Consider the following 114,575-nt stretch of genomic DNA (forward strand, 5'->3'; position numbering starts at 1 on the left):
GCGGCACGCTGTATATCGGCGAGCGCGATATCTCCGAGCTGCCGCCCCAGGCCCGTGACTACGGCATCCTGTTCCAGTCCTACGCGCTGTTCCCCAACCTTACCGTCGAAGCCAACATCGCCTACGGCCTGACCTGCAGTGGCCGCGAGCCGGCCCGCCAGCGGGTGGCTGAAATGCTCGAACTGGTAGGCCTTTCTGGCAGCGAGAAGAAATACCCAGGCCAGCTCTCCGGTGGCCAGCAGCAACGTGTGGCCCTGGCCCGCGCGCTGGCCCCGTCGCCATCCCTGCTACTGCTCGACGAGCCGATGTCGGCGCTGGACGCCCGGGTCCGCGAGCACCTGTGCACCGAGCTGCGCCAGCTGCAACGCCAGCTGGGCATCACCACCCTGATGGTGACCCACAACCAGGACGAAGCCATGCTGATGGCCGACCGCATTGCGGTGATGAACAACGGCCAGGTCGAGCAGTACGCCACCCCGCAGGAAATCTACGACCAACCGGCCACGCCGTTCGTTGCCGAGTTCGTCGGCCAGGGCAACTGGCTGCCGTTCCAGCGCAGCGGCGACAGCCATGCCCAGGTTGGCGGCATGAACATGCGACTGGCCCCGGGTTCGGCCCAGGCCAGCAGCGGCCGGCTGTTCTGCCGCCCGGAGGCGATCACGGTCAACCCGGTGGTACACGAAGAAAACCTGTTCCCGGCCATGGTCCGCGAAATCACCTTCCTCGGTAACCGCTGCCGCATGAGTTTTGAACTCAAGGCTCTGCCAGGCCATGCCCTGCTGGCCGAGGTGGCCCCCGAGGCCATGCCGCGCCTGGGTTCGCAGGACATCTGGGTGGCATTGCCGCCGCAGAGCCTGCAGGTGTTTGCCTGAGATGGCCGCGCCAATGTCTCTGCCGCTGAGCCAGGCCAAAGCCGCGCCGCGTGCTGGCGTTGCCCTGGGCGATCGGTTGTTCGTCGTCGGCGGCAAGAGCCTGCTGCTGATCCTGTTGGTACTGGCCGTGCTGATGCCGCTGCTGGCGATCTTCTGGCGTGGCTTCAGCGCGGACGCGGGCCAGGGTGGCGGCTTGCTGGCAGCCCGGGAGCTGTTCGCCAGCGACAACTTCCACTGGTTGCTGGGCAACAGCCTGTCGGTGGCGTTCACCGTCGCGGCCATCGTGGTGCCGTTGGCCTACCTGTTTGCCTATGCCCTGCAACGTACGCTGATCCCGGCCAAGGGCCTGTGGCGGGGGATTTCGCTGCTGCCGCTGCTGGCGCCGTCGATGCTGCCGGCCATTGCCCTGGTCTATCTGTTCGGTAACCAGGGGCTGCTGCGCGGGTTGCTCAGCGACAACATTTACGGCTTCTGGGGCATCGTGCTGGGCGAGGCGATCTACACCTTCCCGCATGCGCTGATGATTGTGCTGTCGGCGCTGTCGCTGGCCGATGCCCGCCTGTTCGATGCCGCCTCCAGCATGGGCGCCGGCCCATTGCGGGCGTTTGCCAGCATCACCTGGCCGGCCACGCGTCAGGCGGTGTTCGCGGCGTTCTGCCTGGTGTTCACCCTGACCATCACCGACTTCGGTGTGCCGGTGGTGGTCGGTGGCGACTATCAGGTGCTGGCGTTGGAGGCCTACAAGGCGGTGGTCGGCCAGCAACAGTTCGGCCGGGGTGCGCTGATCGGTATGGTGCTGCTGTTGCCGGCCCTGTTCAGCTTCAGCGTCGACGCCTGGCTGCGCCGGCGCCAGGGCGAGGCCATGAGCGGCCGCGCCCAGGTGTTCGAGCCCAAGCCATCGCGTGGTCGCGATGCCTGCTTCCTGGCCATTGTGCTGCTGGTGTGCGCGGCGTTGTTGCTGGTGACCGGCATGGCGGTGTATTCGTCGCTGGTCACGTTCTGGCCGTACAACCTGTCATTGTCGCTGCGGCACTACATGTTCGAAGACACCGCCGGTGGCGGCTGGCTGGCCTACCGCAACAGCGTGAGCATGGCCATCGGCACCGCGCTGATCGGCAGCATGGTGATCTTCACCGGTGCCTACCTGATGGAGAAGACCCAGGGCCAGCGGCTGCTCAACCAGGTGCTGCGCCTGCTCAGCTTCATCCCCATGGCGGTGCCGGGCCTGGTGCTGGGCCTGGGTTACGTCTTCTTCTTCAACCTGAACGGCAACCCGCTGCATGTGCTGTACGGCAGCATGGGGCTGTTGGTGGTGTGCACCATCGCCCATTACCTGACCACTGCGCAGATGACCGCAACCACCGCGCTGCGCCAGCTTGATGGGGAGTTCGAGGCCGCCGCGCTGTCACTGAAGGCGCCGCTGTACAAGCACTTCCTGCGCGTGACCGTGCCGATCTGCCTGCCGGCGCTGCTGGACATCATCCGCTACCTGTTCGTTTCGGCCATGACCACGGTGTCGGCGGTGATCTTCCTGTACAGCCCCGACACCATCCTGGCGGCCGTTGCCGTGCTGAACATGGACGACGCCGGCAACGTTGGCGGTGCTGCTGCCATGTCCACCTTGATCCTGCTGACCAGTGCCAGCGCTTCATTGCTGCTGGCTGCAGCCTCACGCGGCCTGCTGCGCCGCTCCCAAGCCTGGCGCCAACGCGCCGCGACCGTCTGACCTGTAAGGAACCTACCCATGTACAAGCACCTTGCACTTACCGCTGCCGTTTGCGCCGTGTTCAGCCTGCAGGCTTCAGCCGCCGGTACCCAGCTGACGGTCTACACCGCGCTGGAAGCCGAGCAGCTGAAGAGCTACAAACAGGCCTTCGAAAAAGCCAACCCGGACATCGAGATCAAGTGGGTTCGCGATTCCACCGGCATCATCACCGCCAAGCTGCTGGCCGAAAAAAACCGCCCGCAAGCCGACGCGGTGTGGGGCTTGGCGGCGTCCAGCCTGGCCATTCTCGACCAGAACGGCATGCTTGAAGCCTATGCACCCAAGGACCTGGGCAAGATTGCCGGCAACTACCGGGACGCCGCCAACCCACCGGCCTGGGTGGGTATGGATGTGTGGGCCGCGACCATCTGCTTCAATACCATCGAGGCCGAGAAGCAGGGCCTGAGCAAGCCGGTGAGCTGGCAGGACCTGACCAAGCCTGAGTACAAGGGCAAGATCGTCATGCCGAACCCGGCCTCGTCGGGTACCGGCTTTCTCGATGTGAGCGCCTGGCTGCAGACCTTTGGTGAGCCGCAAGGCTGGGCCTACATGGACGCGCTGCACCAGAACATCGGCCAGTACGTTCATTCTGGCTCAAAGCCGTGCAAGCTGGCGGCTGCGGGCGAATTCCCGATCGGTATCTCGTTCGAGTACCCGGCCGTGCAGCTCAAGCGCCAGGGCGCGCCGCTGGACATCGTGCTGCCCAAGGAAGGCCTGGGCTGGGAGATCGAGGCGACTGCGGTGATCAAGGGCTCGCCCAAGGCGGAGGCGGCCAAGCGCCTGGCTGATTTCTCGGCCAGCCCGGCTGCCATGGAGCTGTACAAGGAAAACTTCGCCGTGCTGGCCGCGCCGGGTATTGCCAAGCCACAGACCGAGCTGCCGGCGGACTATGAGCAGCGCCTGATCAAGAACGACTTTGCCTGGGCATCGAAGAACCGTGACCAGATTCTGGCCGAGTGGCGCAAGCGCTACGACGGCAAGTCGGAGAAGGTGGCCCAGCAGTAACCTGTACCGGCCTCTTCGCAGCACAAGGCTGCTCCTACAGGTATCGCGTCCGCCTGTAGGAGCAGCCTTGTGCTGCGAAGAGGCCAGGCCTGCTGATTCAAAATTGTGAAACCAGTGCCTCCAGTTGTTCCTGCCGCTCAGCCTGATTCAGTTTCGCCCCTGGGTTGAGGGTGGACCATTGTGGGTGCGCCCGCGCCTTCACCAGTGCCTCTGGCAACTTGCCCTCGCGCCAGGCCTTCTCATCCAGCTCACCCAGCCTGATGCTGTCTTGCGCCGCATGCCCGCGGTTATCCAGCGCCACCATCAACTGCTGCTGACGCAACGCCAGCAAGCGCAATACCGTGTCGTCCACGGTCAGCTCGCGTTTGCCCTTGAGTTTGCCCATCAAGCGTGAGCCATAGTTACGCGCCGTCTGCAACGCACCGCCGGCAATCGCGCCGGCCAGCGCTGCCGCGCCGAGGGTAAGCCCGCCGACCAGCAGATCGACCCCGGCCCCGGCTGCAGCGCCGGCCGCCACGCCGCTGCCCAGGCGCACGCCCAGCAGCTTCAGGGTTTCAGGATTGAACAGGTCATCGCCCCAGCGGCCATCCAGCAACGGCAGGTCGCTGGCATGGGCATCCTCGCGGCGGAAGGCATACAGCTTGAGCAGGGCTTCGACGCAACGCTGTTCACGTTGGCGTATGTCCTGGCGCAGCGCCTCTATGGCCTTGGCTTCCGCCGCTGGCTCGGCCTCGACGCTACGCCGGCAGGCGGCGCAGTCCAGCAGCAACTCGGCAATCAGCCGCTTGCCACTGTGCTGGCGGGCCAGGCGCTGTGCCTGCTGGTCGTCGATCAGCCGCTGCAGGGCCGGGCGGGCGTCCTCCAGCAGCAGGGCCAGGCTTTCATACAAGCGGCGCTCGCCATCCTCGGGCGGGGCCACGCTGTCGAACCGCACCAACGCGTGAAGCCCAAGCCGGGCAAGGGCTTCACGCCATTGCGGCTCGCGGTGCTGGTGGCTGGCGACGAAGTTGAGCACCGGCAGCAACGGCTTGCCGCAGCTGGCCAGCACTTCCAGTTCATCGCGGTACTTGGCCAGCACCGGCTCGCGCGCATCGATTACATACAGGCCGGCATCGCTGGCCAGCAACTGGCGCAGCACCTTGGCTTCCTGCTCGAAACGCTGGCGCGCTTCGCTGCCTTGCAGAAAGCGCTCCAGGCGGGCCGGGCCGTCCAGGCGCTCGCCCGGGCGTTCCAGCCGCTCGAGGTAGTCGAGCAGGGCAATAGCGTCCTCCAGGCCCGGGGTGTCGTACAGCTCCAGCAAGGCTTCGCCGTCCACCGACAAGCGCGCACCTTCTACATGGCGGGTGGTGCTGGGGCGGTGGGACACTTCGCCAAAGCCGACGTCACGGGTCAGCGTGCGCAGCAGCGAGGTCTTGCCAACGTTGGTGTGGCCGACCACGGCCAGTTTCAGTGGCTCAGTCATGGCCATGCTCCAGCCAGGTCAGCGGTGAGGTGTCGGCATGCTGCAGGCCAAGGCGGTCAAGGGCTTCGTGCCAATCGCCGAGGCGCTGGGCATCGACGGCCTGGCCCGGTGCAGCCTGCAGCAGCCAGATACGGGTTGCGCCGGCATTGCGCGCCAGTTCGGCGAGCAACGCCAGGCTGCCGCGGTCGGGCGAGCGCCGGGGGTCGCAGGCGATGGCCAGGCGTGCCGGGGGGAAACGGCTGAGTTGTTCGAGCAGCCTGTTGCGCGATTCGCGGCTGTCGAGCACGCCGGCATCGATTACGCTTTTCGGCAGGGCGGGCGGCCAGGGGCGTTGGTCGTCCAGTTCCAGGCCCACCAGCAGGGCACCGCTGCTGCCGCTTTCCAGCTGGCCGGCGGCAAACTGTGGCAGGGCCTCGGGCGCGGCATCCTGCACGCCGATGCGTTCGCTGCGCGGCATCAGTGCATCACGCAGTTGCGCGTAGCCGGGCAGGCTCAAGTCCAGTGCCAGGCGCTCGCGGCCCTGGCGCCAGCGCCACAGGCACAATGCAGCCAGTACCAGGCGTGGTAACAGGCCATACACCAGCACCACCCCCAGCAACCAGCTGGCCCAGGCCTGCCGGGCTTGCTCCAGGGCCGGCAAGGTGTCGCCGCTGGCGCGGATCATGGCTTGGTCGGGCACGGCAAAACCCAGCAGCGAAGGCAGGGCGCCCAGGGCTTGGGTCAGGTGGATGAACGGGTCGGCGGCAAGCAGCGTGGTTTCCCAGACAAAGCCATAGCGCCGGGTCGCCAGCAAGGCCAGCAGCATGCCCAGGGCGGTGAGCATGGCCAGCAGCCACAGGCCATGCACCAGCAGGCCGAGCAGCCAGCGGTTCAGGCGTTGGCGTTGCAGCAGCACCAGCAGCGCAGGTGCCAGGTGTGCGGCCTTGGCATCGCGGGCAAAGCGTTCACTCAGCCATAGCCACAAGCGGCCCAGCCCTGCGCCATGCTCGCCGCTTACGGCAAAACCGATGGCCCAGCCCAGCAGCGTCAGCAGGTTCAGCCCGAGCAGGCTGCCCAGGGCCCAGAACACGTTCACCGGCCGCTGCCCGTCGCCCAGGGCGGCCAGGGCCAAGCCCGCGCCGCTGAGCACGGCCATCAGCAGCAAGGCCAGCAGCGCCAGGCGCGCGCCTTGCTTCCAGTGGCGCAGGGCGGTGCTCATGCCATCGCGTTCGGCCAGGAACAGTGCACGGGTTTCGATGCGGGCCGCCAGGTCGCCGCCCAACTGGCGGGCGCGACGGTTGGCTTCCTGGTCTTCCAGGGGGCCGGCGTGTTCCTCGCGCAGGCGTACCGCTTCGGTGAGCCAGCGCTTGTCCAGTGGAGTCGGTTCAGTCACATGGTCTTCCATTGCACAGGTCAGGGCAGAAGCATAACCCACACGCCCGGTGCTATCCTCGCTGGCATGAATACATCACTCCCCCTCAGCCTGATCGCGGCTTATGCCGAGAACCGCGTGATCGGCATCGACAATTCCATGCCCTGGCATTTGCCCGGGGATTTCAAATACTTCAAGGCCACCACCCTGGGCAAGCCGATCATCATGGGGCGCAAGACCTGGGATTCGCTGGGGCGGCCGCTGCCGGGGCGGTTGAATATCGTCGTCAGCCGCCAGCCGGGGCTTGAACTGGCGGGTGCCGAGGTGTTTGCGTCGCTTGAAGATGCGCTGGTGCGGGCCGAGCAGTGGGCGCGCGAGCAGGGCGTTGAAGAGCTGATGCTGATTGGCGGGGCGCAGCTGTATGGCCAGGCGCTGGAGAAGGGGCTGGTCAGCCGCATGTACCTGACGCGGGTGGAGCTGTCACCGCAGGGGGATGCCTGGTTCCCCGAGTTTGACCAGGCGGTTTGGAAACTGGCGTCCAGCGAGGCGCAGGCGGAAGAGGGTAAGCCTGCGTATCACTTCGAGGTTTGGGACCAGATTTGAGAAAGCCGGGGCTGCTTTGCAGCCCTTTCCGACCGGGCCGGCGCCCCGGTAAGGCCGCTCTTGCGGTGGGGCGGTGCTCAGGTGAGCAACTTGATGATCAATGCGGTAACCGTCGCCACCGTCGTGACAAAACCTACGGCGATGGCAACCGGATACCAGAATGTTTCGCGGGTCATTTTGACCGCCTCGGCATTCAGCTTGCGCGTCTCGGCCATCAGTTTGTCGACTTCGACGCGAATCTTGGCTACCTCGATGCGGATTTTTTCGGCTTCGGCCTGGGTCATGTCGTACTGGTGCATGTTGGCTCCTTTCCCTCGGCGTATGCGCTACGCCCGGCTAGCAGTATAGCGACGCCTGCAGCGACCAGTTGCTGGCTTCCCTTGCCATTGCGTTACTGGATATTGGGGCGCACTGCGCCCCGGCAAACAGTCAGGTATGGCTCAGATCGGCATGCTCATCGCCCGCCAGCACATCCTTGTCAGTCTCTTTCAGCAACTGGCTGGTCACCACGCCCGCCGTCATCGAACCGTTCACGTTAAGCGCCGTACGCCCCATGTCAATCAGCGGCTCCACCGAAATCAGCAACGCCACCAGCTCCACCGGCAAGCCCATGGCCGGCAGCACGATCAGCGCGGCAAAGGTGGCCCCGCCACCCACGCCGGCAACCCCTGCAGAACTCAGCGTGACTATGGCCACCAGGGTCGCGATCCACAGCGGGTCGAACGTATCGATGCCCACTGCCGGTGCCACCATCACCGCCAGCATGGCGGGATAGAGGCCAGCGCAGCCGTTTTGGCCAATGGTGGTGCCGAACGATGCGCTGAAGCTGGCAATAGACTGCGGCACACCCAGGCGGCGGGTTTGCGCTTCGATGTTCAGCGGAATGCTGGCGGCGCTGGAGCGGCTGGTGAAGGCGAAGGTCAGCACCGGCCACACCTTGCGGAAGAAGCGCAGCGGGCTCACACCCGTCGCCGCCAGGATGAGGGCGTGCACCACGAACATCAACCCCAGGCCCAGGTACGACACCACCACGAAGCTGCCCAGCTTGAGGATGTCTTCCATGTTCGAGCTGGCAACCACCTTGGTCATCAACGCCAGCACGCCATACGGGGTCAGTTTCATTACCACCCGCACCAGGCGCATCACCCAGGCTTGCAGGGTGTCGATGGCCGACAGGGCGCGCTCGCCTTTCTCGGCATCGTCCTTGATCAGCTGCAGCGCGGCCAGGCCGACGAACACGGCGAAGATCACCACGCTGATGATCGACGTCGGCTTGGCCCGCGCCAGGTCACCCACCGGGTTGCTGGGGATGAACGACAGCAGCAGCTGCGGGATGTTGAGGTCGGCGACCTTGCCGGCGTAGTCGCTGTGGATAACCTGCATGCGGGCGCTTTCCTGCACACCGGCCACCAGGCCTTCTGCACTCAGGCCGAACAGGTTGGTCAGCACGATGCCGATCAGCGCGGCAATGGCGGTGGTCAGCAGCAGGGTGCCGATGCTCAGCACGCTGATGCGGCCCAGCGACGAGGCATTGTGCAGGCGCGCCACGGCACTGAGGATCGAGGCGAAGATCAGCGGCATGACAATCATCTGCAACAAGCCGACATAGCCGTTGCCGACCAGGTCGAGCCAGGCGATGGTGGCCTTGAGCACGGGGTGGCCAGCGCCGTAGATCGTGTGCAGGGCCAGGCCGAAGACTACGCCCAGCACCAGGCCCAGCAGTACCTTCTTGGCCAGGCTCCAGTCGGTGCGGCGGGTTTGTGCCAGGCCCAGCAACAGGGCCAGGAACGCCAGCAGGTTAAGTGACAGCGGCAGGTTCATTGAAGCTCCAGCAGAAAAAAGCAGAAGTGGCATCGCCTCTGTGAGCGATTGCGAACGGAAATGCTAACAGCCTGAAAACAAACGAATTTATACCCAAATGGAATTTGCATAGTCGTTTATGGAATAACGAAGTGTCGCAGATTGCAATGAACGCGGCGTTTGCGGCTGCATTGAGGTCGTTATCGAAGGTTGGCAGTGGGGATTGTTGCACTAGCGTTTCTGGGTCATTTCAGGAGATTCGTACATGAAAGTCGCTGTGAAAGCCGCCGCCATCGGCCTGTCCCTGCTGTTCAGTATCGAAACCTTCGCCACCGAGCTCAAGCATTGGCCCGCCGAGGCGGCCAGGCAGCTCGACAGCATGATCGCTGCCAATGCCAACAAGGGTAACTACGCGGTGTTCGACATGGACAACACCAGCTACCGCTATGACCTGGAAGAAGCCCTGCTGCCGTTCATGGAAAACAAGGGCCTGCTGAGCCGCGACAAGCTTGACCCGTCGCTGAAGCTGATGCCGTTCAAGGACACTGCCGAGCACAAGGAAAGCCTGTTCAGCTACTACTACCGGTTGTGCGAAGTCGACGACATGGTCTGCTACCCGTGGGTGGCCCAGGTGTTCTCGGGTTTTACCCTGAAGGAGTTGAAGGTGCAGGTGGATGAGCTGATGGCTTCTACCAAGCCGATCCCCAGTACTTATTACGAAGGCGACCAGGTCAAGGCCATCGAGGTACAGCCGCCCAAGGTCTTCAAGGGCCAAGCCGAGCTCTACAACAAGTTGATGGAGAATGGCATCGAGGTGTACGTGATTTCGGCGGCCTCCGAAGAGCTGGTGCGCATGGTCGCCTCGGACCCCAGGTACGGCTACAACGTGAAACCGCAGAACGTGATCGGCGTGAGCCTGCTGCTAAAGGACCGCAGCAATGGGCAACTGACCACGGCACGCAAGCAAATCAGTGCTGGCCACTATGATGCCAAAGCCAACGAAGGGCTGGAGCTGACACCGTACCTGTGGACCCCCGCTACCTGGATGGCGGGCAAGCAGGCGGCCATCCTGACCTACATCGATGAATGGAAGAAACCGGTGCTGGTGGGCGGCGACACGCCGACCAGCGATGGCTACATGCAGTTCCACGGGGTGGATGTGGGCAAAGGTGGCATCCACCTGTGGATAAACCGCAAGGCCAAGTACATGGACCAGCTCAACGGCATGATTACCAGGAATGCGGCGGCGCAGGCCAAGGAAGGGTTGCCGGTGACGGCGGACAAGAACTGGGTGATCGTGACGCCGGAGCAAATCCAGTAGTTGTTGCGTTGTCTGTTCCGGCCTCTTCGCGGGTTCACCCGCGAAGAGGCCGGAACAGGCATAAAAAACCGGCACCCAGGGCGCCGGTTCTTCTTTCACGCTAGAAAAGCCTCAGAGCCCTTCCAGCATCGCCTTGTTGCGCACCGCACCTTTGTCGGCACTGGTCGCCAGCAGGGCGTAGGCCTTCAGCGCGGTGGTCACTTTGCGTGGGCGTACTTCAGCGGGTTTCCAGCCCTTCTTGTCCTGCTCGATGCGGCGCTCGGCCAGTTCTTCGTCGCTGACCAGCAGGTTGATCGAACGGTTAGGGATGTCGATCAATACCTTGTCGCCGTCGCGCACCAGGCCGATGGCGCCGCCGGCAGCCGCTTCCGGCGAGGCGTGGCCGATCGACAGGCCCGAGGTACCGCCCGAGAAGCGGCCGTCGGTGAGCAGGGCGCAAGCCTTGCCCAGGCCTTTGGACTTCAGGTACGAGGTCGGGTACAGCATTTCCTGCATGCCCGGGCCGCCTTTCGGGCCTTCGTAGCGGATGATCACGATGTCGCCGGCCTTCACTTCGTCGGCGAGGATGCCGCGCACGGCGCTGTCCTGGCTCTCGAAGATCTTGGCATTGCCTTCGAACACGTGGATCGATTCGTCGACACCGGCGGTTTTCACCACGCAACCGTCGAGGGCGATGTTGCCGTACAGCACGGCCAGGCCGCCTTCTTGCGAGTAGGCGTGCTCGAAGCTACGGATGCAGCCGTTTTCGCGGTCGTCGTCGAGGGTTTCCCAACGGGTCGACTGGCTGAACGCAGTCTGGGTCGGGATACCGGCAGGGCCGGCCTTGAAGAAGGTGTGCACGGCTTCGTCATCGGTCTGGGTGATATCCCATTTGGCGATGGCTTCTTCCATGCTGGCGCTGTGCACGGTCGGCAGGTCGGTGTGCAGCAGGCCGCCACGGGCCAGCGAACCGAGGATGCTGAAGATGCCGCCGGCGCGGTGCACGTCTTCCATGTGGTACTTCTGGATGTTCGGCGCCACTTTGCACAGCTGCGGCACTTTGCGCGACAGGCGGTCGATGTCACGCAGGTCGAACGCGACTTCGCCTTCCTGGGCTGCGGCCAGCAGGTGCAGGATGGTGTTGGTCGAGCCGCCCATGGCGATGTCGAGCATCATGGCGTTTTCGAACGCCTTGAAGTTGGCAATGTTGCGCGGCAGTACCGACTGATCGTTGTCGCCGTAGTAGCGCTTGCACAGCTCGACGATGGTGCGGCCGGCGGTGAGGAACAGCTGCTCGCGGTCGGCGTGGGTGGCCAGGGTCGAGCCGTTGCCCGGCAGGGCCAGGCCCAGGGCCTCGGTCAGGCAGTTCATCGAGTTGGCGGTGAACATGCCAGAGCACGAACCGCAGGTCGGGCAGGCGCTGCGCTCGTATTCGGCGACTTTTTCGTCGGAAGCGGTGGAATCGGCGGCGATGACCATGGCGTCGACCAGGTCCAGGCCGTGGCTGGCCAGCTTGGTCTTGCCGGCTTCCATCGGGCCGCCGGAAACGAAGATCACCGGGATGTTCAGGCGCAGGGCGGCCATCAGCATGCCGGGGGTGATCTTGTCGCAGTTGGAGATGCACACGATGGCGTCGGCGCAGTGGGCGTTGACCATGTATTCCACGGCGTCGGCGATGATCTCGCGGCTTGGCAGCGAGTACAGCATGCCGTCGTGGCCCATGGCGATGCCGTCATCGACCGCGATGGTGTTGAATTCCTTGGCCACGCCACCGGCGCGCTCGATCTCGCGGGCAACCAGCTGGCCCAGGTCCTTCAGGTGCACGTGGCCCGGGACGAACTGGGTGAACGAGTTGGCGATGGCAATGATCGGTTTCTTGAAATCTTCGTCCTTCATCCCGGTTGCGCGCCACAGGGCACGGGCGCCGGCCATGTTGCGGCCATGGGTGGAAGTCTTGGAACGATAATCAGGCATGAAACACTCCTGGCGGCTTAATCAGGTCACATAAAGGGGAGTGAGCTTCTCTTGTCCTTTGTGCCGCAGGCCTGTTGCCACTGGCACGGATGGGGCCGAAGACACCACGGGATCGCCGCGTGCTTGGCCAGAGCTCATAAACCCGCCGGGGATGACTGGCGATGAATAGGCCGATTCTACACCGCTGGCGCGGTGAGGGAATGCAGATGTGGATGGTTGGCGGGGAGATTGCAGCAGGAAAGGGCCGCCAGGCGGCCCTTTGCAGCAGATTTCAGCTGTTTGGCAGCAAGCGGCAGGTGATGCTCTTGATGTAGCGGGTCTCGGCGATGGCTGGGTGTACCGGGTGGTCTGGGCCCTGGCCGCCGCGCTCGAGCAGCTGCATGTTGCGGTCCAGGTGGCGGGCGCTGGTCAGCAGGATGTTGTTCAGGTCGTCCTCGGGCAGGTGCATCGAGCACGAGGCGCTGACCAGGATGCCATCCTTGTTCAGCATGCGCATGGCCTGTTCGTTCAGGCGGCGGTAGGCCGCTTCGCCGTTTTTCAGGTCTTTCTTGCGCTTGATGAAGGCGGGTGGGTCGGCAATGATCACGTCGAAGCGTTCTTCTGCAGCCTTGAGCTCGCGCAGGGCTTCGAACACGTCGCCTTCGATGCAGGTCAGCTTCTCGCCGATGCCGTTCAGGGCAGCGTTACGCTCCACGCCATCCAGGGCAAAGCCCGAGGCATCGACGCAGAATACTTCGCTGGCGCCGAACGCGCCGGCCTGCACGCCCCAGCCACCGATGTAGCTGAACAGGTCGAGTACACGCTTGCCCTTCACGTACGGCGCCAGGCGCGCGCGGTTCATGCGGTGGTCGTAGAACCAGCCGGTCTTCTGGCCTTCACGCACTGGGGCTTCGAACTTGACGCCGTTCTCTTCCAGCGCCACCCAGTCCGGCACTTCGCCGTAGACGGTCTCGACATAGCGCTGCAGGCCTTCGGCGTCACGCGCGGCGGAGTCGTTCTTGAACAGGATGCCGCTGGGCTTGAGCACCTGCACCAAGGCAGCGATCACGTCGTCCTTGTGCGCTTCCATGGTGGCCGAGGCCAGCTGCACCACGAGGATGTCGAAGAAGCGGTCGACCACCAGGCCCGGCAGCAGGTCGGAATCGCCGTAGACCAGGCGATAGCACGGCTTGTCGAACAGGCGCTCGCGCAGCGACAGGGCGACGTTCAGGCGGTGTACCAGCAGCGACTTGTCCAGCGGCAGCTTGATGTCCCGCGACAGCAGGCGGGCGCAGATCAGGTTGTTCGGGCTGAGTGCGACGATGCCCAGCGGCTTGCCGTTGGCTGCCTCGAGAACGGCCTGCTGGCCGGCCTGGAAGCCTTGCAGCGGGGTCGCGGTGACGTCGACTTCGTTGCTGTAGACCCACAGGTGGCCGGCGCGCAGGCGGCGGTCGGCATTGGCTTTGAGGCGAAGGCTGGGCAGGGACATGACGTCGCTCCGGAAAAAAGAGCGGGAGTATAACGTGTCTGCGGTGCTTTCGCCTTTAGAGGTGCAGCGCCTGGGAGATCGAGCGCCGCCCGCGCGGCGCTTCGCAGCGCAAGGCTGCTCCTACATCTGTTTCGGGCCAGTCACGCCTGTGCCAATGCACGCGATCGCTTTGTTTGTCCGACGCGATATTGAGGTGAACGGCAAAGGCCCGCGCGCCTTTGCTGCAGGAATAACAGGCCCGAAACAGATGTAGGAGCAGCCTTGTGCTGCGAAGCGCCGCGTGGGCGGCGCTCGATTTCCCAGGCGCTGCACCTGTCACGGCGAGCGCTTAGAGGGTTAAAATCGCCGGTCCTAAACGAGTGTGCACGTATGTCCCAAGAACTCAGCGCCGAACAGATCCAGCAAGCCTTGCAAGGCATCACCATTCCGCCGCAACCGCAGATCATGGTCGACCTGCAGTTCGAGCAGTACATGCCTGACCCGGACCTGGAAACCATCGCCAAGCTGATTTCCCAGGACCCGGGCCTCTCAGGCGCCTTGCTCAAGCTGGTCAACTCCCCGCACTTCGGCCTGTCCAACAAGATCGGCTCGATCCAGCGCGCGGTAAATTTGCTGGGCAGCCGTTCGATCATCAACCTGATCAACGCCCAGTCGATCAAGGGCGAGATGAGCGACGAGACCATCGTCACCCTCAACCGTTTCTGGGATACCGCCCAGGACGTGGCGAACACCTGTCTGATGCTGGCCAAGCGCACCGGGATCCAGGCCGCGGACGAGGCTTACACCCTGGGCCTGTTCCATGACTGTGGGGTGCCGCTGATGCTCAAGCGCTTCCCGGACTACATGGATGTGCTGGTGCAGGCCTATGCCCAGGCCGATGAAGAAACGCGCGTGGTCGACACCGAAAACCGCGTGTTCAACACCAACCATTCGGTGGTCGGCTATTTCACCGCCAAGTCCTGGCGCCTGCCCGAGCACCTCACCGCAGCCATCGCCAACCACCACAACGCCCTGGCCGTGTTCCGGGACGAGAGCGCGCGCAATACCCAGAGCCAGCTGAAAAACCTGCTGGCGGTGCTGAAGATGGCCGAGCACATCTGCGCGTCCTACCGGGTGCTGGGCAGCCAGGCGGTGGACCACGAATGGAACGTGGTCGGCCCGCTGGTGCTCGATTACATTGGCTTGTCGGAATACGATTTCGAAAACCTCAAGCAGAACATTCGCGAGCTGAGCGGGCACTGACACATGCCGGAATTGCCAGAAGTAGAAACCACCCGGCGCGGTATTGCGCCCCACCTCGAAGGCCAGCGCGTCAGCCGCGTGGTGGTGCGCGACCGGCGCTTGCGCTGGCCGATCCCGGAGGACCTGGATGTGCGCCTGTCGGGGCAGCGCATTGTCAGTGTCGAGCGGCGCGCCAAGTACCTGTTGATCAATGCCGAGGTCGGTACGCTGATCAGCCACCTGGGCATGTCGGGCAACTTGCGGCTGGTCGAGCTGGGTTTGCCGGCGGCCAGGCATGAACATGTCGACATCGAGCTGGAGTCGGGGCTGATGCTGCGCTACACCGACCCGCGCCGCTTTGGTGCCATGCTGTGGAGCCTGGACCCGCTGAACCACGAGCTGCTGCTGCGCCTCGGGCCTGAGCCGCTGACGGACCTGTTTGACGGTGAGCGCCTGTTCCAGCTGTCCCGCGGGCGGTCGATGGCGGTCAAACCGTTCATCATGGACAACGCGGTGGTGGTGGGGGTGGGCAACATCTACGCTACCGAAGCGCTGTTTGCCGCAGGCATCGACCCTCGGCGCGAGGCGGGCGGGATTTCACGGGCGCGCTACCTGAAGCTGGCAATCGAGATCAAGCGGGTGCTGGCGGCGGCGATCGAGCGCGGTGGTACCACCCTGCGCGACTTCATCGGTGGCGATGGGCAGCCGGGGTACTTCCAGCAGGAATTGTTCGTCTACGGGCGAGGCGGGCAGCCGTGCAAGGTGTGCGGCACGGAGTTACGCGAGGTGAAGCTGGGGCAAAGGGCGAGCGTGTATTGCCCGCGCTGCCAGCGCTGACCTGAAGCTGGCGCGATCACTGTGGGAGCGGGCAAGCCCGCGAAGCAGGCGACGCGATGGATGGCACCGGCTGCGCCGGTGTTCGCGGGCATGCCCGCTCCCACAGTGACCAGTGATCAGGCCTTGCCGGTAATCCGGCGGTACTTGGCCATCAGCTGTTCTTCGCTTTCCGGGTGCGCTTCATCCAGCGGGATGCAGTCGACCGGGCAGACCTGTTGGCACTGCGGCTCGTCGTAGTGGCCCACGCACTGGGTGCACAGGTTAGGGTCGATCACGTAGATCTCTTCGCCTTGGGAGATGGCCTCGTTCGGGCACTCGGGTTCGCAGACGTCGCAGTTGATGCAATCGTCGGTGATGATCAGGGACATGGGGACTCCGGCCGGGGCTCATGGCCCGGGCATGTTCAACGCAGTGGGCACAATTGTGCCGCATTCGCGCCCGCAGTGCACGCGGGCGCGATAATCAGGCGATCAGGCTTACTTCTTGAAGCGTTCAGTCAGCGCTTCGGCCACCACCGGGTGGACGAATTTGCTGATATCGCCGCCCAGTGCAGCGATTTCCCGGACCAAAGTCGAGGAAATGAACGAATAACGTTCCGAAGGGGTCAGGAACAGGCTCTCGACATCGGGGGCCAGTTGCCGGTTCATGTTCGCCAGCTGGAACTCGTACTCGAAGTCGGACACCGCACGCAGGCCACGCAGGAAGACGTTGGCGCCCTGTTCCTTGGCGAAATGCGCCAACAGGGAGGAGAAGCCGATGACTTCGACATTCGGCAGGTGCTTGGTGACCTCACGGGCTAGCGCCACCCGCTGCTCCAGGGGGAACAGGGGGTTTTTCTTCGGGCTGGCCGCCACCGCGATGATCACGTGGTCGAACAAGCGCGAGGCGCGCTCGACCAGGTCTCCATGGCCTTTGGTAATGGGGTCGAAAGTACCCGGGTACAACACTCGGTTCATCGCGTCATCCTGGCTGGAGTGCGTTGGGGAGTCGGATGGTAGCGCAGCGATTGCGCCCGGCCAAGTCATGCGGCCAGCTGATGGCACTATAGACAGGCGCCGTATTCGTTGTCATGCGCTGTGTGCCACGGGGCGGTGCACGGGCAGCTGCTTAGCGGATGAACAGCTTGTAGACCAGGCGCTGCAAGGCTTTGCCATAAGGCGGGTAGATCAGCCGTGCGGCGTTGAAACGTTGCTTGGCAAGTACGGCCTTGGCCTTGCTGAAGGTCAGGAAACCGTCGTGGCCATGGTAGTGGCCCATGCCCGAAGGGCCGATGCCGCCGAAGGGCAGGTCGTCCTGGGCCACATGCAGCAGGGTGTCGTTCAGACATACCCCGCCGGAGTGGGTGTGGCGCAGCACATGCTCTTGGCCGGCCCGGTCATAACCGAAGTAGTACAGCGCCAGCGGGCGCGGGCGCTGGTTGATGTAGGCCAGCGCCTGGTCGAGGCTGTCGTAGGGCACCAGCGGCAGCAGCGGGCCGAAGATTTCGTCCTGCATTACCTGCATGCTGTCGTTCACGTCCAGCAGCAGGTGGGGTGGCAGGCGCCGGCCCTGGCGGGTTTCACCAGGGTACAGGTCAAGCACCTGCGCACCTTTGTCGCGGGCATCGTCCAGCAGGTGCTGCAAGCGCTGCAGCTGGCGGGGGTTGATGATGGCGGTGTAGTCGGGGTTGTCGGCAATGCGTGGGTACAGGCGGCGCACGGCGCGCTGGTAGGCGTCGCTGAAGGCCGCCAGCCGTTCGCGCGGCACCAGCACATAGTCGGGGGCTACGCAGGTTTGCCCGGCGTTGAGGGTTTTGCCGAAGGCGATGCGCTCGGCGGCGCTGTCCAGTGGCACGTCGGCCGACACGATGGCCGGTGACTTGCCGCCCAGCTCCAGGGTAACCGGGGTCAGGTTCTGCGCCGCCGCCAGCATGACTTGCCGGCCCACGCTGGTGGCACCGGTGAACAGCAGGTGGTCGAAGGGCAAGTGGGCGAAGGCCTGGCCCACCGCTACCTCACCCAGCACCACGCTGACCAGATCGGAGGGAAACACCTGCTCCAAGAGTTGTTTCAAGGCCTGGGCGCTGGCGGGCGTGGCTTCGCTGAGCTTGAGCATGACCCGGTTGCCTGCGGCCAGGGCGCAGGTCAGCGGGCCGATGGCGAGAAACAGCGGGTAGTTCCACGGCACGATGATGCCCACCACCCCCAGCGGCTGATAACGTACCTGCGCGCTGGCCGGCTGGAAGGCCAAACCGACCCGTCGCCGGCCGGCGCGCATCCAGCGATGCAGGTGCCTTTCGGCGTGGCGCAGGCCCTGTACCGAGGGCAGCAGCTCGGCCAGCAGGGTCTCGTCGGCGCTGCGCCCGGAAAAATCCTCGCTGATGGCCTCGATCAGCCCAGCCTGGTTGGCCAGCAAGGCTTCGCGCAGGGTTCTCAGCCATTGCAGTCGCTGGGCCGCCGGCGGCAGGGGGTTGCCGGCGAAGGCCTGGCGCTGGGCAGCGAACATCGCCGCAAGGTCGAGGTCTGATTGCACAGGGGTCACGGCACTGGGCGCGTTCATGGCAGCGTTTGATCCGGGCAGGAAATGTCTAGAGCCTATACTCTAATCGGGACGATGGTGCGAATTTTTCCCCGCCGCCGAACGGTGCATTCCACCTGTAATACGCCGTAAGATGACCCTTTGATGAAAGCCCGCAGACTGGGAGCTGAGCATGGCCCCGCGCATGAAGACCCGAGAGCGCATCGTGCAGAACAGCCTGGAGCTGTTCAACCAGCAGGGCGAACGCAGCGTCAGTACCAACCACATTGCCGCGCACATGGAAATCTCGCCCGGCAACCTGTATTACCACTTCCCCAACAAGCAGGCGATCATTGCCCTGTTGTTCAGCCAGTATGAAGAACTGGTAGACAGCTTCCTGCGCCCGCCGCAAGGCCGCCAGGCAACCGTGGAGGACAAGCGGTTCTACCTCAAGGCCTTGCTCGCGGCGATGTGGAACTACCGCTTCCTGCACCGCGACCTGGAGCACCTGCTGGACAGCGACGCGGAGCTGGCCGCCCGTTACCGGCGTTTTTCCGAGCGCTGCCTGCGCCAGGGCCAGGCGATCTACCGCGGCTTTGTCGAGGCGGGCATCCTGACCATGGCGCCGGCGCAGATCGAATCGCTGACCATCAATGCCTGGATCGTGCTGACGTCCTGGGTCCGTTTCCTCAGCACTACGCGTGAACATTCCGCGCACCTGGGTGAAGAAGCCTTCAAGCGGGGCGTCTATCAGGTGCTGGTGCTGGAACTCGGCTACGTCACCGAGGGTGCGCGCAGTGCTGTGGACGCCCTGTGCAAGGAATTCCATGTACCGTTCAACCAGGCTCTGGAACATTGACCCAGGGCCCTAGTGCCATCGATCAGGAGATTGTCATGCCCCTTGCGCAATTGATCACCCCGCAGCAGTTGGCCGAGCGTCTGGGCTCGCCCAAGTTGGTGATCCTCGACTGTCGCTTTGCCCTCGAGGATGTGGACTACGGCCAACGCAGCTATGCCCAGGGGCATATTGCCGGGGCGCATTTTGCCGACCTGGACCGCGACCTCAGCGGGCCGGTGAGCAAGGGGCACACCGGGCGCCATCCGCTGCCCGATGCGCGCCGGCTGGTGGAGCGCCTGCGCGAGTGGGGCCTGGACAACGACAGCGAGGTGGTGCTGTACGACGACGGCCCTGGCGCCTTTGCCGCCCGGGCCTGGTGGCTGCTGGCCTGGCTTGGCAAGCGCAACGGCGTGGCGATCCTCGATGGTGGCCTGAAGGCTTGGCATGCGGCGCACCTGCCGTTGAGCCTGGACTCACCGTCCAAACGTGAAGGCACCTTCAGTGGTGAGCCGGATGCCAAGCTGCTGATCGATGCCGAACACCTGGGCAAGCGCCTGGGCAGCACTGACCTGACCTTGATCGATGCGCGTGCCTTGCCGCGTTTTCGCGGTGAAGTAGAGCCGATCGACCCGGTGGCGGGGCATATTCCCGGGGCCCAGTGCGCGGCGTTTACCGACAACCTGGGGGCTGATGGTCGCTTCTTGCCTGTGGATCAACTCAAGCAGCGCTTTGCCGAAAAGCTGGCCGGGCGGGCACCGGAGCAATTGGTGTCTTACTGCGGGTCTGGGGTGACGGCTTGCCATAACCTGTTTGCGATGGCGCTGGCAGGGTATCCGCTGGGCAAGCTGTACGCCGGGTCGTGGAGCGAGTGGATCAACAACCCGCAGCATGCCGTAGCTACCGGCGAGTAAGCAGGTCCGGCCTCATCGCCGGCAAGCCAGCTCCCACAGGTACGTCACTGCCCATCAGGGCTGTGCCCTACCTGTGGGAGCTATTGCCTTGCTCACATTCCAAAGCTTGCGCGATCCCTGTGGGAGCTGGCTTGCCGGCGATGAGGCCGGTACTGCCAATGAAAACTGCGGTTCTTACTGGCCTTCGACCAGCCACTGCGGAATCCGCCGCTCCAGGTAGTACCCCGGGTTGCGCAGGCTGCCATCGACAAACCCCACATGGCCACCGCGGCGGTGCAGTTCGAAGCGGGTCTGGGGTGCCAGTTCACGGGCCGTAGGCAGGCTCTGGCCGGCCACGAACGGGTCATCGCTGGAATGGATGATCAGCGTCGGGGTGCGGTTATGGCCGAGGAAGAAGTGGCTCGATGAGCGGCGATAGTAGTCGTGCACATCGCGAAAGCCATTGAGCGGTGCCGTGACTTTGCCGTCGAAGTCCCAGAACGTGCGCAAGTTGGTCAGTTGCCCCAGGCGCTCCAGCGCCGCCAGCCGTTCATGCTCGCCCTGCTCGTGGAAGTGCCGCTGCTTGAGCTGAACATACGCCAGCATCTCGCGCATGAAATGCGCCTGGTACACCTTGGAAAAGCCCTGGCCGATACGGTCGGCGCAGTGGTCCAGGCGAAAGGGCACCGACACGGCAACTGCCGCCTCCAGCTGGCTGGCAACGCCGCTCTCTCCCAGGTATTTCAACAGCACATTGCCACCCAGCGAGTAACCCACCGCATACAGCGGCGCCAACGGTCGCTGGGCGTGCAGGTGGCTGACAATTTCTGCCAGGTCTTCGCTGGCTCCGGAATGGTAGCTGCGCGGCAGCAGGTTGGGTTCGCCTGAGCAACCACGCCAGTTCACCGCCACGCTGGCCCAGCCGCGGTTTTGCAGCGCTTGCTGCAACCCTTTGACGTAGGGTGAATGGGACGAGCCGGTCAGCCCATGTAGCACGAGCACCAGTGGCGCCTGTGCCTGATGCGGGCCATGCCAGTCGAGATCGATGAAATCGCCGTCGGCCAGCCACAGGCGCTCGCGGTTGCGCTGCAGCTCAGGCAGCTTGCGCCACAAGGGGCCCCACAGCGTCTGCAGGTGGGGGTTGGACAGGCCGATGGCCGGACGGAAGGTGGCGCTTGGGCTGGGCATGCTGGGCAACTCATGATGTGCTTGCCTAGAGTGCCATGAAAAAGCGCCACAGTACCTGCGCTATTGGTCGGTGGCCGGCAGTGGTTGTTGCGCGGTGGGTGGGCCGACACTGACGCGTACCGCCTGGCTCAAATCGAGCTGACGCTGCATGACGGCGCGGACATCTGCCGGTGTCAGCCTGGCGAGGCGCTCGATGCAGCTGTCGAGAAAGTCGGCGGGCTGGCGTTGATGGGTAATTTGTGTGAGCAAGGCTGCCAGCAGCTTGTTCTGTGCCACATCGCGCAGCAGTTGCCCTGCCAGTTGCTTGCGCGCCACTTGCAGCTCGGCCTGGGTTGGCCCTTGTTCGATGAACTCGCGCAGCAACGTTTCAACCAGTACTTGAGAGCCTTCGACGTATTCTGGCGCGATATCCCATTCGGCGCTGAACAGGCCACCTGCGCTCAAAGCATTTACCCGAGTGTAGATGCCATACGTCAACCCGCGGCGGTGCCGCAGTTCATTCATCAAGCGTGACGCAATTCCCGACCCCAATACTTCACTCGCCAACACCAGGGCCGGATATTGCGGATGATTGGCGGGCACGCTCATGGGTAATGCAATCAGGACGGCACTGCTTGCGCCAGGCTGTTCGACGCTGAGCGTGGTGCCGGTTGCTGGAGCAGCGGCCGGCAGCTCGATTGCGGACCAGCCTTGGGGCAGCGCCTGACTGATCTGTTGTGAAACGGCCTGAGCCTGTGCAAGGGAAAGGTCCCCTACTACTACGATGTCCAGGTTACTGGCGCAGTAGGCACGTTGGTGGAAGCGCCTCAGATCCTCCGGGGTAACCTGGTCTATCCCTTGCGGAGTGCTGCCCGATGGGTTGCCATATGGATGACCACTGAACATATGACGAAAAGCTTCGCTACGCGCTCTCAGGCGAGGGTGCTTCTCGCGAGATGCATCGTGCCGCAGCAGTTGGCTTTTTATCTTGGCTAGCGCGTCAGCGGTGAAGGCAGGGCGTGCCACAAGGTCGATGAAAAGCGCCAGTGCCGGTTCGAACAGTGCTTCGGTGCTCAGGCTTCGCAAGCTCAGGGTTGCGTGCTCCAGGCGGATCTGCTTTTCCATGACAGCGCCCAGGCGCTCCAGTTGCTCTGCTTGCTGAGTGGCGGTGTGCTGCTGGCTGCCCTCTTCGAGCATGTAGAACGCCAGGGATGCCAGGCCGGGGAGTACGGTGTCCTGGGTTGTACCGGCCCTGAATTGCAGCACGATATCGACTATTGGCAGCCCTCGGGCTTCGACGAACTTCACCGCTGTGCCGCTATCCGTTGTCCACGCCTGGACGTGGGTATCAATGGGTTCGAAGAGGTCCAGATCAACCCCTTGGGCCGACACCAGACCACCATGAACAGGGCTATCTGCAGTGGGGTATGAATTCGAGTCATTCATCAGCGCTTTCCTTGTGATGCGTAAAGGTGATGGTGGTCCGGGATTCGGTCAGGAAGTCATAAGCGGCCAGGCCTACCTGCTCGGCTGTCACGGCTCCGATGGCTTGCCGTTCATCCTCCAGTGCAACAGGGTCCAGGCCGCAGGCGGCCTGCTTGCCGATGGCTTCTGCCTGCTTGCCGATATCGTCCCTGTCGAATAATCGCTCGGCCAGAAGCCGTGCCTTGGCGCGCTGGAGGTCTTCTTTGCTGGGCGCTGACTGTCGGAACGCTTCGATTTCCATCAGCAGCCGTTCTGCCGCCGCCTCGGGTGCAACCTGCGGGCTGCAGAACGCGTAAAACGTCAGCAGGCTGTCCCCTCGTTGCCAGGGTTCATAGTCCGACCACACACCTTGCAGGACCGGTTCATCAAGCACGAGCAGGCGCTGGAGGAGGCTGGCCTGGCCTTGGGCAAGAATCTGGGGCAGCAGGCGCAGTGCATACGCTTGTGAGTCAGACCGGGCGGTGCATTGACTGGGTAGGTTGAAACTGATGATCACGCCCGTGTGCAGGCCGTGCTGGCGCAAGGTTTGAACGCGCCGAACCAGGCTGGAGGGCTCTACAGGTATTTGCCGGGCCGGCAGGCGATGAGCGGGGATCGCTGCGAAGTGTCGCGTTACCAGCGTTTGCAGTTGCGCCAAGGTAATGTCGCCGGCCACTGCCAGCGTCGCGTTGTTGGGGTGGTACCAGGTCCGGTACCACGTGCGTGCCGCGGCGGGTGTCATGTGGCCGAGGTCAGTCTTGTAGCCGATCGCGGGCGTGCCATAGCCGCGGTTGTCATAGGCCAGCAGCAGGTGATGTTCCAGGGCCTGCGACCATGGGTCGTTATCAACGTCTTCGCGTCGTTCAGCCATGACAACCGCCAGTTCGCGGGCAAAATGTGCATCGCTGAGGGTGGCGCTGGCCATGATATCGGCCATGGCTTCCAGGGCGATCTCCAGGCGGCTGGCGGGCAACGTCAGCGGAAAGGCCTTGGCATCGGGGAGGGTGAATGCATTTGCCTCACCACCCAAGTGGGTCATGAGGGAGGAGTATTGCCCCCCAGCCAGTTTGCTGCTGCCTTCGAACAGCAAATGCTCAAGGGCATGCGAAAGGCCGGTATGGCCTTCGGGCTCGTAGCTGGAACCCACGTGATACCACAGCTGTGCGCTGACCAGCGGGGCGCGGTGGTCTTCGCGCAGAAAGACGCGCAAGCCATTGGCGAGGGTAAAAGCACTTACCCGGCTAGCCGGTGTGGGCGGGGAGGGGCGGTCGGTCATGGTTGAAGTGCTCCTTCAAGAAACAAAGGAGCAGCTTCAGCCACGCAGGCGGCGGGAATGCGGTAACTAAGTAAGCCAAACCCGGCTTACCGGGTCATCCTCGCTGCCAGAGCGCGTAATGCACCTGGCCGGTTTTCTTCTCGCGGTGCAGGCGCCAGTTGCCGGGCATCGGCAGTGTTGACGGCGCCGCTTCGCTTTCGGTGTAGATCAGCGCCTGTTCGCCCAGCCACTGGTTTTGCTCCAGCAGGTTGCAGGTGTTGGCCAGCAGGTCCTGGTGGAACGGCGGGTCGAGGAACACCACGTCGAACTGTTGCTTGGCCGGGCCTTGCAAGTAGCGCAGGGCATCGGTTTGCAGGATTTGCCCGCGCGGGCAACGCAGGATTTCGAGGTTGTTCTTCAGGTTGCCGATCGCCGCCGGGTTGCTGTCCAGTGCCACGGCATCCTTGGCGCCGCGAGACAGGGCTTCGAGCACCAGGGCACCGCTGCCGGTGAAGGCATCCAGAACGCGGGCACCCTCGATGTGCGGCGCCAGCCAGTTGAACAGGGTTTCGCGCACGCGGTCAGGCGTTGGCCGCAGGCCTTCGCCTTCCGGTACCGCCAGGCGGCGGCTACGCCACTCGCCGGCGATGATGCGCAGGTGGCCCTGGCCCTTGCTTTGGCCCGATTGCGGGCGGGCGGGAGGGGTGGATCTTGGCATTAGTGCTCCGGTACCCCGAGCGCTTGCTCGGAGGGCTTGTCAGTGGGGGCTGGCAGCGGTTTTTGTGGCACTTTCGGGCCTACGGTGACGATCACCAGTTTATCGGCTGACAGGTGTTTGTTCATGGCCGCCTTGACCTGCTCGACGGTGAGGGCCTGGGACTGCTGCATGAAGTCCTCCAGCCAGGTCAGCGGCAGATTGTAGAAGCCGATTGCGCCCAACTGGCCGACGATGCTGGCGTTGCTTGCATTGGACAGCGGGAAGCTGCCGGCCAGTTCGCGCTTGGCATCGTCCAGCTCTTGCTGGGTGGGGCCTGTCTTCAGGTAGTCGGCAAGAATATCCTGTACCAGCTTGAGCGTGCCTTCACTGAGCTCGGCACGGGTCTGCAGGTTGATCATGAACGGGCCGCGCACCTGCATGGGGCTGAACACCGAGTACACGCCGTAGGTCAGGCCACGCTTTTCACGCACTTCGCTCATCAGCCGGGTACCGAAGGCGCCACCACCGAGGATCTGGTTACCCAGCGACAAGGCTGGCCAATCCGGGTCCTGGCGGTCGATACCAAGCTCAGCCAGCATGAGGTGAGTCTGTTTGGACGGGAAGTCGATGTGGGTCAGGCCGGCCTTGGCTTCGCTGGGCTGGGCTGGCGCGGCAAGCGCCGGGCCTTTGGGCAGGCCCGCCGAAACCTGGGCGGCAATGGCTTCGGCCTCGGCACGGCTGAGGTCGCCGACCAGAGCGATTACTGCGTTGCCGCCGGTATAAGCCTTGGCGTGGAAGGCGCGCAGTTGTGCCAGGGTAATGCCGGTGATGGTCTCTGCGGTGCCATCGCTTGGGTGGGCGTAGGGGTGGTCGCCATAGAGGTTGCCGAACAGCGCTTTGCCCGCGATCTTGCCGGGGTTCTGCTTCTCGTATTCGAAGCCGGCCAGCATCTGGTTCTTGATGCGCTTGAGGGCGTCCTCGGGGAAGGTCGGCTTGCCGGCCACTTCGGTGAACAGCTTGAGCGCAGGTTCGCGCTTGTCCTTGATGCTTAGGCTGCGCAGCGACGCCACGGCCATGTCACGGTAGGAGCCGTTGCCAAAGTCTGCGCCCAGGCCTTCGAAACCTTCGGCGATGGCGGTGACGTCCTTGCCGGCCACACCCTCGTTGAGCATGGCGTTGGTCAGCGCCGCCAAACCAGGTGTTCCGGCGTCCTGGCTGCTGCCGGCGGCAAAGGTGACGCGCAGGTCGAACATCGGCAGTTCACGGGCTTCCACGAACAGCACACGGGCGCCTTCAGCGGTGCTCCAGTGCTGGATGTTCAGCTGGCGCCGGCTGGGTGCCTTGCCATCCAGCTCGGCCAGCGACTGCAAGGTGTTGGCCGGGCGGGCGGCGCTGGTGTCCGCCTTGGCGGCGTTGTCGGCCATGGCCGGGGCGGCCAGCACTGCCGCCAGCGCCAGGGCGCGGATGCCCGTGGCCAGGAGGGTTGGGCGCGGTGCGCGACGATCACTCATGAGCGGACTCCTCGGGCAGTACATGGGCAACGCTCAGGCGTTCGCGGGTGAAGTAGGTGCGCGCGGCGTCCTGGATGTCCTGCGGGGTGACGCGCTTGAGCTCGTCCAGCTCGCTGTCGATCAGTTTCCAGGACAGGCCGACGGTTTCCAGCTGGCCGATGGTGGTGGCCTGGCTGCTGATGGAGTCGCGGTCGTAGACCAGGCCGGCAATGACCTGGGCGCGTACGCGTTCGAGCTCTTCGGCGCTGGGCGGGGTGGTCTTGAGTTCTTCAAGCAACTGCCAGATGCCTTTCTCCACATCGTCGAGGGTTTTCTGCTTTTGCACGTTCGGCGTGGCCGAGATCAGGAACAGGCTGTCGCCGCGGGTGAAGGCGTTGTAGCTGGACGAGGCGCCGGCCACCAACTCCTGGCCACGCTCCAGGCGTGCCGGCATGCGGGCGCTGTAGCCGCCGTCGAGCAGTGCCGAGATCAGGCGCAGGGCATGCACGGTGCGCGGGTCCTTGGCGGTGGGCAGGCCGGGCACGTTGAAGCCATAGATCAGGCTGGGCAGCTGGGTGCGTACGTGCAGGGTCAGCTGGCGCTGGCCAGGCTCGGCCAGCTCCAGTGGCAGCTTGGCCGGCGGTACGGCGCGCTTTGGAATGCTGCCGAAATACTTCTGTGCCAGGCCCTTGACCTCGTCGGCGGTGACATCGCCGACCACCACCAGGGTGGCATTGTTGGGGGCGTACCAGGACTCGTACCAGTGGCGCAGTTCTTCGACCTTCATGCGCTCCAGGTCCGCCATCCAGCCGATGGTCGGCGTGTGGTAGCCGCTGGCCGGGTAGGCCATGGCGCGGAACAGCTCGAACGCCTTGGAGTTGGGCTGATCGTCGGTGCGCAGGCGGCGTTCTTCCTTGATTACCTCGATTTCGCGGCTGAACTCGTCGGCCGGCAGGCGCAGGCTGGCCAGGCGGTCGGCCTCCAGCTCCAGGGCGACCGGCAGGCGGTCGCGGGCCAGCACCTGGTAATAGGCGGTGTAGTCGTCGCTGGTGAAGGCGTTTTCTTCGGCACCCAAGTCACGCAGGATGCGCGAAGCTTCGCCGGGGCCGACCTTGGCGCTGCCCTTGAACATCATGTGTTCCAGCGCATGGGACAAACCGGTCTGGCCCGGGGTTTCGTAGCTGGAACCGACCTTGTACCAGATCTGCGAGACCACCACCGGGGCGCGATGGTCTTCGCGCACGACCACCTTCAGGCCATTGTCGAGGATGAATTCGTGGGTGGGTTGCACATCGGCGGCGAAGGCCACGAGCGGCAGGCAGAGCGTGCCGAGCAACAGGCCAGCGGCGCGGCGGGCTAGAGCATTCATAAGGTGTTTAACCTGTTCGGCGGCCCGCTGGGTTTAGCGTCGGCGGGCCAGGAGGTGCTAGGATACTGATCCGGTTGCCTGGCGACCATGCCTGTCGCCGTTCTGGCCCGCAGGACACTAAGACAAAACGTTGCGCATGAACCAGCAGGCTTCAAGATAGTCTGTTCTGCGTAGAGAGAATTCCCGATGGGCCATTGCTGGCTCATCGCTACCCTGAGATAGCCGTCCTCCATGTTTGGTTCCAACGACGACAAGAAAGCGCCGGCCGAGGCTGGCGAGAAGAAAGGCCTGTTCAGCTGGTTTCGCAAGAAGCCGCAGCAACCTGTCGCCGAACAGCCACAAGCCCCAGAGCCGCAGGCTGCAGAGCCTGTAGCGCCGCAGCCCGCCGTCGAGCGCCCTGAAGCTGCTCCGGTCGAGCCGGTGGTTGCACAAACCCCCGTACCTGCAACCGAGGCGCCTCGGGCCGCCGAGCCGGCAACTGCCCCAGTGGTTACCCCGGTCCTTGAGCCCGCGCCCACCCCAGTGGCCGCCCCGGTCTTCGAGCCTGCACCCGCCCCAGTCCCGGCCCCCGAGCCTGCGCCGGCTGCAGAGGTTGTCCCGACCCTTCAGCCTGCCCCGGCCCCTGTGGGAGCGGGCGTGCCCGCGAATGCGCAGCCTGCGGCTCCGCAGGTCGAAACCCCTGCGCCGGTAGCTGCTCAAGCCGTTGAACCCCCTGTCAGCAACCTGGTCCTGCCCGTTGCCGAGGAACCTGTCGCTCTCGTCCCAGACCTGGAGCCAAAGGCCCCCCCAGCGATCCCCGAGCGTCAGGTGGCAGAGCCCGTCGCACCAGAGCCCGAGCCAGCTCCCGCAGCCGTCGCAACCGTTACCGAACAAGCCAAACCCGGCTTCTTCGCCCGCCTCAAGCAGGGCCTCTCGAAGACCAGCGCCAGTATCGGCGAGGGCATGGCCAGCCTGTTCCTCGGCAAGAAGGTCATCGACGACGACCTGCTCGACGAAATCGAGACGCGCCTGCTGACCGCCGACGTCGGTGTGGAAGCCACCTCGGCCATCGTCCAGAACCTGACCCAAAAGGTTGCCCGCAAGCAGCTGGCCGACGCCGACGCGCTTTACAAATCGCTGCAGGAAGAACTGGCCGCGCTGCTGCGCCCGGTCGAGCAACCGCTGAAAGTGCAGGCGCAGAACAAGCCCTATGTGATCCTGGTGGTTGGCGTGAACGGCGCCGGCAAGACCACCACCATCGGCAAGCTGGCGAAAAAGCTGCAGCTGGAAGGCAAGAAAGTCATGCTGGCTGCCGGTGACACCTTCCGTGCCGCCGCGGTCGAGCAGCTGCAGGTGTGGGGCGAGCGTAACCAGATTCCGGTGATCGCCCAGCACACCGGCGCCGACTCCGCGTCGGTGATCTTCGACGCCGTGCAGGCCGCCAAGGCCCGTGGCGCCGACGTGCTGATCGCCGACACTGCCGGCCGCCTGCACACCAAAGACAACTTGATGGAAGAGCTGAAGAAGGTCCGTCGGGTGATCGGCAAGCTCGACGCCGATGCGCCACACGAGGTGCTGCTGGTACTCGACGCCGGCACCGGCCAGAACGCCATCAGCCAGGCCAAGTACTTCAACCAGAGTGTCGAACTGACCGGCCTGGCCCTGACCAAGCTGGACGGCACCGCCAAAGGCGGGGTGATCTTTGCCCTGGCCAAGCAGTTCAACATCCCGATCCGCTTCATCGGTGTTGGTGAAGGCATCGACGACCTGCGTACCTTCGAAGCCGAGCCGTTCGTCAAGGCTCTGTTCGCCGAGCGAGACTGACCATGATCCGATTCGAACAGGTTGCCAAGCGCTATCCCAATGGTCATGTGGGTTTGCATGAGCTGAGTTTCCGGGCGCGCCGGGGCGAATTCCTGTTCGTCACCGGCCATTCGGGCGCCGGCAAGAGCACCTTGCTGCGCTTGTTGCTGGCCATGGAACGCCCGACCAGCGGCAAGCTCATGCTGGCCGGTCAGGACCTGGGCCAGATCAGCAACGCGCAGATCCCGTTCCTGCGTCGGCAGATCGGCGTGGTGTTCCAGAACCACCAGCTGTTGTTCGACCGCACGGTGTTCAACAACATCGCCTTGCCACTGCAGATTCTCGGCTTGTCCAAGGCCGAGATCGCCAAGCGCGTGGATTCGGCGCTGGAGCGTGTGTCGCTGTCCGACAAGGGCGAACTGTTCCCGGCCGACCTGTCCACCGGGCAGCAGCAGCGGGTGGGTATCGCCCGCGCCATCGTGCACCAGCCGGCCCTGCTGCTGGCCGACGAACCCACCGGTAACCTCGACCCGCGCCTGGCAGCTGAGATCATGGGCGTGTTCGAGGACATCAACCGCCTGGGCACCACGGTATTGATCGCCAGCCATGACCTGGCACTGATTGCGCGCATGCGCCACCGCATGCTGACCTTGCAGCGCGGCCGCTTGATCGGCGATGGGGAGGCCGGGCAATGAGCACTATACGTACGCCGAAGGTTTCCGAGCGGGTTGCGCCAAAGCCGGCCGACCCGCAACCGGAGAAGAAAAAGCGCGGCGAGGACGATGACGGCCCGGATTTCCGCACACTGCTGCATGCCTGGCTGGAAAGCCACCGTGCCAGCATGGCCGACAGCCTGCGCCGCCTGGGCAAGCAGCCGATCGGCAGCTTTTTCACCTGCCTGGTGATGGCGGTGGCGCTGAGCATGCCCATGGGCCTGTCGTTGCTGCTGAAGAACGTCGAGCAGCTGGGCGGTTCGTGGCAGCGCGCTGCGCAGATTTCGCTGTACCTCAAGCTCGATGCCGGCAGCCGCGATGGTGAAGCGCTGCGCGACGAGATCAAGGGCATGCCTGGGGTGGCGGACGCGCAATTTGTCAGCCGCGAGCAGGCGCTGGAGGAATTCCAGCAGCAGTCCGGGCTGGGCGAGGCCCTGCGCGAACTGCCCGACAACCCGCTGCCTGGCGTGGTGGTAGTGACCCCGACCGAGGTCGACAAGCCGGCCCTGGACGCCTTGCGTCAGCGCCTGTCGGAGCTGCCACGGGTGGAAGTGGCGCAACTGGACCTGGTGTGGGTCGAGCGCCTGGCGGCCATCCTCAAACTGGGTGACCGCTTCGTCTTCGGCCTGGCCGTGATGCTGATTTCTGCCCTGCTGTTAGTAATCGGTAACACAATTCGTCTACACATTGAAAACCGCCGTGTCGAGATCGAAGTGATCAAGCTGGTAGGCGGCACTGACGCCTACGTGCGCCGGCCTTTCCTGTACATGGGCGCCCTGTATGGCCTGGGTGCGGGCTTGCTGGCGTGGGGTATCCTGGCGTTTGGCCTGAACTGGCTCAACGACGCGGTGGTAGGGCTTTCCGGGCTGTACGGCAGTGACTTCGCCCTGGGCGGGGTGCCGGCGTCCGATGGTCTGTCGCTCTTGATCGGAGCGGTGCTGTTGGGGTATATCGGTGCATGGATTGCCGTCGCTCGTCATCTGAACGAGCTGGCGCCGCGATAGTTTTTACGTGCCAGCATTGACATTTTCTTCACTGCGGAACTTGTACCGTCGTCCCAGGTCAATGTTGGCAGCGCCCACAAGGCGCGAGTTTAGTAAGTCGGAGGTTCTTGAATGACCACATCGTTGCAACCTGCCTATGCCCTGGTACCCGGTGCAAACCTGGAAGCCTATGTGCACACGGTCAACAGCATCCCGCTGCTGACGGTCGAGCAGGAGCGTGATCTGGGCGAGCGTCTCTATTATGAGCAGGATGTCGAGGCCGCTCGTCAAATGGTGATGGCCCACCTGCGTTTCGTCGTACATATCGCCCGCAGCTATGCCGGCTACGGGCTGGCCCAGGCTGACCTGATCCAGGAAGGCAACGTCGGCCTGATGAAGGCCGTCAAGCGCTTCAACCCGGAAATGGGCGTGCGCCTGGTGTCGTTCGCCGTACACTGGATCAAGGCAGAGATCCACGAGTTCATTCTGCGCAACTGGCGCATCGTCAAGGTGGCCACCACCAAGGCCCAGCGCAAGCTGTTCTTCAACCTGCGCAGCCAGAAGAAGCGCTTGGCGTGGCTGAACAACGACGAAGTGCATCGCGTGGCAGAAAGCCTTGGCGTCGAACCGCGTGAAGTGCGTGAGATGGAAAGCCGTCTGAGTGGCCAAGACATGGCCTTCGACCCGGCAGCGGAAGCTGACGACGACAGCGCCTTCCAGTCGCCTGCGCATTATCTGGAAGACCACCGTTACGACCCGGCGGTGCAGTTGGAGGATGCCGACTGGAGCGATAACTCCACCAGCAACCTGCACGAAGCGCTGCAAGGGCTGGACGAGCGTAGCCGCGATATTCTCTATCAGCGCTGGTTGGCGGAAGAGAAGGCCACGCTGCATGAGCTGGCAGACAAGTACAGCGTATCGGCTGAGCGGATTCGCCAGCTGGAGAAAAATGCGATGAACAAGGTCAAGGCATTGATCGCAGCCTGATCGAGCCTTGGTTGTAGAGAAGCCGCTGGCCCCGACGGGGCGAGCGGCTTTTTTGTGCACGGCGTGAATGTTGTGACGCCCGAGAGATCGAGCGCCGCCCGCGCGGCGCTCGATTTGCGCATCACCGCAAAATTCAAAGCTTGTTGCGCGAAGTATCGAGCTGCATCAGGTAACCGGGCCCACCCAACTGGCTCATCTGCCGGCGAATCCACCCCGCCCGGCTAGCCACATAGGCACTTGGCCGGCTGGCACTCCACTTGATCGGGCTTGGCAGCACTGCGGCCAGTTGTGCGGCCTGCTGGCGGCTGAGCCGACTGGCATCGACACCAAAGTGATAACGCGCCGCTGCCTGGGCGCCAAATACGCCTTTGCCCCATTCGGCACTGTTCAGGTAAACCTCAAGAATCCGCTCCTTGGACCAGAACAGCTCGATCAGGGCCGTGAACCAGGCCTCCAGCCCTTTACGGAACCAGCTGCGCCCGGACCACAGGAACAGGTTCTTGGCCACTTGCTGGGTCAGGGTGCTGGCACCGCGAACATTGCCGCCGCGCTCGTTGTAGGCCAGCGCCGCCTGGATAGCCGGGATGTCGAACCCCCAGTGGCTGGCGAACTTCTGGTCCTCGCCGGCGATGACGGCAACCTTCAGCTCATCGGAGATGTTCTCCCACGGCTCCCAGTCGCGCTGCAGATCGATGGATTCTCCATTCACCCAAGACTGCACCTTGCGCTCGACCATCAGGGCCGTGCCGGGTGGTGGCACCCAGCGGAACACCAGTACCAGCACAATGCTGCCGGCAGCAAACCATAGCAGGGCACGGGAGAGGCGGCGGAGAAGGGTTGGCAGCATGGCGATGGCTTGGCCGTACGGGTGGAAGGGGCCATTATACAGACCCGATACAAGGAGTCGTCCCATGCTTCGCAGCTTCCTGATGCTTGCCGCCTTTTTCGGCTTTACCGGGGTCGCCCTGGGTGCCTTCGCTGCCCACGGCCTGAAAAGCCGGCTGACGGCAGACTACCTGGCGATCTTCCACACGGGCGTGACCTACCAGCTGGTGCATGCCTTGGCGATCTTCGCCGTCGCCGTGCTCTCGGTACACCTGCCCGGGCGCCTGGTCGGCTGGGCTGGCGGCCTGTTTGCCTTAGGCATCGTGCTGTTCTCCGGCAGCCTGTACCTGCTGACCCTCAGCGGCCTCGGCAAGCTGGGCATCATCACGCCGATCGGCGGCCTGTGCTTCCTGGCCGGCTGGCTGTGCCTGGGCCTGGCAGCCTGGCGGCTGGGCTGACCGAGTGGTCCACAATCGCGACTAATGGCGTGCACCGGCCTTGGGTTGCAGGTGGGTTCGGCGCTAGAATGCGGGCCCCAAAGAACAATGGTGGCCGTGCGCATGCGCATTCAACTGAACGGTGAACCTTACGAACTGCCTGCTGGCGAAAGCGTTGCAGCCCTGCTGACGCGCCTGGAACTGACCGGGCGCCGTGTGGCAGTAGAGCTGAACCTGGATATCGTGCCGCGTAGCCAGCACGACAGCACGCTGCTGAACGACGGCGACCAGGTCGAAGTGGTCCACGCCATCGGTGGTGGCTGACAGCAGCCCGGCGGTTTACAAGCAAGCCCAGCAACCTATTCCCGAGGAACAACGATGAGCAACGTTCGTAGCGACAAGCCCTTCACCCTGGCCGGGCGTACTTTCCAGTCGCGCCTGCTGGTCGGCACCGGCAAGTACCGTGACATGGAAGAAACCCGCCTGGCCACCGAGGCCTCGGGTGCCGAAATCGTCACCGTCGCCGTACGCCGCACCAACCTTGGCCAGAATGCGGGCGAGCCGAACCTGCTCGACGTACTGTCGCCCGACAAGTACACCATCCTGCCGAACACCGCAGGCTGCTTTGACGCGGTGGAAGCGGTGCGCACCTGCCGTCTGGCTCGTGAACTGCTGGACGGGCGCAAGTCGCACGAATCCCGCACGCTGGTGAAACTGGAAGTGCTGGCCGACCAGAAAACCCTGTTCCCCAACGTGATCGAAACCCTCAAGGCCGCCGAAGTGCTGGTCAAGGAAGGTTTCGACGTAATGGTGTACACCAGCGACGACCCGATCATCGCCCGTCAGCTGGCCGAAGCCGGCTGCATCGCGGTCATGCCGCTGGCTGGCCTGATTGGCACCGGCCTGGGCATCTGCAACCCCTACAACCTGCAGATCATCCTGGAAGAATCCAAGGTGCCGGTGCTGGTCGATGCCGGCGTAGGTACCGCTTCTGACGCCACCATCGCCATGGAAATGGGCTGCGAGGCAGTGCTGATGAACTCGGCCATCGCCCACGCCCAGCAGCCGGTGCTGATGGCCGAAGCCATGAAGCACGCCATCGTCGCCGGTCGCATGGCCTACCTGGCCGGCCGTATGCCGAAGAAACTCTATGCCAGCGCCTCTTCGCCGCTGGATGGTCTGATCAAGTAAGAGCTCCTGATGACTGAATCGCACGATACGCCGATCACCCCCGACGGCGAAGCCCGCCCACACCGCCGCATCAAGAGCTTCGTGATGCGCGCCGGGCGCATGACCGAAGGCCAGCAACGCGGCCTGGACCAGGGCGGCCCGCTATACATCCTGCCGCTGGCCGACAGCCCGGTGGACTACGACCAGGTGTTCGGCCGTTCGGCGCCGCGCACCCTGGAGATCGGCTTCGGCATGGGCCATTCCCTGCTGGAAATGGCGGCTGCCGCGCCTGAGCAGGACTTCATCGGTGTGGAAGTTCACCGCCCGGGTGTCGGCGCGCTGCTCAACGGCGTACTGACTCAGGGCCTGAAGAACCTGCGGGTGTACGACTGCGATGCCATCGAAGTGCTGAACCGCTGTGTGGCGGACAACAGCCTCGACCGCCTGATGCTGTTCTTCCCAGACCCTTGGCACAAGGCGCGCCACCACAAGCGCCGCATCGTCCAGCTGGAGTTTGCCGAGCTGGTACGTCGCAAGCTCAAGCCCGGTGGCGTGTTCCACATGGCCACCGACTGGGAGCCGTATGCCGAGTACATGCTGGAAGTGATGAGCGCCGCCCCGGGCTATCGCAACCGTGCAGCCGACGGCACCTACGTGCCACGCCCGGAAGAGCGCCCGATCACCAAGTTCGAACGCCGCGGCGAGCGGCTGGGGCATGGGGTATGGGACTTGAAGTTCGAGAAGGCGGATTGATCGGCTGATCTGGCCTTTCGATGTGCTGGTGCTTGCAGAAATGCGGGCGAAAAAAACCGCCTTGAGAAAGGCGGTTTTTTTGTGAGCGACAGGACTGAGTATCCTTCGCTCTGGGACTTCACCGAAAACGTCCCCACAGTCAGGGGATCATAAGCAGCCAAAAAGGGCGCGTCAACGATCAGAAATATCCAGCATCACGTGTGTCTGCGCGGTTAACAGCTTTGATTGCGCATCCCAATTATCATCGTGTTGCTCCTGTGGGGAAAAATTCGGTGATGGGTCGGGTGGGAGAAGAATTCTGCTTTCCGGCCCCTTCGACACGGCCTGAGAACCGTGCCGGTAACTGACTTCGAAGGGCCATTAACCTGGCCACTTCACCGAACACGTCCCCAGAGTTTTCGAAGGCATCGAAGTGCCGGTTAGATGCTGGAAGATTGGCCCGCCAACACGGAGGCCAAGGCATATGAAGCGTTTGCTTGATGCGCTGAGCCGCGTCTGGAAGCTCATTCGGATCTTGATTGTGCTCAAGACCGTTCGGGACTTCATGCGTGACCACTTCGATGATGCCCGTTAAGGGCTAGTCAGGTGGTAGGGCTGCCCTGGTTTCCCGGGGCAGCTTTTTGCAACCCTTACCCTCGGCGATCAGCCACCACACCAATCAACACCAGCACCACCAGCAACACCGGCGCCAGCGCGTAGTTGTTGAACTGGCCCAGCCCCTTCACCACCCACGGCGTGGCGTAGATCAGTGCCGCACCGCTGCCCACCATCACCATCAGCGCCATGAACGGCACCCGCAGTGCACCCGCCAGGCCACCGAGGCGTTGTTCGGCCCAGGCTTTGACATCGCTGCCGAACAGCACCAGCAGGCAGCCTACCAAGGCCAGGGAAATCTCCGACAGATTGCCGCGGCTCCAGCGGGAAACCGTCGCGAGTAGATCAAGTACCAGATCCATGGGTCATCCTTAGGTCAAGAAATACTGCAGCAGGTCGTTGAGGAACAACTGGCCCCTTGGCGTGGCTACCAGTCGATCCGGTTCGACCTGTAAAAGGCCTTTTTGTTCGGCGGCGCGGCGTGCCTCGCGCAGTTGTGCAAGCGGCAAACCAGTGCGCTGGGTGAACAGTTCGGCTTCCACGCCATCGGTCAGGCGCAAGGCGTTCATCAGGAACTCGAACGGCAGCTCGTCGACCGGCAGCAGCTTCTCGCCGGCCTTGAACGGCTTGGCCAGGTTCAGGTAGTCCTTGGGCAGGCGGGTTTTCCAGGTGCGCAGGATGCGGCCGTCGGCGAAGGTCAGCTTGCCGTGTGCACCGGCACCAATGCCGATGAAGTCGCCAAAGCGCCAGTAGTTGAGGTTGTGCTGGGCTGCACGGCCCGCCTGGGCATAGGCCGAGACCTCGTATTGGCGATAGCCGTGCTCGGCCATCACTGCCTGGCCGGCCTCCTGGATGTCCCAGAGGATGTCGTCCTCGGGCAGCTCTGGCGGCTGGTTCCAGAACACCGTGTTCGGTTCCACTGTCAGCTGGTACCACGACAGGTGCGTCGGCCCCAGGTCGATGGCCTGGCGCAGGTCACCCAGCGCGTCATCCAGCGACTGGTCGGGCAGGCCGTGCATCAGGTCCATGTTGAAGTTGTCGAAGCCGGCAGCACGCGCCATGCCGGCAGCACGGACCGCTTCGTCACCATTGTGGATGCGTCCCAGCGCCTCCAGCTTGGCTGGCTGGAAGCTCTGTACGCCGATGGACAGGCGGTTGATGCCGGTTTGCCGGTAGGCCTTGAACTTGTCCTGCTCGAAGGTACCCGGGTTGGCCTCCAGGGTGATTTCGATGTCTGGCGCGAACGGGATGCGTTGTTCCACGCCGCGCAGCAGCCGCCCCAGGGCGTTGGCACTAAACAGGCTGGGTGTACCGCCACCAAAGAAGATCGAGCTGATCGGGCGGCCCTGTACGGCGGCCAGCTCCTGGTCAAGGTCGTCCAGCAGGGCCGAGACGTAGGCGTCTTCCGGCAGTTCAGGCCCGGCAGCGTGGGAGTTGAAGTCGCAGTAAGGGCATTTGCGTACGCACCACGGGATGTGGATGTACAGCGCCAGCGGCGGCAGGCTGGTAAAGGCCGCCGCGCCGGGAGAGGACAGCATTTCGATCATGCCAGGCCCAGACGTTGGCGCAGCAGGGCCATGGCACGGGCGCGGTGGCTGAGCTGGTTTTTATCTGCCGGGGCCAGGTCGGCGCTGGAGCAGTTGCGCTCCGGTACCCAGAACAGCGGGTCGTAGCCGAAACCGTGCTCGCCGCTGGCTTCGAACAGGATGCTGCCGTGCCACAGGCCTTCGCACAGGATCGGCAACGGGTCGTCGGCATGGCGCACCAGCGCCAGGACGCAGACGAACTGCGCGCCGCGCTCGCCTTCGGGCACGTCTTTCAGGGCCTCGAGCAGCTTGGCGTTGTTCGCTGCGTCACCCTTGCCGTCGGCATAGCGTGCCGAGTAGATACCCGGCGCACCACCGAGGAAGTCCACGGCCAGGCCAGAATCGTCGGCCAGGGCCGGCAGGCCGGAAATACGCGCGGCGTTGCGTGCCTTGAGGATGGCGTTCTCGACAAACGACAGGCCGGTTTCTTCCGGCTCGACCTGGCTGAACTCGCCAATCGAGCGCAGCTGCACGGACTGGCCGAGCATGGCCTGGAGTTCCTTGAGTTTGCCGGCGTTATGGCTGGCCAATACGAGTTGCTGGAAATTCATCATTCGCCTGGGAACACTTCCTGGTTGAAGCTGAGGGAGTTACTGATGCCGCCTGTTTCGATGTTCAGGTCGAAGGTGACGGTTTCTGGCTGGTCGATCTTGAACTGGGCGATGTAGTACACCGCGCCCTGTTCGTTAACCTGCTTGAACGACAGCGGGCTGCTGCGCCCGGTCAGGTCCTTGACGGTGCCGCTGACCACCGCCATGGCAGGTTTGTCGGCCTTGAGCACGGTAATGTTGAGCACGCCCTGATTCTTGCTGCGTATCAGCCCGGTGGCTGCGGCCACCTTGGGTGTAAGCATGCTCGACGTGAATGCGCTGTAATGCACCGTCACGTCGCCAAACACTTCCTTGCGCTCGGGCCGGGCGGCATCGGCAGCCAGTACCGGCAATGCCAGGCACAGGCTGATCAGGAACAGGGCTAGGCGACGCATGGGGCAATTCCTCCGGTGGGCGTCAGACAGCGAGCTGGTGCTCTGGCAGGCCCGGGCTGCTGACGCGGTAGATGCCGATCTCACCTAGAAGATTAGGCCAAAGCCGGCCACCCCACCCGTTGCGGTGCAAGTGGTCGACGGCCAGGCGGTCAAGCACCTTGGCCCTGCGTTCGTGCACCAGCTCCTCGAAGTCGGCGAAGGTGCAGAAGTGGATGTTCGGCGTGTTGTACCAGGTATACGGCATGAAGTCCGATACTGGCATGCGGCCTTTGGTCGCCAGGTACCAGCGGCAGCGCCAGTGGCCGAAGTTGGGGAAGGTGATGATGCACTGGCGGCCCACACGCAGCATCTCGTCGAGGATGCGGTCGGGGTACTCCACGGCCTGCAGGGCCTGGGTCATGATCACTACGTCGAAACTGTTGCTGGCGAAGTTGCCCAGGCCCTTGTCCAGGTCCTGCTCGATGACGTTGACGCCCTTGGCCACGCAGGCGGCGATGTTGTCGGCGTCGATCTCCAGGCCATAGCCGGTGACCTGCTTGCGGTCACGCAGCGAGGCCAGCAGTTCGCCGCTGCCGCAGCCCAGGTCGAGTACCCGGCTGCCGGCGGGGATCCAGTCGTGGATGATTTCCAGATCGGCTCTCATGCTGTCCTCAGATGGCAATGCGGTTCATGTAGTTCGAGAAACCCTGGATGTAGCGAGGCGTGGGGATCAGGAAGGCATCGTGCCCGTAAGGCGATTCGATCTCCAGGTAGCAGACGTTCTTGCGCGCAGCCATCAGGGCGTCGACGATCTCGCGCGAGCGGGCCGGCGAGAAGCGCCAGTCGGTGGTGAACGACATGATGCAGTAATCCGCCTTCACGTGAGCCAGGGTGGCAGCCAGGTCACCGCCTTGAGCTGCGGCCGGGTCGAAGTAGTCCAGCGCCTTGGTCATCAGCAAGTAGGTGTTGGCGTCGAAACGGCCAGAAAACTCCTCGCCCTGGTAGCGCAGGTAGCTTTCGACCTGGAACTCGACGCTGTGGAAGTCGTAGTTGAGCTTGTCGCTTTTCAGTTCACGGCCAAATTTCTCACCCATCGAGTCGTCGGACAGGTAGGTGATGTGACCGACCATGCGTGCCAGCATCAGGCCGCGCTTGGGAATCACACCCTGATCCTGGAACGAACCCCCATGGAATTCGGGGTCGGTGAGGATTGCCTGGCGAGCTACTTCGTTGAAGGCGATGTTCTGCGCCGACAGCTTGGGTGCCGAGGCGATGTCGACGCAATGGCGCACACGCTCCGGGTAGCTGATGGTCCATTGCAGGGCCTGCATGCCGCCCAGGCTGCCGCCGACGACAGCGGCCCATTGCTGGATGCCCAGGCGCTCGCCCAGGCGCACTTGGCTGTGTACCCAGTCCTCTACGGTCAACACCGGGAAGTCGGCGCCATAAGGCTTGCCGGTGGCCGGGTTCACGCTGCTGGGGCCGGTGCTGCCGTTGCAGCCGCCGAGGTTGTTCAGGCTGACCACGAAGAAGCGGTTGGTGTCGATCGGTTTGCCAGGGCCGATGCAGCTGTCCCACCATCCCGGTTTGCGGTCGGTGGCGGCATGGTAGCCGGCGGCATGGTGGTGGCCGGACAGGGCATGGCAGATCAGCACGGCGTTGCTCGCGCTGGCGTTCAGGGTGCCATAGGTCTCGTAGACCAGCTCGTAACTGGCCAGGGAGCGGCCACAAGCCAGTGCCAGCGGTTCATCGAACCGGGCGGTTTGCGGTACTACCAGACCGACGGAATCTTCGGGAAAGACAGTGGACATCGACCCTGCTCACGCTTGACGGAGGCGTAAGTCTAAAGAGCGCTACCCCCAGCGGCAAGCAAAGGCTTGCCGCTGGAAGCAACCAGGGTCAGATCATGCGCCACAGTTCTTGTGGCATGCCTGCGTAGGCGGCCAGCGGGGGCATGACGAACGATTGGATCACCTGGATCGCCAGGAAGGCGAAGATCGGCGAGATGTCCATGCCGCCCAGGTTGGGCACGAGGCGGCGGAACGGTGCCAGCACCGGCTCGCTGATCTGATAGGCCAGCTCGGCGGCCGGGTTGTGGCTGTTGGGGGCAACCCAGGAGACGATGACCATGACAATCATCGCCACCCAGAAAATCTTCAGGAACAGCGAGGTGATGCCGATGATCGCCCACATCAGCAGGTGCAGGACGTCACCGAAGGTGCCGTAGGTGACCATCAGCACGAAGCCCATCAGCAGGGCCTGGATGATGACCGCCAGCAGCAGCGACGAGGTGTCCAGCCCACCGATGCTGGGGATGATCCGGCGGATTGGCTTGAGCAGCGGCTGCGTGGCGCGCACTGCGAACTGGCACAGCGGGTTATAGAAGTTGGCTTTGACCAGTTGCAGGACAAAACGCAGCAGGACGATCACCAGGTAGAGGCTGACCAGGGTTTGCACCACGAAGATCGCGGCGCCGGACAGTGCATTCATCTAAAGCTCCTTATTTGCCCAGTTGTTCGGCCAGTTCGGCGGAGCGCGTGGCCGCAGCCTGCAGCGCCTGCTCGACGATGGCTTCGAAGCCGCTGGCCTGGAACGATTTGATCGCAGCTTCGGTGGTGCCGGCGGGCGAGGTGACGCGGCGGCGCAGCTCGGCGGCATCGACATCGCTGGCAACCGCCATGCGGGCAGCGCCAAGGGCGGTCTGCAAGGTCAGCCGGGAAGCGGTTTCACGTGGCAGGCCGAGCTTTTCGCCTGTTGCGGTCATGGCCTCGATCAGCAGGAAGAAGTACGCAGGGCCGCTGCCGGACACTGCGGTCACGGCGTCCAGTTGTTGTTCCTGATCCAGCCACAGGGCCGTGCCGACAGCCGACAGCAGTTGTTCGGCCTGCTGGCGCTGCGTGTCGGACACTTCAGCGGTTGCGTACAGGCCGCTTACGCCCTGGCGCAGCAGCGCAGGGGTATTGGGCATGCAGCGCACCACCGGGCGAGCGCCCAGCCAGCTTTGCAGGCTGGCACAGGTGATGCCGGCGGCGATGGAAACGATCAGTTGGCCATCCTGCAGGTTGGGTTGCAGGGCCTGGCACACGGCTTTCATGACCTGCGGCTTGACCGCCAGGACGATGACGTCGGCGCCGTCGATGGCCTGGGCGTTGTTCTCGAACGTTTCGATGCCGTGCTCGGCCTGGATGCGGGTGCGGGTCTCGGCGCCCGGGTCGCTGGCGCGGATCTGCGAGGCGTCCAGGCCCTGGGCACGCAAACCACCGATCAGGCTGGCGGCCATGTTGCCGGCGCCGATAAAGGCAATACGTGTCTTGCTCATGTCAGGTCCTTGTGGGGAAGAGTGAGTAAAGCATGGAGTCAGTTTTGGCCGTAGTCGCGGGCACCGAACAGGGCGGTGCCGATGCGTACCCAGGTCGCACCCTGTGCGATAGCCGCTTCCAGGTCGTGGCTCATGCCCATGGACAGGGTGTCCAGGCCAAGGCCCAGGCTTTCCTGCAACTGGCGCAAGCGGGCGAAGGAAGCTTCCTGGGCGGCGCGGTCGTCGGTGGGCTCGGGGATTGCCATCAACCCGCGCAAGCGCAGGTTGGGCAGCCCGGCTACGGCCTTGGCCAGGGCCGGAAGGTCGGCGGGGGCGCAGCCAGACTTGCTGACTTCGCCGCTCACGTTCACTTGCAGGCAGAGGTTCAGTGGCGCCAGGCCGGCAGGGCGCTGCTCGGACAGGCGTTGGGCAATTTTCAGGCGGTCCACGGAATGCACCCAGTCGAAATGCTCGGCGATGGCTTTGGTCTTGTTCGACTGAATGGGGCCGATGAAGTGCCAGATCAAGGGCAGGTCGCTTAGCTCCTGCTGCTTTGTCAGCGCTTCCTGTAGGTAGTTTTCCCCGACATCGCGCACGCCAGCGGCGTGGATTTCGCGAATGGCACTGGCGGGCTTGGTCTTGCTCACGGCCAGCAACTGAACGCTGGCCGGATCGCGCCCGGCAGCCTGGGCAGCGCTGGCGATACGGGCGGAAATAGCGGAAAGGTTGTCTGCTAGGGTGGACATGGACGGATGCCGGCGGCTGTAGGGTCTGCGGCATTCTACCTACTTGAAGGCCTTTGGGGAGTCTCATGGATGTGACCGACCTGTTGGCCCGGGCCGTGGATGCGGGGGCTTCGGACCTGCACCTGGCGGCGGGCCAGATCCCGATGCTGCGCCTTGAGGGTGACTTGCAACGCATGAATTTGCCGGCTCTGGTGCCGGCAGACCTGGCCGAAGGCATGGCGCCCTTGCTGGCTGAACACCAACGGCGGCAATGGGCCCAGGGCGATGAGCTGGACCTGGCGCTGGAGTTGCCTGCGCTTGGCCGCTTTCGGCTGAACCTGTTTCGCCAACTGAACGGCCCCGGGGCTACCTTCCGGCTGATTCCGGGGCGGATCGCCACGCTGGATGAGCTCGACTTGGGGGATGTGTATCAAGCTGTTGCGCAATGCACTGATGGCCTGATTCTGGTCGGTGGGCCTACCGGCAGTGGCAAGTCCAGCACCCTGGCGACGTTGATCGACCAGCTGAACCGCGAACGGGCGCTGCACATCATCACCCTAGAAGACCCGGTCGAAGTTATCCACAGCAGCCAGCGCAGCCTGATCAACCAGCGTGAGATTGGCCGCCATAGCTGCGGCTTCGCCCAGGGGCTGCGCAGTGCGCTGCGCCAGGACCCGGATGTGATCATGATCGGTGAGCTACGTGACCTGGAAAGCGTTCGCCTGGCCTTGCGCGCAGCCGAGACCGGGCACCTGGTGCTGGCGACCGTGCATACGCGATCGGCGGCCAGCAGCGTTGACCGGTTGGTGGAGGTGTTTGCTGCCGAGGAAAAGCCCTTGGTGCGAGCGATGTTGGCCGAGTCGTTGCGCCTTGTAGTGGCGCAGGTACTGGTCAGGCGTGTGGGCGGGTGGCGGCGCGGGAAGTGCTGGTGGCGACGCCGGCGGTGCGCAACCTGGTGCGGGAGGGGCGAATGGCGCAGTTGTGTTCGGTGATGCAGGGCGGGGCGGCGCAGGGGATGCGGACGATGGAGGGGGCGATGCGGGAGCTTAAGGAGAGCGGACTGATCAGAGGGTTATAGTGCCTGCTCAGGCCTCTTCGCGGGCACGCCCGCTCCCACAGGTACGGCACAGGGTTCGAAGGCTGTGCTGTACCTGTGGGAGCGGGCGTGCCCGCGACGAGGCCGGACCTGTTAGCGCTTGGCCAGGTTCAGCTGCTGCTGTTCCTTCGGCAGCACCCGCTTGGCCACTACGTAGTGTTTTTGCCAGTAGGGCTTGCTCAGGTTGTCGATGCTTACCCGCTTGCCACGCCGTGGTGCGTGGATGAAGCGGTCGTTGCCCAGGTAGATGGCAACATGGTTCACCCGGCGGCTCTTGATGTTGAAGAAAATCAGGTCGCCAGGCTTGAGGTCACCCTTGGCCACCTTGACGCCGTGGCCTTGGGCCATGGCATTGGAGGTGCGCGGCAGGTCGACGTCGGCGACATCGTTGAAGGCGTATTTCACCAGCCCGCTGCAGTCAAAGCCTTTTTTCGGGCTGCTGCCACCCCAAACGTAAGGGGTACCGAGCACATTCACGGCACGGCTGAGCACATCGCTGCTCTGCTTCGGCGACATGGCAGCCACTGGCAAGCCGCGGTTGCTGGCGGCATTGCTCGGGCGTGCGCGTAGTGCGGTCTGCTTGACCGGCGCGTGTTTCACCGAGGCATTGGTGGTATAGCCGGTGAAACCATTGGGAAGACGTTGCTCACGATTGGTGGCGTGGGCGGCCAGGGGCAATAATAGGCAGAGGGTCAGCCATGTCTTGATCAAAGGCGGCATAGATGAAGCTCTTATGAATAGTTATGTGTTGGGCGCGCAACTTTATAACAGCTTTTTGATCAATCTTTGATCCGTTGGTCGATTGCCCAGGTGCCGTACGTCGGCCTGCGACGAGAAAGTCACATTTTTTTTTAGAAAATTTTCGGATAACCCACGAGGGCTACGCATGAACAGTTATCAACAGGGGGCGCCTTTTCACGACACCCACAGCAAGACCATTGGTTACCTGCTGTGGATTTTTGGCTTCACCGGGTCGCATCGTTTCTATTACGGCAAGCCGATTACCGGGACCCTCTGGTTCTTTACCTTCGGCCTGCTGGGCATCGGTTGGCTGATCGACCTGTTTCTGATCCCGTCCATGGACCGTGAAGCCGATCTGAGGTTCCAGTCTGGCCGTATCGATTACAACATCGCCTGGGTTCTGCTGACCTTCCTAGGGGTGTTTGGCCTGCACCGGCTGTATCAGGGCAAGTGGATCACCGCGATCATCTACTTCTTTACCGGCGGCTTGTTCCTGGTGGGGGTGCTGTACGATTTCTGGACGTTGAACAGCCAGGTCTCCGAGCGTAACGCCTTGCGTTGAAATGCTTCGCGGGTAATGAAAAGGCCTTGTCGCACCGAAGCGGCAAGGCCTTTTTTGTTGCTGGGTTACTGCCGCGTCTGCCGTTGTTGCAGCAGCAGGTTGCTGAACCCGGCCCCAGCCAGTTGCTTCTGCGCACCGGTCAGCTGTTCACGGTTGGTGAACGGCCCGACCAGTACGCGGTACCACGTCTCGTCCTTGACCGTACCCGACTCCACCTTCACCGACTGGCCCAGCAGGATGATCTGCGCGCGGACCTTGTCGGCATCGGCCTGCTTGCGGAACGAGCCAGCCTGCAGGAAGTACTGGGTGGTCGCAGCCGGCTTGATCACCGGCGGTGGCGGTGGCGGGGTCTGGCCCAGCAACGCCGCCTGGGCGCGGGCGGTGTCGATTTTCGCAGCTTCTGCCGGCGTCACCGGGGTCACCGGCTGGGCGGGTACCGGTGGTGTCTTCTCGGGCACGGCCTCCGGCGGCACGATCACCTCGGACTCCGGCAGCAGGGTGTAGAAGTCGTACTTCGGCTTCACCGGCTGCTGTGGGGTGGCCTGCGCAGGCTTGCTCGCTTCGGCCACTTTCTCCGGCTTCTGCTGATCGGGCTTGGCGCGCTTGATGTCATCGCCACCGGGCTCGAGCTTCATCAGGAACACGATGAACGCGCCGACGGTGAGGCCAACGGCCATCCATACCCAACCAGGGATCGGCTGTTTGGCCGGTGCCGTCTGGCGGCTGGCGCCGCGTTTTGGGGCGGGTTTTTTCTTGGCAGCCAACTTACATGCGCTCCAGGGTTTCCAGGCCGAGCAGTTCCAGACCTTGTTTGAGGGTACGGCCGGTCAGGGCGGCCAGGCGCAGGCGGCTTTGCTGTTGCTCCGGGGTGTCGGCGGCGAGGATCGGGCAGTTCTCGTAGAAGCTGGAGAACAGCCCGGCCAGGTCGTACAGGTAGCTGCACAGCACGTGCGGCGTGCCTTTTTCGGCGACGCTATTGAGGGTTTCGCCAAACTGCGCCAGGCGCGCAGCCAGGTCCTGCTCGTGGGCGGCCTGCAGCACGATCTTGCCTTCGACTTCGTCAAAGCCCTTGCCCAGCTTGCGGAATACGCCGGCTACGCGGGTGTAGGCATACAGCAGGTACGGGGCGGTGTTGCCTTCGAAGTTGAGCATCAGCTCGAAGTTGAAGCTGTAGTCGCTGGTGCGGTGCTTGGACAGGTCGGCGTATTTCACTGCGCCAATGCCAACCACTTCGCCGATGTGGCGCAGATCTTCGTCAGCCAGGGTCGGGTTCTTTTCCTTGACCAGCGCGTAGGCGCGCTCCTTGGCCTCGGTTAGCAGGTCGATCAGCTTGACGGTCCCGCCGTCACGGGTCTTGAACGGGCGGCCGTCGGCGCCGTTCATGGTACCGAAGCCCATGTGCTCCATCTGCATCGGGTGGCCGACAAAGCCTGCACGGCGTGCCACTTCGAATACCTGGTTGAAGTGCAGGGCCTGGCGCTGGTCGACGAAGTACAGAGCGCGGTCAGCGTTGAGCACGTTGCTGCGATAGCGCACTGCGGCCAGGTCGGTGGTGGCGTACAGGTAGCCGCCGTCGGCTTTTTGCACGATCACCGGCAGGGGTTCGCCTTCGCTGTTCTTGAATTCTTCCAGGAACACGCACTGGGCGCCCTGGTCTTCGACCAGCAGGCCCTTGGCCTTGAGGTCGGCCACCACGTTGGCCAGGTCGTCGTTGTAGGCGCTTTCGCCCATCACGTCGGCCATGGTCAATTTGACGTTGAGCAGCTCGTAAGTCTTCTGGCAGTGCGACAGCGAGATGTCCTTGAAGCGGGTCCACAGGGCCAGGCACTCAGGGTCGCCGGCTTGCAGCTTGACCACCAGGCCACGGGCGCGCGTGGCGAACTCTTCCGATTCGTCGAAGCGCTTCTTCGCCGCCCGGTAGAAGTTCTCCAGGTCCGACAGCTCGTCGCTGGTGATCGGGTTTTCCTGCAGGTAGGCCATCAGCATGCCGAACTGGGTGCCCCAGTCGCCGACGTGGTTCTGGCGAATGACGTTGTCACCCAGGAATTCCAGCACGCGTGCGACGCTGTCACCGATGATGGTCGAGCGCAGGTGGCCGACGTGCATCTCTTTGGCCAGGTTTGGCGCCGACATGTCGATGACGACCTTTTCGCGCGGGCCGGCCTTGCGCACGCCCAGATGGTCATCGGCCAGGGCGGCATCCAGGCGGTTGGCCAGGGCTTCGGTGTTCTGGAAGAAGTTGAGGAAGCCGGGGCCAGCGATTTCCACCTTGCTGATGTCGGCGCTGGCGGGCAGGGCGGCGATCAGTTTTTCAGCCAGGTCGCGTGGCTTCATGCCTGCCTGCTTGGCCAGCATCATGGCGATGTTGCTGGCGAAGTCGCCGTGGGTCTTGTCCCGGGCGTTTTCCACCTGGATCGCCGGCGACAGCCCGTCAGGCAGCACACCGTCGGTGACGAGTTGGGTGAGGGCTTGCTGGATCAGCTGGCGAATGGTGTCTTTCATGGGGATCTCTTTTCGACCGCAAGCGCGGTGAGCGCCTGGATGCGCAGGTGGAAAAACTGGGCATTATCCGTTGCCGGGAGCGGGTTGCCAACCTTTGGGGCTGCAAAGCAGCGCCAGAGGTCAGTACAGGTCGACCGGGTCGACGTCCAGCGACCAACGTACCTGGCGCCCGCTGGGCATCTGCTCCAACACTAGCAACCAGGCACTGATCAGTCGATGCAAAGGCGCCCGGGTATTGGCCTGTATCAACAGTTGCGCGCGGAAGCGCCCGGCGCGGCGTTCCATGGGCGCCGGCACCGGGCCCAGCAGTTCGATGCCCGGCAGGCGCTGCTCGGCCACCAGGCGTTCGGCGGCGGCGCAGGCTTCGTCGAGGAAACCTTCGGCCTGCCCCGGCTTGTGCGCTTCGGCACGCAGCAGGGCCAGGTGGGAGTAAGGCGGCAGCCCGGCGGCGCGGCGTTCGTCCAGGGCCTGTTCGGCAAAGGCGAAGTAGCCCTGCTCGGTAAGCTGCACCAACAGCGGGTGGTCGGCCAGGTGGGTCTGGATGATGACCTTGCCTGGCTCTTCGGCCCGCCCGGCGCGCCCGGCCACCTGCACGATCAGCTGCGCCATGCGCTCACTGGCGCGAAAATCACCCGAGAACAGCCCACCATCGGCGTCGAGGATGGCCACCAGAGTCACCCGGGGGAAGTGGTGGCCCTTGGCAAGCATCTGCGTACCGACCAGGATGCTCGGCTGGCCGCGCTGTATGGTAGTGAACAGGTTGTGCATGGCGTCCTTGCGCGCCGTGCTGTCGCGGTCCACCCGCAGGATCGGGTAGTCCGGGAACAGCACCTTCAGGCGTTCTTCGGCGCGCTCGGTGCCCGCGCCGACCGGGCGCAGGTCCACGTGGTTGCACTGCGGGCACTGGTGCGGCAGGCGTTCGTCGTAGCCACAGTGGTGGCAGCGCAGCACGCCAGAACGCTGGTGCACGGTCATGCGTGCATCACAGCGCGGGCACTCGGACAGCCAGCCACAATCGTGGCACAGCAAGGTCGGGGCGAAGCCGCGGCGGTTGAGGAACACCAGCACTTGCTGGCCTGCCTCCAGGGTCTGGCGGATGGCTTGCTGCAGCGGGCCGCTGATACCGCTGTCCAGTGGCAGGCTCTTTACATCCAGGCGTAGCATGCGCGGCGGGCGGGCGCCACCGGCGCGCTGGTTCATGCGCAGCAGGCGGTAGCGACCGGTCAGGGCGTTGTGCAGGGTTTCCAGCGACGGCGTGGCAGAACCTAGCAGGATCGGGATGTTCTCCTGGTGGGCGCGCACCAGTGCCAGGTCGCGGGCGTGATAGCGCAGCCCCTCCTGCTGTTTATAGGAGCCGTCGTGCTCCTCGTCGATGATGATCAGGCCGGGGTTTTTCATCGGCGTGAACAATGCCGAGCGGGTGCCGATGATGATGTCGGCCTCGCCGTCCCGGGCAGCCAGCCAGGCGTCCAGGCGCTCGCGGTCGTTCACCGCCGAATGCAGCAGCGCGATGCGGGCGTTGAAGCGTTGCTCGAAGCGCGCCAGGGTCTGTGGGCCGAGGTTGATCTCCGGGATCAGCACCAGCGCCTGCTTCCCGGCTTCCAGGGTTTCACGAATCAGCTGCAGGTAGACCTCGGTCTTGCCGCTGCCGGTGACGCCGGCCAGCAGGAACGCGCCAAAGCCCCCAAAGCCTTCGCGCACGGCGTCAAAGGCGTCGCGCTGCTCATCGTTGAGCGGCAGTTCCGGCTGCGCCAGCCAGTGTTCGTGGCGTAGCGCCGGCGAGTGCCGGCGGACTTCAATCTGCACCAGCTCCTTGGCCAGCAGAAGGTCGAGGCTGTCCTTGTTCAGGTTGAGCTTGGCCAGCAGGCTGTGGGCCACGCCGTGCGGGTGCTGGGCCAGGGTCTTGAGGGCGTCGCGCTGGCGCGGCGCGCGGGCGATCCGGGGGTCTTCCAGGCGGGCACCGGGGGCAATATGCCAGAAGCGCTCCTGGCGCATCTCGGCAGGTTCGCCCTGGCGCAATAGCGTCGGCAGGGCCCAGCTCAGGGTATCGCCCAGGCTGTGCTGGTAGTACTGGGCGGTCCACAGGCACAGTTTGAATAGCGATGGCGGGATCGGCGATACCGGATCGAGCAGGGCGCTGGCCGGCTTGAGCTTGTCGGCGGGCACCTCGCTCTGTGCGCACACCTCCACCAGCACGCCTATCATCTCGCGGCGGCCGAATGGCACGCGAATGCGCATGCCTGGGGTCAAGGCCTGGCGCGCCATGCTCGCGGGTGCCTTGTAGTCGAACAGGCGACGCAGCGGGGAGGGCAGGGCAAGGCGCAGGATGACGTCGGGCACGCGGAAGGTCTCGGAGGGCGTATCAAAGACTGGCGAGCCTAGCAGACGACGGTCGGTGCAAGCGACAACTTGCACTAGCGCAGCGCTCTGGTATTATTTGCCGCCTAATTACGTGCGGTATTCAACAATTGGTGTTGGATGGCGGCACGCAGCTCGAGGAAGCGACCATGAAAGAAGGTATCCACCCGAACTATGAAGTAGTTGCAGTCACCTGCAGCTGCGGCAACAAGTTCGAAAGCCGTTCGACCCTGGGCAACACCCTGTCGATCGACGTTTGCAACCTGTGCCACCCGTTCTACACCGGTAAGCAGAAAGTCTTGGACACCGGTGGTCGCGTACAGAAGTTCGCCGATCGCTTCGGCATGTTCGGTGCCAAGAAGTAATCATGCGCATGGCGAACCCCTCGGGTTTCGCATTGCTGCAAAAAAAAGCGCCCCTTGTGGGCGCTTTTTTTATGGGCGTCATCTGGCATTTCCCGGCCCTGGCGTTCTGCCCGCTGCCGGAGCAGCCACAGCAAGTGCAGGTACGCCAGGTGGTGGATGGCGATACCTTGCGCCTGGTCGATGGCCGCAGCGTGCGCCTGATCGGCATCAATACCCCGGAAGTCGGCCGCAAAGGGCGCACCAGCGAGCCCTATGCCGAGGCCGCCAGGCGACGTCTTCAAGCGTTGGTCAATGCCAGTGACGGCCGCGTCGGCCTGGTGCCGGGCGTTGAGGGAAAAGACAAATATGGCCGCACACTGGCGCATATCTATGGCCTGAATGGCGACAATATGGAAGCACGGTTGCTCAGCGAGGGTTTGGGCTACCGCGTTGCAGTTGCCCCCAATGTAAGCCTCAGCGGCTGCCTGCAGGTTGCCGAGCAAGCGGCGCGCAAGGGCGGTATCGGTGTATGGCGACGCTCGCCCGTGGTGCCTGCAGGCAATGTCAGGCAGTCGGGTTTCGTTGTGGTCGGTGGCCGCATCAAGGGTATCGAGCGCAACCGTGGTGGGGTCTGGCTCACCCTGGACGACACTGTGGTGCTGCAGGTTCCCGCTCGTCTGCAACGCAACTTCCCCGCCAGCTTCTTCGATAACCTCAAGGGACGCCAGGTCGAAGCGCGAGGCTGGATGCTGGACCGTTCCCGCAAGGGCGGCCTGAAGCCTGGGCAGCGACGCTGGGTGTTGCCATTGACCGATCCGAGCATGTTGGAGCGTTTTTCAGGCTAAAAGATGTAGACATTTCGCTATTGGATTGTACACACTGTTAGCCGTATGCCCCCGTGGGTTATAGCGTAAAGTCGTAGGCTAAAGGCCTTGACACAAGTGACCGACCAGTCTTGTGACTCCCCGGCTCTTTGCGTATCCTCGGCGGTCCGTCAGAACAGTAAATAGCGGAATGCCCACCATGTCAGACCTGAAAACCGCCGCTCTCGAATACCACGCTCAACCTCGTCCGGGGAAACTGAGCGTCGAACTCTCCAAGCCCACTGCCACCGCCCGTGACCTCGCCCTGGCCTACAGCCCAGGTGTTGCTGAGCCCGTGCGTGAAATCGGCCGTGATCCAGAGCTGGCTTACAAATACACCGGCAAAGGCAACCTGGTTGCGGTGATTTCCGATGGCACCGCCATCCTCGGTCTGGGTGACCTCGGCCCACTGGCTTCCAAGCCGGTCATGGAAGGCAAGGGCGTTCTGTTCAAGCGTTTCGCTGGTATTGACGTGTTCGACATCGAAGTCGAATCGGAAAGCCCGCAAGCGTTCATCGACACCGTTCGCCGTATCTCGATCACCTTCGGTGGCATCAACCTCGAAGACATCAAGGCACCTGAGTGCTTCGAAATCGAGCGCACCCTGATCGAACAGTGCGACATCCCGGTGTTCCACGATGACCAGCACGGTACCGCCATCGTTACCGCGGCCGGCATGATCAACGCCCTGGAAATCGCCGGCAAGAAGCTCGAAGACGCCAAGATCGTCTGCCTGGGTGCCGGGGCTGCTGCCATCTCCTGCATGAAGCTGCTGGTGAGCATGGGTGGCAAGGTCGAAAACATCTACATGATCGACCGCAGCGGTGTCATCCACGCTGGCCGTGACGATCTGAACCAGTACAAGGCCCAGTTCGCCCACGCTACCGACAAGCGCACCCTGGCCGACGCGCTCGACGGTGCTGACGTGTTCGTAGGCCTGTCCGGCCCGAACCTGCTGAGCCCTGAAGGCCTGAAGTCGATGGCTGCCAACCCGATCGTGTTCGCCTGCTCGAACCCGGATCCGGAAATCTCGCCTGAGCTGGCGCACGCCACTCGCAACGACGTGATCATGGCCACCGGTCGTTCCGACTACCCGAACCAGGTCAACAACGTACTGGGCTTCCCGTTCATCTTCCGTGGTGCCCTGGACGTTCGTGCCAAGCGTATCAACGAAGAAATGAAGATCGCCGCCGCCATCGCCCTGAAGGACCTGGCCAAGCTGCCAGTGCCGAAAGAAGTGTGCGAAGCCTACGGTGTCGAAGGCCTGGAGTTCGGTCGTGAGTACATCATTCCGAAGCCGCTGGACGCACGCCTGATCACCGTCGTTTCCGACGCAGTGGCCAAGGCCGCCATCGAATCCGGCGTGGCTACCCTGCCGTATCCGAAGCACTACCCGCTGACCAGCGTGGATGAAGTATTCAACGGCTGATTGCCGCTGTAGCGACACAAAAAAGCCCCGGCTCGCATGAGCCGGGGCTTTTTGTTGGGGCGTTGGAATGCGTCAGGGCTGCCAGGTGTTCGTCAGGGTACTTGTGGCGCCTATGAGATCGAGCGCCCACGCAAAACCTGAGTCAGCCGCCCTGCCTTAAAACAGGTCCATCGGCGCCGCTTCATCGGCCGGCAGCGGGCTGCCCGGTGCTGCGCCATTGCCCAGTTCATCCACCGAGGGTGGCGAATCTTCGGCCTTGAACAGCTCGAAGAAGGCATTCGGCGTGCTTGGGGAAGCAGCGCGGCCGCTGATCGGGTCGACGCGCAGGCTGAGGATGCCTTCCGGTTCTGCGGGTGCATGCGCCGGCTTGTCCTTGAGCGCCGCGCCCATGAAGCTCATCCAGATCGGCAGCGCCGCCGTGCCGCCGTACTCGCGGCGGCCGAGGGTTTCCGGCTGGTCGAAACCGACCCATACGGTGGTCACGTAATCGGCGTTGTAGCCGGAGAACCAGGCGTCCTTGGACTCGTTGGTAGTACCGGTCTTGCCCGCCAGGTCGGTGCGGCCCAAGGCCAGCGCCCGGCGGCCGGTACCGCGCTTGATCACGTCCTGCAGCATGCTGGTGAGGATGTAGGTGGTGCGCCCGTCGACGATCTGCTCAGCCACAGCCGGCGTTTGCGGTGCAGCGGCCACCTGGCTGAAGGCGGATGGCGCCTCACCTGGCATGGCAGCAGTGCTGATCGGCTGTTCGGGTGCCGCCAGGCCAGCCTGGTCCTCGGCACCTTGCGGTACGCGGGGCGGGTTGGCGGTGAACAGGGTTTCGCCGTTGCGGCTTTCGATGCGGTCGATCAGGTACGGGGTGACCTTGTAGCCGCCGTTGGCAAAGGTGCTCCAGCCTGTGGCGATTTCCATAGGGGTCAGGGTGGCGGTGCCCAGGGCCAGCGACAGGTTGCGCGGCAGGTCCTGCTTGTTGAAGCCGAACTTGGCGATGTAGTCGATGGTGCGGTCTACACCCATGGCCTGCAGCAAGCGGATCGACACTAGGTTGCGCGACTTGTACAGCGCTTCGCGCAGGCGGATCGGGCCGAGGAAGGTGTTGGTGTCGTTCTTCGGACGCCACACTTTGTCCACGGATTCGTCGACGAACACGATCGGCGCATCGTTGACCAGGGTGGATGCGGTGTAGCCGCTGTCCAGCGCAGCACTGTAGATGAACGGCTTGAAGCTCGAACCCGGCTGGCGCTTGGCCTGCATGGCGCGGTTGTAGTTGCTCTGCTCGAACGAGAAGCCGCCAACCAGCGCGCGGATGGCACCGTTGTAAGGGTCGAGGGTGACCAGGGCGCTTTGCGCACCAGGCACCTGGCTGAACTTGAGCTTGCCATCTTCCAGGCGCTGCAGGCGCACCAGGTCACCGACCTGCGCCACGTCTGCCGGCGACTGTGGTGAGCGGCCCTGGGCGTTACTGTTGATGAACGGGCGCGCCCATTTCATGGTGTCCCAGGCAACTTCGGCTTGCTGGCCGTCCCGGGTCAGTACCTGGAGGCCGGTTTTGTCGACATGGGTGACGATGGCCGGCTCCAGGCCGCCAAGGATGCGCTGCTTGCCCAGCTCCTGCAGCCAGGCTGCCTGTGTGCGGCCCGGGAAGCGTGCTTCGGGGCCACGGTAGCCGTGGCGTTCGTCGTAATCAGACAGGCCTTTGAGGATGGCCTTGTTGGCCATGTCCTGCATGTCGCTGGGCACCGTGGTGGTGACGCGGAAGCCTTCGGTGTAGGCGTCGCTGCCGTAGCGGCCGACCATTTCGGCGCGGGCCATTTCGGCGATGTAAGGCGCATTCACCTCAGGCGTCGGCACGTGGTAGCTGGCATTGAGCGGCTCGGCCAGGGCGGTCTGGTAGCTGGCCTGGTCGATCTTGCCCAGCTTGTACATGCGGCCGAGGATCCAGTCGCGGCGCTCCTTGGCACGCACCGGGTTGGCCAGCGGGTTGAAGCGTGACGGTGCCTTGGGCAGGCCGGCGATCATCGCCATCTGCGCCAGGCTCACGTCGCGGATCGATTTGCCGTAGTACACCTGCGCGGCGGCATCGATGCCGTAGGCGCGGTTGCCCAGGTAGATCTTGTTCACGTACAGCTCAAGGATCTCGTCCTTGGTCAGTTCACGCTCGATCTGCAGGGCCAGCAGGATCTCGTTGGTCTTGCGCGAGAAGCTGCGTTCGCTGGTGAGGAAGAAGTTCTTCGCCACCTGCATGGTGATGGTGCTGCCGCCGGTCTGGATGTGCCCGGTTTTCACCAGCTGGGTCGCTGCACGCATCAGGCTGCTGGGGTCGACACCGTAGTGATTGAGGAAATTGTCGTCCTCGGCTGACAGAAGCGCCTGAATGAACTGTGGCGGAATTTCCGCGAAACGGATCGGCGAGCGGCGCATTTCGCCGAATTCGGCAATCAGTTTGCCGTCGCTGCTGTACACCCTGAGGGGGATCTGCAACTGGATGCTTCTGAGGGACTCGACCGAGGGCAGGCTGGGGCTAAGATACAGAAACGCACCGCTCACACCGAGTACGAGCGCGCAAATGACTGCGACGGAAGACCACCAGAAGAACTTCAGCAGACGTATCAAGGCTTTTCGGTGTCCAGGTTGAGAGTGGGTTGCACGCAGGCCCGGCGGACCAGAAAGCGCTGGGCATTATAAGCATTTTTTCGCCTCTCCGGGTTACCGGCCAGGCTGCCCGTCGCCTCGATGGGCAGGCCGGGCCTAGTGTTGACGCGGGGTTGCGATCGACCGCTGCAGCAGGCAGCAAGGAAGCCGCATGTTAGGACGCTTTGGCAAGGATGCCAGTTCACTCGTGGGGGTGGAAATTGCCCCTGACGCTGTTCGTGTTGTGCAACTTCAGCGGCGCAATCGGCGCTGCCGGGTGCTTGCATCGGCACAAGAGCCGTTCGAATTACTGGCAGGCAAGGATTGGGTCGCGGAGCCTGCTACCGTGGTGGCAGCCCTGCGCCGTGCCTACCAGCGCAGCGGCCTCAGGCAGCGTCGGGTAGCGTTGGCGTTACCGGCCAGCCAGGTGATCTGCAAGCGGTGCCATTTGCCGATGGAGCAGGCCGGGGCAGAACTGGAGACGCAGTTGCTGGCCGATGCCGAGCGGCTGTTTCCGTTTCCGTTGGAGGACCTGGCCCTGGACTTTCAAGTCTTGGGGGCATCCCGCACGCAACCGGGGTGCGCCGAGGTGATGGTGGCCGCGTGTCGGCAAAGTGCGTTGGCGTCTCTTGATGCCATCGTCGAAGAGGCCGGGTTGCAACTGGAGGCTATCGAGGTCGACAACATTGCCTTGTGCCGCATGTTGCCTCAGGGCTGCCTCGAAGGTTCGGCACTGCTGCGGGTCGAAGCGCACAGCGCAGTGCTTTATGACTGGCAGCCCGGCCGGCCTTACCAGCGTCGTGAGCTTCAAGTGCAGGGGCTGAACAACATGGGGCAGTTGTCGGAGCAACTGCACGCGCTGCTTGCCGATGAGCATTTGCCTGGTGGCCTGTGGATTACCAGCAGCTCATCGGTGGACCCAACCTGGTTGCAAAACCTTGGCCACCAGCTGACTACGCCGTGCAGGCCTTTACCTGGCCTGAAGGGGCTGGAACACGTTGACGGCACGATGCTCCTGGCGTGCGCCCTGGCGCTTGGAGGGTTGCGCCCATGATGCGGCTTAACCTGATGCCCTGGCGTGAGCGGCAGCGCGAGGCGGCGCTTCGGCGCTTTCGCACCCAGCTGATGGCCGGCGCACTGCTGGCGCTGTGCGCCGTGACGCTGGTCGACCAGTTGGCCCGTCAGCGCGGGCAGCAACAGGCGGTGGCCAATGCCCAACACCATGCCGCCCTTGAGGTGCTGGTCGAGCAACTGCAGCCGCTGGCTGATGTGCGTGCACAGCATGACGCGCTCATCGCACGCTCGGCAGCGCTAGAGGGCTTGCGTGCCCAGCAGGGTGTTCTGGGCGATGTATTCGCTGACCTCGAAAGGGCGCTACCGGTTGGGGTCCAGCTACTCGACCTCAGCTTGGAAAACGGCCATCTGCAGATGACCGGGCTGGCTACGTCCGGCGCCGTGGTTGCGCAGTTCATGCGCGATCTGGATCGGTCGGGTGTTCTGCTCGATCTGGCGCTCAAGCGCGTCAGGAGCATGCCGGGTGGCGATGAATTTCTGCTCGTTGCGCGCGTTTCGGCGTTCTGGTCGTGAATGCAGCGCCGATCCTCGCCTGGCTGGCGGTAGCCGAGCGTTCCAGAAGCATCAGGCGTATCGCGCCAGTGCTGGTCGCTGTGCTGGTGTTCGGCTTGGGTTGTGCGTTTCGCCTGCCGGCAGGTTTACAGCAGCAGGCGCAGGAGGCGGCCAGGCACGCCACATTGAACGAGCAGCAGGCAGCCAGTGCGGCGCAGCTGGTCGAGCTGGAGCGTTTGCAGGCGTCTCTGGTTTTTGCCGAGCGGCGGTTGCTGGAGGCCCACTGGCACCTGGCCGCAGGGGAGGGCATGAGCGATCTGCTTGAGCGCCTGGCGGCTTCAGGGCATGTGCACGGGTTGCTGGTCGAGCGGTTCGACGTACAAGAAGCCGAGCAACAGGCGGGCTATTGGAAAGTACCGCTGGAAATACAGGTGGTGGGGCGTTACGTGGACTTGCGTCAGTGGCTGGGCGACTGGCTGGGCCAGGCACGCCTGCTGCGCAGCGGTGACATGAGCCTGGCCGCAGTCGAGGGTCAGCCCGGCCTATTGCGTCTGCAACTGCGGGTCGATGCCTTCCAGGCCACCGCGCCCGTACCGGCACCTGACGTGCTTGCGCATATGCCGGCCATGGCCGCGACGCCAGTGCCTGCGGTCGACCCCTTCGCGCCAGGGGCGACGCGAACCGCTGGCTCCGGGCTGGCCAGCGTGCCGCTGGCGCAACTGGAAATGGTCGGCAGCCTGTCGCGAGGTGCGGCGCATGAGGCTCTGTTGATGGCGGCTGGCAGGCTCTATCGCGTGCGGGCAGGTGAGCGCTTGGGGCGTAACCACGGTGTGGTGGCGCGGATTGATCAAGGCCAGGTCGAAGTGCACGAACGGCTATTCATGGCAGGGGTGTGGCACGAGCGCACAGCGTTCATCACCCTTGCAAACCGCGTGGGCAAGGAGGCCTCGAACCAGAATGAAGAGAGTGATGAAATGGATGTTGGCAGCCCTGCTGCCGATCCCGCTGGTGTCGGCGACGCCTTACCAGGGTGAACCCCTGTCGTTGAACTTCCAGGATGTGGAGGTGCGTTCTGTGCTGCAGGTGCTGGCCGATTATGCGGGCGTAAACCTGGTTGCCAGCGATGACGTGCAGGGCAGCGTGACCTTGAGGTTGCAGGACGTGCCCTGGGACCAGGCGCTTGACCTGGTGCTTCGCAGCAAGGGCCTTGCCCGGCAGCAAGAGGGCAATGTGCTGCTGGTGGCGCCTGCGGCAGCTTTTGCCCCGCAGCCGTTTGATGCTCATGTCGGCCTGTTGCCGGATGCACCATTGCAGCCGTTACGCCGTGAATTGATACCGATCCACCATGCCAACGCCGCCGAACTGGTCGAGCTGTTGATGACCAGTCTGGCGGATGACAGCACACTCGCCGTTCGTGGCAGCCTGGGTGTCGATGAGCGCACCAATACCTTGGTGGCGCACCAGCCCGCCGAACGCCTGGCCGAGTTGCGACAACTGGTCGCGCAGCTGGATGTGCCGGTGCGCCAGGTGGCGATCGAGGCACGTATCGTCGAGGCCAATGTCGACTACGAGAAAAGCCTGGGGGTGCGCTGGGGCGGGCCGCTGTACGGTGAAAACCTGCGGCCGGGCAAGGAGCTGTTCATCGACCTCGGCGTGGAGCGGGCGGGCAGCAGTGTCGGCCTGGGCCTGCTGCGCGGCGGCGTGCTGCTCGACCTGGAACTCAGCGCCATGGAAAAAAGCGGTAACGGCGAAATCATCTCGCAGCCCAAGGTGGTCACGGCCGACAAGGAAACGGCCAGGATCCTCAAAGGCACCGAAGTGCCCTACCAGGAAACCAGCCAGAGCGGCGCCACCTCGGTCGCCTTTCGCGAAGCCTCGCTGTCGCTGGAGGTGACCCCGCAGATTACCCCGGACAACAAGGTGATCATGGCGGTCCGGGTGACCAAGGACGAGCCGGATTACGTCAATGCCTTGAACAACGTACCGCCGATCCGCAAGAACGAGGTCAATGCCAAGGTTCGCGTGGCGGACGGCGAAACGATCGTGATCGGTGGCGTGTACTCGACTTCGCAAAACAATGTGGTCGACAAGGTGCCATTTTTAGGCGATCTGCCGTATGTTGGGCGGCTGTTTCGACGCGATGCATTACAAGAGAAAAAATCCGAGCTGCTGGTCTTCCTGACTCCGCGTATCATGAGTGACCAGGCGATTGCTGTGAGTCGTTGATTCTGTGCGAAATTTGATACTTGTGGGGCCCATGGGCGCTGGTAAAAGCACCATCGGACGCCTATTGGCCAAAGAGCTGCGCCTGCTGTTCAAGGATTCCGACAAGGAAATCGAACTGCGATGCGGCGCCAACATCCCGTGGATTTTCGACAAGGAAGGCGAGCCAGGTTTCCGTGAGCGCGAGCAGGCGATGATCGCCGAACTGTGCGCACTTGACGGCGTGGTCCTGGCCACCGGCGGTGGCGCGGTAATGCGCGAAGCCAACCGCCAGGCATTGCGCCGGGGCGGCCGGGTGATCTACCTGCATGCCTCGGTGGAACAGCAGGTTGGCCGTACCGCGCGTGATCGCAATCGCCCGCTGCTGCGCACCGCCAACCCCGAGGCGACCCTGCGCGCCCTGCTGGAAGCCCGCGACCCGCTCTACCGCGAGATCGCCGACGTGGTGGTGGAAACCGACGAGCGGCCGCCGCGCATGGTGGTGATCGATATTCTCGAACGCTTGCAGCAGTTGCCGCCCCGTTAACCCGGGACTATTCTCGGCCACCAGCGCCGAGGCGAGGTTCAACGATAGCGCGTGGGTTGCCCGAATGGCGCCGCGCCCAAGTACATTGTGGGGATACATGCAGACACTTAAGGTCGACCTGGGCGAGCGCAGCTACCCGATCTACATTGGCGAAGGCCTGCTGGACCAGCCCGAGCTGCTGGCGCCGCACATTGCCGGCCGGCAGGTCGCCATCGTTTCCAACGAGACCGTCGCGCCCCTGTATCTCGAACGCCTGAGCAAGACCCTGGGTGCCTACTCGGTGCTGCCGGTGGTATTGCCCGATGGCGAAGCCCACAAGAACTGGGAAACGCTGCAGCTGATCTTCGACGGCCTGCTGACAGCCCGCCATGATCGTCGCACTACTGTGGTTGCCCTGGGCGGCGGCGTGATCGGTGACATGGCCGGCTTCGCTGCCGCCTGCTACCAGCGCGGTGTCGACTTCATCCAGGTGCCGACTACCCTGCTTTCCCAGGTCGACTCGTCGGTGGGCGGCAAGACCGGTATCAACCACCCGCTGGGCAAGAACATGGTCGGTGCCTTCTATCAGCCCAATGCGGTGCTGATCGATACCACCAGCCTGAAGACCCTGCCGGCGCGCGAACTGTCTGCTGGCCTGGCCGAAGTGATCAAGTACGGCCTGATTTGCGACAAGCCGTTTCTCGGCTGGCTTGAAGACAACATGCAGGCCTTGCGCACCCTCGATTCGGCTGCATTGACCGAAGCCATCCGCCGCTCCTGCGCGGCCAAGGCCGCAGTGGTCGGTGCCGACGAGCGCGAGTCCGGGGTACGGGCCACCCTGAACCTGGGGCATACCTTCGGGCATGCCATCGAGACCCACATGGGCTACGGCGTGTGGCTGCACGGCGAAGCCGTGTCGGCGGGCACGGTGATGGCCCTGGAAATGTCCATGCGCCTTGGCTGGATCGACCAGGCCGAGCGCGATCGCGGAATCCGCCTGTTGCAGGACGCAGGTTTGCCGGTGGTGCCACCACAGGAAATGACCCCGGCGCATTTCATGGAGCACATGGCGGTCGACAAGAAAGTGATCGACGGCCGCTTGCGTCTGGTGCTGTTGCGCCAGATGGGCGAGGCCGTTGTGACCGACGACTATCCGAAAGAGATTCTTCAGGCCACGCTGTCGGCGGATTACCGCGCGATCGTGGCCCAGCTTTGAGGTTGTGACAGCGCAATGACCAGTTTGCATGCCGATGAGGCCTTTCTCGACCATTACCAGTTGAGCCACGATCCGTTCGCGCCCCGTGTGCCCGGCTTCAAGTTCTTCCCGGCCCAGCGCAAGCCCGTGCTTGGCCAACTGCACCACCTGGCGCGCTACAGCCAGCTGATGCTGGTGGTCAGCGGCCCGCTGGGCAGCGGCAAGTCGCTGCTGCGCCAGGCCCTGGTGGCCAGCACCAACAAGCAGGCTGTGCAGAGTGTGGTGGTGTCTGCCCGCAGTGCCAGCGATGCTTCCAGCATGCTTGCCCAGGTCGCTCAGGACCTGGGTGTGGCCCAGCCCGAAGTGCAGGCGATCCTGTCCAAGGTGGTGCAGCTGGCACTGACCGGGCAGGAAGTGTATTTGCTGGTGGACGATGCGGAACAACTCGACGAGTCGGCACTCCAAGCGTTGCTGGAGTTGGCGGCGGGGGTGCCGGAAGGGCGCCCGCACGTGTTCCTGTTCGGTGAGCCTTCACTGATTGCCGGGCTGGACGAGCTCAATGTCGAGGAAGAACGCTTCCACATCATCGAGCTTGCCCCCTACAGTGAAGAAGAAACCCGCGAGTACCTGGAGCAGCGCCTGGAAGGGGCTGGCCGGGGCATCGAGGTGTTCAGCCGTGAACAGATCGTCGATATCCATGAACACTCCGACGGCTGGCCTGGCAACATCAACCAGGTCGCCCGTGACACTTTGATCGAAGCCATGATCGCCAGCCGTTCGACGGTCAAGCGACCATCCATGGGGTTCAAGATGCCTAAAAAACATGTGCTCGCGCTGTCCGCTGTGGTCGTGGTCGCTGTTGCGGCCGCGGTGTTGATGCCCAAGAAAGGCGACAAGCCACCCGCTGAGGCGCCAGCCGCCCAGGCCCAGTTGCCGCTTGGCGACGGCAAGCAGGGTGCCAATATCGAGTTCTCCGGCTCTTCCCAGCCGATGCCGTTGCCACTGGTTGGCCAGTCCCAGCCTGTAATGCGCGAACCGCTGGCCCAGGCCGCGGGCATGGGTGAGGGTGAAGAAGGCAGCCCGGCGGGTGACACTGCCCTGCAGCCTGGCAACCCGCCGCCAACCGTGACCACCATTGCGCCGCCGCAAGGCGTGCCCGCTGGCCCGGCACCTGTGCCTGCACAGCCTGTGGCTACTGCGCCGGTACAGCCGGTTGCGCCTGCGCCTAAGCCTGTTGCAACCCAGCCTGCGAAGCCGGTTGCACCTGCCAAGCCTGCACCCGCGCCTACCCAGGTCGCCGTGGCCAAGCCGGCCGCCAAGCCTGCCGAAAAACCTGCCGCCAGTGGCAGCGGCAACAGCGGCTGGTACTCCGCGCAGAAACCGGGCAATTACGTGGTGCAGATCCTGGGCACCAGCTCCGAGGCCTCGGCCCAGGCGTTCGTCAAGAGCCAGGGTGGCGACTATCGCTACTTCAAGAAAAACCTGCAGGGCAAGCCGCTGTACGTAGTCACCTATGGCAGCTTCGCCAACCGCGATGCAGCGGTTGCGGCAATCAAGAACTTGCCAGAGAAGGTCCAGGCTGGTAAACCTTGGCCACGTACCGTCGGCAGCGTCCAACAAGAGCTGGCCACGGCCCGCTGATACCTTCCGGGCGGCATCACCCCGCCGCCCAGTTGCTGAGCGATTACTGACTTTCGAATAGCCTGCTGCGTTTCAACGCGGCAGGCTTTTCTGTCCCAGACTGCCGGCCACAAGCCCCTAGTTGCAGTCATGGCTGAAACGCTTCAGACTCGAGCCAAGCCGTTATCACGGCGCATGGCGCAAAAACATTCAAAATTGCGACATAAATTTTCAATGGTGAGACATGAAAATTTGTGGGCATCGCTGTCGCTGTGCAACAATGGTTTTCCATGACCACCGCAAAAAAGCTGGCGTTTGATCGGCGTGGATGGTAAGTGGTTGTTAAAAAAGAGATTTGCCTCCGTTGAGAGGTGAACCTGGTGAGAATGTGTCTATGAAAACAGGTCTGTACCATCCCGAAGAATTCAAGGACAACTGTGGTTTTGGCCTGATCGCCCATATGACGGGCGTACCGAGCCACCACCTTCTGCAAACCGCCATGCAGGCGCTGACTTGCATGACTCACCGCGGCGGTATCAACGCCGACGGCAAGACCGGCGACGGTTGCGGTCTGCTCATGCAGAAGCCCGATCAATTCCTGCGAGCCGTGGCCCAGGAACACTTCGCCGTCGAACTGCCCAAGCAGTACGCCGTCGGCATGGTGTTCTTCAACCAGGACCCGGTCAAAGCCGAAGCTGCCCGCGCCAACATGGACCGCGAAATCCTCGCCGCTGGCCTGAAACTGGTCGGCTGGCGCAAGGTACCGATCGACACCAGCGTACTCGGCCGCCTGGCCCTGGAGCGCCTGCCGCAGATCGAGCAGGTGTTCATCGGCGGTGAAGGCCTGAGCGACCAGGAATTTGCTATCAAGCTGTTCAGTGCCCGTCGCCGTTCGTCGGTGGCTAACGCCCACGACAGCGACCACTACATCTGCAGCTTCTCGCACAAGACCATCATCTACAAAGGCCTGATGATGCCGCGCGATCTCGCGGCGTTTTATCCAGACCTGGGTGACGAGCGCCTGCAAACCGCGATCTGCGTGTTCCACCAGCGCTTCTCCACCAACACCCTGCCGAAATGGCCGCTGGCGCAGCCATTCCGCTTCCTCGCCCACAACGGCGAGATCAACACCATCACCGGCAACCGCAACTGGGCCATGGCCCGTCGCACCAAGTTCGCTAATGACCAGATCCCCGACCTCGAGGAGCTCGGCCCGCTGGTCAACCGCGTCGGTTCCGACTCGTCGAGCATGGACAACATGCTGGAGCTGATGGTGACCGGTGGCATCGACCTGTTCCGCGGCGTGCGCATGCTGGTGCCGCCAGCCTGGCAGAACGTCGAGACCATGGACGCCGACCTGCGCGCCTTCTACGAATACAACTCCATGCACATGGAGCCGTGGGATGGCCCGGCCGGTATCGTCATGACCGAAGGCCGCCACGCGGTGTGCCTGCTCGACCGTAACGGCCTGCGCCCGGCGCGCTGGGTGACTACCACCAATGGCTACATCACCATCGCCTCGGAAATCGGCGTATGGGGTTACCAGCCTGAGGAAGTGCTGGCCAAGGGCCGTGTCGGCCCGGGTCAGATCCTCGCCGTGGACACTGAAACCGGCCAGATCCTCGACACCGACGCCATCGACAACCGCCTGAAGTCGCGCCACCCTTACAAGCGCTGGCTGCGTCAGCACGCTACCCGCATTCAGGCGACGCTGACCGACGACCAGGGCGCGGCCAGCTACGACGCTGACCAGCTCAAGCAATACATGAAGATGTTCCAGGTCACCTTCGAAGAGCGTGACCAGGTGCTGCGCCCGCTGGGTGAGCAGGGCCAGGAAGCCGTTGGCTCGATGGGTGACGACACGCCGATGGCCGTGCTGTCGCAGCGTGTGCGTTCGCCTTTCGACTTCTTCCGCCAGCAGTTCGCCCAAGTGACCAACCCACCGATCGACCCGCTGCGCGAAGCCATCGTGATGTCGCTGGAGATCTGCCTGGGCGCCGAGCGCAACATCTTCCAGGAGTCCCCGGAGCACGCTTCGCGGGTCATCCTCAGCTCGCCGGTCATCTCGCCCGCCAAGTGGCGTTCGCTGATGAACCTGGAGCGCGAAGGTTTTGACCGTCAGCTGATCGACCTCAACTATGAGCAGAGCGTCGGCCTGGAAGCGGCCATTCGCAACATTGCCGACCAGGCTGAAGAAGCCGTGCGCGCTGGCAAGACCCAGCTGGTGCTGAGCGACCGCTACATCGCCCCGGGCAAGCTGCCGGTGCACGCTTCGCTGGCCGTTGGCGCGGTACACCACCGCCTGACCGAACAGGGCCTGCGTTGCGACAGCAACATCCTGGTAGAAACCGCTACTGCCCGCGACCCGCACCACTTCGCCGTGCTGCTGGGCTTCGGTGCCTCGGCCGTTTACCCGTACCTGGCGTATGAAGTACTGGCTGACCTGATTCGTACCGGCGAAGTGCTGGGCGACCTGGACGAAGTGTTCAAGTACTACCGCAAGGGCATCTCCAAGGGCCTGCTGAAGATCCTGTCGAAGATGGGTATCTCCACCATCGCCTCTTACCGCGGTGCGCAACTGTTCGAAGCCATCGGCCTGGCCGAGGAAGTGGTCGGCCTGAGCTTCAAGGGCGTGTCCAGCCGCATCAAGGGCGCGCGCTTCGTAGACCTGGAAAGCGACCAGAAGCTGCTGGCGGCCGAAGCCTGGAGTGCGCGCAAGCCGATCCAGCAAGGTGGCCTGCTGAAGTTCGTCCACGGTGGCGAGTACCACGCCTACAACCCGGACGTGGTCAACACCCTGCAAGCCGCCGTGCAGCAGGGCGACTACTCCAAGTTCAAGGAATACACCACGCTGGTCGACCAGCGCCCGGTGTCGATGATCCGTGACCTGCTCAAGGTGAAAGTGGCCGACCAGCCACTGGCGCTGGAGCAGATCGAGCCGCTGGAGGCCATCCTCAAGCGCTTCGACTCCGCTGGTATCTCGCTGGGCGCACTGTCGCCAGAGGCTCACGAAGCGCTGGCCGAGGCCATGAACCGCCTGGGCGCGCGTTCCAACTCCGGTGAAGGCGGTGAAGACCCGTCGCGCTACGGCACCATCAAGAGCTCCAAGATCAAGCAGGTGGCCACTGGCCGCTTTGGTGTGACCCCGGAATACCTGGTCAACGCCGAAGTGCTGCAGATCAAGGTTGCCCAGGGCGCCAAGCCGGGTGAAGGCGGCCAGCTGCCGGGCGGCAAGGTCAACGGCCTGATCGCCAAGCTGCGTTATGCGGTACCGGGCGTGACCCTGATCTCGCCGCCGCCGCACCACGATATCTACTCGATCGAAGACCTGGCGCAGCTGATCTACGACCTCAAGCAGGTCAACCCGCAGGCGCTGGTATCGGTCAAGCTGGTGGCGGAAGCCGGCGTCGGCACCATTGCCGCTGGCGTTGCCAAGGCCTATGCCGACCTGATCACCATCTCCGGTTATGACGGTGGTACCGGTGCTTCGCCGCTGACCTCGATCAAGTACGCCGGCGCCCCGTGGGAACTGGGCCTGGCCGAAACCCACCAGACCCTGCGCGGCAACGACCTGCGCGGCAAGGTACGGGTACAGACCGACGGCGGCCTGAAAACCGGCCTGGACGTGATCAAGGCGGCCATCCTCGGCGCCGAAAGCTTCGGCTTCGGTACCGCGCCAATGATCGCCCTGGGCTGCAAGTACCTGCGCATCTGCCACCTGAACAACTGCGCCACCGGCGTGGCCACCCAGAACGACAAGCTGCGCAAGGACCACTACATCGGCACCGTCGACATGGTGATCAACTTCTTCACCTTCGTCGCTGAAGAAACCCGTGAGTGGCTGGCCAAGCTGGGCGTACGCAGCCTGGGCGAGCTGATCGGCCGTACCGACCTGCTCGAAATGCTACCAGGCGATACCGAGCGCCAGCAGTACCTGGACCTGTCGCCGCTGCTGGGCAGTTCGCACATTCCGGCAGACAAGCCGCAATTCTGTGAAGTCGACAAGAACCCACCGTTCGACAAGGGCGAGCTGGCCGAGAAGATGGTGGAAATGGCCCTGCCGGCGATCCGCGATCAGGCCGGTGGCGAGTTCAGCCTCGACATCTGCAACTGCGACCGCTCCATCGGCGCCCGTATCTCTGGCGAAATCGCCAAGCTGTACGGCAACCAGGGCATGGCCGCCAACCCGATCACCTTCCGCTTCAAGGGTACTGCGGGCCAGAGCTTCGGCGTGTGGAACGCCGGTGGCTTGAACCTGCACCTGCAAGGCGATGCCAACGACTACGTTGGCAAGGGCATGACCGGTGGCAAGGTCACCATTGTGCCGCCAGCCGGCAGCCCGTTCGAAACCCAGCACAGCGCCATCGTCGGCAATACCTGCCTGTACGGTGCCACTGGCGGCAAGCTGTTTGCCGCGGGCACTGCGGGCGAGCGCTTCGCTGTGCGTAACTCCGGCGCCCACGCTGTTGTCGAGGGCACTGGCGATCACTGCTGTGAGTACATGACCGGCGGCTTTGTCTGCGTCCTCGGCAAGACCGGTTACAACTTCGGTTCTGGCATGACTGGCGGCTTCGCCTACGTGCTCGACATGGACAATAGCTTCGTCGACAAGCTCAACCACGAGCTGGTGGAAATCCAGCGTATCAGTGGTGAAGCGATGGAGGCCTACCGCAGCCACCTGGCGCGCGTCCTTGGCGAGTATGTGGAAGAAACCGGCAGCGAGTGGGGGCGTGAGCTCTCGGAGAACCTGGACGACTACGTGCGGCGCTTCTGGCTGGTGAAGCCGAAGGCAGCCAACCTGAAGCAACTGTTGTCCAGCACCCGTGCCAACCCGCAGTAAAAACAGCTGCAAGTGGCAAGCCTCAAGCTGCACGTAAAGGCAGTACGAGGTTTGCCCGGCTTAAGTGATCGTCTTGCGGCTTGCAGCGTGTAGCTTGCAGCTGCTGTAAAGAGGTTTTGAAAAATGGCTGAACGTCTGAATAACGACTTCCAGTTCATCGAAGTGGGCCGCAAGGACCCGAAGAAAAAGCTGCTGCGCCAGCGCAAGAAGGAGTTCGTGGAAATCTACGAACCGTTCAAGCCGCAGCAGTCCGTAGAGCAGGCGCACCGCTGCCTGGGTTGCGGTAACCCGTATTGCGAATGGAAGTGCCCGGTGCACAACTTCATCCCCAACTGGTTGAAGCTGGTGTCCGAAGGCAACATCCTGGCTGCGGCCGAGCTGTCGCACCAGACCAACACCCTGCCGGAAGTGTGTGGCCGCGTGTGCCCGCAAGACCGTCTGTGTGAAGGTGCCTGCACCCTGAACGACGGCTTCGGCGCGGTGACCATTGGTTCGGTGGAGAAATACATCACCGACACCGCCTTCGCCATGGGCTGGCGCCCGGACATGTCCAAGGTCAAGCCAACCGGCAAGCGCGTCGCCATCATCGGTGCCGGCCCGGCTGGCCTGGGCTGCGCCGACGTGCTGGTACGCGCTGGGGTAACCCCGGTGGTCTTCGACAAGAACCCGGAAATCGGCGGCCTGCTGACCTTTGGCATCCCTGAGTTCAAGCTGGAAAAGACCGTGCTCAGCAACCGCCGTGAAGTGTTCACCGGCATGGGCATCGAGTTCCGCCTGAACACCGAGGTGGGCACCGACATCACCATGGAGCAGCTGCTCGCCGAGTACGACGCAGTCTTCATGGGCATGGGTACCTACACCTACATGAAGGGCGGCTTTCCGGGGGAGGACCTGCCGGGCGTGCATGACGCGCTGGACTTCCTGATCGCCAACGTCAACCGCAACCTGGGCTTCGAGAAGTCGCCGGAAGACTTCGTCGACATGCGGGGCAAGAAGGTTGTGGTGCTGGGCGGTGGTGACACCGCAATGGACTGCAACCGCACGTCGATCCGCCAGGGCGCGCAAGCGGTCACCTGCGCCTATCGCCGTGACGAGGCCAACATGCCGGGTTCGCGCAAAGAGGTGAAAAACGCCAAGGAAGAGGGCGTGAAGTTCCTCTACAACCGCCAGCCCATCGCTATCGTCGGTGAGGACAAGGTGGAAGGCGTGAAGGTGGTCGAGACCCGTCTCGGCGAGCCGGATGCCCGTGGCCGCCGCAGCCCTGAGCCGATACCGGGTTCCGAGGAGATCCTGCCGGCCGATGCCGTGGTGATCGCCTTCGGCTTCCGCCCAAGCCCGGCGCCGTGGTTCGAGCAGCATGGCATCCAGCTGGACAGCCAGGGCCGCGTGGTAGCCCCGGAGAAGGGCAAGTTCAAGCACCAGACCAGTAACCCGAAAGTGTTTGCCGGTGGCGACATGGTGCGCGGTTCGGACCTGGTGGTAACCGCCATCTTCGAAGGGCGTACGGCTGCCGAAGGTATCCTGGACTATCTGGAAGTCTGATCCATTGTTGGGGCCGCTTTGCGGCCCATCGCGGCACAAGGCCGCTCCTACAGGAGATATGCGATTCCCTGTAGGAGCGGCCTTGTGCCGCGAATAGGGCTGCAAAGCAGCCCCCAGGGCATTTTTGTATACAAAAACGCTTGATCTGTGGCATCCAATAGACAAAACGCATGGCCATGGCCGTGCCTTTTGCGCTGGCGTCTGAGAAAATGCCCGCACTATTTTTCCGGATGCCGACATGACTGCCCTGAAGAACGACCGTTTCCTGCGTGCACTGCTCAAGCAACCTGTAGACGTCACCCCGGTGTGGATGATGCGCCAGGCCGGGCGCTACCTGCCGGAGTACCGCGCCAGCCGCGCCAAGGCCGGTGACTTCATGAGCCTGTGCATGAACCCGCAGTTTGCCTGCGAGGTCACCCTGCAGCCGCTGGAGCGCTACCCGCTGGACGCGGCGATCCTGTTCTCGGACATCCTCACCATCCCCGATGCCATGGGCCTGGGCCTGTACTTCGAAACCGGCGAAGGCCCGCGTTTCAAGAAGGTCATCAGCACCCCGGCCGACATCGAAGCGTTGCCGATCCCCGACCCGCAGAAAGATCTGGGCTATGTGATGGACGCGGTCAGCACCATCCGCCGTGAGCTCAATGGCCGCGTGCCGTTGATCGGCTTCTCCGGCAGCCCGTGGACCTTGGCCACCTACATGGTCGAAGGTGGCTCGTCGAAGGACTTCCGCAAGACCAAGGCCATGGCCTACGACAACCCGCAAGCCCTGCACCTGCTGCTGGACAAACTGGCCCAGTCGGTCACCAGCTACCTCAACGGCCAGATCCTCGCCGGCGCCCAGGCTGTGCAGATCTTCGACACCTGGGGCGGCAACCTGTCTGCGGCGGCCTATCAGGAATTCTCCCTCGCCTACATGCGCAAGATCGTCAGCGGCCTGATCCGCGAGCACGAAGGACGCAAGGTGCCGGTGATCCTGTTCACCAAGAACGGCGGCCTGTGGCTGGAAAGTATTGCTGAAGCCGGTGCCGACGCACTGGGCCTGGACTGGACTTGCGAAATCGGCGATGCCCGCCGCCGCGTGGGCGACAAAGTAGCCTTGCAAGGCAACATGGACCCGACCGTTCTATACGCCAAGCCGGAAGCCATCCGCCAGGAAGTGGCGCGCATCCTGGCCAGCTACGGCCATGGCACCGGTCATGTGTTCAACCTTGGCCACGGCATTACCCCGGAAGTCGACCCGGAGCATGCTGGCGTGTTTATCAATGCCGTTCACGAGCTGTCGGCGCAGTACCACCAGTGAGTTGAATGCTGAAAACAAAAAGCCCGGCCCTGTGCCGGGCTTTTTGTTGCATTAAGTTTTGATTCAGCGAACGTCGTTAATCTGGTCCCATCGAAACCGAAACAGGACCCGATCCTCATGAAAGCACATTACTTCGCCCTGATCCTCGCCCCTCTGTTCAGCACCGCTGCACTGGCCGCAAGCTATACCGGCCCCGGCGCCCAGTCGGTCACCACCGTGGCAGCTGCCAACGACGCTGCCGATGACACGCCTGTGGTGCTGCAGGGGTATGTGACCAAGAAGATCAACAACGACGACAAGTACGAGTTCAAGGACAACACCGGCACCATCACCGTTGAAATCGACGACGAAGACCTGCCACCGACGCCCTTCAACGACAAGACCAAGGTGAAGCTGACCGGTGAGGTGGAAAAGCACCTGATGAGCCGGGAAGTGGATGTGGATATTGTCGAGATCATCAACTGATCTGAGGGCCCAATCGCCGGCAAGCCAGCTCCCACAGATACTCCACAGGTCATGAGCCTTGTGGGTTCCTGTGGGAGCTGGCTTGCCGGCGTTTGAGCTGCAAAGCAGCCCCATGCTCAGGCTGTCTTGGGTGGTAACTTGCTCAGGTGCAACGCCACCAGCAACGCTACGGCCAACAAGCTGCCAATGAACAGCCCGATCCCGTTCCACCCCCATTGATGCCAGAACACCCCGCCCGCCGTACCCGCCACGCTGGACCCTGCGTAATAGCTGAACAGGTACAGCGACGATGCCTGCCCCTTGGCCTTCAACGCCCGGCGGCCAATCCAGCTGCTGGCCACCGAGTGCGCGCCAAAGAAGCCGAAGGTGAACACCAGCATGCCCACGATCACCATCGCCAGCGGGCTGGCCAGGGTCATCAGCAAGCCACCCGCCATCACCACGATACTGGCCCAGAACACCTTGCGCCGGCCCAGCTTGTCCGCCAGCGCGCCGACTTGTGCCGAGCTGTAGATACCGGACAGGTAGACCACCGACAGCAAGCCCACCAGCGCCTGGTTCATGTGGTAAGGCTCGGCCAGCAAGCGGTAGCCGATGTAGTTGAACAGGGTGACGAAGGCGCCCATCAGCAGGAAGGCTTCAAGGAACAGCCAAGGCAGCCCTGCATCCTTGAAGTGCATGACAAAACCGTCCAGCAGGCTGCGCGGGCTCATCATCTGCGGGCGGAAGTTGCGCGATTCGGGCAGCACCTTCCAGAACACCAGTGCGGCGACCAAGGCCAGGCCACCGATGGTCAGCATGGCCGTGTGCCAGCTGACGAAGTCGATCAGCACACCGGTAATCAGCCGGCCGCTCATGCCGCCAATGGCGTTGCCGCCGATGTACAGGCCCATGGCCAGGCCGATGTGCTGTGGGTGGATTTCTTCGCTCAGGTAGGTCATGGCCACAGCAGCCAGGCCGCTCAGTGACAGGCCAACCAGTGCGCGGGTGGCCAGTACCAGTTCCCAGCTTGGCATCACCGCGCTGGCCAGAGTGGAGAGGGCGGCGCAAACCAGGGCAAAGACCATCACCGGCTTGCGCCCGATGCGGTCAGAAATGGGGCCGGTGATCAACAGGCCGAACGCCAGCATGGCGGTGGACACCGACAGTACCAGGCTGCTCTGGGCCGCGTTGATGGAAAACTCCTTTGACAGCAGCGGCATCATCGGCTGCACGCAGTACAGCAGGGCGAAGGTGGCGAAGCCGCCGCTGAACAGGGCCAGCACGGTCTTCATGAAGGCGGGGGTGCCTTTTTCGATCCACATTTCGTTCAGTAGAGCAGGTTCTGGCTCGGCGGGAAGGGGGGCTACAGCAGTTTTCACGGGCGAGTACCTCTGGCGCAATGAAAAAAGCATATAGCTGGCTAATGATTAGATCCAATATATTGTTCGACCTATTTAAGACTTTTTTCGAATCATTCGGAGCTGATCATGGAGCTGCGTCATCTGCGTTACTTCATCGCCGTGGCCGAAGAACTGCACTTTGGTCGTGCCGCCCAGCAACTGGGTATTTCCCAGCCGCCCCTGAGCCAGCAGATCCAGGCCCTGGAACAGGAACTGGGTGCCAGGCTGTTCGAGCGTACCAACCGTCGGGTGGAACTGAGCGAGGCAGGGCGGCTGTTCCTCGAAGAGGCCCGTCAGGTGCTGGCGCAGGTGGAGAAGGCCGCCGACGTGGCTCGGCGCGCGCAGTTGGGTGAGCTGGGCGAGATGAAGATCGGCTTTACCTCGTCGGCCCCGTTCACCTCGAAGATTCCCAAGGCCATTCATGCCTTCCGCCAGCGCTTCCCGGCGGTGCACCTGAACCTCAAGGAAATGAGCAGCCGCGATGTGGCCGAAGGGGTGTTCGACGAGTCCATCGAAGTGGGGCTGATGCGGCCGATGCCGTTGCCGGAAGGGTTGGTGGCCACCGAGTTGTTCCGCGAGCCGCTGGTGGCGGTCATCAACGCATCGCATCCGCTGGCTGAAAGCACTGAGCAAGGGGTGCACATGGCGGCGCTGGCCCACGAGCCGTTCGTATTCTTCCCGCGCAGTTATGGCAGCGGCCTGCATGCCCAGTTGCTCAGCCTGGCGCGGCAGGCAGGCTTCAGCCCGCACTTTGCCCAGGAGGCCGGGGAGGCGATGACCATCATCGGCCTGGTGTCGGCGGGGCTGGGGGTGTCGGTGTTGCCGGCGTCGTTCCAGCGTATGCGCATCGAAGGCGTGGTGTACCGCACGCTGCTGGATGAGGGGGCGATGTCGGCGGTGTGGCTGGTGCAGCGCGAGCGCGGCAATTCGGTGATGGCCAAGGCGTTTGCCGAGCTGTTGACGGGGCAGGTGGTCGGCCAGGGGTAATGCAGGCCAAATGGCGCTGGCCATTGCCGCAGTGCCGCCACATACTCGGGCATTCGTTGAAACACGGAGGTCAATCATGCGGCGCGTGGTGTTCAATCAGAAAGGTGGCGTGGGCAAGTCGAGCATCGCCTGCAACCTGGCGGCGGTCAGTGCCAATGAAGGCTATCGGACCTTGTTGATCGACCTGGATGCCCAGGCCAACTCGACCCAGTACCTCACCGGCCTGACCGGCGAGGACATCCCCATGGGTATCGCCGACTTCTTCAAGCAAAGCCTGTCCAGCGGGCCGTTCAGCAAGAAGAACAAGGTCGATATCTACGAAACCCCGTTCGACAACCTGCACGTGGTCACGGCCACTGCCGAGTTGGCTGACCTGCAGCCCAAGCTTGAGGCCAAGCACAAGATCAACAAGCTGCGTAAGTTGCTCGACGAGCTGGACGAGGACTACGAGCGTATCTACATCGATACCCCGCCGGCGCTTAACTTCTACGCGGTTTCCGCGTTGATCGCCGCTGATCGTGTGCTGATCCCCTTTGACTGCGACAGCTTCTCGCGCCAGGCCCTGTACGGCCTGCTGGCCGAGATCGAAGACCTCAAGGAAGACCATAACGAAGACCTGATGGTCGAAGGCATTGTGGTCAACCAGTTCCAGTCGCGTGCCAGCCTGCCGCAGCAGATGCTCGACGAACTGCTGGCCGAAGGCCTGCCGGTGCTTCCGGTGTACCTGGGCAGCTCGGTGAAGATGCGCGAATCGCACCACGCCAGCCTGCCGCTGATTCACCTGGAGCCGCGGCACAAGCTGACACAGCAGTTTGTCGAGTTGCATTCGTTGCTCGAAGAGAACGCTTAAACCCCTTGGCTACGCACCCACTCCAGCAACGACTGGAGTGGAAACGCCCCGGCCTGGCGGCTGATTTCGCGCCCGTTCTTGAACAGCAGCAGGCTGGGGATCGAGCGGATGCCGAGTTGCCCGGCGAGGTTGCGGTTGGCTTCGCTGTCGAGCTTGGCCAGGCGGCAGCGGCCGGCAAGTTGGCGGGCAGCCTGTTCGAAGGTGGGGGCGAAGGATTTGCACGGGCCGCACCAGTCGGCCCAGATGTCGACCAGCAGCGGCAGGTCGCCTTTGATCTGGCTGGCGTAGCTGGCTTCGGTGAGCTCGAAGGGGGTGCTCAACAGCACCTCCTGTTTGCAGCGGCCGCATTTCGGGGCATCGCCCAGGCGCTCGGCGGGCAGGCGGTTGAGGCCGTTGCAGTGGGGGCAGGGGATTACCAGTGGGTCGGACATATCAATTCCTTGTGTTGTTTGTTCGGGCCCTGTCGCCGGCAAGCCAGCTCCCACAGGGGTACCGCTTGCCTCAAGTCTGGCACGTTACCTGTGGGAGCTGGCTTGCCGGCGATAGGGCCGGTAGAGCAATCATCAATCAGGAAGAGCAGCTGATTTCCAGGTGCTTGCCCCATTCCGGCGGCCGCTCGGCGTAGGCCTGCATCCCGGGCTGTTCCTCGAAGGGTCTGGTCAGTACCTGGTGCAATCGCCGCACTTCACTGTAGTCCCCCGCTTCAGCCGCTTCGATGGCTTTTTGCGCCAGGTAGTTGCGCAGCACATACAGCGGGTTCACCGCATGCATCCGTTCACGGCGGCCTTCGGCATTGCCGGGTTCACGTTCACAGCGGGCCAGGTAATCTGCACCCCAGGCATCGAAGCTGGCCAGGTCGATGAAGTCGTCGCGCACCACTTTCAGCGCATCGGCCACCGGCTGCTCACCGAATTTTCGGAAGAACAGGTTGTAGTCCACGCCGCCACGCTGCATGCACTGCAGCAGGCGTTCGACCAGCGCCATGTCGTCGTCATCGGCAGTGGTCAGGCCCAGACGCCGGCGCATCAGGTCCAGATAATGGGCCTGGTACAGCGGCAGGAACAGCCCCAACGCTTCCTTCAACGGCTCAACTTCGATCACGGTGGTCAGGGCCTGGGCCAGCGCGCTGAGGTTCCAGTGGGCGATGGGAACCTGGTTGGCGTAGCTGTAGCGGCCACGGTCGTCGGAGTGGTTGCAGATGAAGTTGGCGTCGAAGTCGTCGAGGAAGGCGTACGGGCCGAAGTCGAAGGTGATGCCCAGGATCGACATGTTGTCGGTGTTCATCACCCCGTGGCAGAAGCCATAGGCCTGCCAGCGGGCAATCAGTTCGGCGTTGCGCTCGACGATGGTGTGAAACATGGCCAGGTACGGTTGTTCGGCGTCACGGCATTCGGGGTAGTGTTGCTCCAGTACATGGTCGATCAGCACGCGCTGCTGCTCGGGCTGCTTGGTGTAGTAGAAATACTCGAAATGGCCGAAACGCACATGGCTCTGCGCCAGGCGCGTGAGCATGGCGGCGCTTTCGCGGGTTTCACGCCACACCGCGGTGCTGGAGCCGATCACGCACAGCGCCCGGCTGCTTGGGATGCCCAGTGCGTGCAAGGCTTCCGAGGCAAGGAATTCGCGTATCGACGAGCGCAGCACGGCGCGGCCATCGCCCATGCGTGAGTAAGGGGTCTGGCCAGCGCCCTTGAGGTGCAGGTCCCAGTGCTCGCCTTTGTCGTTGAGTACTTCGGCCAGCAGCAGGCCGCGGCCATCGCCCAGCCGTGGGTTGTACGAGCCGAACTGGTGGCCGGAATAGACCATCGCCCGTGGGTCGGCTTCTTCCCACAGCTTGTGGCCGCTGAACAGCTCGGCGAACACCGGCTGGTCGGCCTGGGCGGGGTCGAGCTCAAGCAAGGCCATGGCGGACTCGCTGGCTACCACCAGGCGTGGGTCTGCAATGGGCTCGGGCAGCACCTGAGTGGAGAACGCATCGCCCAGGCGGGCGAAGCGGTTGTCGAAGGTGAGTTGGTCGAGGGCTTTCACGGGCTGCTCCTGAGATTCAGCACAGAATAAAGCATTCGAGCCCACTCAGGCCTGTGCAGTGCCATCCGGTTTAGGTTGCTCCAGCGGAATCAGCTGCTGCTTGCCGCCCTTTTGGTCCATCAGGAACACCTCGACCTGGCGTACCGAGATCTTGATGTTGTGGGCCTTGAACTCGCGGTTGATGTAGCGGTTGATCTCGTCCAGCGTCGGGTTGCGGTCGCCCAGGTCGCGCACGTGCATGCGCAACTCGTGGTCCAGCGAGCTTTCACCAAAGTTGAGGAAGTACACGATCGGTTCCGGGTCCTTGAGCACGCGCGGGTTTTCGTGTGCGCCCTTGAGCAGCAGGTCGCGTACAAGGTCCAGGTCCGAGCCGTAGTCGATGCCCAGCTTCAGCGTTACCCGGGTGACCGTGTCGGTCAGCGACCAGTTGATCAGTTGGCCGGTGATGAAGGTCTTGTTGGGGACGATGATGTCCTTGCGGTCGAAGTCGGTGATGGTGGTGGCGCGGATGCGGATCTTGCTCACCGTGCCCGACAGGTTGCCGATGGTGATGGTGTCGCCAATCCGTACCGGGCGCTCGAACAGGATCATGATGCCGGAGATGAAGTTGGCGAAGATTTCCTGCATGCCGAAGCCCAGGCCCACCGACAACGCGGCCACCAGCCATTGCAGCTTGTCCCAGCTCACCCCCAGGGTCGACAGGGTGCTGACGATACCGATGCCGACAATGGTGTACGACAGCAGCGTGGTGGTGGCATAGGCGCTGCCCTGGGCCAGGTTCAGGCGTGACAGCACCAGCACTTCCAGCAGGCCCGGCAAGTTACCGGCCAGGGCGAAGGTGATGCCGACGATCACCAGCGCACCCAGCAGGTCGCCAAGGCTTATCGGCACCATGCTGGCGGCGGCGCCGGTGCCGCTGGTGTATTCGTACAGGACGAAGTTGTTGAGGTAGGCGAACACCGAGATCAGGTCTGCCCACACCCAGTACAGGCCGGCGATGAAGCCGCCGAGCAGGGCCAGGCGGATCAGGCGCAGCGACTGCTGGTTGACCTGCTCGATGTCCAGCGTCGGCTCTTCGGTGATGACTTCGCCATCCAGCCCTTCCTTGGCCGCTGCCCGTTTGCTGAGCGCGCGCTGGTAAGCCAGGCGCCGTGCCGCCACCGACAGCCCGCGCACGAACGCCGCCTCGATCACCAGCCAGAACAGCAGCAGGTACAGGGTGTAGATCAGTCGGTCGGTGAGCTTCAAGGCGGTGTAGTAGTAGCCGAAACACACGGCGACGAACAGGGCGATGGGCAGTGCGGTGAACGCTACGCCCACGGCCCTGCGGAACAGCGAGGTGTCGCGGTGCGCGGGGCTGCTGAGCAGCAGGCGGCTGAGCAGCCAGGCCATCAGTGCGTAGCAGGTCAGCACCACGCCGATACCCAGCACATCGTCGGCCAGCGCCGAAGGCTGGTGCTCGGCCACCGCCACCACGCCCACCAGCGCCAGCACCACGGTGCCCAGGCGGCGTACCCAGCCACGCAGGAACTCGACCTGCGGCTTGTGCCAGCGGAAGTGGATTTCGGCCACGCCACCGGGGGCCAGGATGCGGTAGGCGGTGTAGAACACCAGCCAGGCCTGGGCCAGTTGCCAGAGGGCGGCGCCGAGGTTGGCGTTTTGCCCGCGGGCGTCGATCTGCAGGGCGTAGCTGCACAGCGCCAGGCCAAGGCTGACCGGCATCGCCAGGAGGATGTTGATAAGGATCGCCTGGGGCGTGTGCCACTGGCTGTCACGGCGGAAGTGGCCGATGTCCTGGTGCACCTTGCCCAGCCGTTGGTACAGGTACTTGCGCCGCCACAACAGGGCGCCGATTACCAGCAACAGCGGCAGGAACAGCAGCGGGCGCTGGCTCAGGCCGTCGGCCAGCTCTTTCAGGCCCGAACCCCACGGCAGGTTGGCGACCTGGTCGGCCAGGCGCTGGGGTACATAGCTCAGCCAGTCCCAGTCCAGCGGCTTGTTGCTGGGGATCCAGAACATCTGTTCGTCGAGGGTGGTGCGCAGGCTCTGCGCGGTGCCCAGCAGCTGCTTCTGGTTGAGTTGCAGGGTGATCGACTCGTTGAGCAGTGCCGACAGTTCGCGGTTCAGGCGCTCGAGCAGATCGCTGCGGGTGATCGCCACCTCCAGCAGGGCTTTGCGCAAGGCCGGGGTGACGTCTGCCTGCGGCTGGGTGGCCAGCAGTTTGTCGACGTAGGTGACCGGGCTGCTCATTTGTTCGCGTTGCTGGTTGATCTCGAACTGGTACAGGCGGATATCGGCGATCTGATCGGCCAGGTCACGGTCGAGCTTGAGGTGCGGTAGCGCCTGCTTCTGTTTGTAGAGGATCTTCGACAGCAACAGGCTGCCCTTGAGTACGCTGATCTGCTCGTCCAGCGCCTGATCGGCCTGGGTCAGGCTGTCGAGTTGCTGCTTGGTGCGCAAGTTCTGTTGGGTCAGCTCGTTGAGGCGGTCGGTGCTTTTGAGCAGGTAGTCGGAAAGCTTGAGGTTGGCCGCGCTCTCGCTGGCCAGCAGGCTGCTGCCGCCGGCTTTCTGGGCCTCGATTGATTGCTGGGTGACCGCCTCTTGCGACTGGGCCAGCCGTTTATCGTTGATCAGCGTCTGCAGGTCCTGGATTTCCTGCTCCAGGCGCGCGGCACGCTCGATCAGCAGGTCGTGGCGGGCGTTGCCCAGGTCTTGCAGCAGGCTGTTGCCAGCCAGTTCCTGGCGGCGCAGCAGGGTAAGCGCGTTGAGCGAGGCCAGTTCGGCGTTCAGCTGGTTGCGCTGGTCGGCGTTGATCGATTTGCCGCCATCCTTGCCGGTTTTGAGGATGCTGTTGATCTGCTGGGTACGGGCCTGGCTGTTGCTGATTTCGGCCTGGGCGCGTTCCGGGCGGGTTTGCGAGTTGATGATCAGGCTGTTGGCTTCGGACAGCGCTTTCTGCAGCTCGCCCTGCAGGGTGTTGCGTTCGCTGAGCATTTGCTCGAGCTGTGGCACGCTGAGGGCGGCGTAGCGTTGAGCGACAGGCTGCGCCTTGCTTTCCTTGAGCCTGGCGAGCTCCTTCTGGCTGTCACTGGTTTCCTTGGGGGCACTGGTCAGCTGCTGCTTGAGTGCGGCGAGCTTCCTTTCGTTGTCTTCCTTGCTGGCAAGCAGGCTCAATGTCTGTTCGAGCACTTGCTGCAGGGCCTTCTGGTCAGCCTCGGGCAGTTTGCGCTCGGCGATCTTGTCGAGGCTGTTCTGGATGCTGGCGGTGGTCGGGGCCTCTGCCGCGTTGGCCGCAAAGGAAAGGGACAGGCACAGCCCGAGCAGGGCTGTGCGAAGGTACACGCGCAGGGACATAGGCAGACTACTTGTGGATCCGGCAGAAACGAAGTTTAGAGGAACAATCCTGGTCCGGGTCGCGTTCCTTCGGGGAATCTGACGCCTACTTTCTGGATCTTGTTCCCGTCCATGGTTGCCACGGTCCAGATCGTGCCATGCCAATCGACCTGGTCACCTACTACTGGAGCGCCTCCGACCTTCTGTCGGATGAACTGCGCCAGCGGCATTTTCGCGTCCAGGCCATCGAGTTTCAGGCCGTAAAGCGCTGCCACGGCACCCAGTTCGGCATCGCCTTCGAGCACGAAGTCGCCAAAGAACCGCAGGTCCAGGCCACGCTGTGGCGCCTGGCTGAACAGCTTGCCCAGGGCCGGCAGGTTGTGCTCGTGGCCGATCACGCAGAGCATGTCGCCTACTTCCAGCACGGTACTGCCTGATGGGTGCAGCAGTTGCTCGCCACGGAACAGGGCGGCAATCCGCGTGCCTTCGGGCATCTTCAGCTCGCGCAGGGCGGCACCGATGCACCATTTTTCGGCGCCCAGGCGGTAGACGAACATTTCCCACTCGCTGGTGATGTGCACTTCCAGGGCTGAGCGGGAGATCGGTGCCGGGTCTGGCGGCACGGTCACTTTCAGCAGTTTGGCCATCCACGGCAGGCTGGTGCCTTGCACCAACAGCGACACCAGCACGATGAAGAACGCCAGATTGAAGAACAGCTGGGCGTCTGGCAGGCCGGCCATCAGCGGGAACACCGCCAGAATGATCGGTACCGCGCCGCGCAGGCCTACCCAGGAGATAAAGCCCTTTTCGCGGCCATGGAAGGCCTTGAACGGCAGCAGTGCAGCGACCACCGACAGCGGCCGCGCCACCAGAATCATCCACAATGCCAGGCCTAGCGCCGGCAAGGCGATGGGCAGCAGGTCGTGGGGCGTGACCAGCAGCCCCAGCACCAGGAACATGCCGATCTGGGCCAGCCACGCCATGCCGTCGAGCATGTGCAGGATACCGTGGCGGCTGCGGATAGGCTTGTTGCCCAGCACCAGGCCGCACAGGTACACGGCGAGGAAGCCGCTACCGTGCAGGGCGTTGGTCAGCGAAAACACCACCAGCCCGCCGGCTACCACCAGGATCGGGTACAGGCCACCGGCCAGGTTAATGCGGTTGACCAGCTGCAGCATCACCCAGCCGCCACCCAGGCCCAGCAGCCCGCCAATGCCGAACTCGCGCAACAGGTGGCCCAGCAAGCTCCAGTGCAGGCCGGTCTGGCCGCTGGCGATCATGTCGATCAGGGTGACCGTGAGGAAAACCGCCATCGGGTCATTGCTGCCCGACTCGATCTCCAGGGTGGCGGTAACCCGCTCGTTCAGGCCTTTGCCGCCCAGCAGCGAGAACACCGCAGCGGCGTCGGTTGAGCCGACGATGGCGCCGATCAGCAGGCCCTGGATCAGGCTCAGGTTGAACAGCCAGGCGGCGACCAGGCCGGTGAGGGCGGTGGTGATCATTACCCCTACCGTGGCCAGCGACAGCGCTGGCCACAGCGCCACGCGGAAGCTTGCTACCCGCGTGCGCAAGCCACCGTCGAGCAGTATCACGGCCAGTGCCAGGTTGCCCACCAGGTAGGCGGTCGGGTAGTTGTTGAAGATGATGCCGCCACCATCGACACCGGCGACCATGCCGACGGCGAGGATGATGACCAGAATGGGGATGCCCAGCCGCGACGACAGCGAGCTGACCAGGATACTTGCACCCACCAGCAATGCGCCGATCAAGAACAGGCTGTTGATGGTGCTTGCATCCAAAGGCAGGTACTCCGAGACAGCGGCGGGAAGGGACGTGGTAGCGCGTTTTTCAGCAAAAGCTAGCAGGTCGCGTGCCAATCGATTCTAACCCGAGGCCAGCGCAGGCTGTAAAGCGATACCGCATCGTCGCTGCAGCTTGCGGCTGCAATGGTGCGCCCACTATGAGGCAGCCGCGTAACATGAACGTCAAAGCACCCATTTCTCTCGCCCAGGTGGCCCAGCGCCTGCTCGGGCAATTTCCTGATTTGCACAACTTGGCGCGCCAGGCGGCGGGCCATGTGCTTCGCCGCCAGCTAGGTTACTGGCTGGATCCGGACGGGCTTTACTGGCACGAGTTCCAGTCGGCGGCCAGCAGTTCGTCGAGCTTCACTGGCTGGTGCCACAACGGGCCGCCACTGCGGTCCTTGAGCCTGACCGAGCTGGTCATCCAGCGATTCAGCCCGCAGCAGCAGGCCAGTGCTGACGAGCTGAGTATTTACGGTGGCTTCTACCGGGTCGATGCCAGCCACAGGGTCTATGACGAGCGCAACGAGGTGCGGCTCGACCCACAGGAGGTCTTGGCGGCGTTCTGGCGGTTGGATTTCGCGGGGCGCTACACCGAGGCACTGCGCCAGTTTCGCTCGCGCCATGGCGAAGACTGAAGACTATTGTGTCTTGGCCCGCGCCCGCTTCCTTGCCGCTGTGGGCCGATCTACGTTGAGCGAACCTGAGCGCCAGGAGCTGGTAGTGGCAACGGTCGCTGTACCCGGTTTGCCGAGTACCGTGCAAGGCTTGCGACAGGACCAGCAAGCGAATGCCCAACATGGATGGAGCGCACTGGCCATCGGCGATATCAGCGCCAGGATGCTGTTCCTGCATAAGCTGAAGACTGGCAGGTTGTGCCTCTATCTTGCCGATGCACAGGATGTCGTGCAGGTATTCGACGATCGCCACGCGTTTCAGGAATGGATGGCTGACCAGGCAGCCACGGATGCGGGGCGAGAGCGGCTGGTCAGGTTGTTCGTCGGGGACGGGGTACTGGCGCAGTCGTTGCGCCCGCGTTTACGCAATTACTTCAAGTTGCTCGCGCAGTCGCGGGGCGACACCATGCTTTCCGGGTCGGCCATTGCAGGGGACCTTTTCGTCCATCTGCGCGATGCGGTCATGGATGATCTGGCCAGCGATGCTCATGAGCGGCTGACCACCAACGCCCAACTGCGCAAGGCCGATTGGCTGGCGGGCTTGCAAGCAGCGAGTTTTATAATCGCGCCGATGACGCCGCTTGGCTGGCCAGTGATATTGGCATCGCTCGGTCTGGGCACCGCAAGTCTGGCTCTGCACCTGGACCGAGCAATCAATGGCAAGCAGGCCTGGCGCACAGCAGCATGGAGGTCAGTACTGACGGATATTCTGTTCATTCTGCTTGATATAGCCATGATGCGTGCCAGCGAGCTGTTCACCGATGGCCACGTCCCCCCGCGTGTGGCAGGTCAGGCGCAAGCCTCTGCCGCCAAGGTCGACTGGGGGACTTACATGGCCCCGGCGGCAGACGAAATGCTGGCTACGTCGGATAAGGCGCTGGCGCGGCAGGAAGCCCTGTTGGGCGCGGTGCCGTGCGCTGATCTCGATGCCGTGGGGGCCAATGGCGAGTATCTGGATGCATTCAGTGAGCCGTACCCCGTCTATCGCGATGAGCAGGGCTTTGGTTCGCCCGCCATTGCCGAGTACACCAGCTCGCCGGAGCGCTACAACAACCTGTGGCGGGGCATGCCGCTAGAGGGCAGTCGCGCCGAAAATATCCAGCGCAGCCACGACCTTGCCCGCGCACTGGGGCAAATTGGCGTCAGTAATCAGGTGAGGCTGTACCGGGCGGCTTCCAGCCTGCGGGGCGGGGGGGGTCAGGTATCCGGTGAGGGTGCCATTGAAGTGGGTGATGTGCTGGTGACCACCGACTTCACGTCATTCACGGAAAACCCCTATGCCCTCTGGGAGGTTTTCAACGACCCTCAGACCCAGGTCAGTGGCCGGAGTGCTTTTGATGAAAATGCGTTGGTGTATGTATTGGAACCGGGCGAGGACATGCAGGCGACGCCGATCGGGCCCTTTTCAAGGCGGCCAGATGAGGCAGAGTCTTTGATGATGCCCGGGCGCTACCTGCAAGTGGAAAAGGTGACGGCTGTTCAAGGGCACAACTATCACTTTACGGAGGTGTGCCTGAAGGCACTGGCGCAGGCGCCAAGCGGGAATACCGTGCGTGAGATGCGCACCGGAATGTTGTTCGACCGCCAGGCACTGGCTGTGCGACTGGGCAGTGGGGATGACTCGTTGATGCGCACCTTCTTTGCGGTGCCCACCTGAGCAAAAGTGAAAGGGGCCGCTGTGCGGCCCCTGATCAAGGTTTCAACCCTGCTTCACTTCACGCATCGGCTTGCCTTTCACCGGCGCATCACCTGCCACATAGTACTTGGCAGTGCTGCGCGGCAGCGGCTTGCGGCCACGGATCTTGTCCGAGATCTTTTCGGCAATCATGATCGTGGTGGCGTTGAGGTTGCCGGTGATGATCAGCGGCATGATCGAGGCATCGACCACACGCAGGCCTTTCATGCCATGCACGCGGCCTTCGCCGTCGACCACTGCCATGTCGTCGGTGCCCATCTTGCACGAGCAGGACGGGTGGAAGGCGGTTTCGGCGTGCTCGCGGATGAACTTGTCCAGTTGCTCGTCGGTTTGCACGTCGGCGCCCGGGCTGATCTCGCGGCCACGGTACGGGTCCAGCGCCGGCTGGGCCATGATCTCGCGGGTCAGGCGGATGCCGTCGCGGAATTCCTGCCAGTCCTGCTCGGTGGACATGTAGTTGAACAGGATGCTCGGGTGCTGGCGCGGGTCTTTCGACTTGGCCTGGATGCGACCACGGGCAGGCGAACGCATGGAACCCATGTGCGCCTGGAAGCCGTGTTCCTTCACGCCGTTGGAGCCGTTGTAGTTAATGGCCACCGGCAGGAAGTGGTACTGAATGTTCGGCCACTTGAATTCAGGGCGGGTACGGATGAAACCGCCAGCCTCGAACTGGTTGCTGGCGCCGATGCCGGTGCCGTTGAACAGCCACTCGGCACCGATGGCCGGCTGGTTCCACCACAGCAGCGATGGGTACAGCGATACCGGCTGGGTGCAGGCGTACTGCAGGTACAGCTCAAGGTGGTCCTGCAGGTTTTCACCAACACCCGGCAGGTCGTGTACAACCGGGATGTCGAGGCTTTCCAGCAGGTGACGCGGGCCGACGCCGGAGCGCTGCAGCAGCTGCGGCGAAGCGATGGCGCCGGAGCTGACGATCACTTCCTTGCGGGCACGGGCTTCAACACGCTCTTCGCTGTCGCCAACCAGGTAGGTCACGCCAACGGCGCGCTTGCCGTCGAACAGGATACGGTCGCTCAGGGCATGGGTGACGATGGTCAGGTTCGGGCGCTTCTTGGCCTGGTCCAGGTAGCCACGGGCGGTGCTGGAGCGGCGGCCGTTCTTGGTGACCGAACGGTCCATCGGGCCGAAGCCTTCCTGCTGGTAGCCGTTGAGGTCTTCGGTGCGCGGGTAACCAGCCTGCACGCCGGCCTCGACCATGGCGTGGAACAGCGGGTTGTTGCCGGCCTTTGGCGTGGCAACGCTGACCGGGCCTTCGCCACCGTGGTAATCGTTCGGGCCGATGTCGCGGGTTTCGGCTTTACGGAAGTACGGCAGGCAATCCAGGTAAGTCCAGTCTTCCAGGCCTGGCAGCTCTGCCCAGCCGTCGAAGTCCATGGCGTTGCCGCGGATGTAGCACATGCCGTTGATCAGCGACGAGCCACCCAGGCCCTTGCCACGGCCACATTCCATGCGGCGGCCGTCCATGTGCGGCTCCGGGTCGGTCTCGTAGGCCCAGTTGTAGCGGCGGCCCTGCAGCGGGAAGGCCAGGGCGGCTGGCATCTGGGTACGGAAGTCGAAGCGGTAGTCGGGGCCACCGGCTTCCAGCAGCAGTACGGTGACGCCGGCGTCTTCGGTCAGGCGGGTAGCCAGGGTGTTACCGGCCGAACCGGCACCGACGATGATGTAATCGAATTCTTGGGACATGAAAGTACCCTCGTGTTGGCGGTGATCAGGGAGCGGGAACGCCCGTGCACAGCGGCACGGGCGTGGCTAGACAGGGCTTAGAAAACCGAGTTGTAGCCGCCCAGCTCTACCTGGACCGACTTGATGCGAGTGTATTGAGCCAGCGAGCTGACGCCGTTCTCACGGCCGACGCCCGACTGCTTGTAGCCACCGACCGGCATTTCGGCCGGCGATTCACCCCAGGCGTTGATCCAGCAGATGCCGGCTTCCAGCTTGTGGATGATGCGGTGTGCGCGGGTGATGTCGTTGGTGCACACACCGGCGGCCAGGCCGTACTCGGTGTCGTTGGCACGACGGATCACTTCTTCTTCGGTCTCGTAGGACAGAATGCTCATGACCGGGCCGAAGATCTCTTCCTTGACGATGGTCATGTCGTCGGTGCAGTCGGTGAACACGGTCGGGGCCACGAAGGCGCCCTTGGCGAAGTCACCTTCGGTCAGACGCTCGCCGCCGCACAGTACGCGGGCGCCTTCTTCTTTACCCTTGGCGATGTAGCCCAGCACGTTTTCCATGTGGGCGAAGCTGACCAGCGGGCCGAAGTTGGTGTTTTCGTCTTCCGGGTTGCCAACACGGATGCGGGCAACGCGCTCGGCGATCTTGGCTTCGAAAGCAGCTTTCATTTCAGCCGGGATGAACACGCGGGTGCCGTTGGTGCACACCTGGCCCGAGCTGTAGAAGTTGGCCATCATGGCGATGTCGGCGGCCTTGTCCAGGTCGGCGTCGGCGCAGATGATCAGTGGCGACTTGCCACCCAGTTCCATGGTGACTTCCTTCAGCGAGGAGCTGGAGGCGCTGGCCATGACTTTCTTGCCGGTGGTGGTGCCGCCGGTGAAGGAGACTTTTTCGATGCGCGGGTGCTCGGTCAGCCAGGTGCCGACTTCGCGGCCGCTGCCGGTCAGAACGTTGAATACGCCATTTGGCAGGCCGGCTTCGGTGTAGATCTCGGCCAGTTTCAGAGTGGTCAGCGAGGTGACTTCCGACGGCTTGAAGATCATCGCGTTGCCGGCGGCCAGGGCCGGGGCGGATTTCCACAGGGCGATCTGGATCGGGTAGTTCCAGGCGCCGATACCCACGGTCACGCCCAGCGGCTCGCGGCGGGTGTAGACGAAGGACGATTCGCGCAGCGGGATCTGCTCGCCTTCGATGGCCGGTACCAGGCCTGCATAGTATTCCAGCACGTCGGCGCCGGTGACGATGTCGACGTAGCGGGTTTCGGAGTACGACTTGCCGGTGTCCAGGGTTTCCAGCTGGGCCAGCTCATCGTTGCGCTCGCGCAGGATGTCGACGGCGCGGCGCAGGATGCGCGAACGCTGCATGGCGGTCATCGCAGCCCAGACTTTCTGGCCACGCTCGGCGCTTTCGACAGCTTTCTCGACGTCAGCCTCGGTGGCACGTTGCACGTGGGCGAGGACTTCGCCGGTAGCCGGGTTGATGGCTTCGAAAGTGGCATCGCTGCCAGCGTCGACGTAAGCGCCATCAATGTAGAGTTTTTGCGTTCCGAAACGGGCCATAGTGTCCTCGCAAGTGCAGTGTGTGGTTTGGCTTGCGCGTCACGCTCCTGCTGGGTTGGCAAGGGCCGTGCGTGCTTGTTCAGCGGCCTGGTCGTTTGTGCCCAGGGTGTGCTGTTTAGCCAGTTGTAGATCCATGTATTCGTAAGCAATCCGTATCGCCTGGCCGGTGTCGAATGCATCACCCGACAGGGCGCCACGCAGCCACAGGCCGTCGATCAGGGCTGCCAGGCCGCGGGCTGCCTTACGCGCATGGTAGAGCGGCAGGGCGCGGCGGAACTGGCAGCACAGGTTGGAATACAAGCGGTGGTCGTTGATCCGCTGCAACCTGTGCAAATCGGGCTGGTGCATGCTGGAAGCCCAGAAGGCCAACCAGGTTTTCATTGCCGGGCCGTTCACCTGGCTGGCATCGAAGTTGCCCTCGATGATCACTTTCAGGTGAGCGCGCGGGCTGTCATCCGTCAGGGCCTGACGGCGTGCTCTGACGCCTTCGTTGAGCATGCTCATGATGTAACCCATCGTCGCTGCTATCAGGCCGTTCTTGTCCCGAAAGTAGTGACTGATGATGCCGTTCGACACACCGGCCAAACGGGCAATCAGCGCAATGCTGGCGTCCCCCAGACCGACCTGATCGACCGCCTGCAACGTGGCTTCGATCAACTGCTGGCGGCGGATGGGTTGCATACCGACCTTGGGCATCTTGCTATCTCCTCAGGCCTGCGAGCAGACGACGGGCGGCTGACTCGGCGAAGGCCAGTCTATTTTGTTTTGATTGAACGTTCAATCAATAAAGAATAAGCTCTGCGACAATTTGTGCCATTGACAGTCTTTCAGGCGGTCAAGAAGGCACGGATTGACACCCCAGGAAATCGCGTAACCCCCGGAATACAAGGCGTTGACGGGCATGAGCGATGCGAAATGCAGATTCTGCCGTACGGCCACTGGCCCTGCGACAGGCCCTTGGAGCGGGCGGGGTGATCTGTGACGAATGCGCGCACCTCTGCGGATGCGTGGGCATTTTCAGCAGGCCACCTGTCTGTTTTTTTGCAACGTATCGATTCGGGATCACGGTTTCCAGGGTGCTTTTATAACACCTGACGCAGTGGGGATATTCCACCAATTGCTCGGGAAAGAATGATTAGCCTCCACAAAGCCGTACTGCCCGGAGCATTCGTGCAATGAGTTCTGCCTCACTTACCAAGCCCCCCGCCGAGAGGGTACGGGTCAACCGCGTAGTGTTCTTCACCTCCGCGCTGATGATCCTTGTTCTGACTGCCTTGCTGATCGCTGTACCCGATACCGCCGGCCAGGTGCTGGGCGTGGCCCAGAAATGGCTGACGCGTACCTTTGGCTGGTACTACATGCTGGTGATCTGCGGTTACCTGCTGTTTGTCGTCTACCTGGCCTTCTCCGATTACGGCAAGCTCAAGCTGGGTGGCAAGGACGACCAGCCTGACTTCAGCTACGGCGCCTGGGCCGGCATGCTGTTCTCTTCCGGCATCGGCATCTCGCTGCTGTACTTCGGCGCTTCCGAGCCGCTGGACCACTACTTCAACCCACCGGAAGGTACCCCGGCCAGCCTCGAAGCTGCGCGCCAGGGCCTGCAGCTGACCTTCCTGCACTGGGGCCTGCATGGCTGGGCGATCTACGCCCTGGTCGGCCTGGCCGTGGGTTACTTTGCCTACCGTCACAACCAGCCGCTGGCACTGCGCTCGGCGCTGTACCCGCTGGTGGGTGAGCGTTGGGTCAAGGGTGCTGCCGGCAACGCGGTGGACATCTTCGGCATGTTCGTGACCCTGCTGGGCCTGGTGACCAACCTGGGGATCGGCTCGATGCAGGTGTCCTCGGGCCTTGAATACCTGTTCGGCATGGAGCACAGCCAGACCAACCTGTTGGTGGTGATCCTGGTCATGGCGGGCGTGGCTACCGTAGCGGCGGTATCGGGCGTGGAAAACGGCATTCGCCGGCTGTCCAACCTGAACATCCTGCTGTTCAGCGGCTTGCTGCTCTTCGTGCTGCTGGCGGGCAACACCCTGCACCTGTTCAACGGCTTTGTGCAGAACGTTGGCGACTACCTCAACGGCATCGTGCTGAAAACCTTCGACCTGTACGTGTACGAAGGCGAAGCCGGCAAGTCCGAACGCTGGCTGGGCCTTTGGACCGTGTTCTACTGGGCCTGGTGGATCTCCTGGGGCCCGTTCGTCGGCATGTTCATTGCCCGTATCTCCAAGGGCCGGACCGTTCGCCAACTGGTCAGCGGCGTGCTGTTGATCCCGCTGGGCTTCACCTTGGCCTGGCTGTCGATCTTCGGCAACACCGCACTGGACCTGGTGATCAACCAGGGGGCGGTGGAGCTGGGCAAGACAGCGCTGGAACAGCCGTCAATGTCGATCTACCAGCTGCTGGAATACTTCCCGGCGGCGAAGATCGTGATTGGTGTGGCGGTATTTGTCGGCTTTGTGCTGTTCCTTACCCCGGCCGACTCCGGTGCGGTGATGATGGCCAACCTGTCGTGCAAAGGCGGCAAGGTCGACGAAGACGCCCCGCACTGGATGGTGGTGTTCTGGTCGGTGGTCATCACCCTGGTCACCATCGGCCTGCTGTTTGCCGGCAACTTCGAAGCCATGCAGACCATGGTCGTGCTGGCGGGCCTGCCGTTCTCGGTGGTGCTGGTGCTGTTCATGTTCGGCCTGTACAAGGCCATGAAGCAGGACGTTGCAGTAGAAAGCGAACGCGCCGAGCTGGCCGCCCGTGGCCGTCGCGGTTTCAGCGAGCGCCTGACCCAGCTGGAGCTGCAACCGACCCAGGCTGTGGTGCAGCGCTTCATGGACAAGCAGGTCAGCCCGGCGCTGAAAGAAGCGGCCGCGCAGTTGCAGACCCTTGGCTTCGAGGTGGAAACCCGCGTTGGCCAGTCGCGCAACATGATGGGCCTGCGGGTGATGATGGACGAGGGTAACCCGTTCGTTTACGAAGTGAGCCTGGACGGCTATATGGCCGCGCCGAGCGAGGCGCCGGTTGAAGGCGAACCGGAAGTGCGTCAGCGCTACTACCGTGCCGAGGTGTACCTGCACGATGGCAGCCAGGAGTATGACCTGATGGGCTTTGCGCCAGAGCAGATCGTGCGTGATGTGCTGGATCAGTTCGAAAGCCACCGCCAGGTGCTGGGGCGTGTGTACAGCTGATTGCTGTTGATGCAAACAAAACCCCGCTCACTGAGCGGGGTTTTTTATTGGGGCTGCAAAGCAACCCCAGCTTCTCAGCGATTGGTGTAGCGGCCATTCTTGCCATGCCCAGGCATCGCCAGGTTGCTGCGCAAGGCGATCATCTGGCTGAGCCTGATCAGTTCGATGCCCTGGCCCTTGAGCTGTGGCAGTGCCCGTTCCAGCACTTCGAGGGTTTGTGGGTAAGGATGCCCGATCAATACTGCCGACCCTTGCTTGCGCGCCAGGGCGATGCCTTGCTGCAACTGCCCAGTGATCGCCTCGGTAGTGCGCACATCGTCGAGGAACACATCACGCGAAACGTGGGCCAGGCCAATGCGTTGGGCCTCGGCTGCGGCCACGGTGGCGGCGCTGGTGCGGCTGTCGACGAAGAACAGGTGGCGTTGCTGCAGTTCACCCATCAACCAGGCCATCGGTTCGCGCTGCGTCGTCATGCGGCTGCCCATGTGGTTGTTGATGCCGGCGGCGTAGGGCACCTTCGCCAAGGCAGCCTCCAGGCGGCGGGCCAGTTCGTCGATGGCGATGCCCGGGTGCCAGGCATAGGGCCCGGTGGCCGGGTCCATGGGCATGTGCAGGATCACCGTCTTGCCGGCCTTGTGGGCTTGGCGGGCGAAGTCGCTGGCGTGCGGGGTGTCGGGCATGATCGCCATGGTCACCGGCCCAGGCAGGGCAAGGGTTCGGCTGTCACGGTCGGGGCTCTGGCCCAGGTCGTCGATGATGATGCTCATGTAGGCCTTGCCGGCCGGCGCCGCTTGCGCGACCCCGGCCAACAGGCAGAACAACAGACACAGCAGGTAACGCATCGTGTGGATCATTTGCCCGAGGTGATGTTCAGCCCTTTGAGCAGGCTCAGGGCCTGGCTCAGCTGGAAGTCATCGTCCTGCGGGCGTTCTTTGCGCTTGCTGCTGCCGGTCGGTCGGTCGGCGCCGCCGTTGCCGTTGCCCAAGTGGCCCTGCAGGTCGGCTTCCTTGAAGTTTTCGGTGTCGACTTCGGCGGTGAGCTTGGCCGGGCGCACTTCGATGTCCGGCACGATGCCCTGGGCCTGGATCGAGCGGCCGTTGGGGGTGTAGTACAGCGCGGTGGTGAGCTTCAGGGCGCGGTCGTTGGCCAGCGGCAGCACGGTCTGCACCGAGCCTTTGCCGAAGCTGTCGGTACCCATCAGCACGGCGCGCTTCTGATCCTGCAGGGCACCGGCGACGATCTCGGAGGCCGAGGCACTGCCGCCGTTGATCAGCACCACCAGTGGCACGCCTTCGCTGGCGTCGGCCGGGTCGGCCGAGAAGCGCAATTCGGAGTTGGCGATACGGCCCTTGGTGTAGACGATCAGGCCCTTGGTCAGGAAGTGGTCGGCCACTTCTACCGCCGACTGCAGCACGCCGCCCGGGTTGTTGCGCAGGTCCAGCACTACCCCGCGCAACTTCTTGCCGTTGTCCTTGCGCAGCTTGGCCAGCGCCTTGCCCACTTCGTCGCCGGTCTTGACCTGGAACTGGGTGATGCGGATGTAGCCGTAGTCGTTCTCCAGCAACTGGCTCTTCACGCTCTTGACCTGGATGACCGCGCGGGCCAGCGTCACGTCGAACGGATTGCCGCCGTCGCGCACCAGGGTCAGGGTGATCTTCTCGCCGATCTTGCCGCGCATCTTGTCGACCGCTTCGGTCATGGTCTGGCCACGGGTCGGGGCGCCGTTGATCTTGACGATCAGGTCGCCCGCCTGCACACCGGCACGCGAAGCCGGGGTGTCGTCGATTGGCGAGACCACCTTGATGAAGCCGTCTTCCTGGCCCACCTCGATGCCCAGCCCGCCGAACTCGCCGCTGGTGCTTTCCTGCAGCTCCTGGAAGTCCTCGGGGCCGAGGTAGGCGGAGTGCGGGTCGAGGTTGCTGAGCATGCCCTTGATGGCGTTTTCCAGCAGGGTCTTGTCATCCACCGGTTCGACGTAGGCAGCCTTGATGCGGTCCATGACCTCGGCGAAGGTGCGCAGCTCTTCCAGCGGCAGCGGCGCCTTGGCGGTCACCTCGGTGGCTGGCACCGCGGCGGCCTTGGCCGGCTCTGCGGCGGTGGCCAGGGGCGCGCCGACCGCCAGGGCGATGGACAGGGCCAGCTGGGTGAGACGAGGCGAGTGCAGCATGTCGAACGAACTCCTGATCCTGTAAGCGCTCCCTGGGGAGCATCGGCGCAGCATTCAGGCTACGCCGTAGAAATTTGACTAGCCCCGGCACCACTGCGAAGGGTCGGTAGGCCGACCCTGCTGGCGGATGGCGAAGTACAAGCCTGCCGCGTCCTGGCCACCGCTGTCGCCAACGGTGGAAATGGCTTCACCGGCCTTGACGATATCACCGGCGCTCTTGAGCAGGCTCTGGTTGTGGCCGTACAGGCTCAGGTAACCGTTGCCATGGTCGAGAATGACCAGAAGCCCGGCGCCGCGCAACCAGTCGGCGAACACCACGCGCCCGCCGTGCACCGCACGTACCTGGGTGCCCGGGTTGGCGCTGATCATCACCCCGTCCCACTTTGCACGGGCGTCGCTGCCGCGGGCATCACCGAAGCGTGCCAGCAATCGACCGTTCACAGGCCATGGAAGTTTTCCCCGCGCCGAAGAAAATGCGCCGCCGTAGCTTGCGCCGTCGGTGGAAACCATCGGGCCGAGGGTGGTGCGGGCCTTTTTCGGTGGTTCCACGGGTTCCTTTGCCTGTTCGCGGGCAGCAGCGGCGGCCAGGGCTTCCTGCTGGCGGCGTTTTTCCGCTTCCTGCTGGGCCAGCAAGGCTTTCTTGCGCGCTTCTTCAGCTTCGCGGGCCTGCCGGGCCAGGGTTTCCTCAATGGTCTTGAGGACTTTGGACAGGTCGGCCTGGTCCTGCTCGCGGGCCTGCAACTTCTGGTCGCGGTCCTTCATGTCGCCATTGAGCTTGGCCAGCACCTGCTGGCGCTTGCCTCGCTCGGCTTCCAGGGCCTGGCGGCGGCTGTCGAGGTCGGCGCGCTGGGCCAGCAACTGTTGCTGCTGGCCGGCAATGTCCTGTTCGACGTTGGCCAGCTGGCGCAAGGTCTCGTTGAAGGTGCGCAATTGCTCCAGGCGCGCCTTGCTCAGGTAATCGTAGTAGGTGAGGGTGCGCGCGAACTTCTCGGGGTTCTGCTGGTTGAGCAGCAGCTTGAGGTATTCCTCGCGGCCGTTGTTCTGGTAGGCCGACCGGGCCTGAATGGCGATCAGTCGCTGTTGTTCAACGCGGGCGCTCTGGAGTTTTTTTTTCTCGGTTTCAAGGCGCTCCAGATCGCCCTCGGTCTTTTTTAGTTCTTGCTGCAGAGCCTCCACCTGCTTTTCGAGGTTGCCGATGTCGGTCTCGGTGGCTTTGAGGTCCTTTTGCACACCGGCCTTTTCTTCCTGGAGCTTGCCCAGCGTCTTCTTGAGCTCGGCAATATCCTGGCGGGTGGCGTCCAGTTGCTGCTGGGTCTGCGCACGCTCATCGGCGAAGGCCGGGCTGAGCAGGCAAGACAGGGCGAGTAGGATCAGGGCGCGAAGCATGGGGTTTGGCGTACCAAGGATGGAGACTGGCTTAGTATGCCCGCCCGGGCAGGCAAAAAAAACGCCTCGCTGCGGGTGCAGGGGGGCGTTGGTCTGGAATTCATGTGCAATCGGGGCCGCGAAGCGGCCCCGATACACCGGATCAGGCGTCGACCAGGATCGACGTACCGGTCATTTCCACCGGCTTTTCCAGCCCCAGCAGCTTCAGCATGGTCGGCGCCACGTCGGCCAGCACACCACCATCGCGTACCGTGACGTTGCGCTTGCCCACATAAATGAACGGCACCGGCTCGGTGGTGTGCGCGGTGTGCGCCTGGCCGGTGCATTCGTCTTCCATCTGCTCGACGTTGCCGTGATCGGCGGTAATCAGCGCTTCGCCGTCTACCTTCTCCAGCGCTTCGACAATGCGCCCTACACAGGTATCCAGCGCTTCGACTGCCTTGACCGCAGCCTCGAACACGCCTGTGTGGCCAACCATGTCGCCGTTGGCGTAGTTGACCACGATCACGTCGTACCGCTGCTGTTCGATAGCTTCGACAATGCGATCGGTCACCTGCGGTGCGTTCATTTCCGGCTGCAGGTCGTAGGTGGCGACCTTCGGCGACGGGATCAGGATGCGTTCTTCGCCTTCGAACGGCTCTTCACGCCCGCCCGAGAAGAAGAAGGTAACGTGGGCGTACTTCTCGGTCTCGGCGATGCGCAGCTGGGTCTTGCCGTTCTTGGCCAGGTACTCGCCCAGCACATTGTTCAGGCTGGAAGGTGCAAAGGCCGCCGGGGCCGGGATCTTGGCCGAGTACTGGGTCAGGCCGATATAGGCCGCCAGTTTTGGCAGGCGGGCACGCGGGAACTCGTTGAAATCGGTTTCGACGAACGCACGCGACAGCTCGCGAGCGCGGTCGGCGCGGAAGTTCATGAAGATCACGGCATCGCCGTCTTCAACCTTGACCGCTTCCCCAATGCGCGTGGCCTTGACGAACTCGTCGCTCTCGTCACGGGCGTAGGCCGCTTCCAGGCCGGCCTGGGCGGTGTCGGCGGTGTACTCGGCGGCGCTGTCGACGATCAGGTTGTAGGCGGCGCTGACGCGGTCCCAGCGGTTGTCGCGGTCCATGGCAAAGTAGCGGCCGATCAGGGTGGCGATGCGGCCCTTGCCCAACTTGGCGAAGGTGCCGTCGAGCAGTTCGATGGACGACTGCGCGCTGCGTGGCGGGGTGTCGCGGCCGTCGAGGAAGGCGTGCAGGTAGATCTTTTCTGCGCCGCGCTGCGCAGCCAGTTCGGCCATGGCTACCAGGTGGTCCTGGTGGCTGTGCACGCCACCATCAGACAGCAGGCCGAGGATGTGCACGGCCTTGCCGGCATTGGTTGCATGGTCCACGGCGCCGGTGAGCACCGGGTTTTCGAAAAACTCGCCATCGCGGATCGCTTTGGTGACGCGGGTGAAGTCCTGGTAGACGACGCGGCCGGCCCCCAGGTTCATGTGACCGACTTCGGAGTTGCCCATCTGCCCGTCCGGCAGGCCGACATCCATGCCCGAGCCGGAAATGAGGCCATGCGGCCGGGTGGCGCGCAGGCGATCATAGACCGGTGTGTTGGCGGCAAAGATGGCGTTGTGTTCGGGGATATCGCTGTGGCCGAAGCCATCCAGGATGATCAGGACCAGGGGTTTGGGCGTACTCGTCATCAATCAAACTCACGGTTGTTCAAAGATGATAAAGACACGCATTTTAGGGCAAATACGCCAGCTGCGGCGAATAATCGTCCTGTTCCCTGACCAGCGCGGCCCGTGCGGCAACATGAAGGTACTTTTGCGGCCGGCCCGTCGGGCTTTGGTGGTACTGGGGGGCTGTGTATACTGGCCGGCATTTTCAATCGCCTGGAACACCGCTGATGGTTGCTCACCTGATTCAATTCGCGACAGATCACTACATCCTGGTTGCGATCTTCGTTGTTCTGCTGGTCCTGCTGCTGCTCAATGAAATCCGCCGTGGCGGCCAGAGCCTGAGCAATGGCCAACTGACCGCCCTGGTCAACGCCGACAAGGGTCTGGTCATCGACATCCGTACTGCCAAGGAATACGCCGCCGGCCACATCGTCGGTGCCATCAACATTCCGCAGGACAAGCTGGCCGCCCGCATGAGCGAGCTGGACAAGCACAAAGAGAAGACCCTGATCGTCGTCGACGCGATGGGCCAGCAGTCCGGCACCCACTGCCGCGAACTGCTCAAGGCTGGTTACACCGCCGCCAAACTGAGCGGTGGCGTTTCCAGCTGGAAAGCCGATAACCTGCCCCTGGTGAAGTGATATGAAGCCCGTCATCGTCTATTCCAGCGACTACTGCCCCTACTGCATGCGCGCCAAGTACCTGCTCGAGAGCAAGGGCGTGGCCTTCGAGGAAATCAAGGTCGACGGCAAGCCGCAGGTTCGTGCCGAGATGAGCCAGAAGGCCGGCCGTACGTCGGTGCCGCAGATCTGGATCGGCAGCACCCATGTCGGTGGATGCGATGACCTCTATGCCCTGGAGCGCGCCGGCAAGCTCGACGCGCTGCTGGCGGCCTGATTTGCACTGCATTCAAAAACATTAGGATAAGGACCTGCCATGACTGACCAACAGACCAACGGCGCTGCTGCAGAAGACAACAGCCCTCAGTTCTCCCTGCAGCGCATCTATGTGCGCGACCTGTCGTTCGAGGCCCCGAAAAGCCCGCAGATCTTCCGTCAGACCTGGGAGCCGAGCGTTGCGCTGGACCTGAACACCAAGCAGAAAGCCCTGGAAGGTGACTTCCACGAAGTGGTGCTGACCCTGTCGGTAACCGTCAAGAACGGTGACGAAGTGGCTTTCATTGCTGAAGTGCAGCAGGCCGGTATCTTCCTGATCGCCAACCTGGATGCGGCTTCGATGAGCCACACCCTGGGTGCGTTCTGCCCGAACATCCTGTTCCCGTACGCCCGCGAGACCCTGGACAGCCTGGTGACCCGTGGTTCGTTCCCGGCCCTGATGCTGTCGCCGGTCAACTTCGACGCCCTGTACGCGCAGGAAATGCAGCGCATGCAGGAAGCCGGCGAAGTGCCGACTGTGCAGTAATCACTGCCGGTATCAAGAAAGCGCCTCTCGGGGCGCTTTTTTGTTGCCCGCGAAAGGGCCCTTGCAGGCTAAGATCAGCTACCGGCAAACCCGTTTTGCCGCCAGGCCTCATAAACTGTCACTGCCACAGTATTGGACAGATTCAGGCTGCGGCACCCCGGCCGCATCGGCAGGCGCAAGCGTTGTTCGGCCGGCAGGCTGTCCAGCACCTCGGCCGGCAAACCGCGGCTTTCTGGCCCGAACAGAAAGGCGTCGCCCGGCTGATAGGCCACTTCATGGAACGGGTGCGAGCCCTTGGTGGTAAAGGCGAACAGCCTTGGATTACCGAGGCTTTCCAGGCATCCGGCCAGGCTCTCATGGCGCTTGAGCGTGGCATACTCATGGTAATCCAGCCCAGCGCGACGCAGGCGCTTGTCATCCAGTTCGAAGCTGATGGGTTCGATCAGGTGCAGGTCGCAGCCGCTGTTGGCGCACAGGCGAATGATGTTGCCGGTATTCGGCGGAATTTCTGGTTGAAAAAGGATGACGTGAAACATGCACGGCTCCAAGCGTGAAGATGACGGGCATTCTACTCCTGAACCGGACGTGCGTTCGAAGGCCTTCCCTCGGGTAATGCTGTCACTGGCGATTGTCGGTTTGATGGTAGGGCTGATGATTGGCCGCCTGACCGCGCCCGACGAGCGTGAGCTCCAGCAGGTGGAGGTGGTGCAGGATGGCCTGACGTTGTGGTTCAACGAAGAACCCAAGCTGCATGGCGAGAATGTGGAAGGCACGGTTGCGCTGCTGTTCCAGGCCCAGGGCAAGAGCCAGCAAGGGCAATTGAGCCTGGAAGGCAAACCGGTCAGCTGGCGGGTGCAGAAGAGTGACGAAGGGTTGCTGCTGACGGTGATTGCCGCGCGTCCCCTGCACGGCGAGTGGGCCGGTGCAGAGGACGATGGGCGTTGGCGGGTGCAGGTGAAACTGCACGAATAAAAGAGGGGATATCCCGGCCTGCCTGTACCAGGGTCCCCAAAAGGGGTTACTGCGTATAAAGGGGGGATGACCCGGCCTGCCTGTACCGAGGTCCCCAAAACGGGCGGTGCTGCGAATAAAAGAGGGGTTCACCCGGCCTGCCTGTACCAGGGCCCCCGAAACTGGGTATGTATTAGCTATTGCAGGGGGCGTGCCAATTTTGCAAAGCCCGTGAATGTTGGGCTTTGAGGGGGATTTGGCCGGGTTTTGAGGGGATTTGTGCCTTCCAGAGGTGCATCGGGCACAGGATCGGTGCATCGGGGGCTGAAATAGCTGGGGCCGCTTTGCGGCCCTTTCGCGGCACAAGGCCGCTCCTACAGGAGAAAGCGAACCCCTGTAGGAGCGGCCTTGTGCCGCGAAAGGGCTGCAAAGCAGCCCCAGGAGATTACGGGTTTACCGATAAGTCAGTGCTCGTCACCTTCCTCGTCATCCCCACCCGCCACATTCATGCCCAGCTCCTTGATCTTGCGCGTCAAGGTATTACGCCCCCAACCCAGCAGCAGCGCCGCATCCCGGCGCCGTCCTGCGGTGTGCTTGAGCGCCGTCTCGATCATGATCCGTTCAAAACTCGGCACCGCGCTGTCCAGCAGGCTCGACTGCCCGCGTGCCAGCGCCTGGTCGGCCCACTGGCGCAGGGCCTGCTCCCAGTTGGTTACCGGTGCGGCATCCTGTGGCAGGTTCAGCAGCTCGGGCGGCAGGTCGCCGATCAGCACCTCGCGGCTGGAGGCCATCACGGTGATCCAGCGGCAGGTGTTTTCCATCTGCCGCACATTGCCTGGCCACGGCAGGTTGCGGATGAACTCTTCGGTTTCCGGCTTGAGGATCTTCGGCTCGACTGCCAGCTCTTGCGCGGCGCGGGCGAGGAAGTGGCGGGCGAGGGCAGGGATGTCCTCGCGGCGGTCGGACAGCCGCGGAATGTGGATGCGGATCACGTTCAGGCGGTGGAACAAGTCCTCACGGAACTTGCCCGCCTGCACCAGCGACTCCAGGTTCTGGTGGGTCGCAGCGATGATGCGCACGTCGACCTTGACCGGCACATGGCCGCCAACGCGGTAGAACTCGCCATCGGCCAGCACCCGCAGCAGGCGGGTCTGGGTGTCGGCGGGCATGTCACCGATTTCGTCGAGGAACAAGGTGCCGCCATCCGCCTGTTCGAAGCGGCCCCGGCGCAGGTTGGCAGCACCGGTGAAAGCACCTTTCTCATGGCCGAACAGCTCGGACTCCATCAAATCCTTCGGGATGGCCGCCATGTTCAGGGCAATGAACGGCGACGCTGCACGCGGGCTGTGACGGTGCAAGGCGTGGGCGACCAGCTCTTTGCCGGTACCGGACTCGCCGTTGATCAGTACGGTGATGTTGGAATGGCTGAGGCGGCCGATGGCGCGGAACACCTCCTGCATCGCCGGGGCTTCGCCGATGATTTCCGGTGTGCGCGCCAGGTTCTGCGGCACATCCAGGCCTTGCTGTTCCTGGGCGTGCTGGTTGGCGCGCTTGACCAGCGAGACGGCTTCGTCCACATCGAACGGCTTGGGCAGGTACTCGAAAGCACCGCCTTGGTACGACGCCACGGCGCTGTCGAGGTCGGAATGGGCGGTCATGATGATGACCGGCAGGCGCGGGTGGTGTTCGCGGATCTGTGCCAGCAGGTCGAGGCCACTGGCGCCCGGCATGCGGATATCGGAAATGATCACGTCCGGCTGCTGGCGTGCCAGGCGGCCCATCACGCCATCTGCGCTGTCGAAGCTCTGGGTGGTCATGCCTTCTTGTTGCAGGGCTTTTTCCAGGACCCAGCGGATGGAGCGATCATCGTCGACGATCCATACGGTTTCACTTCGGCTCATGAGGCGTTGGCTCCTTGTTCCAGGGGCAGGTAGATCGAGAAGGCGGTGTGGCCTGCGTGGCTTTCGCACTCGATCAGGCCCTGGTGCTGGCTGATGATGTTCTGGGTAATGGCCAGGCCCAGCCCGGTACCGTCCGGGCGGCCGCTGACCATGGGATAGAAGAGGGTGTCTTGCAGTTCCGGGGGAATGCCCGGGCCGTTATCGATGATCTCCACCCGCGCGACCAGGCGATGGCGAACATGGCCGATGGTGAACTGGCGCAAGGCGCGGCTGCGCAGGGTGATGCGGCCCAGGCGCAGTTCGTTCTGCGAACTGATCGCCTGCATGGCGTTACGCACGATGTTGAGCATGGCCTGGATCATCTGCTCGCGGTCGATCAGCACGTCCGGCAGGCTTGGGTCGTAATCGCGCACCAAAGTGATGCAGCCCTGGCTTTCGGCGTCGACCAGGCTGCAGACCCGCTCCAGCACTTCGTGGATGTTGGTCATGGCCAGCGATGGCAGCTTGTTCGAACCGAGCATGCGGTCGACCAGGTTACGCAGGCGGTCGGCCTCTTCGATGATCACGTTGGTGTAATCGCGCAGGCCTTCTTCGGGTAACTCGCGGGCCAGCAGCTGGGCCGCGCCGCGAATGCCGCCGAGGGGGTTCTTGATTTCGTGGGCCAGCCCGCGCACCAGCATCTTGGTGGTTTCCTGCTTGCTCAGCTGGGCCTCTTCCTTGGTGATGCGCAGCAGCCGGTCGCGTGGGTGCACCTCCAGCAACAGCAGGGTCTGGCCCTGGTTCAGGATGGGCGTTACCGCGTAGTCGACGGTGATGGTCTGCCCGGTCAGCGAGGTGAGCTGCGCTTCGCGCTTGGTGAACGGGTGCGCCTGCTCCACCGCCTGGCGCAACGAGCTGAGCGCTTCGGTCGATTCGGTAAACAGTTCGCTGATGAACTGCCCATGGCTACGTTGACCACTAACGGCTAGTAGCATTTCCGCGGCCGGATTCATGTACTCCAGGCGCAGCTCGGCGTTGAGCAGCAACGTGGCGGTGGTCAGGTTGTCCAGAAGCAGACGGTGCTGCGCATCGCTGATGGTCATAAGGCGTCGTTGACCTCTTTTGGCGCTTGCCTGGCACTTCTTTGGCCAGGTCCGGGCTCGGGGTGCATCTGCTGATGCCAGTCTCTCCACAGAAAAATGCAAGAAACAAACCAAAGCTCCGAAAAGAAGCGGGATTTGCCGATAAAGGCCTGGATCTGCGCAAATTCGGATCAGAAAGTCTTGATGAAACGTTTAATGTGAACCAGATTGGGGAGCAAATCGGGGCACTGTACTCAATCTTGCACCAAGATAGAGCATAGCGTGGGCGGCGAGGGTTCTGCGTGGGGCGCAAACGAAAACGGCCTCCCGAAGGAGGCCGTCGTGATCATTTTACCGGCGCGAGGCGCCGATCAGATCAGCAGCTGTAGTACAGCTCGTATTCCAGCGGGTGCACGAAGGTACGGACCTTGATCTCTTCTTCCGACTTCAGCTCGATGAAGGCATCGATGAAGTCATCGGAGAACACGCCGCCCTTGGTCAGGAACGCACGGCCTTTGTCCAGTTCTTCCAGGGCTTCTTTCAGGCTGCCGCACACTTGCGGAATGTCCTTGGCCTCTTCTGGTGGCAGGTCGTACAGGTTCTTGTCGGCAGCATCGCCTGGGTGGATCTTGTTCTGGATGCCGTCCAGGCCAGCCATCAGCAGGGCCGCGAAGGCCAGGTACGGGTTGGCCGATGGGTCCGGGAAGCGTGCTTCGATACGGCGGGCTTTCGGGCTGCCGACGTAAGGAATACGGATCGAGGCGGAACGGTTGCGAGCCGAGTAGGCCAGCATTACCGGGGCTTCGAAGCCTGGGACCAGACGCTTGTAGGAGTTGGTCGACGGGTTGGTGAAGCCGTTCAGGGCCTTACCGTGCTTGATGATACCGCCGATGAAGTACAGGGCGGTGTCGGACAGGCCGGCATAGCCTTCACCCGAGAAGGTGTTCTTGCCGTCTTTCCAGATCGACATGTGCACGTGCATGCCCGAGCCGTTGTCGCCGTACAGTGGCTTCGGCATGAAGGTAGCGGTACGGCCGTAAGCGTCGGCAACGTTGTGCACGACGTATTTCAGGGCCTGTACTTCGTCAGCTTTCTTCACCAGGGTGTTGAACTTGACGCCGATTTCGTTCTGGCCGGCAGTCGCCACTTCGTGGTGGTGAACTTCAACGGTCTGGCCCATTTCTTCCAGTGCGTTGCACATGGCAGTACGGATTTCGTGGTCGTGGTCGAACGGCGGAACCGGGAAATAGCCGCCTTTCACGCCTGGACGGTGGCCTTTGTTGCCGCCTTCCACGTCAGCGCCGGTCATCCACGAGCCTTGCTCGGAGAAGATCTTGAACATCGAACCGGAGATGTCCGAGTGGAACTTCACTTCGTCGAAGATGAAGAACTCTGGCTCCGGGCCTGCGAATACGGTGTCACCGATGCCGGTGCTCTTCAGGTACTCTTCGGCGCGCTTGGCGATCGCACGTGGGTCGCGATCGTAGCCCTGCATGCTCGACGGGTCGACGATGTCGCAGGTGATGATCAGGGTAGGTTCTTCGGTGAACGGGTCCAGGACGGCAGTGTCGTCAACCGGCATCAGGATCATGTCGGAAGCTTCGATGCCTTTCCAGCCAGCAATGGAGGAACCGTCGAACATCTTGCCGACTTCGAAGAAGTCTTCGTCCAGCGCATCACGCGACGGCATGGTCACGTGGTGCTGAATGCCTTTGGTGTCCGTGAAACGCAGATCAATCCACTTGACGTCATGATCTTTGATGAGTTGAACCGACTTCGACATGTTGTCCTCCGGAGGGTCTAGAGCGCGGTGGGCCGCTGCCCTGGAAAAAGGGTGTTGCCGGGCGCGGATAGTCGGCCAAGCTTACCTGCCTCACAAGGGAGCAAATTGCATGCCAGTGCCCGAAAATGGCGAGGGTGGGATAAAAGCAGGCGTTTGCGGGCATTTGGCGGCGGGTTGGCGGGGAAAAGTGCACCCTTACGATGCGGTTTTTGGTGGGCGCGCACTATTATGGTGCGACTGGTGAGTCTTGTGCCTTTTTCGAGGGCCTCTTCGCGGGTAAACCCGCTCCCACAGGGACCCCACGGTTTTAGAGGACTGTCCAAACCCTTGTAGGAGCGGGTTTACCCGCGAAAGGGCCGGAACAGGCGCCACAAAACCCCAGCCTTGCATTTATCTCAAAGCTTCTGATCAAAAGTTGGTCAAATCCTGAGCAGTTTCCGCTATAATTCGCGCCCCACATTTTCGGCAGGCCCTGCGCGCGCTGTTAACCAATGAAACTTATCGTCAAAGTCTTCCCAGAAATCACCATCAAGAGCCGGCCGGTGCGCAAGCGCTTCATCCGCCAGCTCGCCAAGAACATCCGCAACGTGCTCAAGGACCTCGATCCTGAGCTCGCGGTCGATGGTGTCTGGGACAATCTCGAAGTGGTCACCCGCATCGAGGACGAAAAGGTCCAGCGCGAGATCATCGAGCGCCTCACCTGCACACCGGGTATCACCCACTTCCTGCAGGTTGAGGAATACCCGCTGGGTGACTTCGACGACATCGTTGCCAAGTGCAAGCATCACTTCGGCCACCTGCTGGCCGGCAAGCACTTCGCCGTGCGCTGCAAGCGCGGTGGCCACCATGACTTCACCTCGATGGACGTCGACCGTTACGTCGGCAGCCAGCTGCGCCAGCAGTGTGGCGCCGCCGGCATCGAGCTGAAGAAGCCTGAAGTGCTGGTGCGCATCGAAATCCGCAACCAGCGCCTGTACGTGATCCACAACCAGCACCAGGGCATCAGCGGCTACCCGCTGGGCGCCCTGGAGCAGACCCTGGTGCTGATGTCCGGTGGCTTCGACTCCACCGTGGCGGCCTACCAGATGATGCGCCGTGGCCTGATGACCCACTTCTGCTTCTTCAACCTCGGCGGCCGTGCCCACGAGCTGGGCGTGATGGAAGTGGCCCACTACCTGTGGAAGAAGTACGGCAGCAGCCAGCGCGTGCTGTTCATCAGTGTGCCGTTCGAAGAAGTGGTCGGCGAGATCCTCAACAAGGTCGACAACAGCTACATGGGCGTGACCCTCAAGCGCATGATGCTGCGCGGTGCCGCGCACATGGCTGACCGCCTGGAGATCGACGCCCTGGTAACTGGCGAAGCCATTTCCCAGGTGTCCAGCCAGACTCTGCCGAACCTGTCGATCATCGACTCGGCCACCGACAAGCTGGTGCTGCGCCCTTTGCTGGCCAGCCACAAGCAGGACATCATCGACCAGGCCAACGAAATCGGCACCGCCGACTTCGCCAAGCACATGCCAGAATACTGCGGCGTAATTTCGGTAAACCCGACCACTCACGCCAAGCGCCACCGCATGGAGCATGAAGAAAAGCAGTTCGACATGGCCGTGCTGGAGCGCGCCCTGGAGCGCGCCAAGCTGATCTCCATCGACCATGTGATCGACGAGCTTGGCAAGGATGTCGAAATCGAGGAAGTGACCGAGGCACTGTCGGGCCAGATCGTCATCGACATTCGTCACCCCGATGCCCAGGAAGACGAACCCCTGGTGCTGGACGGTATCGAAGTCCAGGCCATGCCGTTTTATGCCATCAACAGCAAGTTCAAGCATCTGGATCCGACGCGCCAGTACTTGCTGTATTGCGACAAGGGTGTGATGAGCCGTTTGCACGCACACCATCTGCTCAGTGAGGGACATGCCAATGTGCGTGTTTATCGTCCGACATAAGACGCCGGGGCTGTTTGGCGGCAGTATCCGCCATCGCCCTCCCGACCGCCGGGCCCGCTGAGCCTTAAACAGTACATATTGGCCGCCTACACTGGCGGCAACCGAATCCTCTGATCGAGATACACTTGTGATCGAAAATCTGCGTAACATCGCCATCATCGCCCACGTTGACCATGGTAAAACCACCTTGGTCGACAAACTCCTGCGTCAGTCCGGCACTCTGGAGCGTAACGAGCTCAACGACGAGCGCGTCATGGACTCCAACGACCAGGAAAAAGAGCGCGGTATTACCATTCTGGCGAAAAACACCGCCATCAACTGGAACGGCTACCACATCAACATCGTCGACACCCCCGGCCACGCCGACTTCGGTGGCGAGGTTGAGCGTGTAATGTCGATGGTCGACTCCGTGCTGCTGCTGGTCGACGCTCAAGACGGCCCTATGCCGCAAACCCGCTTCGTGACCAAGAAGGCCTTCGAAGCCGGCCTGAAGCCAATCGTCGTGATCAACAAGGTTGACCGTCCGGGTGCGCGTCCTGACTGGGTTCTGGACCAGATCTTCGACCTGTTCGACAACCTCGGCGCTACCGACGAGCAGCTGGACTTCAAAGTGGTCTACGCCTCGGCCCTGAACGGCATTGCCGGTCTGGACCACACCGAAATGGGCGAAGACATGACTGCCCTGTATCAGGCTGTCATCGACCACGTTCCAGCGCCAGCTGTTGACCGTGACGGCCCGTTCCAGATGCAGATCTCCGCACTGGACTACAACAGCTTCCTGGGTGTTATCGGCGTTGGCCGTATTGCCCGTGGTCGCATCAAGCCGAACACCCCGGTTGTTGCCATCGACGCTGACGGCAAGAAGCGTAACGGCCGTATCCTCAAGCTGATGGGCCACCACGGTCTGCACCGCGTTGACGTTGAAGAAGCCCAGGCTGGCGACATCGTCTGCATCAGCGGTTTCGACGAGCTGTTCATCTCCGACACCCTGTGCGACCCGACTGCCGTTGAGGCGATGAAGCCGCTGACCGTTGACGAGCCAACCGTTTCGATGACCTTCCAGGTCAACGACTCGCCGTTCTGCGGCAAGGAAGGCAAGTTCGTCACCAGCCGTAACATCAAGGACCGTCTGGACAAAGAGCTGCTGTACAACGTTGCCCTGCGCGTTGAAGAAACCGATTCCCCGGACAAGTTCAAGGTCTCGGGCCGTGGCGAGCTGCACCTGTCGGTACTGATCGAAACCATGCGTCGCGAAGGCTTCGAGCTGGCCCTGGGCCGCCCGGAAGTAATCATTCGTGAAGTAGACGGCGTCAAGCAAGAGCCGTTCGAAAACGTCACCATCGACATCCCTGAAGAAGCACAGGGCAAGGTGATGGAAGAAATGGGTCTGCGTAAAGGCGACCTGACCAACATGGTCCCGGATGGCAAGGGCCGTGTACGCCTGGAATACAACATCCCGGCGCGTGGTCTGATCGGTTTCCGTAACCAGTTCCTGACCCTGACCAACGGTGCAGGCATCCTGACTTCGATCTTCGACCGCTACGACGCGGTGAAGTCCGGTCACATGTCCGGCCGTCAGAACGGCGTACTGGTTTCGGTCGAAACCGGCAAGGCGCTGACCTACTCGCTGGAAACCCTGCAGGCGCGTGGCAAGCTGTTTGTCGAGCACGGTCAAGAGATCTACAACGGTCAGATCATCGGCCAGAACAGCCGCGACAACGACCTGGGCGTCAACCCTACCAAGGGCAAGAAGCTCGACAACATGCGTGCTTCGGGTAAAGACGAAGTCATCGCTCTGGTTCCGCCAGTTCGCTTCACCCTGGAACAGGCTCTGGAATACATCCAGGAAGACGAGCTGTGCGAAGTAACGCCGAAGTCCATCCGTCTTCGCAAGAAGATCCTGGACGAAAGCGAGCGTACCCGCGCTGCCAAGAAAGCCAAAAACAGCTGAGTTAGCTTTGGCTGAATGAAAACGCCCCCGGTCGAAAGGCCGGGGGCGTTTTTTTATGCCTTCAGGATTTGTGTTGGCCCCTTCGCGGGCTTGAGGTTGACGATCAGCGCCCGACTACCTTGGGCTTATAGGCGCAATACCCCGGCCGAGGCCCGACCTTGGGGTGGTTGCGGCAGGTGTCCGGGCGCTTGTCATAAATGGTGCACAGCCGGCTCTTACGATCCAGGTACATGCAGTCATCGTTGCTCATCCGGGTCAGGGTGAAGATTCCCGACTTCTGGTTGAAGCGCTCGATGATGCCTTCTTTTTGCAGGCGCTTGGCCACGTTCTTCGGGGGTTCGTCTTTCTCGAACTCGTCTACCACGCCGATACGGATCAGATCCTTGATCTTCACCTCCACTGGCAGGGTGCAGCAGGTCGAATGGCAGCCATGGCACATGTTGCTGGTATAGCGCTGCCAGGTCTCCAGGCGGTCGACTTCGGCCGCGGCGATCAGGGTCGTTTTCATCTTTATAGGGTGGATCACGGTCTTGGGGCGCGCGATGATACCGGAATTGTTCAATTTATGAACAACCTTTTGCCGGATTGGCAAAGTGGGCATGAAAACTGCGAACAGTAACTGTCACTCCCTGTCGAAGGGGCTAGTCTCATCAATCTCCCTCCGCTTTCGTCAACTTGCCAGAGGATGCCGCATGTCCCAGGAACCCGAAGCACGTGACGCCGAGGTGGCCGAATTTCGCGCCGCTGTACTGAACAAGCTGACCTACGCGGTCGGCAAGGACCCGGAGCATGCGTTCGACCACGACTGGTTCGAAGCCATTGCCCTGGCCGCTCGCGATCACATGGTCGACCACTGGATGGACCATACCCGTCTGGCCTACCGCCGTAGCCAGAAGCGGGTCTATTACCTTTCCCTCGAGTTCCTCATCGGGCGCTTGCTGTACGACAGCCTGAGCAACCTTGGGCTGCTGGACATCGCCCGTGATGCGCTGCAAGGGCTGGATGTGGACCTGGAGCGTATCCGCCTGCTTGAGCCCGACGCCGCGCTGGGTAATGGTGGCCTAGGCCGGCTGGCTGCGTGCTTCATGGAAAGCATGTCCACCCTGGGTATTGCCGCCCATGGTTACGGTATCCGCTACGAGCATGGGTTGTTCCGTCAGGCTGTGGTCGATGGCTGGCAGCAGGAACAGACCGAAAACTGGCTGGACTTCGGTAACCCTTGGGAGTTCGAGCGTGCCGAGGTGATCTACCCGATCAGCTTCGGCGGCAGTGTCGAAACCGTCAACGATGCCAGTGGCACCCAGCGCCAGGTATGGTCGCCGGGCGAAACGGTGCGGGCGGTGGCCTACGACACACCCGTGGTCGGCTGGCGCGGGTCCAGCGTCAACACCTTGCGCCTGTGGCGTGCGCGGGCGCTGGAAGAGCTGCACCTGGAGCGCTTCAATGCCGGTGACCACCTGGGGGCCGTGGCCGAAGTGGCGCGGGCCGAAAGCATTTCCCGCGTGCTGTACCCGGCTGACAGCACCGAGGCGGGTCAGGAACTGCGCCTGCGCCAGGAGTACTTCTTTGTGTCGGCTTCGCTGCAGGACTTGCTGCGCCGCCACCTGAACATGCACAAGGACTTGCTCAACCTGCCCGACGCAGCCGCCATCCAGCTCAACGACACGCACCCGTCGATTGCCGTGGCAGAGCTGATGCGGCTGCTGGTGGACCAGCACGAGGTGCCGTGGGACAAGGCCTGGGAGCTGACCGTTGGCACGCTCGCCTACACCAACCACACCCTGCTGCCCGAAGCCCTGGAAACCTGGCCGGTAGCACTGATGGAGCGCATGCTGCCGCGGCACATGCAAATCATCTACCTGATCAACGCCTACCATATCGACGCATTGCGGGCCAAAGGCATGCACGATTTCGACGTGCTGCGCGCGGTGTCGCTGATCGAGGAGGACAACGGCCGTCGGGTGCGCATGGGTAACCTGGCGTTCCTCGGCTCGCACAGCGTCAACGGCGTATCGGCGCTGCACAGCAAGCTGATGAAGAGCACTGTGTTCTCCGAGCTGCACAAGCTCTACCCGCAACGAATCAACAACAAGACCAACGGCATTACCTTCCGCCGCTGGCTGTACCAGTCCAACCCACTGCTGACCGAGATGCTGGTCGAAGCGCTCGGGCCGGGGCTCAAGGATGACCCTGAAGGGCTTCTGGCTGGCCTTGTGCCATTCGCCGACGAGGCGGGTTTCCGCAAGCAGTTTGCCGCTCAGCGCCTGCACAGCAAGCGCGCCCTGGCCAGCATCATCCAGGACCGCATTGGTGTCACGGTGAACCCCGAGGCGCTGTTCGATGTGCAGGTCAAGCGGATCCACGAGTACAAGCGCCAGTTGCTCAACCTGCTGCACACCGTGGCGCTGTACCAGGCCATACGCAACGACCCCGGCACCAACTGGGTGCCGCGGGTGAAGATCTTCGCCGGCAAGGCTGCGGCCAGTTACCACCAGGCCAAGCTGATCATCAAGCTGGCCAACGACATCGCCCGGGTGGTGAACAACGACCCGACCGTGCGCGGCCTGCTGAAGGTGGTGTTCCTGCCCAACTACAACGTCAGCCTGGCCGAAAGCATCATCCCGGCGGCCGACTTGTCCGAGCAGATTTCCACGGCAGGTTATGAAGCCTCCGGTACCAGCAACATGAAGTTCGGCCTGAACGGTGCGCTGACCATCGGCACCCTGGACGGTGCCAACGTGGAAATGTGCGAGCAGGTGGGCACCGACAACATGTTCATCTTTGGCCTCACTGCGCAGCAGGTCGAGGCGCGCAAGCGTGCCGGTGACTTTGGTGCCAACGCCGCCATAGCCGCTTCCAACCGCTTGAGCGACGTGTTGCAGGCGATTCGCAGCGGTGTGTTCTCGCCAGACGACCCCTCACGCTACACCGGTTTGATCGACGGGCTGGTGGCCTATGACCGCTTCCTGGTGTGTGCCGACTTCGATGCCTACTGGGATGCCCAGCGGCGGGTCGAGGAACTGTGGCACACGCCGCAGGAGTGGTGGCGCATGGCGGTGCTGAACACCGCACGGATGGGCTGGTTCTCGTCGGACCGCACCATTCGCGAATATGCCACCGATATCTGGAAGGCATTGGATTGAGCATTTGGGGCCGCGTTGCGGCCCATTCGCGGGGCAAGCCCGCTCCCACAGGATCTGCGTTGCCTTGAAGGCAGCACAAAACCTGTGGGAGCGGGCTTGCCCCGCGAATGGACTGCAAAGCAGTCCCACTCGACAGCCGGGCTGGCGAAGGCTGAACTAGCGACCTATTGTGCCGTCTGAGAGCCGTGGCGAGTCTGATTGCTCGCTAGCCCGCCACTCTCCCTGTAAACTGCGGGGGTTTTTACTCCCCCAATCCTTTCGGAGCCATACATGTCCCGCGTTACCCTGAGTCGCTATCTGATTGAGCAGACCCGCAGCAACAATACCCCTGCCGATCTGCGCTTCCTGATCGAAGTGGTGGCGCGTGCGTGCAAGGAAATCAGCCATCACGTGTCCAAAGGCGCCCTCGGCGGCGTGCTGGGCAGCATGGGCACTGAAAACGTGCAGGGCGAAGTCCAGAAGAAACTGGACGTGATTTCCAACGATATCCTGCTGGAAGCCAACGAATGGGGCGGCCACCTGGCAGGCATGGCCTCCGAAGAAATGGACAACGCCTACCAGATCCCGGGCAAGTACCCGAAAGGCGCGTACCTGCTGGTCTTCGACCCACTGGACGGTTCGTCGAACATCGACGTCAACGTCTCGGTCGGCACCATCTTCTCGGTGCTGCGTTGCCCTAACCAGTACCTGAGCCAGAATGAAAGCCTGAACGAAGAAGCTTTCCTGCAGCCAGGCACCGAGCAGGTCGCCGCCGGTTACGCCATCTACGGCCCGCAGACCATGCTGATCCTGACCCTGGGCAACGGCGTCAAGGGCTTCACCCTGGACCGTGAACTGGGCAGCTTCGTCCTGACCCACGAAAACATCCAGGTGCCGGCGACCACCGCCGAATTCGCCATCAACATGTCCAACCAGCGTCACTGGGAAGCCCCGGTACAACGCTACGTGGGCGAACTGCTGGCCGGCGAAACCGGCCCGTTGAAGAAGAACTACAACATGCGCTGGATCGCCTCGATGGTGGCCGACGTGCACCGCATCCTGACCCGTGGCGGCCTGTTCATGTACCCACGTGACGCCCGCGAGCCAAGCAAGCCGGGCAAGCTGCGCCTGATGTACGAAGCCAACCCGATGTCGTTCATCATCGAACAGGCAGGCGGCGCCTCTACCAACGGTTACGATCGCATCCTCGACATCAAGCCAGAAAGCCTGCACCAGCGCGTGTCGGTGATCCTTGGCTCGAAGGAAGAGGTAGAGCGCGTCACCGCCTACCACAAGGAGTAAGTCATGCTCGCACCTTGGCAGCCGTTGCTGGAATGGTGGTTCGGTTGGGGCACCAGTGCCCAGGCCGTGGCTGACGAGAAGAGCACGCTGTGGTTCGGCAAGCATCACGATGCCGATGCCCATGCGCTGTTTGGCGACCTGGTCGAGCACGCCCTGGCGGGTGGGCTCGAAGAGTGGCAGCAAAGCCCGCAGGGCTGGCTGGGCCTGCTGATCTTGCTGGACCAGCTGCCGCGCATGATCTACCGCGACACGCCGCGCGCCTTCGAGGGCGACCGGCGTGCCCAGGTGGTGGCCATGCAGGGCCTGCAGAAGGGCTGGGACTACCAGTTGCTGCCGATCCAGCGTGTGTTCGTGCTGCTGGTGCTGGAGCATGCCGAGGTGCTGGACTGGCAGAACCTGTGTGTCGAGCGTTATCAGCTGTTGCTGGACGAGCAGCCCGAAGCTAGCCGGCGGCTGTTCGAAGGCTTCCTGGACTATGCCGAGCAGCACCAGCGGGTGATTGCCCGGTTTGGGCGCTTCCCGCACCGCAACCTGGTGCTGGAGCGGCCGAGCACCAGCGAAGAGATGGACTTTTTGCTGGAGCCTGGCTCCAGATTCTGATGCCCACGGGCCTGCTGCGCAGGCCGTCGCGACGTAAGGCCGCCCCTGAAAGGGGGCGGCCTTTTTATTGGCGCGTGATTAATGCTTTGTGATTAATCGCACAGTAATGGCCATCCGACCAATGGTGTAGGTGCAAAGGGGGTAGGGCAGGGAACCTGGGAGGGATTTTCCCGTCGAAGGTCACTGCAGGCCACTCGCCTGTTTCCCCTCTTCAGGAGTGTCCTTCATGTCGTTGCGTTCCCTCGCCCTGTTGTCGCTGTGCGTCGTCCTGACTGCCTGCAGCAAGATCAACCAGGAAAACTATTCCAAGATCAAGGCCGGTATGAACAAGGCCGAGGTCGAGCAGTTGCTCGGTACGCCGACCGAGTGCTCTGGCGCGCTGGGCATGAGCAGCTGCACCTGGGGGGACGAGAAAAGTTTTATCAGCGTGCAGTACGCGGCTGACAAGGTGCTGATGTATTCAGGGCAGGGCCTCAAATGAGGCGTCTGTACCTGCTGATGGGGGTATGCCTGGCGTTGCTGCTGGGTGGTTGCGCGGGCTCGGTGCACGACCCGCTGGCGCCGAAGACCGCTGGCAACGTCGACCTCAAGCGCTACCAGGGCAAATGGTTCGAACTGGCGCGCTTGCCCATGCGCTACCAGACCGGCTGCGAGCAGTCCGAGGCGCACTACAACCTCAAGCCTGATGGTACGTTTGGTGTGCTCAACCGCTGCCGCACCATGGGTGATGAGTGGCTGCGTGCCGAGGGGCACGCAAGCATCCAGGAGCCCGGGCACACCGATAAACTGTGGGTAGAGTTTGATAACTGGTTTACCAAGCTGGTGCCTGGCGTGGCTCGGGGCGAATACTGGATTCTGTACGTGGACGATCGCTACCGCACGGCAGTGGTCGGCAGCCCGGACCGCAAGTACCTGTGGATACTGTCACGCACGCCGACGCTGCCGGCTTGGGAGCGCGAGCACTTGCTGGCCAAGGCACGCCAGCAGGGGTATGACACCAGCCGGCTGATCTGGCGGGCGTCCGATCAGCAAATCGTAAAAATGCACTGATTTTTGGGGCCGCTTTGCGGCCCTTTCGCGACACAAGGCCGCTCCTACAGGGATACGCGTTCCCCTGTAGGAGCGGCCTTGTGCCGCGAAAGGGCTGCAAAGCAGCCCCAATACGCTCAGCCCAAGAGCTGCCGCAGCACCCCGGCAAACGCCCCCGCACTTTCCTCTTCCTGCGCATGCCGCCCCTGGCGCACCACCCATTGCCCGTTCACCATCACATCGCGCACCTGGCGATCCCCGCCAGCAAACAGCCAGCGGTTGAGAATGGCATCGCCATCCGCCAGGGCGATGTAGGGGTCTTGTCCATCCAGTACCAGCCAGTCGGCGCGCTTGCCCACGGCCAGTTCCCCGACCGCTTGCCCCAGTGCCTGTGCACCGCCCGCGAGCGCGGCGTCGTACAGCGTGCGCCCGACCATCGGCTGATCCCCACGGTACAAGCGGTTGCGTCGCTGGTCACGCAGCCGCTGGCCATATTCCAGCCAGCGCAGTTCTTCCACCACGCTCAGCGACACATGGCTGTCCGAACCAATGCCCATACGCCCGCCCTGGGCAAGGAAGTCCACCGCCGGGAAAATCCCGTCGCCCAGGTTGGCCTCGGTGGTCAGGCACAACCCCGCCACCGCACCACTGCGGGCCATGGCGGTGACTTCATCCGGCTCGGCATGGGTGGCATGCACCAGGCACCAGCGACGGTCCACCTCCACATGCTCGTACAGCCATTGCAGCGGGCGCAGGCCGCTCCAGGCCAGGCAGTCGTCCACTTCCTTCTGCTGCTCGGCGATATGGATATGCACCGGGCATTGCTTGTCGCTGGCCGCCAGCACTTCGGCAATCTGCCCCGGCGTCACCGCACGCAGCGAGTGGAAGCACAGGCCCAGATGCTGAGCGGGTTGCGCGGCCAGCAGCGGGGCCAGTTGCGCCTGCAGTTGCAGGTATTGTTCGGTGGTGTTGATGAAGCGCCGCTGGCCGTCGTTCGGCGCCTGCCCGCCGAACCCGGCGTAGCTGTACAGCACCGGCAACAACGTCAGGCCAATGCCACTGTCGGCCGCGGCCGCGCTGATGCGGCGGGACAGCTCGGCCGGGTCGGCGTAGGCCTTGCCTGCCTGGTCGTGATGCACGTAATGGAATTCGGCCACCGAGGTGTAGCCAGCCTTGAGCATTTCGATATACAGCTGGCGGGCGATGACCTGCAGCTGCTTCGGGGTGATCTGCCCGACCAGGCGGTACATCAGGTCGCGCCAGGTCCAGAAGCTGTCGTTGGGGTTGCCGGCGACTTCCGCCAAACCCGCCATGGCGCGCTGGAAGGCATGCGAGTGCAGGTTGGGCATGCCGGGCAGCAACGGGCCGGCCAGGCGCTCGGCGCCTTCGGCAGAAGCGCCCGGCTCGATGCGGGTCACATGGCCATCGCTGGCGACCTCGATACGGACATGGCTGGCCCAGCCCGTAGGCAACAGAGCGCGTTCGGCGAAGTAGGCGGACATCGGTCAAATCCTGTTATTGTTAACTTGTATATACATATACAGGCGTTTGCCTGCCGGGTAAACTGCGGCAAGCTACCGCTCATTCCCTATGCACAAGGATCCAACGCCGTGCCGACACCTCCTGTCTCCGCGCTGGTTGCCCAGATGGGCGAGGGCCCGGCGCCGCTGTACGCCCGGGTCAAACAGATGATCATCCAGCAGATCGACAACGGCAGCTGGCCGCCGCATCACCGGGTCCCCTCGGAGAGCGAACTGGTCAGCGAGCTGGGCTTCAGCCGCATGACCATCAACCGTGCCCTGCGCGAACTCACGGCCGACGGCCTGCTGGTGCGCATGCAAGGGGTCGGCACGTTCGTAGCCGAGCCAAAGGGCCGTTCGGCGTTGTTCGAAGTCAACAACATTGCCGATGAAATTGCCGCACGCGGCCATCAGCATAGCTGCCAGGTGATCACGCTCACCGAGGAAGCAGCCGGTTCCGAACGGGCCCTGGCCCTGGACATGCGTGAAGGCCAGCGGGTGTTCCACTCGCTGATCGTGCATTTCGAGAACGGCGTGCCGGTGCAGATCGAGGACCGCTACGTCAACGCCGCTATCGCACCCGACTACCTCAAGCAGGATTTCACCCGGCAGACGCCATATGCCTACCTGTCCCAGGTAGCACCGCTGACCGAGGGTGAGCACGTGGTCGAAGCCATCCTGGCCGAGCCGGAAGAATGCCGCCTGCTGCAGATCGAGCGGGGCGAACCTTGCCTGCTGATCCGCCGTCGTACCTGGTCCGGCCGCCAGCCGGTAACCGCGGCGCGGCTGATCCACCCCGGTTCCCGTCATCGCCTGGAAGGACGTTTCAGCAAATGAGCCAGCTGCAGTTGTTGCGCGCACAGGATTACCCGCGCATGCCGTGGAAGAACGGTGGCGGTTTCACTGAAGAGATCACCCGCGACAGTGGAGAGGGCCTGGACGGCTTTGGCTGGCGCCTGTCGATTGCCGATATCGAAGAGTCTGGCGGCTTTTCCACCTTCGCCGGTTACCAGCGGATCATCACCGTGCTGCAGGGCGATGGCATGCGCCTGTTGGTCGATGGCCAGCCCAGCCGGCCGTTGCTGCCGTTCGATGCCTTTGCCTTCAGCGGCGAAAGCCAGGTCAGCTGCAAGCTGCTGGGTGGGGCGATCCGCGATTTCAACCTGATCTATGCACCGCAGCGATACCGGGCCCGGTTGCAGTGGTTCGATGGCACGAGCCGTTTGTACAGCTCGGCGTCGACGGTGCTGTTGTTTGCTGCCAGCAGCCACGTGGAAGTGACCATGGCGGGGCGTGAGGTGCAGCGGTTGGGGTTGTATGACTGCCTGCGGCTGGAGGGCAACGATGAGTTGCTTGGGCTGGAGGTTCAGGGGCGATTCTGCCTGATCGAACTCGTTTCACGTTGATGGGGCCGGCGATAGGTTTTCATCGCCTGTGAGATCGACCGCCGCGCGGGCGGCGCTCGATCTATGCGCCGCCACAAAACTCAAGCCAGGAACGGCAAGGTCCAATTATTTTGGTTGTCCATGCTTGTACATACAAGTAAAGGTGTGTTTGTATATTGACCACGACATACCCGCCCGCGGACGACCGCAGAGGACCTTTCCCGTGACCGACAACAACAAATACCGTGACGTTGAAATCCGTGCCCCACGTGGCAACAAGCTGA

Annotated in this window: 97 protein-coding genes and 2 pseudogenes (2 of these 99 cut by a window edge); 51 read left to right on the plus strand and 48 right to left on the minus strand. The window is 63.1% G+C overall.

Translation table 11 applies throughout. The annotated features are described in order from the left end of the window. The 3 genes in view from SB756_RS14050 to SB756_RS14060 are tightly spaced (at most 18 nt apart) and all read left to right on the plus strand, a layout consistent with a single transcriptional unit that may run on beyond the window. On the plus strand, window positions 1-872 hold the 3' portion of the coding sequence (locus SB756_RS14050; protein ID WP_410910995.1) for a putative 2-aminoethylphosphonate ABC transporter ATP-binding protein. It extends 187 nt beyond the left edge of the window; 872 of the gene's 1,059 nt are visible here — the last part of the coding sequence; the start codon falls outside the window, past its left edge; its stop codon occupies window positions 870-872. A 1-nt stretch (window position 873) separates the two neighbouring features. After that, window positions 874-2,598 (plus strand): putative 2-aminoethylphosphonate ABC transporter permease subunit, encoded by a 1,725-nt coding sequence (locus SB756_RS14055; protein ID WP_410910996.1) that lies wholly within the window; start codon window positions 874-876, stop codon window positions 2,596-2,598. A gap of 18 nt (window positions 2,599-2,616) precedes the next feature. After that, complete coding sequence (locus SB756_RS14060; RefSeq protein ID WP_341797035.1) at window positions 2,617-3,642, plus strand: putative 2-aminoethylphosphonate ABC transporter substrate-binding protein; 1,026 nt, start codon at window positions 2,617-2,619, stop codon at window positions 3,640-3,642. Window positions 3,643-3,739: 97 nt separating this feature from the next. On the opposite strand, the gene SB756_RS14065 is transcribed toward SB756_RS14060, so the two are convergent. Together SB756_RS14065 and SB756_RS14070 are read right to left on the minus strand one after the other, a co-directional pair. Next, window positions 3,740-5,104, minus strand: coding sequence for a GTPase/DUF3482 domain-containing protein (locus tag SB756_RS14065; RefSeq protein WP_341797034.1), 1,365 nt, complete (start codon window positions 5,102-5,104; stop codon window positions 3,740-3,742). Further along, the gene (locus tag SB756_RS14070; RefSeq protein ID WP_410911052.1) at window positions 5,097-6,488 is read right to left on the minus strand and encodes a DUF2868 domain-containing protein; all 1,392 of its coding nucleotides are present in this window, start codon (window positions 6,486-6,488) and stop codon (window positions 5,097-5,099) included. The genes SB756_RS14065 and SB756_RS14070 overlap by 8 nt, the downstream gene beginning before the upstream one ends. 54 nt (window positions 6,489-6,542) lie before the next feature. Here SB756_RS14070 and SB756_RS14075 point away from each other — a divergent pair, with 54 nt between their 5' ends. Then, on the plus strand, window positions 6,543-7,058 hold the full coding sequence (locus tag SB756_RS14075; protein WP_410910997.1) for a dihydrofolate reductase: 516 nt from the start codon (window positions 6,543-6,545) through the stop codon (window positions 7,056-7,058). 77 nt (window positions 7,059-7,135) lie between these two features. Here SB756_RS14075 and SB756_RS14080 read toward each other — a convergent pair whose 3' ends face one another. Both SB756_RS14080 and SB756_RS14085 read right to left on the minus strand, forming a co-directional pair. Beyond that, window positions 7,136-7,342: a hypothetical protein gene (locus SB756_RS14080; RefSeq protein WP_025340991.1), complete on the minus strand. Its 207-nt coding sequence runs from the start codon at window positions 7,340-7,342 to the stop codon at window positions 7,136-7,138. 145 nt (window positions 7,343-7,487) lie between these two features. Continuing rightward, window positions 7,488-8,879 (minus strand): L-cystine transporter, encoded by a 1,392-nt coding sequence (locus SB756_RS14085; protein ID WP_410910998.1) that lies wholly within the window; start codon window positions 8,877-8,879, stop codon window positions 7,488-7,490. A gap of 244 nt (window positions 8,880-9,123) precedes the next feature. Between SB756_RS14085 and SB756_RS14090 the strand changes: the two genes are divergently transcribed. Then, the gene (locus tag SB756_RS14090; protein ID WP_241799568.1) at window positions 9,124-10,179 is read left to right on the plus strand and encodes a haloacid dehalogenase-like hydrolase; all 1,056 of its coding nucleotides are present in this window, start codon (window positions 9,124-9,126) and stop codon (window positions 10,177-10,179) included. Window positions 10,180-10,290: 111 nt separating this feature from the next. Here the strand turns inward: SB756_RS14090 and ilvD are convergent, their stop codons facing one another. Both ilvD and SB756_RS14100 read right to left on the minus strand, forming a co-directional pair. Beyond that, window positions 10,291-12,132, minus strand: coding sequence for a dihydroxy-acid dehydratase (gene ilvD, locus SB756_RS14095; protein WP_016502088.1), 1,842 nt, complete (start codon window positions 12,130-12,132; stop codon window positions 10,291-10,293). A gap of 271 nt (window positions 12,133-12,403) precedes the next feature. Then, window positions 12,404-13,600 carry a class I SAM-dependent rRNA methyltransferase gene (locus SB756_RS14100; protein WP_234226492.1) on the minus strand — a complete coding sequence of 399 codons (1,197 nt, stop codon included), beginning with the start codon at window positions 13,598-13,600 and terminating at the stop codon, window positions 12,404-12,406. 423 nt (window positions 13,601-14,023) lie between these two features. Between SB756_RS14100 and SB756_RS14105 the strand changes: the two genes are divergently transcribed. Beyond that, entirely contained in the window at window positions 14,024-14,842 is an 819-nt protein-coding gene (locus SB756_RS14105) for an HDOD domain-containing protein (protein ID WP_341798936.1), read from the plus strand. Between the two features lie 3 nt (window positions 14,843-14,845). After that, on the plus strand, window positions 14,846-15,658 hold the full coding sequence (mutM, locus tag SB756_RS14110; RefSeq protein WP_049276511.1) for a bifunctional DNA-formamidopyrimidine glycosylase/DNA-(apurinic or apyrimidinic site) lyase: 813 nt from the start codon (window positions 14,846-14,848) through the stop codon (window positions 15,656-15,658). Window positions 15,659-15,774: 116 nt separating this feature from the next. Here the strand turns inward: mutM and SB756_RS14115 are convergent, their stop codons facing one another. The 3 genes from SB756_RS14115 to SB756_RS14125 form a co-directional block, all read right to left on the minus strand. After that, the gene (locus SB756_RS14115) at window positions 15,775-16,026 is read right to left on the minus strand and encodes a YfhL family 4Fe-4S dicluster ferredoxin (RefSeq protein ID WP_019473229.1); all 252 of its coding nucleotides are present in this window, start codon (window positions 16,024-16,026) and stop codon (window positions 15,775-15,777) included. Between the two features lie 108 nt (window positions 16,027-16,134). Further along, window positions 16,135-16,614: a pantetheine-phosphate adenylyltransferase gene (gene coaD / locus SB756_RS14120; RefSeq protein ID WP_016489662.1), complete on the minus strand. Its 480-nt coding sequence runs from the start codon at window positions 16,612-16,614 to the stop codon at window positions 16,135-16,137. 151 nt (window positions 16,615-16,765) lie between these two features. Next, window positions 16,766-18,196 carry a coniferyl aldehyde dehydrogenase gene (locus SB756_RS14125; RefSeq protein ID WP_341797029.1) on the minus strand — a complete coding sequence of 477 codons (1,431 nt, stop codon included), beginning with the start codon at window positions 18,194-18,196 and terminating at the stop codon, window positions 16,766-16,768. A 151-nt stretch (window positions 18,197-18,347) separates the two neighbouring features. Between SB756_RS14125 and SB756_RS14130 the strand changes: the two genes are divergently transcribed. Both SB756_RS14130 and SB756_RS14135 read left to right on the plus strand, forming a co-directional pair. Next, entirely contained in the window at window positions 18,348-19,013 is a 666-nt protein-coding gene (locus SB756_RS14130) for a TetR/AcrR family transcriptional regulator (protein WP_341797028.1), read from the plus strand. Between the two features lie 35 nt (window positions 19,014-19,048). After that, entirely contained in the window at window positions 19,049-19,903 is an 855-nt protein-coding gene (locus SB756_RS14135; RefSeq protein ID WP_341797027.1) for a sulfurtransferase, read from the plus strand. 174 nt (window positions 19,904-20,077) lie between these two features. On the opposite strand, the gene SB756_RS14140 is transcribed toward SB756_RS14135, so the two are convergent. The 6 genes from SB756_RS14140 to SB756_RS14165 all read right to left on the minus strand — a co-directional run bounded on the left by SB756_RS14140 (window position 20,078) and on the right by SB756_RS14165 (window position 27,324). Further along, window positions 20,078-21,070, minus strand: coding sequence for a hydrolase (locus tag SB756_RS14140; protein WP_410910999.1), 993 nt, complete (start codon window positions 21,068-21,070; stop codon window positions 20,078-20,080). A gap of 60 nt (window positions 21,071-21,130) precedes the next feature. Further along, window positions 21,131-22,495 carry a M16 family metallopeptidase gene (locus tag SB756_RS14145; RefSeq protein WP_410911000.1) on the minus strand — a complete coding sequence of 455 codons (1,365 nt, stop codon included), beginning with the start codon at window positions 22,493-22,495 and terminating at the stop codon, window positions 21,131-21,133. Then, window positions 22,488-23,789, minus strand: coding sequence for a M16 family metallopeptidase (locus SB756_RS14150; RefSeq protein ID WP_410911001.1), 1,302 nt, complete (start codon window positions 23,787-23,789; stop codon window positions 22,488-22,490). The genes SB756_RS14145 and SB756_RS14150 overlap by 8 nt, the downstream gene beginning before the upstream one ends. A gap of 94 nt (window positions 23,790-23,883) precedes the next feature. Next, window positions 23,884-24,486, minus strand: coding sequence for a 16S rRNA (guanine(966)-N(2))-methyltransferase RsmD (gene rsmD / locus SB756_RS14155; RefSeq protein WP_019473221.1), 603 nt, complete (start codon window positions 24,484-24,486; stop codon window positions 23,884-23,886). Next, the gene (locus tag SB756_RS14160; protein ID WP_410911002.1) at window positions 24,486-25,976 is read right to left on the minus strand and encodes a M16 family metallopeptidase; all 1,491 of its coding nucleotides are present in this window, start codon (window positions 25,974-25,976) and stop codon (window positions 24,486-24,488) included. Before SB756_RS14160 ends, rsmD begins: the two co-directional genes overlap by 1 nt. After that, on the minus strand, window positions 25,969-27,324 hold the full coding sequence (locus SB756_RS14165; protein ID WP_410911003.1) for a M16 family metallopeptidase: 1,356 nt from the start codon (window positions 27,322-27,324) through the stop codon (window positions 25,969-25,971). The genes SB756_RS14160 and SB756_RS14165 overlap by 8 nt, the downstream gene beginning before the upstream one ends. 231 nt (window positions 27,325-27,555) lie before the next feature. On the opposite strand from SB756_RS14165, the gene ftsY reads away from it, so the two are divergent. The 4 genes from ftsY (at window position 27,556) to rpoH (ending at window position 31,789) form a co-directional block, all read left to right on the plus strand. Then, complete coding sequence (gene ftsY / locus SB756_RS14170; RefSeq protein ID WP_410911004.1) at window positions 27,556-29,127, plus strand: signal recognition particle-docking protein FtsY; 1,572 nt, start codon at window positions 27,556-27,558, stop codon at window positions 29,125-29,127. A gap of 2 nt (window positions 29,128-29,129) precedes the next feature. Continuing rightward, window positions 29,130-29,801 (plus strand): cell division ATP-binding protein FtsE, encoded by a 672-nt coding sequence (ftsE, locus tag SB756_RS14175; protein WP_012274659.1) that lies wholly within the window; start codon window positions 29,130-29,132, stop codon window positions 29,799-29,801. Beyond that, complete coding sequence (ftsX, locus tag SB756_RS14180; RefSeq protein ID WP_019473971.1) at window positions 29,798-30,823, plus strand: permease-like cell division protein FtsX; 1,026 nt, start codon at window positions 29,798-29,800, stop codon at window positions 30,821-30,823. Before ftsE ends, ftsX begins: the two co-directional genes overlap by 4 nt. 111 nt (window positions 30,824-30,934) lie before the next feature. Next, entirely contained in the window at window positions 30,935-31,789 is an 855-nt protein-coding gene (gene rpoH, locus SB756_RS14185; RefSeq protein ID WP_003249083.1) for an RNA polymerase sigma factor RpoH, read from the plus strand. Between the two features lie 133 nt (window positions 31,790-31,922). Here rpoH and mtgA read toward each other — a convergent pair whose 3' ends face one another. Next, complete coding sequence (gene mtgA / locus SB756_RS14190) at window positions 31,923-32,636, minus strand: monofunctional biosynthetic peptidoglycan transglycosylase (protein WP_410911053.1); 714 nt, start codon at window positions 32,634-32,636, stop codon at window positions 31,923-31,925. 64 nt (window positions 32,637-32,700) lie between these two features. Here mtgA and SB756_RS14195 point away from each other — a divergent pair, with 64 nt between their 5' ends. From SB756_RS14195 to trmB, 4 genes are all read left to right on the plus strand, one after another. After that, entirely contained in the window at window positions 32,701-33,072 is a 372-nt protein-coding gene (locus tag SB756_RS14195; protein ID WP_341797020.1) for a DUF423 domain-containing protein, read from the plus strand. A 102-nt stretch (window positions 33,073-33,174) separates the two neighbouring features. After that, complete coding sequence (gene thiS, locus SB756_RS14200; protein ID WP_033692437.1) at window positions 33,175-33,375, plus strand: sulfur carrier protein ThiS; 201 nt, start codon at window positions 33,175-33,177, stop codon at window positions 33,373-33,375. 54 nt (window positions 33,376-33,429) lie between these two features. Continuing rightward, the gene (locus SB756_RS14205; protein WP_016489647.1) at window positions 33,430-34,242 is read left to right on the plus strand and encodes a thiazole synthase; all 813 of its coding nucleotides are present in this window, start codon (window positions 33,430-33,432) and stop codon (window positions 34,240-34,242) included. A gap of 9 nt (window positions 34,243-34,251) precedes the next feature. Beyond that, window positions 34,252-34,974, plus strand: coding sequence for a tRNA (guanosine(46)-N7)-methyltransferase TrmB (gene trmB / locus SB756_RS14210; protein WP_060516925.1), 723 nt, complete (start codon window positions 34,252-34,254; stop codon window positions 34,972-34,974). 629 nt (window positions 34,975-35,603) lie between these two features. On the opposite strand, the gene SB756_RS14215 is transcribed toward trmB, so the two are convergent. From SB756_RS14215 to SB756_RS14255, 9 genes are all read right to left on the minus strand, one after another. Beyond that, window positions 35,604-35,930: a DUF3392 domain-containing protein gene (locus SB756_RS14215; protein WP_016502064.1), complete on the minus strand. Its 327-nt coding sequence runs from the start codon at window positions 35,928-35,930 to the stop codon at window positions 35,604-35,606. Window positions 35,931-35,939: 9 nt separating this feature from the next. Then, the gene (gene hemW / locus SB756_RS14220; protein ID WP_410911005.1) at window positions 35,940-37,115 is read right to left on the minus strand and encodes a radical SAM family heme chaperone HemW; all 1,176 of its coding nucleotides are present in this window, start codon (window positions 37,113-37,115) and stop codon (window positions 35,940-35,942) included. After that, complete coding sequence (gene rdgB / locus SB756_RS14225; protein WP_353456619.1) at window positions 37,112-37,708, minus strand: RdgB/HAM1 family non-canonical purine NTP pyrophosphatase; 597 nt, start codon at window positions 37,706-37,708, stop codon at window positions 37,112-37,114. The genes hemW and rdgB overlap by 4 nt, the downstream gene beginning before the upstream one ends. Continuing rightward, on the minus strand, window positions 37,705-38,139 hold the full coding sequence (locus SB756_RS14230; RefSeq protein ID WP_410911006.1) for a DUF4426 domain-containing protein: 435 nt from the start codon (window positions 38,137-38,139) through the stop codon (window positions 37,705-37,707). Before SB756_RS14230 ends, rdgB begins: the two co-directional genes overlap by 4 nt. Before the next feature lie 22 nt (window positions 38,140-38,161). Continuing rightward, window positions 38,162-38,782: a methionine biosynthesis protein MetW gene (gene metW / locus SB756_RS14235; protein WP_016502060.1), complete on the minus strand. Its 621-nt coding sequence runs from the start codon at window positions 38,780-38,782 to the stop codon at window positions 38,162-38,164. A 7-nt stretch (window positions 38,783-38,789) separates the two neighbouring features. After that, window positions 38,790-39,929 (minus strand): homoserine O-succinyltransferase MetX, encoded by a 1,140-nt coding sequence (locus tag SB756_RS14240; RefSeq protein ID WP_341797015.1) that lies wholly within the window; start codon window positions 39,927-39,929, stop codon window positions 38,790-38,792. A gap of 88 nt (window positions 39,930-40,017) precedes the next feature. Next, window positions 40,018-40,608, minus strand: coding sequence for a YggT family protein (locus SB756_RS14245; RefSeq protein WP_016502058.1), 591 nt, complete (start codon window positions 40,606-40,608; stop codon window positions 40,018-40,020). 10 nt (window positions 40,609-40,618) lie between these two features. Next, entirely contained in the window at window positions 40,619-41,437 is an 819-nt protein-coding gene (gene proC / locus SB756_RS14250) for a pyrroline-5-carboxylate reductase (RefSeq protein ID WP_410911007.1), read from the minus strand. Between the two features lie 38 nt (window positions 41,438-41,475). Continuing rightward, the gene (locus SB756_RS14255; protein WP_410911008.1) at window positions 41,476-42,162 is read right to left on the minus strand and encodes a YggS family pyridoxal phosphate-dependent enzyme; all 687 of its coding nucleotides are present in this window, start codon (window positions 42,160-42,162) and stop codon (window positions 41,476-41,478) included. Window positions 42,163-42,227: 65 nt separating this feature from the next. On the opposite strand from SB756_RS14255, the pseudogene SB756_RS14260 reads away from it, so the two are divergent. Then, window positions 42,228-43,219: pseudogene (locus tag SB756_RS14260) on the plus strand (type IV pilus twitching motility protein PilT). Between the two features lie 111 nt (window positions 43,220-43,330). Here SB756_RS14260 and SB756_RS14265 read toward each other — a convergent pair. Further along, entirely contained in the window at window positions 43,331-43,957 is a 627-nt protein-coding gene (locus SB756_RS14265; RefSeq protein ID WP_341797011.1) for a C40 family peptidase, read from the minus strand. Window positions 43,958-44,123: 166 nt separating this feature from the next. Here SB756_RS14265 and SB756_RS14270 point away from each other — a divergent pair, with 166 nt between their 5' ends. Continuing rightward, window positions 44,124-44,540, plus strand: coding sequence for an NINE protein (locus SB756_RS14270; protein ID WP_016489634.1), 417 nt, complete (start codon window positions 44,124-44,126; stop codon window positions 44,538-44,540). A gap of 65 nt (window positions 44,541-44,605) precedes the next feature. On the opposite strand, the gene SB756_RS14275 is transcribed toward SB756_RS14270, so the two are convergent. From SB756_RS14275 to SB756_RS14285, 3 genes are all read right to left on the minus strand, one after another. Next, on the minus strand, window positions 44,606-45,304 hold the full coding sequence (locus SB756_RS14275) for an SPOR domain-containing protein (RefSeq protein WP_341797010.1): 699 nt from the start codon (window positions 45,302-45,304) through the stop codon (window positions 44,606-44,608). Window position 45,305: 1 nt separating this feature from the next. After that, entirely contained in the window at window positions 45,306-47,042 is a 1,737-nt protein-coding gene (gene argS, locus SB756_RS14280; RefSeq protein WP_410911009.1) for an arginine--tRNA ligase, read from the minus strand. Between the two features lie 120 nt (window positions 47,043-47,162). After that, complete coding sequence (locus SB756_RS14285) at window positions 47,163-49,382, minus strand: primosomal protein N' (protein ID WP_041167932.1); 2,220 nt, start codon at window positions 49,380-49,382, stop codon at window positions 47,163-47,165. Between the two features lie 167 nt (window positions 49,383-49,549). On the opposite strand from SB756_RS14285, the gene rpmE reads away from it, so the two are divergent. The 3 genes from rpmE to SB756_RS14300 all read left to right on the plus strand — a co-directional run bounded on the left by rpmE (window position 49,550) and on the right by SB756_RS14300 (window position 52,036). Then, entirely contained in the window at window positions 49,550-49,765 is a 216-nt protein-coding gene (gene rpmE, locus SB756_RS14290) for a 50S ribosomal protein L31 (RefSeq protein WP_016489630.1), read from the plus strand. A gap of 2 nt (window positions 49,766-49,767) precedes the next feature. Beyond that, on the plus strand, window positions 49,768-50,589 hold the full coding sequence (locus SB756_RS14295) for a thermonuclease family protein (RefSeq protein ID WP_410911010.1): 822 nt from the start codon (window positions 49,768-49,770) through the stop codon (window positions 50,587-50,589). A 178-nt stretch (window positions 50,590-50,767) separates the two neighbouring features. Further along, window positions 50,768-52,036 carry a malic enzyme-like NAD(P)-binding protein gene (locus tag SB756_RS14300; RefSeq protein WP_016502048.1) on the plus strand — a complete coding sequence of 423 codons (1,269 nt, stop codon included), beginning with the start codon at window positions 50,768-50,770 and terminating at the stop codon, window positions 52,034-52,036. 156 nt (window positions 52,037-52,192) lie between these two features. Here the strand turns inward: SB756_RS14300 and SB756_RS14305 are convergent, their stop codons facing one another. After that, window positions 52,193-54,643, minus strand: a complete 2,451-nt coding sequence (locus SB756_RS14305) for a penicillin-binding protein 1A (protein ID WP_410911054.1) — start codon at window positions 54,641-54,643, stop codon at window positions 52,193-52,195. Between the two features lie 193 nt (window positions 54,644-54,836). Between SB756_RS14305 and pilM the strand changes: the two genes are divergently transcribed. The 11 genes from pilM (at window position 54,837) to SB756_RS14360 (ending at window position 69,923) form a co-directional block, all read left to right on the plus strand. After that, window positions 54,837-55,718 carry a type IV pilus biogenesis protein PilM gene (gene pilM / locus SB756_RS14310; RefSeq protein ID WP_341797005.1) on the plus strand — a complete coding sequence of 294 codons (882 nt, stop codon included), beginning with the start codon at window positions 54,837-54,839 and terminating at the stop codon, window positions 55,716-55,718. Further along, a complete protein-coding gene (locus SB756_RS14315; protein WP_410911011.1) occupies window positions 55,715-56,251 on the plus strand; it encodes a PilN domain-containing protein in 537 nt (178 codons plus the stop codon). Before pilM ends, SB756_RS14315 begins: the two co-directional genes overlap by 4 nt. 11 nt (window positions 56,252-56,262) lie before the next feature. Next, window positions 56,263-57,264 (plus strand): pilus assembly protein PilP, encoded by a 1,002-nt coding sequence (locus SB756_RS14320; RefSeq protein WP_341798934.1) that lies wholly within the window; start codon window positions 56,263-56,265, stop codon window positions 57,262-57,264. Then, on the plus strand, window positions 57,188-58,456 hold the full coding sequence (locus SB756_RS14325) for a type IV pilus secretin PilQ (protein ID WP_410911012.1): 1,269 nt from the start codon (window positions 57,188-57,190) through the stop codon (window positions 58,454-58,456). Before SB756_RS14320 ends, SB756_RS14325 begins: the two co-directional genes overlap by 77 nt. 4 nt (window positions 58,457-58,460) lie before the next feature. Further along, on the plus strand, window positions 58,461-58,979 hold the full coding sequence (aroK, locus tag SB756_RS14330; protein ID WP_024717571.1) for a shikimate kinase AroK: 519 nt from the start codon (window positions 58,461-58,463) through the stop codon (window positions 58,977-58,979). 97 nt (window positions 58,980-59,076) lie between these two features. Further along, a complete protein-coding gene (gene aroB / locus SB756_RS14335) occupies window positions 59,077-60,174 on the plus strand; it encodes a 3-dehydroquinate synthase (protein WP_234226551.1) in 1,098 nt (365 codons plus the stop codon). A 15-nt stretch (window positions 60,175-60,189) separates the two neighbouring features. Further along, window positions 60,190-61,794 (plus strand): SPOR domain-containing protein, encoded by a 1,605-nt coding sequence (locus tag SB756_RS14340; protein WP_341797002.1) that lies wholly within the window; start codon window positions 60,190-60,192, stop codon window positions 61,792-61,794. A gap of 373 nt (window positions 61,795-62,167) precedes the next feature. Continuing rightward, window positions 62,168-66,613 (plus strand): glutamate synthase large subunit, encoded by a 4,446-nt coding sequence (gene gltB / locus SB756_RS14345; RefSeq protein WP_410911013.1) that lies wholly within the window; start codon window positions 62,168-62,170, stop codon window positions 66,611-66,613. A gap of 123 nt (window positions 66,614-66,736) precedes the next feature. Beyond that, on the plus strand, window positions 66,737-68,155 hold the full coding sequence (locus tag SB756_RS14350; RefSeq protein ID WP_341797000.1) for an FAD-dependent oxidoreductase: 1,419 nt from the start codon (window positions 66,737-66,739) through the stop codon (window positions 68,153-68,155). Between the two features lie 238 nt (window positions 68,156-68,393). Beyond that, the gene (gene hemE, locus SB756_RS14355) at window positions 68,394-69,458 is read left to right on the plus strand and encodes a uroporphyrinogen decarboxylase (protein WP_174371093.1); all 1,065 of its coding nucleotides are present in this window, start codon (window positions 68,394-68,396) and stop codon (window positions 69,456-69,458) included. 117 nt (window positions 69,459-69,575) lie between these two features. Beyond that, on the plus strand, window positions 69,576-69,923 hold the full coding sequence (locus SB756_RS14360) for a YgiW/YdeI family stress tolerance OB fold protein (protein WP_341796999.1): 348 nt from the start codon (window positions 69,576-69,578) through the stop codon (window positions 69,921-69,923). Window positions 69,924-70,039: 116 nt separating this feature from the next. Here the strand turns inward: SB756_RS14360 and SB756_RS14365 are convergent, their stop codons facing one another. After that, window positions 70,040-71,317 (minus strand): MFS transporter, encoded by a 1,278-nt coding sequence (locus tag SB756_RS14365; protein WP_410911014.1) that lies wholly within the window; start codon window positions 71,315-71,317, stop codon window positions 70,040-70,042. Window positions 71,318-71,392: 75 nt separating this feature from the next. Here SB756_RS14365 and SB756_RS14370 point away from each other — a divergent pair, with 75 nt between their 5' ends. Both SB756_RS14370 and SB756_RS14375 read left to right on the plus strand, forming a co-directional pair. Then, the gene (locus tag SB756_RS14370) at window positions 71,393-72,292 is read left to right on the plus strand and encodes a LysR family transcriptional regulator (RefSeq protein ID WP_016502034.1); all 900 of its coding nucleotides are present in this window, start codon (window positions 71,393-71,395) and stop codon (window positions 72,290-72,292) included. Between the two features lie 76 nt (window positions 72,293-72,368). Then, window positions 72,369-73,142, plus strand: a complete 774-nt coding sequence (locus SB756_RS14375; protein ID WP_049274624.1) for a ParA family protein — start codon at window positions 72,369-72,371, stop codon at window positions 73,140-73,142. Here the strand turns inward: SB756_RS14375 and trxC are convergent. From trxC to SB756_RS14395, 4 genes are all read right to left on the minus strand, one after another. Next, complete coding sequence (gene trxC, locus SB756_RS14380; RefSeq protein WP_049274623.1) at window positions 73,139-73,573, minus strand: thioredoxin TrxC; 435 nt, start codon at window positions 73,571-73,573, stop codon at window positions 73,139-73,141. The genes SB756_RS14375 and trxC overlap by 4 nt on opposite strands. 136 nt (window positions 73,574-73,709) lie before the next feature. Continuing rightward, window positions 73,710-75,170 (minus strand): protein adenylyltransferase SelO, encoded by a 1,461-nt coding sequence (selO, locus tag SB756_RS14385; protein ID WP_410911015.1) that lies wholly within the window; start codon window positions 75,168-75,170, stop codon window positions 73,710-73,712. A 45-nt stretch (window positions 75,171-75,215) separates the two neighbouring features. Further along, the gene (gene mscK, locus SB756_RS14390) at window positions 75,216-78,524 is read right to left on the minus strand and encodes a mechanosensitive channel MscK (RefSeq protein ID WP_341796995.1); all 3,309 of its coding nucleotides are present in this window, start codon (window positions 78,522-78,524) and stop codon (window positions 75,216-75,218) included. Between the two features lie 35 nt (window positions 78,525-78,559). Then, window positions 78,560-80,302, minus strand: coding sequence for a potassium/proton antiporter (locus SB756_RS14395; protein WP_041167927.1), 1,743 nt, complete (start codon window positions 80,300-80,302; stop codon window positions 78,560-78,562). A gap of 179 nt (window positions 80,303-80,481) precedes the next feature. On the opposite strand from SB756_RS14395, the pseudogene SB756_RS14400 reads away from it, so the two are divergent. Beyond that, window positions 80,482-82,639 (plus strand): annotated as a pseudogene (locus SB756_RS14400) (dermonecrotic toxin domain-containing protein). Window positions 82,640-82,681: 42 nt separating this feature from the next. On the opposite strand, the gene betA reads toward SB756_RS14400, so the two are convergent. The 3 genes from betA to betI all read right to left on the minus strand — a co-directional run bounded on the left by betA (window position 82,682) and on the right by betI (window position 86,625). Beyond that, the gene (gene betA / locus SB756_RS14405) at window positions 82,682-84,379 is read right to left on the minus strand and encodes a choline dehydrogenase (protein ID WP_341796993.1); all 1,698 of its coding nucleotides are present in this window, start codon (window positions 84,377-84,379) and stop codon (window positions 82,682-82,684) included. A gap of 77 nt (window positions 84,380-84,456) precedes the next feature. Next, window positions 84,457-85,929, minus strand: a complete 1,473-nt coding sequence (gene betB / locus SB756_RS14410) for a betaine-aldehyde dehydrogenase (protein ID WP_016502024.1) — start codon at window positions 85,927-85,929, stop codon at window positions 84,457-84,459. Window positions 85,930-85,968: 39 nt separating this feature from the next. Further along, complete coding sequence (gene betI, locus SB756_RS14415; protein WP_016502023.1) at window positions 85,969-86,625, minus strand: transcriptional regulator BetI; 657 nt, start codon at window positions 86,623-86,625, stop codon at window positions 85,969-85,971. Between the two features lie 536 nt (window positions 86,626-87,161). Here betI and SB756_RS14420 point away from each other — a divergent pair. Further along, window positions 87,162-89,108: a BCCT family transporter gene (locus SB756_RS14420; protein WP_341798932.1), complete on the plus strand. Its 1,947-nt coding sequence runs from the start codon at window positions 87,162-87,164 to the stop codon at window positions 89,106-89,108. A gap of 74 nt (window positions 89,109-89,182) precedes the next feature. Here SB756_RS14420 and SB756_RS14425 read toward each other — a convergent pair whose 3' ends face one another. The 4 genes from SB756_RS14425 to gpmI all read right to left on the minus strand — a co-directional run bounded on the left by SB756_RS14425 (window position 89,183) and on the right by gpmI (window position 94,339). Further along, on the minus strand, window positions 89,183-89,950 hold the full coding sequence (locus tag SB756_RS14425) for a divergent polysaccharide deacetylase family protein (protein ID WP_410911016.1): 768 nt from the start codon (window positions 89,948-89,950) through the stop codon (window positions 89,183-89,185). A gap of 8 nt (window positions 89,951-89,958) precedes the next feature. Beyond that, window positions 89,959-91,275 (minus strand): S41 family peptidase, encoded by a 1,317-nt coding sequence (locus SB756_RS14430; RefSeq protein ID WP_016502020.1) that lies wholly within the window; start codon window positions 91,273-91,275, stop codon window positions 89,959-89,961. Window positions 91,276-91,353: 78 nt separating this feature from the next. Then, the gene (locus tag SB756_RS14435; RefSeq protein ID WP_410911017.1) at window positions 91,354-92,661 is read right to left on the minus strand and encodes a murein hydrolase activator EnvC family protein; all 1,308 of its coding nucleotides are present in this window, start codon (window positions 92,659-92,661) and stop codon (window positions 91,354-91,356) included. 142 nt (window positions 92,662-92,803) lie between these two features. After that, window positions 92,804-94,339 (minus strand): 2,3-bisphosphoglycerate-independent phosphoglycerate mutase, encoded by a 1,536-nt coding sequence (gene gpmI, locus SB756_RS14440; protein WP_341796990.1) that lies wholly within the window; start codon window positions 94,337-94,339, stop codon window positions 92,804-92,806. Window positions 94,340-94,545: 206 nt separating this feature from the next. Between gpmI and SB756_RS14445 the strand changes: the two genes are divergently transcribed. Genes SB756_RS14445 through secB form a run of 3 tightly spaced genes read left to right on the plus strand, consistent with a single transcriptional unit; the run spans window position 94,546 to window position 95,740 of the window. Beyond that, on the plus strand, window positions 94,546-94,959 hold the full coding sequence (locus SB756_RS14445) for a rhodanese-like domain-containing protein (RefSeq protein WP_016502017.1): 414 nt from the start codon (window positions 94,546-94,548) through the stop codon (window positions 94,957-94,959). A 1-nt stretch (window position 94,960) separates the two neighbouring features. Continuing rightward, window positions 94,961-95,215 (plus strand): glutaredoxin 3, encoded by a 255-nt coding sequence (gene grxC / locus SB756_RS14450; protein WP_003249204.1) that lies wholly within the window; start codon window positions 94,961-94,963, stop codon window positions 95,213-95,215. Between the two features lie 39 nt (window positions 95,216-95,254). Continuing rightward, complete coding sequence (gene secB, locus SB756_RS14455) at window positions 95,255-95,740, plus strand: protein-export chaperone SecB (RefSeq protein WP_016489596.1); 486 nt, start codon at window positions 95,255-95,257, stop codon at window positions 95,738-95,740. A 74-nt stretch (window positions 95,741-95,814) separates the two neighbouring features. On the opposite strand, the gene trmL is transcribed toward secB, so the two are convergent. Next, on the minus strand, window positions 95,815-96,276 hold the full coding sequence (gene trmL, locus SB756_RS14460; RefSeq protein ID WP_013974580.1) for a tRNA (uridine(34)/cytosine(34)/5-carboxymethylaminomethyluridine(34)-2'-O)-methyltransferase TrmL: 462 nt from the start codon (window positions 96,274-96,276) through the stop codon (window positions 95,815-95,817). Between trmL and SB756_RS14465 the strand changes: the two genes are divergently transcribed. Then, window positions 96,275-96,712, plus strand: coding sequence for a hypothetical protein (locus tag SB756_RS14465; RefSeq protein WP_341796989.1), 438 nt, complete (start codon window positions 96,275-96,277; stop codon window positions 96,710-96,712). The genes trmL and SB756_RS14465 overlap by 2 nt on opposite strands. Before the next feature lie 443 nt (window positions 96,713-97,155). Here SB756_RS14465 and ntrC read toward each other — a convergent pair whose 3' ends face one another. The 3 genes from ntrC to glnA all read right to left on the minus strand — a co-directional run bounded on the left by ntrC (window position 97,156) and on the right by glnA (window position 101,436). Beyond that, window positions 97,156-98,592 carry a nitrogen regulation protein NR(I) gene (ntrC, locus tag SB756_RS14470; protein ID WP_410911018.1) on the minus strand — a complete coding sequence of 479 codons (1,437 nt, stop codon included), beginning with the start codon at window positions 98,590-98,592 and terminating at the stop codon, window positions 97,156-97,158. Then, window positions 98,589-99,674, minus strand: coding sequence for a nitrogen regulation protein NR(II) (gene glnL, locus SB756_RS14475; protein WP_341796987.1), 1,086 nt, complete (start codon window positions 99,672-99,674; stop codon window positions 98,589-98,591). The genes ntrC and glnL overlap by 4 nt, the downstream gene beginning before the upstream one ends. A 355-nt stretch (window positions 99,675-100,029) precedes the next feature. After that, a complete protein-coding gene (gene glnA, locus SB756_RS14480; RefSeq protein WP_016489592.1) occupies window positions 100,030-101,436 on the minus strand; it encodes a type I glutamate--ammonia ligase in 1,407 nt (468 codons plus the stop codon). Between the two features lie 491 nt (window positions 101,437-101,927). Between glnA and thiI the strand changes: the two genes are divergently transcribed. Both thiI and typA read left to right on the plus strand, forming a co-directional pair. Further along, a complete protein-coding gene (gene thiI / locus SB756_RS14485) occupies window positions 101,928-103,382 on the plus strand; it encodes a tRNA uracil 4-sulfurtransferase ThiI (RefSeq protein WP_410911019.1) in 1,455 nt (484 codons plus the stop codon). Between the two features lie 127 nt (window positions 103,383-103,509). Further along, complete coding sequence (typA, locus tag SB756_RS14490; protein ID WP_016502013.1) at window positions 103,510-105,333, plus strand: translational GTPase TypA; 1,824 nt, start codon at window positions 103,510-103,512, stop codon at window positions 105,331-105,333. A gap of 103 nt (window positions 105,334-105,436) precedes the next feature. On the opposite strand, the gene SB756_RS14495 is transcribed toward typA, so the two are convergent. Continuing rightward, on the minus strand, window positions 105,437-105,841 hold the full coding sequence (locus tag SB756_RS14495) for a YkgJ family cysteine cluster protein (protein ID WP_003249225.1): 405 nt from the start codon (window positions 105,839-105,841) through the stop codon (window positions 105,437-105,439). A 184-nt stretch (window positions 105,842-106,025) separates the two neighbouring features. On the opposite strand from SB756_RS14495, the gene SB756_RS14500 reads away from it, so the two are divergent. The 5 genes from SB756_RS14500 to SB756_RS14520 all read left to right on the plus strand — a co-directional run bounded on the left by SB756_RS14500 (window position 106,026) and on the right by SB756_RS14520 (window position 111,407). Continuing rightward, entirely contained in the window at window positions 106,026-108,476 is a 2,451-nt protein-coding gene (locus SB756_RS14500) for a glycogen/starch/alpha-glucan phosphorylase (RefSeq protein WP_410911020.1), read from the plus strand. A gap of 270 nt (window positions 108,477-108,746) precedes the next feature. Continuing rightward, window positions 108,747-109,757 (plus strand): class 1 fructose-bisphosphatase, encoded by a 1,011-nt coding sequence (locus SB756_RS14505; protein ID WP_012274595.1) that lies wholly within the window; start codon window positions 108,747-108,749, stop codon window positions 109,755-109,757. Between the two features lie 3 nt (window positions 109,758-109,760). Continuing rightward, the gene (locus SB756_RS14510; protein ID WP_019472569.1) at window positions 109,761-110,357 is read left to right on the plus strand and encodes a DUF924 family protein; all 597 of its coding nucleotides are present in this window, start codon (window positions 109,761-109,763) and stop codon (window positions 110,355-110,357) included. A 226-nt stretch (window positions 110,358-110,583) separates the two neighbouring features. Continuing rightward, window positions 110,584-110,838 (plus strand): outer membrane protein assembly factor BamE, encoded by a 255-nt coding sequence (bamE, locus tag SB756_RS14515; protein WP_003249234.1) that lies wholly within the window; start codon window positions 110,584-110,586, stop codon window positions 110,836-110,838. After that, the gene (locus SB756_RS14520) at window positions 110,835-111,407 is read left to right on the plus strand and encodes a lipocalin family protein (RefSeq protein ID WP_016489586.1); all 573 of its coding nucleotides are present in this window, start codon (window positions 110,835-110,837) and stop codon (window positions 111,405-111,407) included. The genes bamE and SB756_RS14520 overlap by 4 nt, the downstream gene beginning before the upstream one ends. Before the next feature lie 116 nt (window positions 111,408-111,523). Here SB756_RS14520 and SB756_RS14525 read toward each other — a convergent pair whose 3' ends face one another. Beyond that, window positions 111,524-112,888, minus strand: a complete 1,365-nt coding sequence (locus SB756_RS14525; protein ID WP_341796982.1) for a formimidoylglutamate deiminase — start codon at window positions 112,886-112,888, stop codon at window positions 111,524-111,526. Between the two features lie 144 nt (window positions 112,889-113,032). On the opposite strand from SB756_RS14525, the gene hutC reads away from it, so the two are divergent. The 3 genes from hutC to hutU all read left to right on the plus strand — a co-directional run. After that, window positions 113,033-113,743: a histidine utilization repressor gene (hutC, locus tag SB756_RS14530; protein WP_341798931.1), complete on the plus strand. Its 711-nt coding sequence runs from the start codon at window positions 113,033-113,035 to the stop codon at window positions 113,741-113,743. Continuing rightward, window positions 113,740-114,312, plus strand: coding sequence for a HutD family protein (locus tag SB756_RS14535; protein WP_341796981.1), 573 nt, complete (start codon window positions 113,740-113,742; stop codon window positions 114,310-114,312). The genes hutC and SB756_RS14535 overlap by 4 nt, the downstream gene beginning before the upstream one ends. Before the next feature lie 202 nt (window positions 114,313-114,514). Beyond that, on the plus strand, window positions 114,515-114,575 hold the 5' portion of the coding sequence (gene hutU, locus SB756_RS14540) for a urocanate hydratase (protein WP_016502006.1). The gene runs 1,613 nt beyond the window's last position; only the first 61 of its 1,674 coding nucleotides appear in the window; its start codon is at window positions 114,515-114,517; its stop codon lies beyond the right edge, outside the window.

It is taken from the genome of Pseudomonas sp. SIMBA_068 (genome assembly GCF_046534705.1).
GTDB lineage: Bacteria > Pseudomonadota > Gammaproteobacteria > Pseudomonadales > Pseudomonadaceae > Aquipseudomonas > Aquipseudomonas putida.

Bases quoted from the DNA above. Each gene is read 5' to 3' on its own strand.
- glnL (WP_341796987.1), bottom strand. From the start codon at position 99,674: ATGACCATCAGCGATGCGCAGCACCGTCTGCTTCTGGACAACCTGACC.
- mutM (WP_049276511.1), top strand. From the start codon at position 14,846: ATGCCGGAATTGCCAGAAGTAGAAACCACCCGGCGCGGTATTGCGCCC.
- SB756_RS14125 (WP_341797029.1), bottom strand. From the start codon at position 18,196: ATGAACGCGCCCAGTGCCGTGACCCCTGTGCAATCAGACCTCGACCTT.
- SB756_RS14520 (WP_016489586.1), top strand. From the start codon at position 110,835: ATGAGGCGTCTGTACCTGCTGATGGGGGTATGCCTGGCGTTGCTGCTG.
- trmB (WP_060516925.1), top strand. From the start codon at position 34,252: ATGACTGAATCGCACGATACGCCGATCACCCCCGACGGCGAAGCCCGC.
- argS (WP_410911009.1), bottom strand. From the start codon at position 47,042: ATGAAAGACACCATTCGCCAGCTGATCCAGCAAGCCCTCACCCAACTC.
- SB756_RS14360 (WP_341796999.1), top strand. From the start codon at position 69,576: ATGAAAGCACATTACTTCGCCCTGATCCTCGCCCCTCTGTTCAGCACC.
- betI (WP_016502023.1), bottom strand. From the start codon at position 86,625: ATGCCCAAGGTCGGTATGCAACCCATCCGCCGCCAGCAGTTGATCGAA.
- aroB (WP_234226551.1), top strand. From the start codon at position 59,077: ATGCAGACACTTAAGGTCGACCTGGGCGAGCGCAGCTACCCGATCTAC.
- thiS (WP_033692437.1), top strand. From the start codon at position 33,175: ATGCGCATTCAACTGAACGGTGAACCTTACGAACTGCCTGCTGGCGAA.
- SB756_RS14535 (WP_341796981.1), top strand. From the start codon at position 113,740: ATGAGCCAGCTGCAGTTGTTGCGCGCACAGGATTACCCGCGCATGCCG.
- SB756_RS14085 (WP_410910998.1), bottom strand. From the start codon at position 8,879: ATGAACCTGCCGCTGTCACTTAACCTGCTGGCGTTCCTGGCCCTGTTG.
- SB756_RS14510 (WP_019472569.1), top strand. From the start codon at position 109,761: ATGCTCGCACCTTGGCAGCCGTTGCTGGAATGGTGGTTCGGTTGGGGC.
- trxC (WP_049274623.1), bottom strand. From the start codon at position 73,573: ATGTCCGACCCACTGGTAATCCCCTGCCCCCACTGCAACGGCCTCAAC.
- SB756_RS14500 (WP_410911020.1), top strand. From the start codon at position 106,026: ATGTCCCAGGAACCCGAAGCACGTGACGCCGAGGTGGCCGAATTTCGC.
- SB756_RS14525 (WP_341796982.1), bottom strand. From the start codon at position 112,888: ATGTCCGCCTACTTCGCCGAACGCGCTCTGTTGCCTACGGGCTGGGCC.
- SB756_RS14255 (WP_410911008.1), bottom strand. From the start codon at position 42,162: ATGTCCACCCTAGCAGACAACCTTTCCGCTATTTCCGCCCGTATCGCC.
- rsmD (WP_019473221.1), bottom strand. From the start codon at position 24,486: ATGCCAAGATCCACCCCTCCCGCCCGCCCGCAATCGGGCCAAAGCAAG.
- SB756_RS14465 (WP_341796989.1), top strand. From the start codon at position 96,275: ATGCACGGCTCCAAGCGTGAAGATGACGGGCATTCTACTCCTGAACCG.
- SB756_RS14300 (WP_016502048.1), top strand. From the start codon at position 50,768: ATGTCAGACCTGAAAACCGCCGCTCTCGAATACCACGCTCAACCTCGT.
- thiI (WP_410911019.1), top strand. From the start codon at position 101,928: ATGAAACTTATCGTCAAAGTCTTCCCAGAAATCACCATCAAGAGCCGG.
- gpmI (WP_341796990.1), bottom strand. From the start codon at position 94,339: ATGACGAGTACGCCCAAACCCCTGGTCCTGATCATCCTGGATGGCTTC.
- SB756_RS14115 (WP_019473229.1), bottom strand. From the start codon at position 16,026: ATGTCCCTGATCATCACCGACGATTGCATCAACTGCGACGTCTGCGAA.
- coaD (WP_016489662.1), bottom strand. From the start codon at position 16,614: ATGAACCGAGTGTTGTACCCGGGTACTTTCGACCCCATTACCAAAGGC.
- hutC (WP_341798931.1), top strand. From the start codon at position 113,033: ATGGGCGAGGGCCCGGCGCCGCTGTACGCCCGGGTCAAACAGATGATC.
- hemE (WP_174371093.1), top strand. From the start codon at position 68,394: ATGACTGCCCTGAAGAACGACCGTTTCCTGCGTGCACTGCTCAAGCAA.
- SB756_RS14245 (WP_016502058.1), bottom strand. From the start codon at position 40,608: ATGAATGCACTGTCCGGCGCCGCGATCTTCGTGGTGCAAACCCTGGTC.
- SB756_RS14075 (WP_410910997.1), top strand. From the start codon at position 6,543: ATGAATACATCACTCCCCCTCAGCCTGATCGCGGCTTATGCCGAGAAC.
- SB756_RS14270 (WP_016489634.1), top strand. From the start codon at position 44,124: ATGAACAGTTATCAACAGGGGGCGCCTTTTCACGACACCCACAGCAAG.
- SB756_RS14445 (WP_016502017.1), top strand. From the start codon at position 94,546: ATGGTTGCTCACCTGATTCAATTCGCGACAGATCACTACATCCTGGTT.
- pilM (WP_341797005.1), top strand. From the start codon at position 54,837: ATGTTAGGACGCTTTGGCAAGGATGCCAGTTCACTCGTGGGGGTGGAA.
- ftsE (WP_012274659.1), top strand. From the start codon at position 29,130: ATGATCCGATTCGAACAGGTTGCCAAGCGCTATCCCAATGGTCATGTG.
- gltB (WP_410911013.1), top strand. From the start codon at position 62,168: ATGAAAACAGGTCTGTACCATCCCGAAGAATTCAAGGACAACTGTGGT.
- SB756_RS14070 (WP_410911052.1), bottom strand. From the start codon at position 6,488: ATGGAAGACCATGTGACTGAACCGACTCCACTGGACAAGCGCTGGCTC.
- SB756_RS14495 (WP_003249225.1), bottom strand. From the start codon at position 105,841: ATGAAAACGACCCTGATCGCCGCGGCCGAAGTCGACCGCCTGGAGACC.
- SB756_RS14145 (WP_410911000.1), bottom strand. From the start codon at position 22,495: ATGAATGACTCGAATTCATACCCCACTGCAGATAGCCCTGTTCATGGT.
- rpoH (WP_003249083.1), top strand. From the start codon at position 30,935: ATGACCACATCGTTGCAACCTGCCTATGCCCTGGTACCCGGTGCAAAC.
- SB756_RS14055 (WP_410910996.1), top strand. From the start codon at position 874: ATGGCCGCGCCAATGTCTCTGCCGCTGAGCCAGGCCAAAGCCGCGCCG.
- ntrC (WP_410911018.1), bottom strand. From the start codon at position 98,592: ATGAGCCGAAGTGAAACCGTATGGATCGTCGACGATGATCGCTCCATC.
- SB756_RS14160 (WP_410911002.1), bottom strand. From the start codon at position 25,976: ATGAGTGATCGTCGCGCACCGCGCCCAACCCTCCTGGCCACGGGCATC.
- SB756_RS14205 (WP_016489647.1), top strand. From the start codon at position 33,430: ATGAGCAACGTTCGTAGCGACAAGCCCTTCACCCTGGCCGGGCGTACT.
- SB756_RS14295 (WP_410911010.1), top strand. From the start codon at position 49,768: ATGCGCATGGCGAACCCCTCGGGTTTCGCATTGCTGCAAAAAAAAGCG.
- betB (WP_016502024.1), bottom strand. From the start codon at position 85,929: ATGGCCCGTTTCGGAACGCAAAAACTCTACATTGATGGCGCTTACGTC.
- SB756_RS14425 (WP_410911016.1), bottom strand. From the start codon at position 89,950: ATGCGTTACCTGCTGTGTCTGTTGTTCTGCCTGTTGGCCGGGGTCGCG.
- grxC (WP_003249204.1), top strand. From the start codon at position 94,961: ATGAAGCCCGTCATCGTCTATTCCAGCGACTACTGCCCCTACTGCATG.
- trmL (WP_013974580.1), bottom strand. From the start codon at position 96,276: ATGTTTCACGTCATCCTTTTTCAACCAGAAATTCCGCCGAATACCGGC.
- SB756_RS14435 (WP_410911017.1), bottom strand. From the start codon at position 92,661: ATGCTTCGCGCCCTGATCCTACTCGCCCTGTCTTGCCTGCTCAGCCCG.
- SB756_RS14215 (WP_016502064.1), bottom strand. From the start codon at position 35,930: ATGGATCTGGTACTTGATCTACTCGCGACGGTTTCCCGCTGGAGCCGC.
- ftsX (WP_019473971.1), top strand. From the start codon at position 29,798: ATGAGCACTATACGTACGCCGAAGGTTTCCGAGCGGGTTGCGCCAAAG.
- SB756_RS14365 (WP_410911014.1), bottom strand. From the start codon at position 71,317: ATGCTTTTTTCATTGCGCCAGAGGTACTCGCCCGTGAAAACTGCTGTA.
- SB756_RS14065 (WP_341797034.1), bottom strand. From the start codon at position 5,104: ATGACTGAGCCACTGAAACTGGCCGTGGTCGGCCACACCAACGTTGGC.
- SB756_RS14060 (WP_341797035.1), top strand. From the start codon at position 2,617: ATGTACAAGCACCTTGCACTTACCGCTGCCGTTTGCGCCGTGTTCAGC.
- SB756_RS14240 (WP_341797015.1), bottom strand. From the start codon at position 39,929: ATGTCCACTGTCTTTCCCGAAGATTCCGTCGGTCTGGTAGTACCGCAA.
- SB756_RS14325 (WP_410911012.1), top strand. From the start codon at position 57,188: ATGAAGAGAGTGATGAAATGGATGTTGGCAGCCCTGCTGCCGATCCCG.
- glnA (WP_016489592.1), bottom strand. From the start codon at position 101,436: ATGTCGAAGTCGGTTCAACTCATCAAAGATCATGACGTCAAGTGGATT.
- rpmE (WP_016489630.1), top strand. From the start codon at position 49,550: ATGAAAGAAGGTATCCACCCGAACTATGAAGTAGTTGCAGTCACCTGC.
- metW (WP_016502060.1), bottom strand. From the start codon at position 38,782: ATGAGAGCCGATCTGGAAATCATCCACGACTGGATCCCCGCCGGCAGC.
- ftsY (WP_410911004.1), top strand. From the start codon at position 27,556: ATGTTTGGTTCCAACGACGACAAGAAAGCGCCGGCCGAGGCTGGCGAG.
- SB756_RS14370 (WP_016502034.1), top strand. From the start codon at position 71,393: ATGGAGCTGCGTCATCTGCGTTACTTCATCGCCGTGGCCGAAGAACTG.
- SB756_RS14140 (WP_410910999.1), bottom strand. From the start codon at position 21,070: ATGCCCAGCCCAAGCGCCACCTTCCGTCCGGCCATCGGCCTGTCCAAC.
- SB756_RS14130 (WP_341797028.1), top strand. From the start codon at position 18,348: ATGGCCCCGCGCATGAAGACCCGAGAGCGCATCGTGCAGAACAGCCTG.
- SB756_RS14135 (WP_341797027.1), top strand. From the start codon at position 19,049: ATGCCCCTTGCGCAATTGATCACCCCGCAGCAGTTGGCCGAGCGTCTG.
- hemW (WP_410911005.1), bottom strand. From the start codon at position 37,115: ATGATCGAAATGCTGTCCTCTCCCGGCGCGGCGGCCTTTACCAGCCTG.
- betA (WP_341796993.1), bottom strand. From the start codon at position 84,379: ATGTCCCAAGAATTCGATTACATCATCGTCGGTGCCGGTTCGGCCGGT.
- mtgA (WP_410911053.1), bottom strand. From the start codon at position 32,636: ATGCTGCCAACCCTTCTCCGCCGCCTCTCCCGTGCCCTGCTATGGTTT.
- secB (WP_016489596.1), top strand. From the start codon at position 95,255: ATGACTGACCAACAGACCAACGGCGCTGCTGCAGAAGACAACAGCCCT.
- SB756_RS14090 (WP_241799568.1), top strand. From the start codon at position 9,124: ATGAAAGTCGCTGTGAAAGCCGCCGCCATCGGCCTGTCCCTGCTGTTC.
- bamE (WP_003249234.1), top strand. From the start codon at position 110,584: ATGTCGTTGCGTTCCCTCGCCCTGTTGTCGCTGTGCGTCGTCCTGACT.
- SB756_RS14165 (WP_410911003.1), bottom strand. From the start codon at position 27,324: ATGAATGCTCTAGCCCGCCGCGCCGCTGGCCTGTTGCTCGGCACGCTC.
- rdgB (WP_353456619.1), bottom strand. From the start codon at position 37,708: ATGATGAATTTCCAGCAACTCGTATTGGCCAGCCATAACGCCGGCAAA.
- SB756_RS14265 (WP_341797011.1), bottom strand. From the start codon at position 43,957: ATGCCGCCTTTGATCAAGACATGGCTGACCCTCTGCCTATTATTGCCC.
- mscK (WP_341796995.1), bottom strand. From the start codon at position 78,524: ATGTCCCTGCGCGTGTACCTTCGCACAGCCCTGCTCGGGCTGTGCCTG.
- SB756_RS14430 (WP_016502020.1), bottom strand. From the start codon at position 91,275: ATGCTGCACTCGCCTCGTCTCACCCAGCTGGCCCTGTCCATCGCCCTG.
- SB756_RS14080 (WP_025340991.1), bottom strand. From the start codon at position 7,342: ATGACCCAGGCCGAAGCCGAAAAAATCCGCATCGAGGTAGCCAAGATT.
- SB756_RS14100 (WP_234226492.1), bottom strand. From the start codon at position 13,600: ATGTCCCTGCCCAGCCTTCGCCTCAAAGCCAATGCCGACCGCCGCCTG.
- SB756_RS14350 (WP_341797000.1), top strand. From the start codon at position 66,737: ATGGCTGAACGTCTGAATAACGACTTCCAGTTCATCGAAGTGGGCCGC.
- proC (WP_410911007.1), bottom strand. From the start codon at position 41,437: ATGAGCAAGACACGTATTGCCTTTATCGGCGCCGGCAACATGGCCGCC.
- SB756_RS14230 (WP_410911006.1), bottom strand. From the start codon at position 38,139: ATGCGTCGCCTAGCCCTGTTCCTGATCAGCCTGTGCCTGGCATTGCCG.
- SB756_RS14195 (WP_341797020.1), top strand. From the start codon at position 32,701: ATGCTTCGCAGCTTCCTGATGCTTGCCGCCTTTTTCGGCTTTACCGGG.
- SB756_RS14150 (WP_410911001.1), bottom strand. From the start codon at position 23,789: ATGACCGACCGCCCCTCCCCGCCCACACCGGCTAGCCGGGTAAGTGCT.
- ilvD (WP_016502088.1), bottom strand. From the start codon at position 12,132: ATGCCTGATTATCGTTCCAAGACTTCCACCCATGGCCGCAACATGGCC.
- SB756_RS14505 (WP_012274595.1), top strand. From the start codon at position 108,747: ATGTCCCGCGTTACCCTGAGTCGCTATCTGATTGAGCAGACCCGCAGC.
- SB756_RS14340 (WP_341797002.1), top strand. From the start codon at position 60,190: ATGACCAGTTTGCATGCCGATGAGGCCTTTCTCGACCATTACCAGTTG.
- SB756_RS14375 (WP_049274624.1), top strand. From the start codon at position 72,369: ATGCGGCGCGTGGTGTTCAATCAGAAAGGTGGCGTGGGCAAGTCGAGC.
- SB756_RS14315 (WP_410911011.1), top strand. From the start codon at position 55,715: ATGATGCGGCTTAACCTGATGCCCTGGCGTGAGCGGCAGCGCGAGGCG.